The 115,343-nt window shown below is 58.0% G+C and carries 92 protein-coding genes, 1 tRNA gene and 1 pseudogene (2 of these 94 cut by a window edge); 50 read left to right on the top strand and 44 right to left on the bottom strand.

All coding sequences use genetic code 11. From position 1 onward, the window contains the following. Nucleotides 1–617 carry the 3' portion of a PAS domain S-box protein gene (locus tag ACDK93_RS01390; protein ID WP_458070801.1) on the top strand. Its footprint begins 1,555 nt before the window's first position, so 617 of the gene's 2,172 nt are visible here — the last part of the coding sequence; the start codon falls outside the window, past its left edge; the stop codon is at nucleotides 615–617. Nucleotides 618–1,436: 819 nt separating this feature from the next. Here the strand turns inward: ACDK93_RS01390 and ACDK93_RS01395 are convergent. Then, the gene (locus tag ACDK93_RS01395) at nucleotides 1,437–1,709 is read right to left on the bottom strand and encodes a DUF3253 domain-containing protein (RefSeq protein ID WP_458070802.1); all 273 of its coding nucleotides are present in this window, start codon (nucleotides 1,707–1,709) and stop codon (nucleotides 1,437–1,439) included. A gap of 436 nt (nucleotides 1,710–2,145) precedes the next feature. Here ACDK93_RS01395 and ACDK93_RS01400 point away from each other — a divergent pair, with 436 nt between their 5' ends. The 5 genes from ACDK93_RS01400 to ACDK93_RS01420 all read left to right on the top strand — a co-directional run bounded on the left by ACDK93_RS01400 (nucleotide 2,146) and on the right by ACDK93_RS01420 (nucleotide 9,915). Beyond that, nucleotides 2,146–3,204 carry a LacI family DNA-binding transcriptional regulator gene (locus ACDK93_RS01400; protein WP_458070803.1) on the top strand — a complete coding sequence of 353 codons (1,059 nt, stop codon included), beginning with the start codon at nucleotides 2,146–2,148 and terminating at the stop codon, nucleotides 3,202–3,204. 258 nt (nucleotides 3,205–3,462) lie between these two features. After that, nucleotides 3,463–6,009, top strand: coding sequence for a TonB-dependent receptor (locus ACDK93_RS01405; protein WP_458070804.1), 2,547 nt, complete (start codon nucleotides 3,463–3,465; stop codon nucleotides 6,007–6,009). A 128-nt stretch (nucleotides 6,010–6,137) separates the two neighbouring features. After that, nucleotides 6,138–7,940, top strand: coding sequence for an alpha-amylase family glycosyl hydrolase (locus ACDK93_RS01410; RefSeq protein ID WP_458070805.1), 1,803 nt, complete (start codon nucleotides 6,138–6,140; stop codon nucleotides 7,938–7,940). Further along, entirely contained in the window at nucleotides 7,933–8,469 is a 537-nt protein-coding gene (locus ACDK93_RS01415) for a hypothetical protein (protein ID WP_458070806.1), read from the top strand. The genes ACDK93_RS01410 and ACDK93_RS01415 overlap by 8 nt, the downstream gene beginning before the upstream one ends. Before the next feature lie 123 nt (nucleotides 8,470–8,592). After that, nucleotides 8,593–9,915, top strand: a complete 1,323-nt coding sequence (locus tag ACDK93_RS01420; protein WP_458070807.1) for an MFS transporter — start codon at nucleotides 8,593–8,595, stop codon at nucleotides 9,913–9,915. A gap of 701 nt (nucleotides 9,916–10,616) precedes the next feature. On the opposite strand, the gene ACDK93_RS01425 is transcribed toward ACDK93_RS01420, so the two are convergent. From ACDK93_RS01425 to ACDK93_RS01435, 3 genes are all read right to left on the bottom strand, one after another. Continuing rightward, complete coding sequence (locus ACDK93_RS01425) at nucleotides 10,617–11,027, bottom strand: hypothetical protein (RefSeq protein ID WP_458070808.1); 411 nt, start codon at nucleotides 11,025–11,027, stop codon at nucleotides 10,617–10,619. A 400-nt stretch (nucleotides 11,028–11,427) separates the two neighbouring features. Continuing rightward, entirely contained in the window at nucleotides 11,428–11,595 is a 168-nt protein-coding gene (locus tag ACDK93_RS01430) for a diguanylate cyclase domain-containing protein (protein ID WP_458072316.1), read from the bottom strand. 36 nt (nucleotides 11,596–11,631) lie between these two features. Beyond that, nucleotides 11,632–12,591, bottom strand: a complete 960-nt coding sequence (locus ACDK93_RS01435; RefSeq protein WP_458070809.1) for a LysR substrate-binding domain-containing protein — start codon at nucleotides 12,589–12,591, stop codon at nucleotides 11,632–11,634. 178 nt (nucleotides 12,592–12,769) lie between these two features. Between ACDK93_RS01435 and ACDK93_RS01440 the strand changes: the two genes are divergently transcribed. The 6 genes from ACDK93_RS01440 to ACDK93_RS01465 all read left to right on the top strand — a co-directional run bounded on the left by ACDK93_RS01440 (nucleotide 12,770) and on the right by ACDK93_RS01465 (nucleotide 19,944). Beyond that, nucleotides 12,770–13,345 (top strand): nuclear transport factor 2 family protein, encoded by a 576-nt coding sequence (locus ACDK93_RS01440; protein ID WP_458070810.1) that lies wholly within the window; start codon nucleotides 12,770–12,772, stop codon nucleotides 13,343–13,345. 455 nt (nucleotides 13,346–13,800) lie between these two features. After that, nucleotides 13,801–14,721 (top strand): LysR family transcriptional regulator, encoded by a 921-nt coding sequence (locus ACDK93_RS01445; RefSeq protein WP_458070811.1) that lies wholly within the window; start codon nucleotides 13,801–13,803, stop codon nucleotides 14,719–14,721. A gap of 278 nt (nucleotides 14,722–14,999) precedes the next feature. Then, entirely contained in the window at nucleotides 15,000–15,827 is an 828-nt protein-coding gene (locus tag ACDK93_RS01450) for an alpha/beta fold hydrolase (RefSeq protein WP_458070812.1), read from the top strand. A gap of 66 nt (nucleotides 15,828–15,893) precedes the next feature. Beyond that, complete coding sequence (locus ACDK93_RS01455; RefSeq protein ID WP_458070814.1) at nucleotides 15,894–16,802, top strand: SphA family protein; 909 nt, start codon at nucleotides 15,894–15,896, stop codon at nucleotides 16,800–16,802. A 102-nt stretch (nucleotides 16,803–16,904) separates the two neighbouring features. Further along, entirely contained in the window at nucleotides 16,905–18,539 is a 1,635-nt protein-coding gene (locus ACDK93_RS01460; RefSeq protein ID WP_458070815.1) for an FAD-dependent oxidoreductase, read from the top strand. A gap of 58 nt (nucleotides 18,540–18,597) precedes the next feature. Further along, nucleotides 18,598–19,944 carry an MFS transporter gene (locus ACDK93_RS01465; protein ID WP_458070816.1) on the top strand — a complete coding sequence of 449 codons (1,347 nt, stop codon included), beginning with the start codon at nucleotides 18,598–18,600 and terminating at the stop codon, nucleotides 19,942–19,944. A gap of 88 nt (nucleotides 19,945–20,032) precedes the next feature. On the opposite strand, the gene ACDK93_RS01470 is transcribed toward ACDK93_RS01465, so the two are convergent. Further along, on the bottom strand, nucleotides 20,033–20,806 hold the full coding sequence (locus ACDK93_RS01470) for an alpha/beta fold hydrolase (protein ID WP_458070817.1): 774 nt from the start codon (nucleotides 20,804–20,806) through the stop codon (nucleotides 20,033–20,035). 65 nt (nucleotides 20,807–20,871) lie between these two features. Continuing rightward, complete coding sequence (locus ACDK93_RS01475; protein WP_458070818.1) at nucleotides 20,872–21,573, bottom strand: GntR family transcriptional regulator; 702 nt, start codon at nucleotides 21,571–21,573, stop codon at nucleotides 20,872–20,874. Nucleotides 21,574–21,698: 125 nt separating this feature from the next. On the opposite strand from ACDK93_RS01475, the gene ACDK93_RS01480 reads away from it, so the two are divergent. The 7 genes from ACDK93_RS01480 to ACDK93_RS01510 all read left to right on the top strand — a co-directional run bounded on the left by ACDK93_RS01480 (nucleotide 21,699) and on the right by ACDK93_RS01510 (nucleotide 36,855). Continuing rightward, nucleotides 21,699–22,592, top strand: a complete 894-nt coding sequence (locus ACDK93_RS01480; RefSeq protein ID WP_458070819.1) for a fumarylacetoacetate hydrolase family protein — start codon at nucleotides 21,699–21,701, stop codon at nucleotides 22,590–22,592. Nucleotides 22,593–22,671: 79 nt separating this feature from the next. Further along, the gene (locus tag ACDK93_RS01485) at nucleotides 22,672–23,628 is read left to right on the top strand and encodes a VOC family protein (protein WP_458070820.1); all 957 of its coding nucleotides are present in this window, start codon (nucleotides 22,672–22,674) and stop codon (nucleotides 23,626–23,628) included. Nucleotides 23,629–23,895: 267 nt separating this feature from the next. Next, on the top strand, nucleotides 23,896–23,997 hold the full coding sequence (locus ACDK93_RS01490; RefSeq protein WP_458072317.1) for a transposase: 102 nt from the start codon (nucleotides 23,896–23,898) through the stop codon (nucleotides 23,995–23,997). 1,198 nt (nucleotides 23,998–25,195) lie between these two features. Continuing rightward, the gene (locus ACDK93_RS01495) at nucleotides 25,196–33,427 is read left to right on the top strand and encodes a beta-1,3-glucanase family protein (RefSeq protein WP_458070821.1); all 8,232 of its coding nucleotides are present in this window, start codon (nucleotides 25,196–25,198) and stop codon (nucleotides 33,425–33,427) included. A gap of 1,003 nt (nucleotides 33,428–34,430) precedes the next feature. Then, nucleotides 34,431–36,263: a GAF domain-containing protein gene (locus ACDK93_RS01500; protein ID WP_458070822.1), complete on the top strand. Its 1,833-nt coding sequence runs from the start codon at nucleotides 34,431–34,433 to the stop codon at nucleotides 36,261–36,263. Further along, nucleotides 36,245–36,664: a hypothetical protein gene (locus ACDK93_RS01505; protein WP_458070823.1), complete on the top strand. Its 420-nt coding sequence runs from the start codon at nucleotides 36,245–36,247 to the stop codon at nucleotides 36,662–36,664. The genes ACDK93_RS01500 and ACDK93_RS01505 overlap by 19 nt, the downstream gene beginning before the upstream one ends. A gap of 41 nt (nucleotides 36,665–36,705) precedes the next feature. Next, nucleotides 36,706–36,855 (top strand): hypothetical protein, encoded by a 150-nt coding sequence (locus tag ACDK93_RS01510; protein WP_458070824.1) that lies wholly within the window; start codon nucleotides 36,706–36,708, stop codon nucleotides 36,853–36,855. A 252-nt stretch (nucleotides 36,856–37,107) separates the two neighbouring features. On the opposite strand, the gene ACDK93_RS01515 is transcribed toward ACDK93_RS01510, so the two are convergent. The 5 genes from ACDK93_RS01515 to ACDK93_RS01535 form a co-directional block, all read right to left on the bottom strand. Continuing rightward, complete coding sequence (locus ACDK93_RS01515) at nucleotides 37,108–38,955, bottom strand: chloride channel protein (RefSeq protein WP_458070825.1); 1,848 nt, start codon at nucleotides 38,953–38,955, stop codon at nucleotides 37,108–37,110. A gap of 510 nt (nucleotides 38,956–39,465) precedes the next feature. Further along, complete coding sequence (locus ACDK93_RS01520; RefSeq protein ID WP_458070826.1) at nucleotides 39,466–41,088, bottom strand: diguanylate cyclase domain-containing protein; 1,623 nt, start codon at nucleotides 41,086–41,088, stop codon at nucleotides 39,466–39,468. Beyond that, nucleotides 41,081–41,473, bottom strand: coding sequence for a hypothetical protein (locus ACDK93_RS01525; RefSeq protein WP_458070827.1), 393 nt, complete (start codon nucleotides 41,471–41,473; stop codon nucleotides 41,081–41,083). The genes ACDK93_RS01520 and ACDK93_RS01525 overlap by 8 nt, the downstream gene beginning before the upstream one ends. A gap of 282 nt (nucleotides 41,474–41,755) precedes the next feature. Beyond that, a complete protein-coding gene (locus tag ACDK93_RS01530) occupies nucleotides 41,756–41,971 on the bottom strand; it encodes a hypothetical protein (protein WP_458072318.1) in 216 nt (71 codons plus the stop codon). Then, the gene (locus ACDK93_RS01535) at nucleotides 41,871–42,380 is read right to left on the bottom strand and encodes a hypothetical protein (protein ID WP_458072540.1); all 510 of its coding nucleotides are present in this window, start codon (nucleotides 42,378–42,380) and stop codon (nucleotides 41,871–41,873) included. The genes ACDK93_RS01530 and ACDK93_RS01535 overlap by 101 nt, the downstream gene beginning before the upstream one ends. 187 nt (nucleotides 42,381–42,567) lie before the next feature. Here ACDK93_RS01535 and ACDK93_RS01540 point away from each other — a divergent pair, with 187 nt between their 5' ends. The 4 genes from ACDK93_RS01540 to ACDK93_RS01555 all read left to right on the top strand — a co-directional run bounded on the left by ACDK93_RS01540 (nucleotide 42,568) and on the right by ACDK93_RS01555 (nucleotide 47,806). Continuing rightward, nucleotides 42,568–44,349 carry a GAF domain-containing protein gene (locus ACDK93_RS01540; protein WP_458070828.1) on the top strand — a complete coding sequence of 594 codons (1,782 nt, stop codon included), beginning with the start codon at nucleotides 42,568–42,570 and terminating at the stop codon, nucleotides 44,347–44,349. An 829-nt stretch (nucleotides 44,350–45,178) separates the two neighbouring features. Next, the gene (locus ACDK93_RS01545) at nucleotides 45,179–46,045 is read left to right on the top strand and encodes a GNAT family N-acetyltransferase (protein WP_458070829.1); all 867 of its coding nucleotides are present in this window, start codon (nucleotides 45,179–45,181) and stop codon (nucleotides 46,043–46,045) included. A 28-nt stretch (nucleotides 46,046–46,073) separates the two neighbouring features. Next, on the top strand, nucleotides 46,074–46,889 hold the full coding sequence (locus ACDK93_RS01550) for a lysophospholipid acyltransferase family protein (protein WP_458070830.1): 816 nt from the start codon (nucleotides 46,074–46,076) through the stop codon (nucleotides 46,887–46,889). Then, complete coding sequence (locus ACDK93_RS01555; RefSeq protein ID WP_458070831.1) at nucleotides 46,886–47,806, top strand: UPF0104 family protein; 921 nt, start codon at nucleotides 46,886–46,888, stop codon at nucleotides 47,804–47,806. Before ACDK93_RS01550 ends, ACDK93_RS01555 begins: the two co-directional genes overlap by 4 nt. Here ACDK93_RS01555 and ACDK93_RS01560 read toward each other — a convergent pair. Together ACDK93_RS01560 and ACDK93_RS01565 are read right to left on the bottom strand one after the other, a co-directional pair. Continuing rightward, nucleotides 47,786–48,889 carry a hypothetical protein gene (locus ACDK93_RS01560; protein WP_458070832.1) on the bottom strand — a complete coding sequence of 368 codons (1,104 nt, stop codon included), beginning with the start codon at nucleotides 48,887–48,889 and terminating at the stop codon, nucleotides 47,786–47,788. The genes ACDK93_RS01555 and ACDK93_RS01560 overlap by 21 nt on opposite strands. Further along, on the bottom strand, nucleotides 48,879–49,502 hold the full coding sequence (locus ACDK93_RS01565; RefSeq protein ID WP_458070833.1) for a DUF1989 domain-containing protein: 624 nt from the start codon (nucleotides 49,500–49,502) through the stop codon (nucleotides 48,879–48,881). The genes ACDK93_RS01560 and ACDK93_RS01565 overlap by 11 nt, the downstream gene beginning before the upstream one ends. Before the next feature lie 216 nt (nucleotides 49,503–49,718). Between ACDK93_RS01565 and gntA the strand changes: the two genes are divergently transcribed. Further along, nucleotides 49,719–50,504: a guanitoxin biosynthesis heme-dependent pre-guanitoxin N-hydroxylase GntA gene (gene gntA, locus ACDK93_RS01570; RefSeq protein WP_458070834.1), complete on the top strand. Its 786-nt coding sequence runs from the start codon at nucleotides 49,719–49,721 to the stop codon at nucleotides 50,502–50,504. 146 nt (nucleotides 50,505–50,650) lie between these two features. Further along, the gene (locus tag ACDK93_RS01575; RefSeq protein ID WP_458070835.1) at nucleotides 50,651–51,256 is read left to right on the top strand and encodes a chemotaxis protein CheB; all 606 of its coding nucleotides are present in this window, start codon (nucleotides 50,651–50,653) and stop codon (nucleotides 51,254–51,256) included. A 690-nt stretch (nucleotides 51,257–51,946) separates the two neighbouring features. Here ACDK93_RS01575 and ACDK93_RS01580 read toward each other — a convergent pair. From ACDK93_RS01580 to ACDK93_RS01615, 8 genes are all read right to left on the bottom strand, one after another. Next, nucleotides 51,947–53,581 (bottom strand): FGGY-family carbohydrate kinase, encoded by a 1,635-nt coding sequence (locus tag ACDK93_RS01580; protein ID WP_458070836.1) that lies wholly within the window; start codon nucleotides 53,579–53,581, stop codon nucleotides 51,947–51,949. 92 nt (nucleotides 53,582–53,673) lie between these two features. Then, nucleotides 53,674–54,378: an SDR family oxidoreductase gene (locus ACDK93_RS01585; RefSeq protein ID WP_458070837.1), complete on the bottom strand. Its 705-nt coding sequence runs from the start codon at nucleotides 54,376–54,378 to the stop codon at nucleotides 53,674–53,676. A 48-nt stretch (nucleotides 54,379–54,426) separates the two neighbouring features. Further along, nucleotides 54,427–55,686 (bottom strand): sugar ABC transporter permease, encoded by a 1,260-nt coding sequence (locus ACDK93_RS01590; protein ID WP_458070838.1) that lies wholly within the window; start codon nucleotides 55,684–55,686, stop codon nucleotides 54,427–54,429. Beyond that, nucleotides 55,683–56,462 (bottom strand): ATP-binding cassette domain-containing protein, encoded by a 780-nt coding sequence (locus ACDK93_RS01595; RefSeq protein WP_458070839.1) that lies wholly within the window; start codon nucleotides 56,460–56,462, stop codon nucleotides 55,683–55,685. The genes ACDK93_RS01590 and ACDK93_RS01595 overlap by 4 nt, the downstream gene beginning before the upstream one ends. A 109-nt stretch (nucleotides 56,463–56,571) precedes the next feature. After that, on the bottom strand, nucleotides 56,572–57,624 hold the full coding sequence (locus ACDK93_RS01600) for an ABC transporter substrate-binding protein (protein WP_458070840.1): 1,053 nt from the start codon (nucleotides 57,622–57,624) through the stop codon (nucleotides 56,572–56,574). 266 nt (nucleotides 57,625–57,890) lie between these two features. After that, a complete protein-coding gene (locus ACDK93_RS01605) occupies nucleotides 57,891–58,781 on the bottom strand; it encodes an AraC family transcriptional regulator (RefSeq protein WP_458070841.1) in 891 nt (296 codons plus the stop codon). Nucleotides 58,782–59,937: 1,156 nt separating this feature from the next. Then, nucleotides 59,938–60,324, bottom strand: a complete 387-nt coding sequence (locus ACDK93_RS01610; RefSeq protein ID WP_458070842.1) for a VOC family protein — start codon at nucleotides 60,322–60,324, stop codon at nucleotides 59,938–59,940. A gap of 371 nt (nucleotides 60,325–60,695) precedes the next feature. Continuing rightward, a complete protein-coding gene (locus ACDK93_RS01615; protein ID WP_458070844.1) occupies nucleotides 60,696–61,091 on the bottom strand; it encodes an H-NS histone family protein in 396 nt (131 codons plus the stop codon). Nucleotides 61,092–61,484: 393 nt separating this feature from the next. Here ACDK93_RS01615 and ACDK93_RS01620 point away from each other — a divergent pair, with 393 nt between their 5' ends. From ACDK93_RS01620 to ACDK93_RS01635, 4 genes are all read left to right on the top strand, one after another. Beyond that, nucleotides 61,485–62,435: an AraC family transcriptional regulator gene (locus tag ACDK93_RS01620; RefSeq protein ID WP_458070845.1), complete on the top strand. Its 951-nt coding sequence runs from the start codon at nucleotides 61,485–61,487 to the stop codon at nucleotides 62,433–62,435. A 395-nt stretch (nucleotides 62,436–62,830) separates the two neighbouring features. Further along, the gene (locus ACDK93_RS01625; protein WP_458070846.1) at nucleotides 62,831–64,129 is read left to right on the top strand and encodes a carbohydrate porin; all 1,299 of its coding nucleotides are present in this window, start codon (nucleotides 62,831–62,833) and stop codon (nucleotides 64,127–64,129) included. Nucleotides 64,130–64,289: 160 nt separating this feature from the next. After that, the gene (locus ACDK93_RS01630; protein WP_458070847.1) at nucleotides 64,290–64,709 is read left to right on the top strand and encodes an ester cyclase; all 420 of its coding nucleotides are present in this window, start codon (nucleotides 64,290–64,292) and stop codon (nucleotides 64,707–64,709) included. 59 nt (nucleotides 64,710–64,768) lie between these two features. After that, the gene (locus ACDK93_RS01635) at nucleotides 64,769–65,284 is read left to right on the top strand and encodes a Dps family protein (RefSeq protein WP_458070848.1); all 516 of its coding nucleotides are present in this window, start codon (nucleotides 64,769–64,771) and stop codon (nucleotides 65,282–65,284) included. A gap of 74 nt (nucleotides 65,285–65,358) precedes the next feature. On the opposite strand, the gene ACDK93_RS01640 is transcribed toward ACDK93_RS01635, so the two are convergent. Continuing rightward, nucleotides 65,359–66,189, bottom strand: a complete 831-nt coding sequence (locus ACDK93_RS01640; RefSeq protein WP_458070849.1) for an SDR family oxidoreductase — start codon at nucleotides 66,187–66,189, stop codon at nucleotides 65,359–65,361. Nucleotides 66,190–66,284: 95 nt separating this feature from the next. Between ACDK93_RS01640 and ACDK93_RS01645 the strand changes: the two genes are divergently transcribed. Then, nucleotides 66,285–67,184 carry a LysR family transcriptional regulator gene (locus ACDK93_RS01645; protein WP_458070850.1) on the top strand — a complete coding sequence of 300 codons (900 nt, stop codon included), beginning with the start codon at nucleotides 66,285–66,287 and terminating at the stop codon, nucleotides 67,182–67,184. A 63-nt stretch (nucleotides 67,185–67,247) separates the two neighbouring features. Then, the gene (locus ACDK93_RS01650; RefSeq protein ID WP_458070851.1) at nucleotides 67,248–68,966 is read left to right on the top strand and encodes a thiamine pyrophosphate-dependent enzyme; all 1,719 of its coding nucleotides are present in this window, start codon (nucleotides 67,248–67,250) and stop codon (nucleotides 68,964–68,966) included. A 281-nt stretch (nucleotides 68,967–69,247) separates the two neighbouring features. On the opposite strand, the gene ACDK93_RS01655 is transcribed toward ACDK93_RS01650, so the two are convergent. Together ACDK93_RS01655 and ACDK93_RS01660 are read right to left on the bottom strand one after the other, a co-directional pair. Continuing rightward, entirely contained in the window at nucleotides 69,248–69,532 is a 285-nt protein-coding gene (locus tag ACDK93_RS01655; protein WP_458070852.1) for a YciI family protein, read from the bottom strand. Nucleotides 69,533–69,785: 253 nt separating this feature from the next. Next, a complete protein-coding gene (locus ACDK93_RS01660; RefSeq protein WP_458070853.1) occupies nucleotides 69,786–71,282 on the bottom strand; it encodes an aldehyde dehydrogenase family protein in 1,497 nt (498 codons plus the stop codon). Between the two features lie 205 nt (nucleotides 71,283–71,487). On the opposite strand from ACDK93_RS01660, the gene ACDK93_RS01665 reads away from it, so the two are divergent. The 8 genes from ACDK93_RS01665 (at nucleotide 71,488) to ACDK93_RS01700 (ending at nucleotide 79,711) form a co-directional block, all read left to right on the top strand. Beyond that, nucleotides 71,488–72,426 carry a LysR family transcriptional regulator gene (locus ACDK93_RS01665; protein WP_458070854.1) on the top strand — a complete coding sequence of 313 codons (939 nt, stop codon included), beginning with the start codon at nucleotides 71,488–71,490 and terminating at the stop codon, nucleotides 72,424–72,426. Nucleotides 72,427–73,458: 1,032 nt separating this feature from the next. Next, nucleotides 73,459–73,677, top strand: coding sequence for a diguanylate cyclase domain-containing protein (locus ACDK93_RS01670; protein WP_458070855.1), 219 nt, complete (start codon nucleotides 73,459–73,461; stop codon nucleotides 73,675–73,677). Between the two features lie 24 nt (nucleotides 73,678–73,701). Beyond that, nucleotides 73,702–74,763, top strand: coding sequence for an EAL domain-containing protein (locus tag ACDK93_RS01675; RefSeq protein WP_458070856.1), 1,062 nt, complete (start codon nucleotides 73,702–73,704; stop codon nucleotides 74,761–74,763). 418 nt (nucleotides 74,764–75,181) lie between these two features. Next, on the top strand, nucleotides 75,182–76,012 hold the full coding sequence (locus ACDK93_RS01680; protein WP_458070857.1) for an oxidoreductase: 831 nt from the start codon (nucleotides 75,182–75,184) through the stop codon (nucleotides 76,010–76,012). A gap of 73 nt (nucleotides 76,013–76,085) precedes the next feature. Beyond that, on the top strand, nucleotides 76,086–76,880 hold the full coding sequence (locus tag ACDK93_RS01685; protein ID WP_458070858.1) for an SDR family NAD(P)-dependent oxidoreductase: 795 nt from the start codon (nucleotides 76,086–76,088) through the stop codon (nucleotides 76,878–76,880). 64 nt (nucleotides 76,881–76,944) lie between these two features. Beyond that, nucleotides 76,945–77,577, top strand: a complete 633-nt coding sequence (locus ACDK93_RS01690) for a flavin reductase family protein (RefSeq protein WP_458070859.1) — start codon at nucleotides 76,945–76,947, stop codon at nucleotides 77,575–77,577. 153 nt (nucleotides 77,578–77,730) lie between these two features. Continuing rightward, nucleotides 77,731–78,609, top strand: coding sequence for a fumarylacetoacetate hydrolase family protein (locus ACDK93_RS01695; protein ID WP_458070860.1), 879 nt, complete (start codon nucleotides 77,731–77,733; stop codon nucleotides 78,607–78,609). 688 nt (nucleotides 78,610–79,297) lie between these two features. Continuing rightward, nucleotides 79,298–79,711: a hypothetical protein gene (locus ACDK93_RS01700; protein WP_458070861.1), complete on the top strand. Its 414-nt coding sequence runs from the start codon at nucleotides 79,298–79,300 to the stop codon at nucleotides 79,709–79,711. 11 nt (nucleotides 79,712–79,722) lie between these two features. On the opposite strand, the gene ACDK93_RS01705 is transcribed toward ACDK93_RS01700, so the two are convergent. Further along, the gene (locus ACDK93_RS01705; protein ID WP_458070862.1) at nucleotides 79,723–79,956 is read right to left on the bottom strand and encodes a hypothetical protein; all 234 of its coding nucleotides are present in this window, start codon (nucleotides 79,954–79,956) and stop codon (nucleotides 79,723–79,725) included. Between the two features lie 248 nt (nucleotides 79,957–80,204). Then, a complete protein-coding gene (locus ACDK93_RS01710) occupies nucleotides 80,205–80,816 on the bottom strand; it encodes a TetR/AcrR family transcriptional regulator (RefSeq protein ID WP_458070863.1) in 612 nt (203 codons plus the stop codon). 84 nt (nucleotides 80,817–80,900) lie between these two features. On the opposite strand from ACDK93_RS01710, the gene ACDK93_RS01715 reads away from it, so the two are divergent. Next, nucleotides 80,901–81,977 (top strand): aldo/keto reductase, encoded by a 1,077-nt coding sequence (locus tag ACDK93_RS01715; RefSeq protein ID WP_458070864.1) that lies wholly within the window; start codon nucleotides 80,901–80,903, stop codon nucleotides 81,975–81,977. Between the two features lie 254 nt (nucleotides 81,978–82,231). Here ACDK93_RS01715 and ACDK93_RS01720 read toward each other — a convergent pair whose 3' ends face one another. After that, a complete protein-coding gene (locus tag ACDK93_RS01720) occupies nucleotides 82,232–83,161 on the bottom strand; it encodes a ketopantoate reductase family protein (RefSeq protein WP_458070865.1) in 930 nt (309 codons plus the stop codon). Nucleotides 83,162–83,234: 73 nt separating this feature from the next. Between ACDK93_RS01720 and ACDK93_RS01725 the strand changes: the two genes are divergently transcribed. After that, nucleotides 83,235–84,173 carry an AraC family transcriptional regulator gene (locus ACDK93_RS01725; protein ID WP_458070866.1) on the top strand — a complete coding sequence of 313 codons (939 nt, stop codon included), beginning with the start codon at nucleotides 83,235–83,237 and terminating at the stop codon, nucleotides 84,171–84,173. 1,057 nt (nucleotides 84,174–85,230) lie between these two features. Here ACDK93_RS01725 and ACDK93_RS01730 read toward each other — a convergent pair. From ACDK93_RS01730 to ACDK93_RS01745, 4 genes and pseudogenes are all read right to left on the bottom strand, one after another. Continuing rightward, nucleotides 85,231–86,130 (bottom strand): annotated as a pseudogene (locus tag ACDK93_RS01730) (YihY/virulence factor BrkB family protein). 626 nt (nucleotides 86,131–86,756) lie between these two features. Further along, the gene (locus ACDK93_RS01735) at nucleotides 86,757–89,270 is read right to left on the bottom strand and encodes a S8 family peptidase (RefSeq protein WP_458070867.1); all 2,514 of its coding nucleotides are present in this window, start codon (nucleotides 89,268–89,270) and stop codon (nucleotides 86,757–86,759) included. A 40-nt stretch (nucleotides 89,271–89,310) separates the two neighbouring features. Then, nucleotides 89,311–90,303 carry an AAA family ATPase gene (locus tag ACDK93_RS01740; protein WP_458070868.1) on the bottom strand — a complete coding sequence of 331 codons (993 nt, stop codon included), beginning with the start codon at nucleotides 90,301–90,303 and terminating at the stop codon, nucleotides 89,311–89,313. A gap of 991 nt (nucleotides 90,304–91,294) precedes the next feature. After that, nucleotides 91,295–91,370, bottom strand: a tRNA-Ile gene (locus ACDK93_RS01745). A gap of 167 nt (nucleotides 91,371–91,537) precedes the next feature. On the opposite strand from ACDK93_RS01745, the gene ACDK93_RS01750 reads away from it, so the two are divergent. Further along, a complete protein-coding gene (locus tag ACDK93_RS01750) occupies nucleotides 91,538–91,720 on the top strand; it encodes a hypothetical protein (protein WP_458070869.1) in 183 nt (60 codons plus the stop codon). Nucleotides 91,721–91,777: 57 nt separating this feature from the next. Here ACDK93_RS01750 and rpoD read toward each other — a convergent pair whose 3' ends face one another. After that, nucleotides 91,778–93,652 carry an RNA polymerase sigma factor RpoD gene (gene rpoD, locus ACDK93_RS01755; RefSeq protein WP_458070870.1) on the bottom strand — a complete coding sequence of 625 codons (1,875 nt, stop codon included), beginning with the start codon at nucleotides 93,650–93,652 and terminating at the stop codon, nucleotides 91,778–91,780. 167 nt (nucleotides 93,653–93,819) lie between these two features. Then, entirely contained in the window at nucleotides 93,820–94,260 is a 441-nt protein-coding gene (gene dtd / locus ACDK93_RS01760; protein ID WP_458070871.1) for a D-aminoacyl-tRNA deacylase, read from the bottom strand. Nucleotides 94,261–94,377: 117 nt separating this feature from the next. On the opposite strand from dtd, the gene ACDK93_RS01765 reads away from it, so the two are divergent. Next, entirely contained in the window at nucleotides 94,378–95,271 is an 894-nt protein-coding gene (locus ACDK93_RS01765; protein ID WP_458070872.1) for an LpxL/LpxP family acyltransferase, read from the top strand. Nucleotides 95,272–95,317: 46 nt separating this feature from the next. On the opposite strand, the gene ACDK93_RS01770 is transcribed toward ACDK93_RS01765, so the two are convergent. The 4 genes from ACDK93_RS01770 to ACDK93_RS01785 form a co-directional block, all read right to left on the bottom strand. Next, nucleotides 95,318–95,653: a hypothetical protein gene (locus ACDK93_RS01770; RefSeq protein ID WP_458070873.1), complete on the bottom strand. Its 336-nt coding sequence runs from the start codon at nucleotides 95,651–95,653 to the stop codon at nucleotides 95,318–95,320. 12 nt (nucleotides 95,654–95,665) lie between these two features. Next, on the bottom strand, nucleotides 95,666–97,555 hold the full coding sequence (locus ACDK93_RS01775; RefSeq protein WP_458070874.1) for an ArnT family glycosyltransferase: 1,890 nt from the start codon (nucleotides 97,553–97,555) through the stop codon (nucleotides 95,666–95,668). A gap of 83 nt (nucleotides 97,556–97,638) precedes the next feature. Then, the gene (locus ACDK93_RS01780) at nucleotides 97,639–98,703 is read right to left on the bottom strand and encodes a CDP-glycerol glycerophosphotransferase family protein (protein WP_458070876.1); all 1,065 of its coding nucleotides are present in this window, start codon (nucleotides 98,701–98,703) and stop codon (nucleotides 97,639–97,641) included. Further along, on the bottom strand, nucleotides 98,703–99,518 hold the full coding sequence (locus tag ACDK93_RS01785; protein ID WP_458070877.1) for a glycosyltransferase family 2 protein: 816 nt from the start codon (nucleotides 99,516–99,518) through the stop codon (nucleotides 98,703–98,705). The genes ACDK93_RS01780 and ACDK93_RS01785 overlap by 1 nt, the downstream gene beginning before the upstream one ends. Nucleotides 99,519–99,793: 275 nt before the next feature. On the opposite strand from ACDK93_RS01785, the gene ACDK93_RS01790 reads away from it, so the two are divergent. Then, nucleotides 99,794–100,726: a glycosyltransferase family 2 protein gene (locus tag ACDK93_RS01790; protein ID WP_458070878.1), complete on the top strand. Its 933-nt coding sequence runs from the start codon at nucleotides 99,794–99,796 to the stop codon at nucleotides 100,724–100,726. A gap of 17 nt (nucleotides 100,727–100,743) precedes the next feature. Here the strand turns inward: ACDK93_RS01790 and ACDK93_RS01795 are convergent, their stop codons facing one another. Beyond that, nucleotides 100,744–101,817, bottom strand: a complete 1,074-nt coding sequence (locus ACDK93_RS01795) for a glycosyltransferase (RefSeq protein WP_458070879.1) — start codon at nucleotides 101,815–101,817, stop codon at nucleotides 100,744–100,746. Further along, complete coding sequence (locus ACDK93_RS01800; RefSeq protein ID WP_458070880.1) at nucleotides 101,810–103,330, bottom strand: O-antigen ligase family protein; 1,521 nt, start codon at nucleotides 103,328–103,330, stop codon at nucleotides 101,810–101,812. Before ACDK93_RS01800 ends, ACDK93_RS01795 begins: the two co-directional genes overlap by 8 nt. A gap of 121 nt (nucleotides 103,331–103,451) precedes the next feature. On the opposite strand from ACDK93_RS01800, the gene ACDK93_RS01805 reads away from it, so the two are divergent. Further along, the gene (locus ACDK93_RS01805) at nucleotides 103,452–104,573 is read left to right on the top strand and encodes a glycosyltransferase family 4 protein (RefSeq protein ID WP_458070881.1); all 1,122 of its coding nucleotides are present in this window, start codon (nucleotides 103,452–103,454) and stop codon (nucleotides 104,571–104,573) included. Between the two features lie 3 nt (nucleotides 104,574–104,576). On the opposite strand, the gene ACDK93_RS01810 is transcribed toward ACDK93_RS01805, so the two are convergent. Genes ACDK93_RS01810 through def form a run of 5 tightly spaced genes read right to left on the bottom strand, consistent with a single transcriptional unit; the run spans nucleotide 104,577 to nucleotide 109,263 of the window. Further along, on the bottom strand, nucleotides 104,577–106,286 hold the full coding sequence (locus ACDK93_RS01810) for an ArnT family glycosyltransferase (protein ID WP_458070882.1): 1,710 nt from the start codon (nucleotides 106,284–106,286) through the stop codon (nucleotides 104,577–104,579). Further along, nucleotides 106,283–106,522: a hypothetical protein gene (locus ACDK93_RS01815; RefSeq protein ID WP_458070883.1), complete on the bottom strand. Its 240-nt coding sequence runs from the start codon at nucleotides 106,520–106,522 to the stop codon at nucleotides 106,283–106,285. Before ACDK93_RS01815 ends, ACDK93_RS01810 begins: the two co-directional genes overlap by 4 nt. Further along, nucleotides 106,503–107,819 (bottom strand): 16S rRNA (cytosine(967)-C(5))-methyltransferase RsmB, encoded by a 1,317-nt coding sequence (gene rsmB, locus ACDK93_RS01820; protein ID WP_458070884.1) that lies wholly within the window; start codon nucleotides 107,817–107,819, stop codon nucleotides 106,503–106,505. Before rsmB ends, ACDK93_RS01815 begins: the two co-directional genes overlap by 20 nt. Then, nucleotides 107,816–108,757, bottom strand: a complete 942-nt coding sequence (fmt, locus tag ACDK93_RS01825) for a methionyl-tRNA formyltransferase (RefSeq protein WP_458070885.1) — start codon at nucleotides 108,755–108,757, stop codon at nucleotides 107,816–107,818. Before fmt ends, rsmB begins: the two co-directional genes overlap by 4 nt. Next, the gene (gene def, locus ACDK93_RS01830; protein ID WP_458070886.1) at nucleotides 108,754–109,263 is read right to left on the bottom strand and encodes a peptide deformylase; all 510 of its coding nucleotides are present in this window, start codon (nucleotides 109,261–109,263) and stop codon (nucleotides 108,754–108,756) included. The genes fmt and def overlap by 4 nt, the downstream gene beginning before the upstream one ends. A 190-nt stretch (nucleotides 109,264–109,453) precedes the next feature. Between def and ACDK93_RS01835 the strand changes: the two genes are divergently transcribed. The 5 genes from ACDK93_RS01835 to ACDK93_RS01855 all read left to right on the top strand — a co-directional run. Continuing rightward, nucleotides 109,454–110,584, top strand: coding sequence for a LysM peptidoglycan-binding domain-containing protein (locus ACDK93_RS01835; RefSeq protein WP_458070887.1), 1,131 nt, complete (start codon nucleotides 109,454–109,456; stop codon nucleotides 110,582–110,584). 88 nt (nucleotides 110,585–110,672) lie between these two features. Beyond that, nucleotides 110,673–111,833, top strand: coding sequence for a DNA-processing protein DprA (gene dprA / locus ACDK93_RS01840; RefSeq protein ID WP_458070888.1), 1,161 nt, complete (start codon nucleotides 110,673–110,675; stop codon nucleotides 111,831–111,833). Between the two features lie 151 nt (nucleotides 111,834–111,984). Further along, on the top strand, nucleotides 111,985–114,513 hold the full coding sequence (locus tag ACDK93_RS01845) for a DNA topoisomerase I (protein WP_458070889.1): 2,529 nt from the start codon (nucleotides 111,985–111,987) through the stop codon (nucleotides 114,511–114,513). Continuing rightward, the gene (locus tag ACDK93_RS01850) at nucleotides 114,514–115,086 is read left to right on the top strand and encodes an L-threonylcarbamoyladenylate synthase (protein ID WP_458070890.1); all 573 of its coding nucleotides are present in this window, start codon (nucleotides 114,514–114,516) and stop codon (nucleotides 115,084–115,086) included. Between the two features lie 159 nt (nucleotides 115,087–115,245). Next, nucleotides 115,246–115,343, top strand: partial view of an AMP-binding protein gene (locus ACDK93_RS01855; RefSeq protein ID WP_458070891.1) — the 5' portion only. It continues 1,270 nt past the right edge of the window; 98 of the gene's 1,368 nt are visible here — the first part of the coding sequence; its start codon is at nucleotides 115,246–115,248; its stop codon lies beyond the right edge, outside the window.

The raw sequence follows: 115,343 nt of genomic DNA on the forward strand, positions 1-115,343 counted from the left end.
TGTTGCGCATCCGGCGAGTGGGTAAAGATAACGGGCTGATGCGACTGACGGCTAAAGACGGCTCACAGCGCACATGGAGCTACCACAACCGACTGGATGACGAAGGGGACGAGCCTTTCGTGCTGGCACATGCCCAGGACCTCACGGAACGTCATCGCTACGAAAAACAATTGCGGGAATGGAGCGTTCGCGATTCGCTGACCGGCTGCTTCAATCGCCGATATCTCGATGAACTCTCCACTAGCTTGAGGCCCGACGAATCATGGGGTTGTATCGCCGTTGATCTGGATCGATTCAAACTGGTCAATGACACCTATGGGCATCAACGTGGGGACGAGGTGCTGGTTGCCATGGGACGCTTCCTTGCGGCACACGTGCGCCCTCAGGACGTGGTTATCCGCACTGGTGGGGACGAATTCGTTCTGCTGCTGAAGGGGGCTGACGAGCAAGAAACTTCCGCAGTCATCGACCGCATCCACGCTGCACGAGCCGAGGCGCCAATCGGCTTCAGTCTAGGGCATGCGATTCGACAAGATGATTCGCCGCTCGACTCGGCTTTGCGGGAGGCCGACAGGCGTTTGTATGAGATTCGGGCGGCACGCTCTGCGACGCATTAGCCGGTACGCCAAATTTGTCGCGGTCGAACCCTAAGGTTTAGTGATGATGAGCCATTCATTAGGTTCGTTATATGGAATGTATTTGACGAGGTCGACCGGCTGCCGTTAGCCCGATATTGAGCGCGCTTCGTTTAGTGTTCTTCGGAAAGGAACGCATAGACGGAGGGGGAATTTCCAAGTGGGGCTTGCGTTTACTTAATTTTGCTATCGCATTCACACAGTTTTGTTTGGCCCCGGGTACTTTTATGTTACGCATCTTTGTCAACCATATCGGTACGGAGCCCTTATGTGTGACGGGCAGGAAAATCACGACCTATACTTCATCGCCCAAAAGGTGCGCGGTTGGATCAGGGCCGAATATGCCCGAGCGGAGTCGATAGAGCGCAGAGATCAGCTTCTAACCATGCGCATCAGTCTCAGTCGACACCTGGAAAACCAGGCTTCCACTTTCGAAGAGCTTCGCAGGCTGAAAACGCTCCACGAGACCCAGTTCAGATGCCTCCTCGTAAGTGAAGCTTCAACCTTGTCTGGACGAGTTAATAAACTGGCGCTTCGGGAAATCGCGGAGCGAGAAGTACGCAAAGGCCGTATGAAGCCCACTGACGAACTCTACGTGCGCGCAAAGGCAATGCTGGATGTCCGATGCCTCGTGCAGCCCATCTCGCCACATGAGGTGGAGGAAGCTATATCGAAGGGGACCGAAGAGCTGCCGCCTTCAGGATACTTACCGCAAATTTCCATCGGCAGATCGTAGCGTCACCCCCGCAGTTTCTGGCGAAGCCGGTTACAGCCTTTCGCGGTGAGTGTTCTATGCGCTCATCAGAATGCGAGCCCCCGCAGCAGCCGGGCAGGGCCTTGATATGCATCATTGGGGTCAATTTGCTGATCGCCTTGCGTGATAACGATGCGGCCTGAGCGAGCCAAGGCGGCTGCCGCCTCGCGAACGGCTGGCCTCATTGCCCGCCATGCCATCTCTCCATCAATCAGTGCGCGCGCAACATCTGACGGGCAGATTGCAGCCTCTGGCCAACGCGTCGAGAAGAGGTTGACAATTTTGCCGGCAATTCGCACGGGTAAAACTATCGACGACACGGTGACGATCTCGTGGTCTCCAATGGCAACCGCCGCCGCTTAACTCCGGCTTCGCATGGCCACCCTTAGTAAGTCTCGTAGGGGATAGTTTCTGGCCGTTTCGCTAGTCTCTAAGAAAATGCTGAACAGGTTGAATTCTTACCTTGCTAAGCTAGAGAGGACGTGAGCAGCCTGATGAGCCATTCGTTAATTCAACTCGCATACTTGCGGCGTCTGACAACTGCCACGAACAGATTGGATAACGAGAACGCGATTCACCGGGAAGGAGCCCAGATCGAAGTTACTAATCTTTCATAACTACCAGCAGTCTGTTTTTACGCGAACGGCTATGTTGCATCCACGTCAATTCCCGGGGCGTACAGTAAACCAAACGAACGCCGCAATCTGGGCATGCGAAAATCACATTACCAAGCGCCGTTTTTAGGATTGATCGTAAATGAATCGTGCAAAGAAGCCGCGTCGGACATCTCTTCATCAACGCATGCAGATGGCTGATATTGCAAGGCTTGCCGGTGTTTCCACCTCAACCGTTTCCCGGGCCCTTAGCGGTAGCTTGTTGGTGAATCTCGAGACTCGTGCGCGGATTCAGACGTTAGCAGAACAATTCAAATACACCATCAACAGTGTGGCGACCAACCTGCGTTCCGGTGTCAGGCGAACCATTGCTGTGGTGGTTCCCTATGAAGCAGCCAGTCGCCAGAGCTTTGCTGATCCTTTTCTGCATGGAATCATCGGCAGTCTCGCCGATGCCCTTACCGAACGAGGCTACGAAATGCTGTTGTCGCGCTTGGACGCGGACCGACTCGACATGGCAGCCGCGCTTATCGACGGCGGCAGGGCCGCTGGATTGGTCCTCATCGGACAGTGGCGTCATCATGACCAGTTAAATGCCATGGCAGATCGTGGCGTGCCGATGGTGGTATGGGGCGCGCGCCTGCCTCGCCAAAAGTACTGCGTTGTCGGTGGGGACAACCTCCTTGGGGGACGTCTAGTAGCCGAGCACTTGCTTGCCCAAGGCCGTCGCCGCATGGTTTTTCTTGGTGATGCAGGGCTGCCTGAGGTCGCCCAGCGTTACCGAGGCTTCGCGCAATGCCTGCGCAGGAATGCGTTGGCTTTGAAACAAAAGCAGCAGGCTGCGGCCTCGTTTCTAGCCGACAGCGGACGCAGGGCGATGCTCGCCCTGATCGATGCCAATCCGACCTTGGACGCAGTTTTCGCAAGCAGCGATTTACTCGCCATGGCCGCCATCGGTGCCCTACGCGAGCGCGGATTCCGCATACCGGCGGATGTCGCCGTGGTGGGATATGACGATGTTGAGCTCGCAGGCTATTTCAATCCGCCCATCACCACGGTGCGCCAGCCCATCCACGAAGCCGGCGCCCTATTGGTGAGTGCTCTTTTGAGCCTGATCGACGGGCAGGCCATGCCATCTCCCGCAATGCTTGAAACCCAGCTAATTGTGCGGGAAAGCAGTCAGGCTGCGGCTGCCTACTGACAGCGATCGGACGATCTTGACATAACGCGTGACCTCGCCAATCCGTCTCGCCTCAACGTTTGCAATCGTTGCCAATAATTTACCAGGCCGCCTTGTAATTCCTGTCTAAGCAGCTTGTAGAGCAACGTTTAAATATGTTGCGCTGCAAGTTGCAATCGATTGCATAACGATCGAGCATGCCGCCCGGGGATCGAAACACCTGGTCAGGCGAGCGCGAAGTGATAGCCAGCCTGCTTCATAACTTGAAGGGGATGCACGATGAAAATTGATGCAATTCGCAAGCGCGTGATTGCCGCCGCGGTGATGTTGGCTCTTTTGCCAATCGGAGCGGTGGCGCAAAGCACGGAGAATTCCATTGCGCCGACGGCCGCGCCCGCTACCGGGAAGGCCAACAACACGGCAGGCGCGCAGGACTCTACCGCTCAAAACAAGCCCGACCACAACAAGGCAGTCAACCTCGATCAGACCGTAGTCACCGCGTCGCCGGGTGCTCTGAGCAAGATGAGCTCGAGCGTGTCGGTGAGTTCTCTTGAGGCTGATCAAATCACTGACAGCGGCTTGCAAAATGCCGCGGATATCTTGCGAAATATTCCAGGCATTCGCGCGGAGTCTTCCGGTGGCGACGGTAATGCCAATGTTTCTGTGCGCGGCTTGCCGGTTGCCTCAGGTGGCGGCAAATATGTGCAGTTTCAGGTGGATGGGATGCCGGTCTTGGAGTTCGGCGACATCTCATTCGCTACGCCCGACACGTTTCTGCGCCCGGACTACAACATCGATCACGTTGAGGTTGTGCGAGGCGGCTCGTCGTCTGTATTTGCCAGCAACGCGCCTGGCGCTGTGATCAACTTTATTACCAAGACGGGCGAGCAAAAGGAAGGAAGCATCGGTGTCACCACTGGTCTGGATTACGACGCCAAACGCCTAGATTTCGACTATGGCGAGCCGATGTCCGATACCACACGTTTTCACATTGGCGGCTACCTGCGAGATGGATCGGGGCAGAAGGACGTCGGTTACGATGCGCAAAAAGGGGGCCAGCTCATGGGCAACCTGACCCACGATATTGACGGCGGGTTTCTGCGTCTGAACTTCCAGTTGCTGGATGACAAGTCGCCTGTATATCTGCCAGTGCCGCTGTCGATCACGGGCAGCAACAGCAATCCTAGCGTCAGCTCGCTGCCGGGTTTCAATGTCCAGAGCGGTGCTCTTCAGTCACCGTATTTTCTGCATGACCTTGCGGTCGGCGCCGATGGTAGCCGGATCTTCACCAATATTTCCGACGGTTATCATTCTAAGGTCGCGTCGATCGGCGGACTGGGCGAATTTAGCCTTGGCGACGACTGGAAGTTGGATGAGCAGTTTCGCGTCGCCAACAACTCGGGTGACTTCGTCGGCCCCTATCCGGGCTCGGTACAGACAGCGGCATCCGCTGCCGAGGCTATTGGTGGTCCTGGCGCCACACTGGCCTACGCGACCGGACCACGTGCCGGTCAAGCCGCGAATGCGGCAACCGTCGGCGGCAACGGCCTGGCGTCCAATACGCTGCTGTTTAACGTCAGCCTGCCTAACATGAACAATACGACCAACAACCTCACCCTCAAGCGCGCCTTCGACACCAATGCGGGTCCGTTGAACCTTCTCCTGGGCTATTACCATTCCGACCAGACGATCGAGCAGGACTGGCACTGGAACCAGTATCTAGAGACCGTGCAGGGCAAAGATGCGGTGTTGCTCAATGTTTACAATGCGGCCGGGCAGCCTGTAACGCAGAATGGTCTGGTTGCCTACGGCCAGCCGGTTTTCGGCAACTGCTGCAGCCGGTATCTGAACGTCGACTACACAATGAACGCACCGTACCTTTCACTGAGTTGGCAGCCTGGTAATTGGCAGCTCGATGGCGGTGTGCGCTACGACTACATGAAAGCCAGCGGCAGCTACGCCGGTGCGTCAGCAGTGCCACTGGATGTCAACGGAGATGGCATCATCGAGGTGCCCGAGCAGACGGTGCAGGTGGTCAACCTCGCTAACGCCTCACCGGTAAACTACAACAAGAAGCACCTCGAGTATTCGTTCGGCGCGAACTACCTTCTAAGCAGCGACGTGGCGCTGTTCGCACGGATCAGCGATGGTGCGCGTTTTAACTCTGATCGGCTTCTGTTCGGCGGAGGCGTGCTCGCCGACGGCAGCGTGCCGACTGCGGTGGCGGTGAACGTCGTGAAACAGGACGAAGCAGGGGTGAAGTGGAGCACGCAGCACACCAGCCTTTTTGTCACCGCGTTTTACGCGACCACACAGGAGACGAACCAAGACGTCACGATTCCTTCCAATCCGATTATCAATCGTGACTATAAGTCCAAGGGCCTCGAGGTTGAGGGTTCACTCGATTACGGCAATTTCAGCCTGCGCGGTGGAGTTACCTACACCGACTCGCAGATCACCCGGGACCAGATCACTCCCGACGACGTGGGCGATGATCCCCAGCGTCAGGCGCATTGGGTCTGGCAGGTCAATCCTAGCTACCGCTTCGGCCCGGTAACCGTCGGTGCGACCGTAATTGGCACTACCAAGTCCTATGCCTCGCAGCCGAACGGACTGATCATGCCAGGCTATACACAGGTCAACGCTTTTGCACGCTATGACATTACCCAGCGCATGACCGTATCGCTGCAAGCGGATAACCTGTTCAATGCGGTCGGTCTGACTGAAATTGATCAGAGTCCGAGCGGCGTGACAGCGAACGGTTTGAACACTGCCCGTTCCATTCTTGGCCGCACAGTCTATGCCAGCTGGCGCTACAGCCTGTGATTGGAACGCAAGACGAGCAAACCGGCCGGTACGCCGAACTACGCCAGCGATTCGTTGCGAAGGCGCCCGGCGACCGTCGTGCGGAAGCCGCTCGGCGGTTTGATCAAGTTGGACCAGAGCTTGTCGGGATGCTGGCCAAAGTCTACGAAAACGCTGATGGGTTTGCCGGGTGGCTCGCCGGATTGTTTGAAGACCTTGGCCGGCTTACTGCAGCGAGACCAGCTTCACTCGTCGAGCTTGACCGGAGGCGGGTGCAGCAACCCGAGTGGTTTTTAGCTCAGCACATGGTCGGCTATTCGGCCTACGTGGATCGCTTCGGAGGCACGCTCGCAGGAGTCGGCGAGCGCATCGAGCACCTGCGTGCGCTTGGAGTGGACTATCTGCACCTTCTTCCATTTCTTCAGGCCAGGCAAGGCGACAGTGATGGCGGCTTTGCGGTATCCAGCTTCGAGGATGTCGAGCCGTCGCTCGGAACGATGGATGATCTCGAGCAGCTGGCATCGCAGCTTCAGGATGCGGGCATCAGCCTGTGCGCGGATCTGGTTCTCAATCATGTCGCTGACGATCATGCGTGGGCGCAAGCGGCTGTGGCAGGCGACCCCGCGATGCGCGAGTTCTTTCACGTGTTTGCCGATCGTCGGCTACCGGATGCTTACGAGGAAACTGTGGGCGAAGTTTTTCCGCAGGCGGCCCCCGGAAATTTCACCCACATACCGGCGATGGGCGGTTGGGTTTGGACCACGTTCTATCCGTTCCAATGGGATCTCAACTACGCTCACCCACCGGTTTTTGCTGCGATGGCTCGCGCATTGCTTCAATTGGCCAACCGGGGTGTCAAAGTCTTCCGGCTCGATTCGGCCCCCTTCCTCTGGAAGCGGCTGGGTACGCGATGTGTAAACGAGCCGGAAGTGCACCAACTTCTGGCAGCGCTCCGGGCTTGTATTGAGCTAGTCGCGCCGGGCGTGCTGTTAAAAGCCGAGGCAATCGTGCCGACCGAACAGGTGCGCGCTTACTTCGGCCGCGGCGCATTGCGCGGCAAAGAATGCCAGCTTGCCTACCATAGTGGATTGATGGCATCCGCCTGGGCAGCGCTTGCGGAGGGTCACGCAGGTTTGCCGCGCAAGCTGCTGGCTGAAACTTCAGTGCTACCTGACGCCTGTGGATGGGTGACCTACGTAAGATGCCACGATGACATTGTCTGGGGTGTGCTGCGACCGCAGATCGAGGCCGAGGGGGGAAACTTCGAGAGTCGCATGAGCCCGGTCACTGGTTTTCTGGAGGGGAGAACTCCTGGCAGCTTTGCGCGTGGGGCGGCCTTCCAGGCGCAGCACGCTGAAGCCGTCCACGGCACCAACGGCATGGCTGCCGCGCTGTTAGGCTTTCCCAAACAGCCGCTGGCGTCGATCGAGCCAGGAGCACTACGCCGCTTTGTGATGCTACACGCGCTGGCGTTTTGGGTCGGTGCCGTGCCGTTGATCTACATGGGCGACGAGCTCGGTCAGTACAGCAACAACGATCCGGCAGATGCCATGCGGCTGGCCGCAGATGGGCGATGGCTTCAGCGCCCGGTTCTGTCGTCGGATGCACTGGCAGCGCTGGCAAAGGGAGTCGGTGTGCCAACGGCGACGTTTACTGCATTGAAGGCATTAATTGCCGCGCGTCGACAACTGCCGGGGACATCACGAGAGGTCGTGTCGGTGGCGGAACACGCCAACCCCGCGCTGCTGGTCTTGCACCGTGGCGCAAACGCGCTGGCTATATTCAATTTTTCAGCTGGCGAGGTGCAGATAGATTTGACCGCACTTGGCGCTGGAGACGCGTGGTCGGACGGCTTCGCACGTGGGGTGGATCCGGCAACAGAGAAGTTTTCTGCGCATATCCGCATGCTGCAGCCGTGGGCTACGCTGTGGCGCTGGCGAGAGTATGGCTGAGCCGTTGTTTTCGCACGCGCCAGCGGCGTTCGGTGAGGCACTCGACTATGCATTCGAAGACGCGTTGGTGCTTGACGGCGCGGCGTCCAACGTAGCTTCTCATCTGGCGGCTTTAGGAATGGGGTCGCGGATGATTACCCGCATGGGTGATGATGAAAGCGGTCAGCAGTTGCGTGCAACGGTGGCGCGTTGCGGACTGAGACCGCGTGGTTCTCAGCCCGACGGCCGCACGGCGCGCGTGGGGGTACGTGAGCACGCCGGCGGGTACGTCTTATTTATTTCCATGCATCAGGCTTTCGATTGCATTGATGCCGAGGCCGCCGTGGCCACGGTATTGAACGGTCATCACTGCGTTGACCATGACTGGTTGTGCTCCGGTACGCTCGTCCTGCGCGGAGCGGCCGGCCGCGACGCCCTCGAAACGGCGTTAAAGACCGGCGGCCGAAAGACTTTTCCGTGTGGCTGTTCTGCGCAGGACCGCTCGAACGCACCACGGCATTCGAGGGCCTCAACTGCAGCTAGCGCATAGATATGGCCCCTTACCAGCTTGCCTGCCGTGTTGGCTAGTACCAGGTCTGCAGACCCGTTGGCGCGTGCGGACGGCGCCGGCGCTGCAGCGGGTGGCCTGGCGAAACGATCGACGGAGTGAGAGATGATAGCTTGCAAGCCACGCATGCGTTTCTGGCAAATTCTGAACATGAATGTCGGATTCTTTGGGATCCAGTTCAGCTTTGGCCTGCAGCAGAGCAATATGAGTCCGATTTATAAATATCTCGGTGCGCACGATGGCAGCCTGCCGTATCTGTGGCTAGCCGGACCGATCACCGGTCTGCTGGTGCAGCCAATGATTGGGGCGATGAGCGATCGCACCGACTCTAGGCTGGGACGCCGCACTCCATATTTTCTGATCGGCGCGCTGATATGCAGCATCTGTCTTCTGGCGATGCCTTTCAGCTCAAGCTTGTGGATGGCCGCGAGCCTGTTGTGGATACTCGACGCGGCCAACAACGTGACGATGGAGCCCTATCGTGCGTTTGTTAGCGATCAATTAGATCACTCGCAGCATGCCGTCGGTTTTCTTACGCAAAGTGCCTTCACCGGGCTTTCCCAGACTCTCGCTTATTTGACACCCTCACTACTGGTGTTCTGCGGCATGGACGTGGCAGCGCGCAATGCGCAGGGCATTCCGTATGTTGTGGTGGCTGCATTTGTCATCGGTGCGCTGTTTTCGACTGTGTCGATTGCATGGTCAACGCTGACTACTCGCGAGCTTCCGCTTTCGCAAGAGGAGCGGGCACGTATTCGCGGGGCGCCGCGTTCGCTGGCGGCTACCCTCGCTGAGGTCCGTGATGCGATCAAGAAGATGCCCTTAACGATGCGACAGCTGGCGGTGATGATGCTGTTCCAATGGTATGCGATGTTCTGCTACTGGGAGTATGTGCCGCTGTCACTGGCACGCACGCTGTTCGGGAACACTGAATCGAGTACGGCTGGCTTCAGTCAGGCGGTGTTGATCAATGGGCAGATCGGCGGATTTTATAATTTTGTGGCGTTTTTGAGTGCGTTTGCGATGATCCCGCTTGCGCGAAGAGTCGGCCCGCAGAAGTTGCATGCGGCCTGTCTTACCCTGGGTGGCATCGGACTGCTGGCGCTGCCGATGATCCATCGCCAGATGCTGCTTTTTGTGCCGATGATTGGATTGGGACTTTCTTGGGCAAGCATGATGGGCAATCCCTATGCCATGTTGGCTGGAAGTATTCCGCCCGAGCGATCGGGTGTTTACATGGGCATTTTCAATATGTTCATCGTCGCGCCGATGCTTCTGCAGATCATCACAATTCCGATGGTCTACCACCACGTGCTAGGTGACAATCCGCAGAACGTGATACGCGTGGCGGGATTTGGCTTGATGATCGGCGCGGCGCTGTCGTTGCGTGTAGCCTGCCCACAATCGTCAGACTATCGCATCGATTGATCGTACGGCAGCGCACCCGTTCGTCCGCAAAGAGTACCGAGCGCACGCACTCTTCGCACGAACCTTGCACACCCGGAGGCTTCGGCATATTCCAGCTGATCGTTTTTTGTTGAGCTGGCCGCCTGGCCAAAAGAGGCCATTCTAAGCGGTCCCATGAGCCAGCCATCGCGTGCGACGTTATTTTGCGACCTGGGCCAATTTCGAGCAGAGCAGCGCTTTGAAAATGAAGAGAGCGGTCCGTCCAGCATTTGTTGAATTGCAGCGAATCAAATGCCGGGATTGAGCACACAAGATTGATAAACCCTGGTACAGATCGCGACATAAAGAAATAGAGCTTCATACCTTCTCGATCGTGAGTTCAACACCCTCGACAAAGTCGCACATACCTTCGATGGCGTTCATTCAAGCTTTATGCGCAATGTCTATCTTTGCGGTTAAAGCTGGGACATTTTTGGCATGACTATTTCTCGGAAACAACTTCAACGAGATCTCGATGCATTTGAGTTGCATATGAGAGTTATTGCTAAAAGTTATGTCACCACCGAGCGATTTTTGAAGGACTTCTTAGTTCGAGCGAACGACATGTCGAAGCGGGTACCGATAGCGGAACGTGAGTGGTTCGACGCTTGTATCAGCCGGATGCTTAAAAAATTCAGTTTTAAGGGTGATAACGAAGAGGAGACCAGGTAGTGCAGGGCGATTCAGCGCTTTCGATTCGAGATACGTTGCGATACCTGTCTAGCTGCTTTCGCGACGGCATTTTTTAACTGGAAGAAGCTGAAAGGCTTTTGCAGATAAGTACCCTCAGTCGAAAGAGCATCGCAACTTTCGGTCGATGCGATGACGTGCGCTACGTCCTTTGCGTCTAGCGCCTCCAATACTGCTTCAGTTGAATGACCTCTCACGTCGGTTTCTAGCACGGCGAGCTCAATCGGCTCGTCGGCGACGGAATCAAGCGCGCCTTTCACTGTGCTTACCGTTTCAACGGGTGAATAGCCCAACACTTCCAGGCCGTCGGCTATTGTTTCAGCGACAAGCATGTTGTCCTCGACGACCAAAGCCTTGGGGGGCGCGAGTTTCTCCGCATCGAAAGGCTTATTCGGTGTGCTCACGAGCCTTGCCTGCTTTGCTAGTTGTTACATACACATATCTAAGCACCACCATACACGCTTTGGCAGCTGAGATTGTTTTACTCAGACTCCAAAGGCGATCGGTCTGCCGAGGTCCCATAGTTACCGTACCGTTTCTCAAAAAGATAGCTCATTTAGGCGCGCTTACCTGAAGCCATAGTGTTTTAGTATCAGTCAGTATGCTTCACTTGACTACGTAAGCGCTTGGTCTCGTACATGGCGGCGTTAGCTAGGGCGAGCAGTGCTGCCGAATCGTGTGCATCGCTCCCGAGTGATAACCACGCCCCCACTCGGGCTATCGTATTCGATCACTTGGTCCACTGATTGGAAGTGCCCCGCACACCTAGTTTGCAGCTTTGTCTTGAACACTTCAGCCGTATGTTCAGCAATGCTGCGTGGTACCGTACGCAAGTACGACAAACTCGTCACCGCCGAGACGAGCCACGAAGTCATCTAAACGAATGACGCTTCGAATCCTTGCTCCGATGGCTACAAGCAGTCGGTCACCAATGCCCGACGTGGGAATGAAGATGATCCGCGACTGTCCCACCCAGCCTTTCAACGCGGAGAATGGCCTGTTACACCGTTATCCATCTGATTCAGTAGGCATCAGCAAACGTCGTGAGGACGATGGTTTCTGCTTAGCTGATCGCTTCGTTGAATGAAAATGGTTTCGACGCGACAACTCTAGGAACGCGCGTACTGCACCATTTGTCTCGCGGGTCCGGCTAATGAGAAACAGATCGGCGCGCATAGTGGAGCCTATGAGTCGTCGATAGGTGATATTAGGTATGGCCACTTGCTCGATAGGCGTGGGGACAATGGCCAATCCCAAACCAGCAGCAGCCATCGCCAATACGGTAACCGTATTGGGAACGCGATATATCCGCGCGGGTTCTCCGCCAATCCAGTCGCGTAATTTGGCAAGTGGTCCGTTCTTATCTTCTTCTGCGGCGTACAGCACTACGGGTTCCGATCTAAGGTCATTGGCGCTTAAGCGGACCTTGCTCGCCAGGCGGTGATCACTTGCCAACGCGACAACCATAGACCAATTTCCAATCGGCTCTGCCGTCAATTCGCGATTGAACGTGAAGTCCACGCTGGGGCAATAGCCAATGTCCATGTCACCATCGAGTATGGCTTTGGCCTGAAGCTGCGGAGTGACCTCTCGCAACTCCAATTCTGCTGTCGGGTAACGTTGATGAAACTCGCGAACATCACCCATCAGCTTCCCGGTCGGAACCGCGATGCCGGCAAAACCAATTCGCACCGTGCCAATTTCACCGCGCAGCGAGCGCTGCGCGATCATCTTCGCGCGTTCAGATTGCTCAATCGTGCGATGAGCTTCCACAAGGAAGAGGGTGCCTGCCTCGGTCAACTCAACCCGTCGGCTGGTGCGGACGAACAGCGCGCCGCCAATCTCATTCTCTAATGCGCGAATTTGCATGCTAAGTGCAGGCTGAACGATGTGAAGCCGTTTTGCTGCACGTCCGAAATGACCCTCTTCGGCTACGGCAACGAAATACCGCAAATGGCGTAGATCCATGATTTACCTCGATCATAAAAAATGATGAATTGCTCAAATTAATCTATTGGAACTTATACATCTAAAGCGAGATTCTTGTCGTCGTTGCGGTGAGAAGCCTGCGCTGCGTGGACGCGTTGCACCTCTTCGTTAATCACGATTCCAGCTACGATCTTTTTTCAGACCACAGGACCGAACGATGCAAACGTATTGGGAAGACTGTCTAAACATCGCCGACCTCATGACCGCTTGGATGCGTCGAGATTTGGCTCAGTGGGACAGTTTGCGTGAACTTTTTCACCCCGATGGAACGATTGAGGTGACTTGGTTCGAAGGGAACTTCCGCGACTTCGTTGACGCATCGATGCGTATGGTCACGTCGGATTTCAAGAATAAGCATTTTATCGCCTCGCCCGTAGTTACCTTCTGCGGTGACAAGGCTGTCGTCGAAACCAACGCCATGATTGTCGGCGAAAGTATCAAGCTTGGCTTAGGCTGTGTATCGCATAATCGCTTCTACGATTTGGTCGAAAAGCGCGGTGGCGTCTGGAAGATTTTGAAGCGCCAAAGTATTTACGACATGGGGTCGTTTACGTTTCCGCGCGGCGCTGTAGAGATCGATCGAGATACGATCAAGCGCTTTCCACATGAATACGCGCCACTCGCTTACCTGCTCGATAAAAGCGGCTTTCCCGTGGAACGTGTTTTTGCGACGAAGGGGAGCGATTTGGAAAAAAGCATGAAAGCCGATGGCGAGGCATGGCTGGCACGCTGATTCGATGAACGTAATCCCCTCGCGGAGAGGGTTCCGCATTTAATGTTGTATACAGAACGGTGTCGACTTGATTCTGGCTACCGCATGAAATCTGTCAAACGAACGCCTGCAACCTGAAGGGGGCGTTTTCCGTCGAACCCGCCGCCGATTCCACACCCAAGCCGACCAACGAAAATGCTGTCAAACCCAGTAACAAAAGCGCTACTAAACCGGTTAGCTAAAACGCTCCAAACCCGCCTCCCCGCGGGTTATTGAGCGGCACTTGCTCCAGCGATATCTTGCGGTCTGCACGATGTCGCAGGAGACGCCCGTCAAGATCTACGCAACTTACGCGCAGCTGCGCGAGCTGGCCCATCGGGTATAATATATTTTTTTATCTTAAATATATTGCGTTGCAGCAGGATTCAATTGCCTGCCTACGTATACCTAAGCTAGGTCGACCTGGGCATCTAGTCATGAAGTTCCACCACCTCCGCGACTTCCTGGCTGTCGCTCAAAAAGGAAGCTTGCGTGCAGCATCGCGTGATCTAGGAATTGCACAACCGGCAGTGACGCGCAGCATTCAAGAGTTGGAGAAAGAAGTTGGCACGCCGCTTTTCGAGAGACACGCGCGCGGCGTTGTCCTCACGGTCATTGGGGCCGCTTTCTTGCGTCGAGCCAAAGCGATCAGTAATGAGCTGTATCGCGCACGCGATGAAATTAATCAAATGCGAGGTGTCGCCCACGGCAGTGTTCGCGTGGCGCTCTCGATGGTCGCGCACATGGCGATGTTACCGGCGGTACTACCTGCATTCCGGGATCGTTATCCAGAAGTCCATCTGGACATCATTGATGCGGTCTTCGCAACGGTCGCGACTGAACTTATGGATGGCTCCATCGATTGTTATATCGGGCCGCCGCCAGAGTTTCTACCGAGCGGCATGATCTCTGAAAAATTGTTCGACAACACGCGGGTAGTCCTGTGTCGCCGCGGACATCCGTTGGCTAAGGCAAAGCACCTGCGTGACCTCATTGATGCAGAGTGGATCACCACCTCCATTACAGCCAACCGTGAACACGAGCTGGGACCCCTTTTTAGCAGCCACGCGCTGCCTGCACCGAAGCTAGTGTTGCAGGCACACTCAGCGCTGACGCTGATTGTGTCCGTGCTGGCGTCGGATATGTTGACGATGCTGCCGCGGCAATGGGAAGACTTTCTTCCGACGAAAGATGCCTTTCAAACTATTCGTGTCGCTGAGCCCTTGATCGCACCCCCCATTTGCATCATTCAGCGCGGCCGCATGCCGTTGACACCCGCAGCAGAATATTTTTGCGATCTAATCCGTCGCGCTGCAGTGCACATCAAGCCCGCGAGATCCGCGAAGGCTGCGACATAAATCCTCTTTGGACTCGCTTCAGTCTGCAAATGACTGCAGAGAGTTGGTTATTTCTACACGCCGGAGAGCTTGCGGCAATGGCGAGGGCTACACCCTCTCAAGCCCGCTCGAGGTCAGGCAGCCGTTTAGGTGCTCCAAGAGCGATACCTAAACGTAATCAGCCTGATCGATTTGCCATCTTTATGTTGAACCCAGTGCCGCCCTAGCTTATGCAGCCGCGGCATCCGCTCACTGACTTCGTGTCGGAGCCGCGCCACCCACTGATTAGGAGTGCCGGCGTGACAAGCTCGTCCATTCATCTAACCCAATGGTCTCGAGAAGGCTGGTTCGACCCGGGCGTCGTGATGGTTCACGGCAGCGCTCAAGGAAGTTTAGTCGGCGGCGATCGCCATTTTTCTCGCCAAGCGCTTCTCGCGACTAAAGGGTGGCGAGTGGTTGTTCCCGATCGACCTGGACACGGACTAAGTCCCGCTCCCGGTCGCCCGGATGACGCCGAGGAAGATGGGTACTGGGTCGCTCAACTCCTCGGCGAACGTAGTCATTTAGTGGGTCATTCGTTTGGCGGCTGCGTGGCGCTTGCAGCCGCTGCGCGAAATCCACACGCCGTTCTGTCGCTCACGCTGATAGAGCCCGCGATGCATGCTGTTGCCGCAAGCGATCCGAGGGTCCAGCCGTTCCTCAAGGCAATGGCAGGGGTTTACCGCGACGCGACTTCCACGGCCGATCTCGCCATTCGTTTTGCTCAGTTGGTCAATATTCCCCCAGAAATACGGGGCGGTTCCAGTGCTGACGAACTGGACCACATGGGCATGGGACTGCGTCAACTTAAGTTGCCATCACCCGATCGCTTACGTGAACAACTAGATGTGTTGAAGGCGGCAAACATCCCATTGCTCGTCGTGACGGGTGGCTGGAGTCCAGCGTTCGACGCGACCGGCGAAGCCATCGCCAATCTCGGTGGCGGGCGCCACGAACTCATCGCTTCGCCAAACCATTTTCCGCAGCTGGTATCCCGTCAATTCAATGAAACACTGGTCGATTTCATGACCCAGGCAACCCGGCGCCCCACGCAACAGCTGCCATCAAGCCGTCCGTCCACCCAGTGACCGACGCCGTATTCAACGGCAAAACAGAAAAAAACCTTATCCATCGTATTCACGGGGAGGTGAATAATGAAAGTACGTTACATGACGGCTGCAATGGCACTGGCGCTGCTAGTGCAGAGCGCACACGCGATTGAGCCAGGCGTTCCTCCGCAATATCCCGCCGGCGTCACCTCCGGCATACCAACGGGAACGATTCTTCCTGCGACGTTCTACGTCGACTTTTATACGAACTATTACGATGCCCGCGTAGTTGATGCATCGGGGAAAAAGACCGGCATCAATATCGATGTTTTTGCCAACGTTCCACAGATTCACTTTGCGCCGGATTGGACCATTCTCGGTGGCAAGTTTCAGGCGATTGCGCAGATACCGTTTGTCGACATTCGCGTATCTGGCCTCGTACATGCAGCAAACAGCGGTGTGGACAATCCGTATCTATCTCCGCTCAATCTGGCGTGGACGTTGGCACCCGGTACGTTCTTCTCTATCGGAGAAGGTATCTACTTACCGGAGGGCGATAAAGCAGTGCGTGACAATTTCACGACGTACGAGCAGTCCTTAGCGTTTAGCTATTTGAATAATGGCTGGGACGTGACAGCACATGCCTTATTTGACTTCAACGAAGCCGATAAAACGACGAACTATAAGAGCGGCAATATTTTCTCACTCGACTTTACCGCGACGAAGAACATCGGTGGTTTAGACATCGGGCCGATCGCTTATTACCAAAATCAAACCACAAACGATCGAAATGATGGTTTTGCATATGGGCCAGCACGGCCCACATTCGGGCGCATCAAGGCCGTCGGGTTGGGTGCGTTAGTCAGCTACCGGTTTGGTCCACTCATTGCGCGCGCTTCGATCACCTCTGATGTGTATGCGCGAAGCACCACGCAGGGCACCCATTACTGGCTGTCCTTGACGTTGCCGCTCACGCCGATCCGCGCACGGCCCAATTCCCATACTTCCGACTGATTTTGTAACGCCGCGTTCCAATGTTCGCAGGCTCCGAACGTCTGCGCTGGCTATCACCGTTACACCATAGAGAAACGTGTCATTCCTGGAGAGTGTCTTTAAATGAGTGCCGATGACAGCGAGTTCGACGTGATTATCGTGGGTGCCGGGCCGGTGGGTTTGGCGCTGGCGATCGAGCTAGGGCAGCGCGGTATTCGTTGCTGTGTTGTAGAACGCAATGATCGCGTGGGATACAGTCCGCGAGCCAAAACCACCAATGTAAGGACACGAGAACACCTACGTCGTTGGGGCATCGCCGACGCGCTGCGTGAAGCCTCGCCGATCGCGCCAGACTACCCCCCCGACGTGGTTTTCGCCACGCGCATGAACGGGCCGATCTTGACGCGCTTTGAGAACGCTTTCAACGGAAAGCGTGAGCGCAACGATCTCTATTCGGAGGAGGCTCAATGGGTTCCGCAGTACATCCTTGAAGAGGTGCTTCGGCAAAAGGCCGTCTCGCTACCTGTGGTGCAGGTTTACTTCAACACGGAACTGGTGTCGCTCACACAAACCGCCTCGTCCGTTTCTGCAGAGGTCAGGGAGACTAACACCCGCACTGTTCGTCAGGTTCATGCCAGCTATCTCGTGGGTGCAGACGGTGCGCGCAGCTTCGTACGCAGCGCAATCGGCGCGACAATGGAGGGCGCAGGCCAAAGTTTCCGGAATCACAGCATTATTTTTCGGGCACCGGACTTGTCGGCGCGTCATTCGCACGGCGACGCGATCATGTATTGGATGGTTAACGAAGATGTTCCGTCGTTGTTGGGCCCCATGGATCAACATGGGTTGTGGTTTTTCATGGCTACCAAGCTGGCTAACGATGTGGATCCGGCCAGTATCGATCCTATCGAATTGATTCGACGTGGCACTGGCCTGCACGACTTGGTGATCGAGATCATTGGTAACGATCCCTGGACTGCGCATCAGTTGGTGGCGGACCGATATTCGCTCGATCGCGTCTTTTTGGCGGGAGACGCCTGCCATTTACATCCGCCGTTTGGTGGCTTCGGTATGAATATGGGCATTGGCGATGCCGTTGATCTCGGCTGGAAGCTCGCCGCTACCTTGCAAGGATGGGGAGGTCCGATGCTTTTGGCTTCCTATGAGCAAGAGCGGCGCCCTGTGCATGAGCGCACGATCGCGGAGTCAGTGATCAACTATGGGACGGTGGGCAATCAGCTGGTACGTCCCGGTCTAGAAGACGACTCAACAACCGGCGAAGCTACGCGGCGAGAGGTTGCAGAGATCATCCAGGCGACCAAGCAGCGTGAATTCAAAACGCTTGGGATTGTGTTGGGTACTCGCTATGCGGATTCGCCTGTTATCGCCGTCGAGAACAGCCCGCCGCCTGTTGAGCACTACATGTTGTACGCACCATCCGCCTATCCGGGCTGTCTGGCCCCGCATTTGTGGCTCTCGGACGGGACGTCCCTTTATGACCATTTCGGCCACGGCTTCACTTTGCTGGTCTGCGACGGTGATCCAGATGATGCATTGCCCCTTCGAGACGCCGCCGGGGCATTGCATGTACCTCTGACGGTGGCCAGTCCCGGTGATCCACGACTTCGCGCACGTTACGGCGCGCGCTTTGCACTCATTCGTCCGGACCAACACGTCGCTTGGCGTGGGGACGCGATTCCATCGTCTGCTGCCAATTTACTGCGTCGCTCGATCGGTGCCGTTGTCAGCACTTCTTAGTGCGCTCGTAAGATCCCGACGCATCCACAAAAGCGACCATCTATTCAGGGGCCATCGCATGACGGTCAGAGAACTAACATTGATCAATGTGTCACACCTCATCGATGACGGATCGGTAACGCGATTCCAAGTCTTGGTGATTGGCCTTTGTTCGCTGGTGGCGTTTCTGGACGGCCTCGACAGCTTATCGATCGCTGTCGCCGCGCCACTTATTGCAGATAGCCTTGGATTGGCGAAGTCAGCGCTTGGCCCAATCTTTTCTGCTGCGCTTCTCGGGGCGATGATCGGTGCGCTCACCTTTGGTCCGCTGGGTGATCGCTACGGGCGCAAGCGCATCTTAATTGCGGCAGTGATGGTATTTGCCGTGTTCACCTTCACGACAGCGCATGTCACTTCCTATCCGACGCTTTTGGCCGCACGATTTGCAGCGGGCTTGGGTTTAGGGGGTGCCACGCCATGCTTCATCGCACTGGCGTCCGAGTACGCGCCTAGCCGCCGACGCGCGATGGTAGCCAGCCTGATTTGGGCAGCATTTCCTCTGGGCGGAGCCATCGGTGGCTTTCTCAATGCTTACATCCTCACCCGCCTCGGATGGCAAGCCATTTTTCTGGTGGGTGGCATCGTTCCTTTGCTTGTCACGGGCGCGCTCTGGCGATGGGTCCCCGAATCGATCGGCTTCCTGCTAGCGAGCCGTGCGGACCAATCGCGCATCGGAGCGATCGTCGAAAGGATCAAGCCTGGGCTTCCGGTTGGTGTATTGCTTGTAGGGAACGAAGTGCCGATCACGGGCACACCCTTGAAGCATCTGTTCGCGAAAGGTCGCGTGATGGCCACCTTACTATTGTGGACACCTTTCTTTACCTCTTTCGGAACGCTCGCGCTGATCGTGTACTGGATGCCGGCGCTGCTACGTGGACACGGCATCGCGCTAAGTCAGTCGTCGGTGGTCATCGGCGTCAACAGCATGGGCGCGCTGATCGGCATGGCGAGTGCAGGATGGTTGATTGACCGCTTTGGTGCCCGGCGCATTCTCATTCCGGCGATGCTGTTGGGTGCCTGCGCTACGGGAACACTCGGTTTTGCCGCCACGTCGTTGGTGTCGATATCGTTGGTCATGATGGTGTTGGGTTTGTCGGTGGGGCTTTCAGCATCTGGTTCAGTAGCGCTGGCATCGCTGACCTATCCCACGGCCATTCGATCATCGGGTGTCGGCTGGGCGATGGGTATGGGACGCTTCGGTCAAGTCCTCGCACCGTTGTTCGCAAGCTCGGTCACCGCTGCAGGATGGCCCGATACCAAACTCTTTCTGTGCGCGGCGCTCGCGCCTCTCATCGGCGCGATTGCGACGTCGATGCTTGTTGGCGCTCACCGAAGTGCCGTGAACGATAACCGGCAGGTCGTCTGATCCATGGTAGGTCCGCCGATGGCGCGCGCATTAGCTAGACGCTACATCTAAACGACCAGCGTATCGCTGCGGCGGCAGGCAGGGCTGGCTAGGCGTTAGCCTGCACGAAAGTAATGAGGAGCTCATTGAACTGGTCGGAAGCAAGCTGAGGGAAGTGGTGCGGCGACGGGACAATGACATGGCGACCGCCGCCCATCGTCGACACCCTATCTCCCACAGCCGTGAAGGCGGGGTTCCAGCCTCCGGTTACAACCAACAAGGGAACTCGTGCTTCTTTGATAATCCCTAACTCACGTCCCAGTGCCGCTTTGGTAGGGAGCTTGAGCTGCGATAGGCCTTTGTCCATCCGAATCAATTCTTCGTCGCTGGCGCCGCCATGGATATCCGTTGGGATATGCATGCGTTTAGCAAAGCCGCGCACACGGCGTGTTGGCGAGAAGGAGAAAAACTTGGTGGCGAGCAATCCAAGGACAAACTTGCGTACGCGTGCATCGTCCATGACGAGGGTAAACATCGCCGGCTCAATCAGCGTGAGTGAGCGCACCTTCTCCGGACGTCGAGAGACCGCGTTGAGCGCACAGGCGCCGCCGAAGGAGTGGCCGACCACGTGAACATGGTCATCAAACAGTTCAGCGATCCATTGGCCGTCTAGTCGAGCATCGTCTGGACGACCGGGCGCAGGGCTCTTTCCGTGTCCAGGTCGATCCGGTACGACCAGCTGAAAGCCTCTGGCAGCCAACGACTTTTGGTTAGAAAAGCATGTATCTCCACCGACAATGCTGCCTTGAGCGCTGCCGTGTATCAATACAAGTTTCGGACCGACGTCACCCCAATGTGTGATGTGAATCGAATCGTTGATCAACACGTCTTCCCCATCAAAAATGGTCAGTGCAGCTGCCTACGCATAACCGAGTGTGTCGAAAGCGATCAGGCATTTTCGGTATGGAGCGAGTTCGGCGCGATAGCTGAGAGCAAAATTTGCGTCGTTTGTCGGATGTGTCCTGCCATCAATGCGACGGCAAGACCGGCGTCGCGCGCGAGCGCCGCATCGAGCATCGCGCGGTGCTCCGCCACCAAGTCGCGATCGGTTTCAGCCAGCGGTATGGAAAGTCGACGATACCGCTCACTTTGTGCGTACAGCTGACGACGAATTTGCGTCAAGGTTGGGCTGTCGCACGCTGCCACGAGCGACTCATGAAATTGCGCATGTTTCTCGCTCCAGGCGTCGCTGAGCATCAGCGGATCGTCGCCGCCATGCTTTGGGGTATGGGCAAGCGTATGAAATGCCGCAACAGCGGCTGACTCCCAGCTGAGATCTCCCACCTCCAATGCACGGCGGAGACAGAGACTCTCAATTTCAATGCGCACCTGCGTCAGGTCCTGGAGCTCTTCGCGGGAAATCGGCGCGGCGCGATATCCCCGTTGTGGCTCCGTTATCACCAGGCCCTCGGAACTAAGTCGCGATAGAGCCTCCCTCACCGCACCAAGGCTTACATCCCACTGTTCGCAGAGATCTGCAATTTTCAGCCTCTCACCCGGCGCGATGCGGCATGCGAGCAACGACGCGCGAAGGTCGCGGTAGACCTTTTCGGTCAGGCTTTGGGTCACACGAAAGGCTGTATTAGGCATAGCCGTAGTCTAGCGATAATTTCTATGTTGCAAAGTAAAATATGACTTTATCTTAAAAAATATATTTTTAGTTGACAAATGCACCAGGTGATAGCAAGTTGTCGATTGATGACAGAGGAACAGTTATGCGCTTCATACATTTCAACGACGCCCAAGGGAAAGGTCTGGCCACCAAACACGCCGATGGTGGTTGGCACGGATTGAACGAGGGTGATTCGCGATACCCAGGCGAGCTCGACAGCCTACTTGCGACCGGCAACGACGCGTTGCGCGCCGCGGCGGAGGTACTGCTGAGAGCGCAGGCCATAGACCTAGCTCACATCGACTATCTTCCGCCGCTGTCGCGATCGCCCAAAATAATCTGCATTGGACTGAACTACGCCGACCACACGAGCGAGAGCGGATTCAAGCCGCAGGACTATCCCACCGTCTTCGGGAGATTCAATTCGAGCTTGATCGGTCACGGCGCGCCCATTGTCCGTCCGAAGGTCTCTGAACAGCTGGATTATGAGGGCGAGTTGGTGGCCATCATCGGAAAGGCCGGTCGTCACATCAGCAAAGAGCGCGCGCTGGATCATGTGGCCGGCTACGCCTTGTTCAACGATGCCTCCATTCGTGACTATCAGTTCAAATCGCCGCAATGGACAGTCGGCAAGAATTTCGACCACACCGGCGCATTCGGTCCAGAGTTTGTCACGGCGGATGAACTTCCACCCGGCGCGCGGGGCCTCCACTTACGCACGAAGCTCAATGGGCAGATCGTGCAGTCCGCATCTACCGACGACATGGTGTTCGACGTCGCGACGCTGATTGAGACCCTGAGCGTCGCGTTCACGCTTGAGGTCGGTGATCTCATTGTCACTGGTACGCCGGCAGGAGTTGGCCTTGCGCGCAAGCCCCCGCTGTGGATGAAGCCCGGCGACGTTTGCGAAATTGAAGTAGACGGCTTTGACACGCTGCGAAACCTCATCGTTGATGAAGACGCGCACTTGCAAGCGGCAGGCCAGCAGGCAGCCTAATATTCCTGACATCAGTGCAGTGGCATGAGCGCTTGTTGCCTACATGCCACTGCTACGCATATCAACCGAGTGGCCATCTATGCTCAGCCTATCTAACCCAGCGGCTATTCACTCAATCGATCACTTCACGCTCGCTGTTCCTGCGCTGGAAGTCGCTAAAACGTTCTTTTCATCGTTCGGTTTGATTGTGGAGGAGCGAAGTGACGAGCTACTGCTTCGCACCATGTCCGACGAGCATGTATGGGGCCGCGTCATTGCAGACGACACCAAGCATTTGGCCTATCTATCGTTCAACTGCTATGAAGAGGACTTCGTAACGATCGCAGCGCAGGTCATGGAGACCCGCGCGGTAATGACTGCACCCCATCCAACAGCGCGATATCGCGATGGGCTGTGGTTTCAAGATCCGGAAGGCAACCTACTGCAGTTGCGCGTAGGTCCCAAAAAGACGCCGGATCTTCGCGCGGAAAGCGTGTTGACACGGAGCGAGCGTGTCGACAGAGGCGTCACCAACCGTGCTGACTTTGAGAGTGTGCATCCCACACGTCTGTCACATGTTTTATTGTTTGCCGCCGATGTAGACGCACAGGTGCGTTTTTATGCCCAAGCATTAGGGCTGGGTTTATCGGACAGATCGGCGGACATCATTGCATTCATGCATGGGCGTCACGGCAGCGATCATCATCTTGTCGCGTTCGCTAAATCACATCGCCGGGGTTGGCACCATTCATCGTGGGACGTTCCAGATGTTGAGCACGTCGGACGCGGTTGGATGCAAATGCAGGCCTCGGGCTTCACCCGAGCTTGGGGTCTTGGTCGTCACGTGCTGGGCTCCAATTATTTCTGTTACATCGAAGATCCCTGGGGATCGTTCTGCGAATACTCTGCCGACATCGACTTTGTTCCTGAGGGCTATGCATGGCCAGCAGGAGATCATCCGGCCGAGGACTCGCTGTATCTGTGGGGTCCACCCCCGTTACCCAATTTCGTAACCAACACGGAAGTATCGACAGCTTGGCCTGTTGTGTCGGAATAGCGAAACGAGGCGCGCTGAGTACGATACAAAAATTTACGACATCATCATCGTTGGTTATAGCTATGTCTGTGAGGCGCTTGCGATCATGCTTCGTTACCCGCGTGATCACGCGAGCCTCGGAAGACAACACTACGCTTCGGCCGCAATCCTAGTTTTGCCGTGACTGAGGAAATCTCGGCGAAAGCTTTGACCTCTTCACTGCCATTTGTTGCGTCTGAAAGTAGATTTTTTCGGCAAAACTAACCCTCACCAGAAAGCTGTTTTGCCATAAAAAAGAGCAAGTACACCGAAGAGCAGATTGCGTCGGCGCTGCGCCAGTCCGAAAGCTGCACTACCGTCGCGAAGGTTTGTCGAAAGATGGGCGTCTGAGAAGCCACGTTTCCAGCTCGAAAAAGAAATACGGTGGACTAGGCGTGTCGGAGCTTCGCCGTCTTAGCCAGTTGGACGAGGAGAATCGCAAGCTCAACCAGCTCGTTGCAGACCTGAGCCTGGAAAAGGCGATGTTGCAGGATGTGTTTCAAAAAAGCTCTGAGGCCAGCCCAGCGCAAGGCGCTGGCCGGCGAGCTTCAGCACACCTAAGGCATAAGCAATCGTCACTCGTGTTCGCTCATGCGGCTGTCGTTGACGGGGTGGTACTACCGGCGCACTCGCCCCCTTTCTGGACGCTCGCTGCTCACGCGGATTTGCAAGATCGCTGAGCTTCGCGCTCGCTACGGAGCGCTCCACATACACATCTTGCTTCTTGTACGCCGGAGAGTAGATAGAAATTCCTAGTCTAGGAATACGCTGATAACCCGTTCATCAAATCTTTCAATGGCTTGCCAACCGGCGAATATCTGAACAGGCATTAGTTTCTCAACATGCAAAGGTGTCCTGAAACAGACCGAATCTGGGGAGCGACTGAAAATCGGTTTCACCCGTATTGATTGATTACAGACAGCGCCGCCTTTTTGCCAACAAAGACGATGCAAAAAAAGAGGGCTGACTTAAGCTGCTACGAAAACGAAGATAAGATTTGCCGCGAATACCAGTCATGCTGAAGACGAATGCGCCGCGTTATTTGGAGATACTTTCCAAATTGTGATCTGGGCTATCTTTTGTGCATTGCGGTAGTCCTCCAGAGCACGGATGATTAAAGCGCCCGAACCGGGGGAAGGTTTTGCCTACGGTGAAGTTCAGTCGCTGGCGTCTGGTATGCAGCGATGTTTCAGTCGCAAGCTTTGGCGACATTAAGGGGCTCCTGACGAGAGCGTAGTAACGGATACTCCGTTGAAGATCGGCTTTGGTTTTGCAAGTAACCATAAGTTCTCGAATGAGAACTGCGTCAGTTCATTTATATACGTTACTGGCCAGCGGGCTCAGTAACGCAATGGATGCCATTCACACCGAAGGTTGCCGTGAATGGTGAAAATTCCGAATTTCGAAACGCGTGATGAGTCAAAAGGGGAAGCACGTGAGACTGCACGCAGCTGAGGAATATGTCGCGTCGACATACATTCTTGCCAGCCAGAGGCTCGTAACGATGTACGGGATATTCAGAGTGGCTGCTAGCTTACGCAAGTTTTGCATGATGCTTGTTGTGCTGCTGGCGTTAGTGAGTTCGCCTTACGCCGCCGGTCAACAAGTAGAACCGACGCTGCCGAGCTCGCAACGGTACACCATCAATCTCGCGGCAGGCGTTCCACAATACGTCGCGAATGCCAGTTCGACGTCGAACGCACCGCAGAATGCGTGGTGGTTCGAAAATACCAATAATTCGACAGCCTATTCGACGCCGGGTTTCAACGAGAGTGCCGATACCAGCGCCACCTGGACGAAGGTGGGTCTGCCGTATGACGCGAATATCTCCCGCACCTTCATCAATCAAGCATCCGGCGGCGGGCAAGGGTCTTTGACGGGAAACTACAATTGGTACCGTCTGCATTTCAAAGTGGATCCGAAGTACGCAGGTCAAAAGTTTCTGCTCAACATCGAAGGTTCGCACACCGGTATCCAGGTTTTCATCAACGGCACTTTGCTGCCGGGCGTCAGCGCCGTGGCGGCCGATGCGCAAGCGACCCACGTGGTGGGTTTCATCCCGGTAGTCGTCGACCTGACGCCATACATCAAAGCCGATGGCAGTACCGACAATGTCATTGCCATCGATGTCTCACGCGGCGCTTCGTGGTTCGAGACGCCGAACTTCTCCGGCGCGTTCCGTTTCGGCCAGGCCATGGCGGGACTGTTCCGCAACGTCAAGCTTTACATCACCAACCCGGTTCATATCCCGCCGAACGTCTATTCGAATCAGAAGACCTGGGGCACTTACGTCGGCACGGTATCCGAAGTGCCCGCGGCGCAAGGAACAGCCACGGCCGCTTCAGCCGTGGTCGACGTACAAACCAATGTCTTGAACGAAACAACGAGCGCGCAGCAGGTCACGCTGACGACGCAGATCGTCGACGCCAAAGGCAACGTGGTCGTTACGGCGCCGCCGGTCACACAAACGGTTCCGGCGATGACGCCGAGTACCTTTCCATCCGGCGCGACGCCGATGTTCGACCAGTCGATTACCGTGCCCAATCCGACGCTGTGGTATCCAAATAATGCAAGCTGTGGATCGCCGCCGGTACCGTGCGGCTCGCCTTACCTCTACAAGGTCTATCGCATCGTCAGTGTGAACGGGATCGTGGTCGATTCGACGCAGAGCACACTCGGTATTCGCACGATTACCTGGGACGCCAACTTTCCCTACTTCAACGGTCATGCCGTCTATCTTTGGGGCGGGTCGAGCCGTTACGACTATCCGGCGCTGGGTTCTTCGGTTCCCGACGAGCAGTGGTGGCGCGACATGGCGCAAATTGCGGCGCAAGGCGGCAACATCTGGCGGCCTGGTCACTCGACCAGCAGTGAGGAGATGGTGGAGGCTGCCGATGCCTATGGCATCATGATCGACCAGCCCAGCGGCGATGGCGAGGGTTACTGGAATGCCAGTTCCAACCCAACGGCGGACGACCTACAGTTAAAGCAAGAAGTGCATCGCGACATGATCATCCGTGATCGCAGCCATCCGTCTATTCTCGACTGGGAGAGAGACAACGGCGGCATGAATGCGGCTCTCGCGAGTGAACTGGGTTCGATCGAGACGACGTGGGACAGCATCAATCCCCGCGGTAGTGCCGATCGCACGTACAGCCCAACATATGGTTTGATCGACGAATGCGACGGCGCCGGCTGCGAGGCCGGCAACAAGGCGCAGAACCCGAACAATCCGGCCTTCGGTGCCGAATACTGGGACAACATGGGCACCGGACGCGGCCTGGCCTATGACTACGAACTCGCGTTTGCGGCGCCCTATTTGGACGATTGGAGAAAGGGAAGGGCGGCCAATGCGTTTGGCATGGCGCAATGGTATTTCGCCGAGTCTCCCGGCGAGATCAGTCTGTGGGCGGAATATCAGAATCAGCCGAACATGCTGAACTTCGTGCGCTCGCTGGGTTACTCCTCGACCGACGCGAATCGCTTTCCGCGCCTGCTGTACTACATCTATCAGGCCAACTGGATACCTTATTCGATCAAGCCGGTGGTGCATCTCGCGCACCACTGGAACCGCGCCTACGAGTACACCGCGGGCACGCCACTCCAAGAAAACGCTTTCAGCAATTGTCCGGCGGTGCGTCTACTTATCAATGGTGTGCCCAACGACCCGGTCACCGGCGCCGTGCTTCAGGACCAGACGCCAAATGCGTGGAACGTCAATTCCAGTGCGAACCTGACACAGAGCACGACGGTCATGCCGGGGCAGGTTCATTGGATGGTGAACTGGGCGCCCGGCACAGTCACGGCCGAATGTCTGGACTCCAGTGGCAATCCGGTTGCTGGCGTCAGCGATACGCGCACCACTGCGGGAGCGGAAAGCCAGATCGTTCTCAGCGTCGTTCCTGAAGTGACCAAGCCCGATGGCACGAGTTTTCAGTGGACCGCCAACGGTTCGGATGCCGCCTTTGTGGTCGCGCAAGTGGAAGACGCCGCCGGCAACCTGGTGCCGACGGCGGCGGATAACGTTACGTTTTCCGTCACCGGCCCGGCAACCTATATGGGCGGTACGCAGCAGCTGGTGGCCGACCCGTCGTGGACTAGCTACTACCAGGACGCTTTTTCCAAGGCGAACAGCACAGTCATTCAAGGCGTGCCCTATGCCTTCTTTCACTCACCCGGCGATCCGGAACTCAACTTCGAAGGTGGCTTGCAAAAGATCGCTCTTCGCAGCACGTTTACGCCCGGATCCGTCACCGTCACGGCGAGCGCGCCCGGGTTGATAAGTGGCAGCGTGACGCTGGCATCGGTGGCGCCACCCGTTTCCCTGCAGTCACAGGCACCGGCGATCATCGTTCCACCCGTCAACGCAGCCACCACGTCGGGCTATTCGGCGACCTTCAGCGTGGTGGCGTCGGGCTCCGGCACCCTGACCTACCAATGGTCCGACGCGAGCGGCCCGATTGCCGGCGCAACCAGCGCCACGTACAACACGCCGGCGACAACCGCCGCCAACAACGGCGATACCTTTACGGTGACGGTGAGCAGTAGCTCGGGTACGGTGACATCGACCCCAGTCACGTTGAGCGTCGACGCACCAGCGAATGTTGTCATCACGACCCAACCGGTGTCGCAGGCTGTGGTGGACGGGCAATCGGCCACACTGACGGTGGCCGCGACCGGTTCGCCGACCATCACCTATCAGTGGTACGAGGTGGGCTCGGGCGCCATTGCCGGCGCCAATCAGGCTTCATACACCACACCCGTGTATGGCGCAGCAGGAAGCGCAAGTTTCTATGTCGTGGTCGCCAACAACCTCGGCTCGGTTCAATCGTCGAATGCCGTGGTGACGGTGGATGCTGCCACAGCAGTATCCATTGCTACGCAACCGGTCGGCCGCATCGTGCCTGTCAATGAGCCCGTCCAGTTGACCGCTGTCGTGGCCGGGTCCGCCCCCTACACCTATCAATGGCTGTTCACGCCCGCGGGAGGATCTGCCACGATTCTCGGTAGCGGAACGCAGTCTTCGACCACACTGACGTATACGATCCCCGCGATGAGCGCCGCCAACGTCGGTGCGTATGCGGTGACAGTAAATAATGCCGCCGGCGCACCGGTCACCAGCAACGCCGCGCAAATCACGCTGGCGCCGCCGGGGGTAAATATCGCGTTGAACGCCTTCGCTACCTCGAGCAGCACGCAAAATGCCTGTGCCGATGGAACGACGAGCCCTCCGTACAGCGGTACTGGATGCCTCGGGCCGGAGAACGCTATCGACGGCAATCTCTCAACCCGGTGGGGTTCGGCAGTCGCCGGTGCACCACCGACGCCAGCCGTTGCCGGTGTCGATCCTTCATGGCTGCAAATTGATTTGGGTTCGACCCAGTCCTTCAATACGGTCGTCATCAACTGGGAAAACGCTTATGCGACCCAGTATCAGATTCTTTATACCAACGCCGATCCGGTGACCAATCCCACCTGGAATGTGGCCTACGCTAACAACGCCGGCGCCGGCGGAACGGAAACGCTCAACTTCCCAACGGTGACCGGTCGTTATATCCGTTTGAACGCCATACAGCGCGCGACGCAGTATGGCTACTCGATCTACGAGTTTCAGGTTTATAACGTGGCGCAATGTTGTGGCACCACCGATCGATATACGGTCAATCCGTCCACGCCGAGCCAGGTGACTGACAATCTGACCAGCTTGACCTGGACGCGTAGTGTGATGACCGATACCACGCCAGGTTCGCAGTTCACCGGCGTGGATGCGCAGGCTTATTGCGCGAGCATCCATATGCGCCTGCCCACCGCATCGGAGGCGCACAGCATCAGCGGCGTCAACAACAATACGACTGCTTTCCCCGGGACATGGAGTACGTGGACGTCGACCGTCGATCCAGACGACTCCACGAAAACCGCGGTGGTGAACTTCGACGGTACGTCCAATTATCAGGTCACCAACAACTACCCCGGCGCGACGCTGTGCGTCTCCGGCACCGACGCGGGCACGGTGCCCGTCATTACGACGCAACCAGCCAGCCAGGCTGTCGCCGTGGGACAGCCGGCGGTCTTCAGCGTAACGGCGACGGGCTTGGACACCTTGACCTACCAATGGTCTGAAAACGGAACGCCCATCAACGGCGCCATGTCATCCAGCTACACGACACCGGCGACCACGACGGCCAATAATGGCGAGCTCTTTAGCGTGGCTGTCAGCGATGTCTTTGGCACGACGGCGAGCGGCGCGGCCACACTCGCCGTGCAACAAAGCAGCTGCGATGTCGCTCCGAGCACGCCAGGTGCATTAACGGCAGGCGCAAGCTCCTCAAGCCAGGTGAACCTAACGTGGGGCGCGAGCACAGCAGCAGGCGGTTGCACGGTCGGCTACACCATCTATCGCAGCAGTGCGGCGGGTTTCACCCCGTCTAGCGCAAATCAGATCGCTACGACGTCCGGCACAACCTATGCGGATACCAGCGTGGCTTCCGCCGCCACGTATTACTACGTTGTGGAAGCCACGGACGCGTTCGGCGCCTCGGCGGACTCCAACACCGCTACGGTGACGATCCCGTCCTCGACCTGCACGACAAACTGCAGCAATTCGGACGCCATCGCGATCAGCGCGGGCGGCCCCGCTGCAGGCACCTTTGCGGCGGATGAGGACTTCGTCGGCGGTACCGCATCGGGGACCAATGCAGCAATCAATATCAACAGCGTGACCAATCCGGCGCCGCAATCGGTCTACCAGAACCAACGGTTCGGTAATTTCACCTACACCCTTCCAGGTCTAACACCCGGGACCAGCTACAGCGTGCGTCTGCACTTCGACGAGTTCTATTGGACTCAAGCAGGACAGCGCGTCTTCAACGTCAGAATCAACGGTACGCAGGTGTTGACGAACTTCGACATCTTCGCGGCCGCGGGCGGCAAGGATGTGGCGATGGTCGAGCAGTTTGCGGCGACCGCCAACGCGCAGGGACAAATCGTGCTTCAGTTCGTCTCGGTCAAGGACAATGCCGAGGTCAACGGTATCGAGGTCGAAACAGCGACGGCGACGAACACGCCGCCCAACGCGCCGTCGAATCTAGCGGCCACAGTAGCTTCGTCCAGCCAGATCAATCTCAAGTGGACGGCCTCGGCATCGTCGGGCGTGACTTACACGGTGTTCCGTAACGGAGCGGCGGTGCGCAATGGCCTGACCGCAACGAGTTACAGCGACACGGGCCTGACATCCTCCACGACGTACTCCTATACGATCGAGGCGATCGATCCGGCGGGCACGTCGATGGCTTCCAATATGGCGACGGCGACCACCTTCGATGTCGATTGCGTGTCCGGTTGCGGTTCGGACACACTGGCGATCAGCGCTGGTGGCCCGGCGGCCAGCAACTATGTTGCCGATGAAGACTTCACCGGCGGCGCGTCGTCGGATACGGGTGCGACGATCAAGATCTCCGGGGTAACGAACGCGGCGCCGCAGTCGGTCTACCAGCATCAGCGGGTCGGCAACAGCTTTACCTACACGCTTACTGGGCTCAACCCTGGCGTCAGCTATACCGTGCGTCTGCACTTCGACGAGTTCTACTGGACGACGGCAGGACAGCGCGTGTTCGACGTCGCTATCAACGGAACGCAGGTGCTTGCCAACTTCGACGTTCTCGCGACAGCCGGTGGACAGAACATCGCGATCGTCGAGCCGTTTACGGCATCCGCCAATGCGCAGGGTCAGATCGTTCTTCAGTTCAGCACGATCAAGGACAATGCTGTAGTCAACGGCATCGAAGTGATCGCTCCGCCTCCCAGTGCTCCCGGCGCCCTGACGGCGACGCTCGCCTCCGCCAGTCAGGCCACGGTGAGCTGGGCGCCTTCGTCGACCGCAGGGGTGGTGTACGACGTCTTCCGCAGCACTACGTCAGGTTTTACCCCGTCCAGCGCCAATCAAATTGCCACGGCTAGCGGCACCAGCTATTCGGATACCGGCCTCGCCCAGAACACGACCTATTATTATCTGGTCGAGAGCTCCAACGCGTCCGGTACGTCGGCACCGACGGCGCAAGCCAGCGTCAGCACGACAGCGCCGCCGCTCGCGCCGGCAAACCTGACGGCAACGGTGGCCTCGTCCAGCGAGGTCGACCTGAGCTGGAGTGCATCGGCAACCCCCGGCGTGACCTATACCGTCATTCGTAACGGCGTTGCCATCGCCAATGGCTTAGCGGGAACGGCCTATAGTGATACGGGACTGACGGCGTCGACCACGTACTCCTATGTTGTCGAGGCGATCAACGCGGCAGGCGCCTCGCCCGCGTCCAATACCGCCATTACGATGACCTCGGCAGCACCGACAGGCACGACGCCTGCCATCAATACGGCACCAACCAACCAGACCGTCACCATTGGGAAGACAGCCACGTTCTCCGTGGTGGCCGCCGGCAGTTCGCTGGCTTACCAGTGGTACAAGAATGGCGCCGCCATCGCTGGAGCGACCAGCTCCAGCTACACCACGCCCGGAACGACGGCCGCCGATAACGCCAGCAGCTTCACCGTCACGGTGACCAATGCCACGGGATCCGCAACGTCCTCAGCTGCAACGTTGAACGTCAACCTGTCGCCAAGCTACACAGTCGTCCCCGGCGTCATTGTCACTGACCTCAACAACAACACCAACGGCGCATGGTCGGACAGTCAAATCTATATCGAAATTCTTGGCTTTGATCCGGTGACCGGGGCGTTGTCCTGGGTCAGTGACAACGGCACGCTCACGCCAGCGAGCGTGGCAGACAACACGGCTTCCAACGCACTTGTCGCGCCGAACGGGAAGACGTACCCCAACTATGCGTTCACGCTGGCGCAGAGCCATCAACTCATGCTGCCACCGGTAACGTCGGGACGCATCTATATTTCAGAAGGGAGTCCGCTATACATGTCGGTCGTGGCGGGCGCCAACGGTGGTAGTGATGGCTACGCCGGCCCCAACCCATTGAACAGTAGCGATCCGAACATCAATGTCCACTACGACTGGTACGAGTTCAATTACGACGCGACCGGAGGTATCTTCATCAACACCACGCAGGTCAACCAGTTCGGCTTGCCGCTTTTGCTGGATGTATGGGGATCGAACGAAACCTTCCACATGCAGGTAGGTATCAACGAGTCGATCGCAAATCTTGACCAGGAATACATCAACCAGACGCCAGCGGCATTCCATACACCCGCACCGAGCAACCTGCGCATCCTCTCGCCCGCAGAAACCACCTTTAATGCCGGGGGCGTGAACGGTAACTACTTTGATAATGCCATCGCCAGTGCGTGGGCTCAGTATGGCGCTACGCCGCTAACGGCTACCATCAACGGCCGCCAATTCACCGGTACGACTTCCGGTGCGACCTTTACTTTTAAAGAGGTCAATCCAGCGGCGGCCAATGCAGGCGAGACGTTTGTTGTCCAACAGCCATCCACGCAAGACATCCTGGAGTGTGCGGGAACGATGGCCAGTGGTGTTGCAGGAAGTACCTCTCAACAGCAGGACGAGAACACCATCCAGCTGCAGTTGGAAAACCAGATCTGTGCGGCGGCGAATCGCGGCGTATTGCTTACCCCCGCGAGCTGGGCGAAGGCATCGAACTACTACCTGTCCTCGCCGGCGAACTTCTATTCACAGTTCTGGCACCAACACTCGGTTGGCGGGTTGGCGTACGGCTTTTCTTATGACGACAACAACGACCAAAGCACCACCATCACAACGCAGAAGCCAGAGCACATGTCATTCGGTATTGGTTGGTAGAGTGTCTTTGACCGTCTAATATCAATCAGACGGAGGTGGACCGCCTCGGAATTCAGCGAGGCGTCCGCTATCGAGATGGGCACTCGTTTTCGATATGAAGCTTTGGAGATCGATAAAATTTTTGCGATTGCTTGTAACCGTTGCTACTAATGTGCAAGTGGCCGTCAGCCGAGCCCGCCCACGGCTTGTGATAAGGGAGGGTTATCGGGGGGTAGGGCGGACAGCTGCTTCGAACCCCCTTTCTGCCTGTCGCGAACGTCCGCTTTGAAGCAGATATTTTCTTTGACCGACGGTCTCTTACGGGCGGTCAGCGACCTCTAGTTGAAGTCCGCCGACTGGCCTGCGGGCGGCTCTTACTCCAGGGTCGCTGATCGACCCGTTTCCGTCGTTCGCGAACGGCAGCTTTCAGGACGGCCCGCCAGTCACTAACATTTATCACGGATAGCAGCCCTACTTCAGGCGCTGCCGCACGTTCGCCGTGGGCTGTTGAGCACATGTTTTGTGACAGGTCATGGGCCAGCGCAAGCTCTCCTCGATCGAGGCGCGCGGGAACGGGTCGAGGCAGTTACGGCCGCGGCGCGAGCACGGAGCGAACACCTAGCCCTTCTCGTGGATGACCACGGGCAAGAACTTGTGGCGGCGAGCAGGCACCCAACCCGCGTCCTTTGCTGAGTGCCAGCGGCGGTACTTACCGTGAGATGGTCTACTTTCAATCGACAGCAAAAGCTGGCGATATGACGCGTGCTGTTTTCCACGCAAGGCAAGAATGCGGCGACCTTCGAGGCGTTCGCCAAGGGCCGAGGTTGGTCGAAACGCGTCCTTGACGACCAGCCCGGCAGGCTCTCCGGCCGGATATCGACTACCTGCGTTTCATGGATCCGCGAGTTCCGAGGCCTGAACGATTGGGGACGACCCCCCGCACCGTTCCATGCTGGCCTAAACTCGCGCGTGCGCCGATCCGAAATCGGCAGAATTCTGTTCCAGGCATTTCACGGGGGTTTACATGCATCGTCGCCAAGGGCTGCTTTGGTTGCTCACGCTGGTCGTCCTGCTGGCCGTGGGGTACTCGGGCTGGCTGATATTTCAACCTGACCTGCGCTTCGGTCTTCCATCCTTCCGTTTCGCCGATGCGCATACGGAGATTGTGCAAGCGGAAGCCGGCGCGCCCCTTCCCACCGGACTGCGTCCTGGCGACCGCATCGACCTTCCTGCCCTCGCGCCAGCCGTCCGGATCGCGCTGATCAAGTCGGCCAACCTCAACTTGCTTCCGAATGCAGCCTATGACCTGGTCGTGCGGCACGCCGGCACCGCGGGCGCGCCGGCAGTCATCACGGTGCACAGCGTGGGGTATGCCCTGAAATCGACTGTCCTGGGGTTCCTTGACTGGGGCTTGCTCGGCTTTCTCAGCTATCCGTTCTGCCTGTCGGTCATCGCTCTGCTCACCCTTTGGAAGGGGAGGGGCAGGGACGCGATGGGGCTGGCACTGTGGGCTATCGCTTTCCTGCTGGGCCTCGCGCTGCAGTTCATTCCCTGCGATGGCGCGATCGGTCTGGCCGTGCTGCTGGCCTCCAACGTGCTGTTCCTGCTGGCAAGGATTGGCTTTTACGCGATGGCGGAGGCGATGGCGGCGCCGCTGCTGGCGCCCCGCGCCCGCACGCGTTGGCGCATCGTCTTCCTCATCTTGCTGGGACTGGGCGCCATACTGACGCTGGCCGGCCCGCTGGCGTTCGTCGCTTTTGGCTGGGCTGAACTGATCCGCCCGGCTTACGGCGTGACGTTGACCCTGAGCTACGCCGTCCCGGTGGCGATGCTGTTTGCCGTCCTGCCGCGCGCCGATGCCACACAGCGGCTGCGCCTGCGATGGATATCCCGTTGCGGTGCGATCTACGTGGCCGCCATTTTCCTGACCAATACGCCGGTCCTTGGTCCCATCGCGTCGTCGTTGGCCGGTAACGGCATGTTCTCGCTATCCATGGTGGGCCTGCTGTATGCCGTACTGCGCACGCGGCTGCTCGATTTCAGCGTGGTGCTCAACCGCACCCTGGTCTACGCCGCGACCACGAGCCTGGTGCTGGGCCTGTTTGCCCTGTTCGAGAGCCAGATCGAACGCTTCGCCGTGGGCGAACGCACCAGCCTGCTGCTGGAGCTGCTGGTGCCGCTGGCGCTCGGTGCCTCGCTGACCACGGTGCATCGGCGCATCGACGCGCTGGTCGAGCGGCTGGTGTTCCGCCGCCAGTACCGGCAGGAGCAGGCGCTGCGCCGGTTTGCCCGCGAAGCGGCCTTCGTCAGCGCCCCGGACAGCCTGCTGCAGCTCACTGCGGCTGAGTTGCGCCGCCATATCGGCGCGCCATGGGTGGGACTGTACGAGAACACGCCGCAAGGCTATGCGCTGGCGCGGCAGAGCGGCGACCACGCATTGCCCATGCAGATCGACGCCGACGACCCAGCGGTGATCGCTCTGCGTGCGCACGAGCCTGAGGTGGATCTTCACGATCGTGCGGGTGCGCTGCGGCAGGAGGGTTACGCCTTTCCGCTGCAGGTTCGCGGCCAGCTCCTTGGCCTGTTGGTAGTAGGCTCGCGGCCTGAGGAGCAGTATAGCGGCGAGGAGCGGGAGCTGTTCGCGCACGTAGCGCACGAAGTGGGCGCGGCGCTGTTCGCGATCCGCGCGCAGATCAGCGAACAGCAGCTGGTGGAGTCCAAGCTGCGCGAAGCTACCCTTCTGGACTTGGCCGAGGCTCGGTTGCGCGAAATCACCTTGCTGGAAGCGCTGCGGGTCGGCATTCCACCAGCCGCAAACTCAACTACTGGATTACCGGCGTGCTTGCCTTGGCCGTAGTTCTGCTGCTGACTAACACCTTCGTCCTGCATCGCTGGGTCAATGAGGTAGCCGCGGCCCCCTCTGCCGCGCCGATCAGTGCACTGCCCAACTCCATCGCCGTGCTGCCGATCACCAACGAAAGCAGCGACAAGCAGCAGGACTACTTTGCCGACGGCATCTCCGAGGATCTGCTGAACCTGCTGACCGAAGTGCAGCCGTTGCGCGTGGCAGCCCAGGCCTCATCGTTCTCGTTTCGCGGCAAGGGCCTAGCCATCCCGGAGATCGCGGCCAAGCTGCACGTGGCCAACGTGCTGGAAGGATCGGTATTCAAGGAGGGCGATCAAGTGCGGATCAACGCGCAACTGGTGCGTGCTGCCGACGGTTACCAGATTGGTCGCACAGCTACGACCGCAAGCTGACAGATATCTTCGCGATTCAGGACGGTATTGCCGCGGACGTAGTGAAGAACCTCAAGGTCAAGCTGCTCGGCGCGGTGCCGACGTTGCGGGCGACCGATCCCAAAGCCTATGCACTTTACCTGCAGGCGCGCCAGGCGCAGACTGGTCCGTTGGCTGATCTTTCCCGACGGTCGCTGACCGACCCGTTCTAGCCAGTCGCTAAAGTCCGCTTTGTATAATCTAAGTTTTGAGGGCTAGCGCCGAGATAGTGTTCGTGCGGGCAGACTCATTCGAGCTTCGCTACAGCGTTAGGGCAAGGCGTTGCTCCAAATGGACTGTCCTGAATCTGTTAGAGACTTCGGTGCTACGACCGGTACGCAGCTATCGAGACAGACGGACGTTGCAAGCGAGGTCGCTGCCGTGGACGTTCACCATGACCTCATCACCGCTCACCCACCGGCTCTTCAAGCCGGCTTCTTCTTGCCGAAATGCCGGGAGGAGTGACGCGCCTCACGCAAGCGCCGCGCATGTGCGGAAAGCAGGTCACCGCGCGTAATGACGCCGATCATGCAGCCCGAATCGTCGCAGCTCACCACGACCAGCCGGCCCACATCTGACTCCACCATGTGATCGGCTGCTTCTCGAAGGGAGTGGCTCTCTTCGACGACCAGTGGTGGACGTTGGATCAATGATCCCACCAACGCATCTCTGGACACCTTGTCGTTCAACAAATCTCGCCGCGTGACGACACCGGCCAGTCGGCCGTTTGCATCAAGCACGGGAAAACCCTGATGCTTCGCGTCCAACACGTCCGATTCCATCCAGTCACGCACATCAGATATCTGCCGGCTTGCTTGTAAGCTAATTACATTGCGGCTGCACGCATCGCGCACCAGAACCTGATCGAGATAATCAGCGCTGTATTCAGAAGGCACGCGTACGCCACGACGGACGATCTTCTCGGTCATGATCGTGTTGCGCATCATCAAGCCCGACACCAGATAGGCTGCCGCGCAAGCGCCCAACAAAGGAAGCAATGCGTGTGGTTGTTGCGTCGTTTCAAAAGCGAACACCACCGACGTCAGGAAGGCCCGCGATGCGCCCGAAAAAATTGCCGCCATGCTTACCAGCGCGGCAAGACGCGGATCGATATGCAGCCACGGTGCAAGCGCCACTGCTGCGATACCCAGTGCACCACCCAGAGCGCCACCGATCGTGAACAAAGGCGCCAGTGTGCCGCCCGAGGTGCCACTGCCCAGGGCAACGGACCAGGACAACAGTTTCAGCAGGCACAAGCCAATCAGGCCGACGAGACCAATCTGGCCCGAGACGACAGCGGTAATGTTGGTGTAGCCGACGCCAAGCGTCTGCGGCATGACGTAGCCGACGCCACCCACGACCAAACCACCCAGCGCCGGCCACCACATCCAGTGAATCGGAAGCTTCTCGAATGTGTCTTCTATGGCATAGGCGAGGCGGGTGACGCCGACGCTCGCAACGCCTACCAACGTGCCAAGAAGAATGTAGCTTGCCAATGCGACAAGGTCGGGTGCGGACACAGTCGGCATAGGGAACATCGGCGCACTGCCTTCGAAGGCGAAGTGCATGCCGGCACCCACCACCGCTGCGAGCGCGACGGGAATCAACGAGCGGGCGCGGCGTTCAAACAGCAACAATTCAATCGCTAGCAGAACAGCGGACACCGGCGCGGCAAACACTGCCGCCATACCGGCCGCTGCACCGGCTGCCAGCAAGGTTTTCCGCTCGTCGGCTGTCACGTGGGTCACTTGACCGATGAGCGAACCCAGTGCGCCACCGGTTGCGATGATCGGGCCCTCCGCGCCAAACGGCCCACCCGTGCCGATGGCAAAGGCAGACGATAGCGGCTTCAGCCAGGTGATGATCGGTGGGATGCGACTCTCGTTGAGCAGCACTTGCTCCATCGCCTCCGGAATGCCGTGGCCACGAATCGCACGCGAGCCCCAGCGAGCCATCGCACCGACAATAAGGCCACCGACGATGGGTACGACGATGACCCAGAGACCGAGCTGATTTCCGGCGGGACTGGTGAAGGCGAAACTCCAGCGGCCGAAGAACGCCAAGTTGGTGACGAGGCCTATCAGAGCGGTAAGAATCTTGGCTACCAAACCAACCACAATCCCCAGGCATAGGGCCACTCCAGTGACCCAGAGCACCCGACGATCAAGTGGCGGGAATACCCGGGGCATGTGCGCCGCGATTAGGGTGTTATCGAGAGCAGGCGCTAAAGGCAGGGCGACGTCTGAGCGGTGCCCTAAAATATTCTTTTGCATTTCTTATCCGTTCGCCTGCTCAGCTCCGGAAGGCTACGCGGAATTTGCCTTCGTAGCTGGCTGGAAAATGAATGGAAATCCGGCCTCACCAAGTTCCATCAAAACCAAGAGGCGAAGAATGACTCTTGGCCGGCCTCGGCTTTTGTTGGCTCGCCGGCAGTGCTATAAGCTGCGACGGCCAGAGACCAACCCAATGCAGCCGATTGCGAACCGCTGCTTTTGGGATGGCCAGTGTGTCCTTGTTGACTGGGGTTCTACCCAGATTTTAAGGACAATTGCTAGAAGGCCGATGAAGGCCGATAGGAGTATTTATGTCGATCGGCGCAGGAGTAGCAACGATTCTTCTGCAGGTCTCGCTGTGGTGGTGTAGGGCTGGCATCTGCTCACACTGCGTTTTACTACTTGAAGTGTTCCAATTACTTCCGCTTCCAGCTGACTAGGACGACGGATAGCATTTCATGCATACCATTAAGATCTCATATAACAAGTAATACTTAATACTGCGACTGCTTAGCCGACCATCAGCCGCTGACTAGGAAGGGTAACGGAGAATTCGCTACCTGAATCAATTCCTTTGCTACTTACTGAGACGTGACCCCCGTGCGCGTCAACCAGCTCACGCACCACGGCGAGTCCTATACCAAGGCCACCGTTGGAATGCTCCAAGCCGCGTGGGTCTTGGACAAATAAATCGAAAACGTGCGCCAGAGCTTCTGCCGACATGCCTATGCCATTGTCTGATACTGCAACGACCATGGCGCCATTGACGTTTGAATAAATCAATGCGATGCGCCCACCCACAGGACTGTACTTCGATGCATTGTCGAGCAAGTTGCTGAAGACCTGCGTTAGCCGCACTTCATCCCCTTGAAACGGTAATGGTACGGGTGGGAGTTCCAAGGACATTTGTTGATTTCTCATTTCCATGGCTGGACGGCACATCTCCACGGCCGTCCGAAGTATTTTGCCGAGATCAATAACGCTCAGTTGGAGACGAAGTTTCCCCGTACTGATGCGCGAGCCGTCAACGAGATCATTAATTAGCCGCGTCATGTGCTTCACCTGACGCTCAATGATTTCTTGAAGGCGAGACAGGACTGCTATGTCTTTGGTGTCCCAGTCAGTAAGGAGGCTCGCGGCCAAGCTCATGGGGGCGAGTGGGCCGCGCAGCTCGTGCGCCACCATGGCCATAAACTTAATTTGCTGGCGATGTGCATCTTGAGCACGCTCCTCCAACTCCTTTGAGGAAAGCAAGGCCATAACCAGTTGCTGATTGGCGTCATGCAAATTCACAAGTCGTGCTTCTCGAAGCGATTCGTGCTCGAAAGTAGCGGTGGGCATGGCCTGTGAAGAAAGGGGTGAAGATGGATTAGCCTCTTCGGAGTCCGTTTCTTGGTAAAATCTGAACCCTCCAGCGCCATGTGTTTTAGAGAGGTACATAGCTCGGTCTGCTCGTTCAATCAGTGATTCGATAGTCACGCCATCTCTGGGATACATCGCAATACCCAAACTTGCTGAAATATTCATCATGACGTCACCGAATGCGTGAGGCGTCGCGACTGCTGCAAGTATTTTCTTGGCGATGCCCTCTGCATTGGCAGAATCGACGATGTCAGGAAGGAGCACTAAAAACTCATCGCCTCCATGACGGCTCATAACGTCCGTTCTGCACAGTACCGCACCTACGCGGCTTGCCACCATTCTTAAAGCAGCGTCGCCGCCAGCGTGACCTAGCTTCGTGTTGATGCTCCTAAAGTGGTCAATGTTGAGAAAAAGAATCGCGACGCTGTCATCGTGCTCCCTGGCCGATGCCAGCGCCATCACCATCTGGTCGAACATAAGCGCACGATTGGCAGTGTGAGTTAGGGCATCAAACATGCTGGAATGCCTGACTTCGCGAAGATTGTTGACTGCCATTTCGGCGATGTTTTCGGCCTGTAGTGCGGCAGTGATCAGCTTCGAATTTGCCTCTACCAACTGAGAAGCTCGATCGCCGGCGACATAAGCCTGAACATCGGATACTTGCGTTTTCAGCTTAGCAAGGTGAGAACGCAAATCATCCGTCTGCCGGCTTAGTGCCGCCATAATCTGCTCGGCATCAAGGATCTCACGAGTATCGGTGCAATCAGTCATAGCGACATGGTTTCATCAGCTGCTCAAGAAGCGAGCGGCCAAGTAGATGGGTGAGCAATTCGTAGAAGGTGGTAAATGCCGCGAGAAGCGCCGCTGACGCACGCTCTGGCGTTTGTCCCGACAACGCACTAACGAAACCGTAGAATTCACTCTCGTCGCCCGACGACGGCCCGTAAGCTATAACCAGGCATGGGTGATTAACGAGATTTTTCTGCAAACTGCGTTTATAAAGTGCAGTCACACTTTGTTTGCCGATGATGGGAGAAAGAGCCTCCTCAGCGTGCTCCCATGTCGACAGGGCGATGGCGGCGATTTTTTCCGTGTCCGCCCCTTCGCCAGCTTGGTGATCGAGCATGGCGGCGATCCCATCAATATCAATGCGCATTGGCCATTTGGAGCGCTCCTCATGCTGGTCGCATGACTGTAGATTTTGTCTGCGCGCTTGCTTGCCTCGCGGAGCATTCTTTTATACACCGACTAGAACACTGGCCCTCCCTTAGTTATTTTTCTGTGTTTTAGATCAGTTGCATTAAGGGCGTTGGTTCCGTACGAAGCCCTCAACTCCTTCCCTGGTCCAACAACGCCGCTTCCAGCGGCGTTCAGCAATGTTGAATTGCTGCTTTGCGGTATGCGTTTGCGTTCGCTATCCGGCTCAGAACTCATCCGCTCAAACCTCAGTCTGCTCTGCGATCTCGAGAGCATCCTCTACCTCGATTCCAAGGTATCGAACTGTGTTTTCGAGCTTGCTATGTCCAAGGAGCAATTGAACAGCACGCAGGTTCTTAGTGCATCGGTAGATCAAGGTAGCTTTTATACGACGCATGGTGTGCGTACCGTAGGCAGCAACGTCCAAACCGATTTCTGCAATCCACGCATTGACAATTCGTGGGTATTGACGAGTTGAAAGGTGGTCCGAGTTGTGGATCCGGCTTGAACAGATAGGCGTTGAATTGAAGCTGAGCCTTCTTGATCCAAGGGGAAATGGCATTTCGCGTCGGCGCGGTGATTTCGAACTGGACCGGGCGCTGCGTCTTCAGTTGCAGGACGATGGTTCGGGAGGAAATGTGATCCGCAGAACCAACATCACGGACCCGTAGCTTGACCAGGTCAAACGCCCTCAGCTTGCTGTCGATCGCCAGATCGAACAGGGCAAGATCCCGAAACTTCCTGGCCAGCTGAAGGCGGATCCGAATTGCCCAGATGTCGCAGAGCCTGAGCGGAGCTTTTTGCCCGGTAAGTTTGCCCTTGTTCCAGGGTTCGCGGCGTTGGGTGGATATATCGATCGTATTCATGGTGGACTCCTACCGAGGTGGTGGAGCCTGCCAGCGCGCGCCGATATCTCAAATTGTGGGTCTTACCCCCGTTTCCGCGATCACGACGAACTTGGCAATCCCCACGTATCGCTCTTCTGAAATAGACTCAGGGAACTTTAACGTCCGGTCGTGGCAACCCCGGATACATCGTTCAAAGGGGGCGGGTATGCAGGGTCGTCAAGGGTGGGTCTGGGGGCTTACGCTCGTTGTGGTTGTGGCTTTGGGGTACGTGGGTTGGAGTTATTTTGTATCTACCCAGCGCTTCGGGTTTCCCATCTTCCGTCTTGCCAACGCGCATATCGCCGTGGTGATGGCGAATGAAAGCGTGCCGCTTCCCACGCAGTTGAAGCCTGGTGACCGCCTAGATCTTTCGGCGCTCCCTCCGGCGACCCGCATTGCGATGGCCAAGGCGGCCAACCTCAACAGTCTCCCCAGCGACTCGGCCTATGACCTCGTCCTGCAGCATGCCGGCCGCGAAGGCACTGCGGTGGTCATTGCGCTTCACAGTGTCCCCTTATTCCAAAAATCCCCTATCCAGCGATTGTTGGGCTGGGGCCTTCTTGTCTTTCTCAGCTACAACCTTTGCCTGTCGGTCATCGCTATGCTCGCTCTTTGGAAAGGGCGGGGCCGTGACGCCATGGGGCTGGCGCTGTGGGCAACAGCCTTTTTGCTCGGAATTGCACTTCAGTGGATCCCCTCCGATGGTACGTTCGGCCTGGAGGTGCTGCTCACCTCCAACGTCATGTTCCTAGTGGCGAGGCTAAGTTTTTACGTCATGGCCGAGGCGATGGCGGCTCCCTTGCTTACTCTCCCCGCCACCCGAGTCTGGCGCACGATTTTCGCAGTTATGCTGGGACTAGGCGCGATACAGTCGCTGGCCGGGTTACTTGCATTCGTCGCTACTGGCTGGGCCGAGCTTCTCCGCCCAGCCTACGGCGTGATCTTGACCATCAGCTATGCGGTTCCAGTCGCCATGCTATTTGGCGTACTGCCGCGCGCCAACGAGGCTCAGCGGCTGCGCCTGAGATGGGTAACGTATTGCGGGGCGATCTACGTGGCCGCCATTTTTCTGATCAATACGCCGATCTTCGGTCCGACGGTTTCGCAACTGGTTGCCCGCGCGATGTTTTCGCTGTCGCTCGTGGGTCTGCTGTATGCCGTCGTGCGCACGCGGCTGCTCGATTTCCGCGTGGTACTCAATCGCACCTTGGTCTATGCGGCGACCACCAGCTTGGTGCTGGGCCTGTTTGCCTTGTTCGAGAGCCTGATCGAACGCATCGCGGTGGGCGAACGTACCAGTCTTTTCCTTGAGCTGATTGTGCCGCTCGCCTTGGGAGCCTCGCTGACGACCGTGCATCGCCGCCTTGACGGCCTAATCGAGCGCCTGATTTTTCGACATCAGTATCGCCAGGAGATTGCGCTGCGGCGCTTCGCTCGCGAAGCAGCTTTCGTCAGTGCTCCCGATAGTCTGCTGGAACTTACCGTCACTGAGCTGCAGCGGCACACCGGCGCGCCTTGGGTGGCCATATACGAAAGCCGTCCGCAAGGTTTTGTGCTTGTAGGGCAGCGGGGCAACCACCTGTTGCCAGCATGTGTGGATACCGATGATCCAACAGTCGTCGCCTTGCGAGCGCATGAGCCTGACGTGGATCTGCACGATCGTGCAGGAGCCCTGCAACAAGAGGGGTACGCTTTCCCGCTGAAGGTGCGTGGCCAGTTGATGGCGCTGTTGGTTATCGGGCCGCGACCTGAGGAGCACTACAGCAACGAAGAGCGCGAGCTGTTCGCGCACGTAACACATGAGGTGAGCACCACGCTGTTTGCGATCCGTGCGCAGATCAGTGAGCAGCGTCTGGTCATCAGCGAGCAGCATCTGGCCGAGGCTCAGCAGCGTGAGGCTGCACTGATGGAAGTCCTGCGCTTTGACAAACAACCGCTGCCTAATTGATGGCGGGCGCGCCAGCAGCAAACCGGGACGGATGAAGTAAATAAGCTACAGCACCTATCGAGCCGGTGGCGTGCCAACCGCAGTGGCACGGTGGTGGTGTTGTGCTGTTGTCAGGAGTTCTCAGGGGAAAAGCCAGTCGCAAGTACGTCTATAGTTGTCCTGGGCTGTTGCGCTGCTCAACGGTGTTCGGATGGCCGCTTTGCTGCATGCATTTGGAAAAGGCGGCCGGCCGTTGTTGGCCGGTAATTGTCCGTTGGTCACCGTTCTTCCATTCGTCGTCGGGCAAGTATTGCTCGACGGTCGCTGTCCGACCCATTGCTGCCAGTCGTGAGTGTCCGCTCTGGAGAAGTTGGTTGCCATCTTTTGACATGAAAGGACCTGACCCTAAGTTCCAGACCAAGCCCTTTGATGGCCGATTTCAGATTTGATAGGCCGCCTTGCGCCGCTCAAACCTCCGAACCCAACAAACAGAAATAGCTGCTTAGAACGGGTCGGTGTGACCTTCCTACCGCTCTTGATTCAACTTGCTGTTCGAAGGCGTCCTAGTCGATCAAAGCTCCCGAACTAACCCTGCGCTCGATAGGACTGCTCGCTCGTAGCCTGCGGGGATTCTTGTAGCAAAAGCACAATTTTCGATAGGCGCAAGGGGCCATGCACTTGTCAGATAAACGCATCGCTGTTTGCGAGCCTAACGAAGTTGACCTAATCAGCTGTATGAGCTGTGTTTTGCCACAGCCTCACTTATCCATTCACTCGATATATCCGGAATCTCTGATAACTCTGTGCACCCAGTCAGCGAAAAATAGCTATGCATGACAGCGCGAGCCACATGATCGACAGCAACAGCGCCCTTGCAGATGCTGTTTCGATGAGGACCAGTAGGGTTGAGAGCACGTCACCAACCAAGGTCACAGTGAGGCTAGCGCAGTGTGCCGAAGAAGTTCGGGCTGCCCAGTCGCTACGCTACCAGGTCTTTTTCGGTGAGCTCGACGCTACGACGGACGCAATGGGTCGGGCCGAGCAACTCGATATCGAGCCCATGGACGCTTTTACAGATCACCTGATCGTCATTGACGAGCGACGGTCCCACATCAACCTTGGCGTGGTGGGTACGTATCGGTTGCTCCGCGGCGATGCGCGACCGGCCAAGAGTCCGTTTTACAGCAGCGGCGAATTCAACATCGATAGATTGCTCGCTTCCCGCGTGCCACTGCTCGAATTGGGTCGTTCATGCGTGCTGCGCGAATATCGCCAACGCCCTGTGCTGCAGTTGCTGTGGAAGGCGCTTGCGCTTTATGTCGCAGAACACCGGGTAGAGGTTATGTTCGGCTGCGCCAGCTTTCCTGGCACCGACCCTTCAGCCATCGAAGATCAGCTGGCCTATCTGCATCGCTTTCATCTCGTCGTTTCTTCGCTGCGCCCCTACGCCATTGGGCCGGGTGCCGTACGGTCGAACCGGCTATCAGCGGATATCATTGAGCCCCGACGCGTGCTGCGACGGATGCCGCCGCTCGTTCGTGGCTACCTGCAGCTCGGTGCTAGAGTGGGCCTGGACGCCTACGTCGATACCAAATTCAACTCGATCGACGTCTGCATCGTGCTGCAGACGGCCGACCTCACGACCAAATATGCGCGGCACTATCAGCGCGAATGCGATGTCGATTTGCTGTCGCCACTGAACCGCCCGAATGCTTAGGAACACGCCGTTCACCGGCGCGTCTCGGATGCGCGCCGTGCTGAAATTGGCGTTACTTGTGCTGCTCATCTTCGCTATTTTTCCGTGTCAGTGCATTCTCCTCCCGTTCGGAGCCGTCGCGCTGCGATCGGCCAGATTCTGGCATCGGATGATCTGTCGTGTGCTGTGCATTCGCGTCGAGTGCGTGGGACGGCCGCTGACGGGCGGGCAAGTGGCCTACGCCGGCAACCATCTTTCGTATCTCGATATTCCCGTCGTCGGCGGCATAGTGCTTGGCCGCTTTGTGGCCAAGGCGGATATGCAGCATTGGCCGCTGTTTGGCTGGCTCGCGCGACTGCAACGTACCGTGTTTGTCAGCCGCCGGGCCCGCGATGCGGTCACGGCGATCCGGGCGATGGACGCCGCCCTGCATGGCGGCGACAACCTCTTGCTTTTCCCTGAGGGGAGCAGCTCGGCCGGCGACGGCATGCTCGCTTTCAAGTCCAGCGCATTCTCGGCAGCGGCAGCGCATCTCCAGCGCGGGCTGTCGATCCAGCCGTTTTCCATCGATCTGGTTTCCGTGGATGGTCATCCGCCATGCACGGTCGAGGACCGTGACCTGTATGCCTACTACGGTGATATGCAGCTGGCCGCGCATCTTTGGCACTTCATGCGGACTCGCGGCGCCCAGGTTCGGCTGGTCTTCCATCCGGCGCTGGCCGCGGCCGATGGTAGCGATCGCAAGAGCCTCGCGGCGGCAGCGGCCCGAACCGTGGCATCGGGTCTCTGCGCCGAGGCGTCGCCATTAAAGAAGCCTGCAGCGCAGGCGCCGGGCGCCAGCGCGAATTGGCGGCTCGTGCCGTGACGGTCAGGCGCCTGCTGGTCGGCCTCATCGCCGCGTGCATCCTGGCAGCGGCCGCCGGCGTGCTGTGGCACTTCGCCCGGGATATGACATTTGCCGCGATGGTCGGCGCGCTGCGGCACACGCCCGCTGCCAGCCTGTATGCATCGGCACTGGCCACCAGCGTCAGCTTCGCCGGGCTGGCCTTCTACGACCGTTTCGCTACCCGGCTCATCGTCCCTGGGGCGGTGGCACAAGGTCGGGCCTGGTTCGTTGGCGCGGCAAGTCACGCGGTGTCGAACACGCTGGGGTTCCCGGTGTTTACGGGCTGCGCCTTGCGCTACCGGCTATACCGTCAGGTGGGGTTGTCTCGCGCCGACATTGCACGCGTCGTGGTGCTGGTCGGCTTTTGCGTGGTGCTTGGTTCGGTGACGGTGCTGCTGCTGGCGCTGACATGCGCAACGATCACGCCGGCCTATGTGCGCCTGGCCTGCGGGACCGGCATGATCGTGCTGGTGACGCTGCTGTGCCGGGTACCGCTGACCGCCCGCTATCTGGGGCGTTATGGTCTCGCTCTCCCGGCCATGCGCCGCGGCACGCTTTTGATGCTGCTGTGGGTAGGAGCCGTGGAGGGGTGCGCTGCCATCGAAGCGCTCTACATCCTGTTGCCCGAGGCGATCAGGCCTGGCTTCGCAACGTTCGCGTCGGTCGTGATGGGAGCCATGCTGCTCGGCGTGCTGAGCCATTCACCCGGCGGGATCGGCGTATTCGAAGCGGCCATTCTCGCCACCTTTCCCGACGATCGCCGCGCGGCCGTGCTGGCCGCATTGCTGCTCTTCAGGCTGATTTACAACATCGCTCCGTTCGTCATCGCCGTCATATCGCTGACTGCACAGCAGACGCGCACGGTGGGCGCGATGTCAGTTCGACGGCGGATATAGCGCCATCAGTCGCTGCTGCTCCAGGTAGAGTCGGGCCAGGCGCATTTTGCCGATGGGCCGGTGTCCCTTGCGCCGGTTCGCGTCGGCTATGCGGAAAAGCAGACGCTGCTTGGCAAAGACCATGCGGTAGACCTGCCGGATGGAATACTTCGGATCCCACGCATGCACCGCCTCCGAGCCTGCGCCGTTGACCTCCATGATGGTGAACTCCCCGCGCTGAAGCGCCTCCAGCGTGGTGAAGCGCACGTCGAACCGGCCGATGTGGAAATCGCGCATGTCGCGGGCGATCGCATCAACCCGCGCGCGCAGTGCGGGCGTCACCAGCGCCGTCGCGTCCTCGTAAAGACCGCCGACGCGGGTCGAGGCGATCGTGGACAGGCGCACCTTTTCGCCGGCACGCGGAACGTAAGCCGGTTCGTAATCACCACGATGGAGGTGGCTGCCCATCGAACGCCGCAGCCTCGCATCGCCCGCCACCAGTTCGGCGAGCGTGTCGCGACCGTTGCCGACAGCCTGCGGGTAGTGGCGCAGAAGCACCCCAATGAGCTCGCCGGCCGCGCTGTCCGGTTCGCGCGCATAAAACAGGCCGGCTTCGCCGTCTTCCGGCAGGTAACGCTGCAACAGCAGGGTCTGCTCGCGCGGATACCTGCTCAAATAGCGTTCGAGTTCGGGTCGCTCCGAAATCTTGTTCACGCCGAATCCGCACCAGCCGAGGTCGGGTTTTACCATCACCGGAAACTGCAGGCCGGTCCTGGCCATGGCATCGGTAAGGTCGGTAAGCACCGTCTGTGCACCGATGAGGACGCCCACATGCTCGGCACAGGCGCCCAGCGCCAGCGCACCCATGATCCGGAAATACTCCAGCTTGCCTTCACCAACCAGACCGCCCGCGGTGATGCGCGGGTTGGCGGCGGAGGGCAGGGTGAGGCTGCCGTAGCGAAAACCTAGCCAGGCCCACTGGACCACCATGGGCACCAGGTTGAGCCATTTCGGCAGCTGCTCGAAGCGGCCTGCCGCAGGAGACCCGTGCGCCGACTCCGCAAGAGTAGGGGCGGCGGCGTGCTGCGGGATCTCAGGATGCATCCAGGATCTCGTAGTCGATCGGCTTGTAGGAAAAATTATTCGATTGACCGGCCGAGCAGGCCGTCAACCCGATGATGAGGTCGCGCTTCGCTTCGAACACGATGCTGTCGCCCGGTTTGCTCAGCGGTGGTTTTACGCTCACGGCTCCCGTCTCGCCGTCAATCCGGACATTCATGAATATGTTGAACGCGATAGGGATGTTATCCGCGTCAATGCCGTAGGGCGCTAGCGCGGCGGCGAGGTTGCCGAAACAGCCGCGGTGCGGCTGCTCGTCGCCATAGATGATGCGAAACATTTCCGCGGAACAAGGCGTCAGCAGAAAGTCATGGCGGCCGACGCTGTCGGCGACAATCTCGAGCAGCACGTTGCTTCGATTGGAATACAGCAGGTCCCCGGTGCTCAGGTAAATGCTCGCGGCGTAGTCAATACTGCGGCCGGACGACAGCACTTCGCTGACATCTTCGCGGCAGTAGGCGAGCAGATCCGCCACCTGCTCGCCATCCGGGTCGCTGACCCTTAGCCGCTGGTGCCGCTTCAATTCGAAAGCCACGCCGCTGCGCGGCGGAATTCTAGACGTCATGATCAAAGTCGCCGTGGGAAGGGGGGAGTGCATTCTGCTATGCCAAACGCAGGAGCGCGGGCGCATGGCTTTCTGCCACGACACGGATGCTCGCAACGTGGGCGCGCAATGCCGCAACACCATCAAAACACCTAACTTCTAACTCCGAACCATAGGTTGGAGTGCGTGAAGGAACCGAATGGCATTCTGGTCGAATCGAGGACAGCGCCAGCGACCTCAACGTCATCAATAGGGAAAGCAGCTTTTCGCATGCAAATCGACCGATCAGATGAAGGAGATGCACATCTCCCACTCACGCTATTTTTCTGCCAGCTCTCACATAGTCCTCGTTTCATTCGCTTTTTGCAGATTGATGCCATGGTTACTGCCGCCGACTTCCCCGTCACGACTTCGTCGGAAAACGCTTTCATTCGACATATCGAACAGGTGGGTTTTCCGTGTTTGGCGGCAAAAACCGCTGTTGCACGCGGCCAAATCCATTTCTTCGAAGCCGGACCGATTGACAGTGCAGCGTGCGACGAGGGGCTTTTGGAGGCGCTGTCCAGCTATGCAAGCTCGAACGCGGAACAGAGCGCGGCGTTTCAGAGTTTTGTAGCGTTGTTTCCGGGCAGCGCCCACAAGACCCCTAAGCAGTTTGAGAAGTCGCTTTGGCAGCGGCTGCAGCGTCTGCACGAGCGAGACGCGCGGCATTTCGACTGGGATCCCAGCGTGAGCCGAGATCCGGCGTCCGACCACTTCAGCATGAGTCTGGCCGGCCACGCTTTCTACGTGGTGGGCACGCATCCGGGCTCCGGGCGGCGCGCGCGCCGGACGCCGGTGACGGCGATGGTGTTCAATCTGCACAGTCAGTTCGAGCAGCTGCGCAAGGAAGGGCGCTACAACCGTTTTCGCGATGAGATCATCGATCGCGATATTGCTTTTCAGGGTCACGCCAACCCGATGCTTGCGCCCCACGGCGAATCCAGCGAGGCTCGCCAATACAGCGGGCGAATTGTCGACGATGCATGGCGCTGTCCATTCAAGCCACTTCCATAGCCGCGGCCTAATTTCGGTGAAAGCTACTCGCTTATGCTGAATCGCTGGCATTGGTGGCGCGTCACAAGCGTCCAAGACGATTCTAAGCACGCGGCCTACACATTAAGGCGACCAGCCTCAGACGAGTTAGTCACTGGTGCCGTTGCATGCCTCCGCACTACCGCAATCACTCCCTTCTTGGAATGTCGCCTATCGTGGTGATCGCCGCTTCAATGGGTGGTCTCCAGGCCTTGTCACTACTTTTCCGCACTTTTTCTGCCGACTTTCCAGCGGCTGTGTTGGTCGTCCTCCACACCTCGCCCACCGGTCCCGGTCTCGCCGCAGGCCTGCTCGACAGCAAGGTTGCGATGCCAGTTTCTTATGCTCATTCGGGCGAAACGCCGCAAGGTGGGCATATCTATTTGGCGCCACCTAATCATCACTTGATCCTTGCTTCCGATGGTCGGATGAGTCTGAATAAAGAGCCCAAAGTGCATCACCCGCGCCCAGCAGCGAATCCTCTTTTCGAGAGCGCTGTAGCGGTTTACGGGTCGCAGGTCATTGGAGTGGTGTTGACCGGCGGTGATTCTGACGGCGCGGACGGTCTGCGATTAATTACGAGTGCTGGCGGCGTTGGGGTGGTGCAGTGCCCTTCAGAAGCATACGATCCGAGCATGCCTGAGGCGGCCATGAGAGAGGACCATCCGCAATACATTCTTCCTGTAGAAGAGATAGGTCCGCTGCTATTGAAACTGATTTCTACCGATCGCTAGAGCTTCAAGAAGGCCAGTTGTGAGCTTTTCGTGGCCTGCATGTTTTCCGGCCGAAAGTGGCCGATTCCGGACCTAGTGCCTAGCGATTTGCTTCCGTTATCGAAGGCCGTTGCGGTAGCGATCTACACCCGGACCAAGCAACTCGACAGGGTCCACCAAATTCAGCAGGAGCCCTCCTTGACCGTCCACGTGCGAATTTGGGTCCTAACTACTGTCGGTAGCGATTCGACACAGGTCGAGCGCATAAAAACATGGGTACCTTCTCCCAGCCTCGCACCGCTCGAGTCTGGATGTCATGCTCGATCTGCATCCGCTCGAAAAGCCCTAATTCGCGAACCGGCAGTGGTTCAACGGTGATGCCAACGCGACCGCGAGACCATGACAATGCCCCGTCACTCTACCGACCGTCACTGTGCCGTAATAGCTCCAGACGCTATCTGATCTAGGCGCTGCAGCGTGCATTCGCCAATCGCCAAATAGGTCATAAGAAAAGTCTTCAGCAGGTTCGAATTTTTCGGGTGTCATATACATATGCGGCCGATTCATTGGAGCCACTGTGTTGCGCATCATCGACAGATTCGTTCCATGATGATTTCGCGATGGCACGAGACCTTAGAAAAAACCCCAAGCTCGATACCAACCGATCTCAACGACCTAGTTATGAAGCTCACCCTCAGCGCGCCGCTTCGGTCAACGGATGTCTCTAGCCACGGCTTGTAACTGCTTAAACGCGCGAAACCTTGCTTCGTGTATCGCCGCGGCTTCACCTTTTTTCGGCTCAAAGGTTCCGCTAATCGACGACATCTCGCCCATCGCCGAACGGACATCGTCGAAAAGGCCGCTTGCGACAGCTCCCAATATCGCGGCACCAAGTAATACGGGCTCTTTTGCCGCCGTGGCAACCAAGATCTTTCTCGTCGTATCCGCCAGCAGCTGCCGAACGAGATCGAGCTGGCCGGCGCCGCCGCTGATGACTATTCGCTCGGTGGGCGCACCAGCCATTGCCTGTGCTTCGATGATCTGGCGAAGGCCGTAACCGATACTGCAAATGCCGGCGATGTATAGCGCGACCAGACTGTCCAGGTCATTTTCCATGCCGAGGCCTGCGATCACAGCTCTGGCGTGGGGATCGGCCAGCGGCGCACGGTTGCCCAAGAATTCCGGCACAATGTGGAGGCCTTTGGCCAGCAGCACTGCCTCCGACAGGCTATGGGCTGCCTCAGCTGCAAGGCCGGCAAGCATCACTGGCAACGGTTTCCCCAACTGCTCCGCTCTGAGTAGAGCGCCTGGCGTTGCGGGGTGCATCGCGAGCAGGCGATCAATGGCCGCTCCGGCCACCGACTGCCCGCCTTCGTTCAGCCACGTATCCGGCACCATGGCCGAGAAGTAGGGGCCCCACACGCCGGGTACGAAGACTGGCCGGTGGGTCGTGGTCATTGTGCAGGAGGACGTTCCGAAAACGTAAGCGAGGCAACTTTCCGGCTCACTCTCGGCGCCGACGGTGCCGATGCCGCCGGCGTGGGCGTCGATGATCCCGGCGCCGACGGGCGTTCCAACGAGTAGGCCTAGATCTGCCGCAGCCTTTGACGTCAGCCCCTGGCCCAGCGCTGTTCCCGGATCGACGACAGTCTGGCCGATGCGGGCGAAGGCCTCGTCAGCCAGTACGCCAAGACCGATCGTGCGGAAATAACTTTCATCCCAGCGCCGCTCGTGCGCAAGGTAGGTCCACTTGCACGTGACCGTACAGGTGGAGCGGGAAAGATCCCCTGTCGCGCGCCATGTGAGGAAATCGGTCAAATCAAAAAACTGCCAAGCCGACGCGAAAACGTCAGGCTTGTTTTCGAGAAGCCAAAGGAGCTTGGGGGTTTCCATCTCCGGCGATATCTTGCCGCCGACAAATGCGAGCACTTCATGGCCGCTCGCATTGATGCGCTCTGCCTGCGCCACGGCACGATGGTCCATCCAGACAATGATGTCGCGCTCGGATTGCTCGGATGGCCCGACGGCCAAGGACTGACCACCAGCTCCCAAAACGACGAGCGAGCAGGTGGCATCAAAACCGATGCCAGCGACCTTTTCTGGCGACACCGCCGCAAGCGACAAGGCCTTTCGTACCGAATCACAGACAGCGTTCCATATCTCGCCACTGGACTGCTCTACGATCGAACCGCTTTCCCGGAACAGAGTTATGTCATGGCTGGCCGACGCCAACATGTGCCCGGCGAGATCGAAGATGCCGGCCCGGGCGCTGCCCGTGCCGACGTCGACGCCGATAACATAGCGGTCGCAGTCTGTCGCGACGGAACTCGGATTTTCAGAGGTCATAGTTCACTGTCTTTAGTGCTGCCGTTCAACATGCTGAGGGGCCGCGCCGACGGGTCGTTAACCCAAGTGGGGTACAGCGGCCGTTCCGCGTGTCAGAGATCAACATTGTTTGGAAGAATCACCAGGTCGCGAATGGTCACGTTGCGCGGTCGCGTCAGCATGAAGAGCACCGCATCGGCGACTTCCTTCGGCTGCATCAAGCTGCCCGAGGCGAGCGCCTCGTCCATTTTCGCCTTCGGCCAGTCGTCGAGCAGCGCCGTAACGACCGGGCCCGGCGCCACAGCACCTACCCGTACGCCATGTTTCGACAGCTGGCGGCGGATCGTGTGCACAAACGCCTGGACCGCGAATTTGGACGCGGTATATATCGGCTCCCACACGACTGGAACGATACCCGCTATAGAGCTGGTAAAAATGATGTCGCCTGATTTCTGTGCGACCAGATGCGGAAGTACCGCGTGCACGGAGCGAAACGCTGCGTTGACGTTGAGGTTGAGCATCCGATCCCACTCGTCTGGATTCCCTTCCAGCACATCGCCGCCCACGTACGCACCGGCATTGGCATGAAAGATGTCCAAAGCGCCGGCGAGCTCAATGATTTTCGGCAGCAGTGCTGAGACTTCCTCGGGGTGCAGCAGGTCCACGACCAATGGAAACGCGTTCGGTCCCAGTTCCCCGCACAAGTGCGTGAGCCTGTCTTTCGCGCGATCAATCAACACAACCTTCGCGCCTTCGGCGAGCAGTGTGCGAGCGCACTCCAGGCCGATACCGGATGCTGCACCGGTGATGGCAGCCACCTTACCCTTCAACATGTCAGTCATCTAATGCTCCTAATTTGCTCCAATTTATGCACGGCCGTGCGAGACGCGAGACTGCCTGGCGAGGGAGTCCACGATGACCGCGATGGCGAGCACCGCGCCGGTGATCATGAAGCGCAGTGACGAGGACAGGTTCAGCAGCGTCAGACCGCTGGCAATCGACTGGATCACGATGATGCCGAGCACGGCGGAATACGCGCTGCCGCGTCCGCCGAAAAGGCTGGTCCCACCGATGACCGCCGCTGCAATAGCGTTGAGGTTCACGTCGCCGGTGCCGGCCTGCTGGCTGGCTGACGCGAGCCGTGCAGCTGTTAGTACGCCACCAAGCGCGGCGAAACTCGCGCAAAGTACGAAGGCGCTGGTGTAGATGGCGCTGACATTTATACCCGCTCTTCGCGCAGCCTCATGGTTGCCGCCGACGGCATTCATCGAGCGGCCCCAACGCGTTCGCTTCAACGCGTAATCCATACCCACGGCCAGGCCGAGAAAGACGCCGAACATCAGCGGGACACCGCGGCCGTGGTTGAGATAGGCAACGACTGCTTCCAGCAGCAAGGTGAGCGCAACGCTGCGCAGAAGCAGGCTGCCCAGCGAAGAAGCCGAGAGATGGGACGCCCGTCGGCGTTCACGTGTGCGCCACCCTAGGAGCATCAACACGACGCCCGGTGCCAGCGCCAGCAGATACGAAACCGGTGCAGGAATGATGATCAGCTGCCCGAGGTTTACCAGCGCCGAGTCGTAGGGCAGATTGATCGACCCGTTGTCGCCCAGGACGTACAGTTGCATCCCCAGGATCGCGAGCAGCCCCGCCAGCGTTGCGACAAAACTCGGCATGCCGAGACGGTTGAGCAATAGCGCATACACCGCGCCGAATACGGCACCGACGGCAATGGCAGCGGCAATGGCCAGCAGAACCGGCCAGCCATGATTGACCCAGAGCACGCCGACCAGCGCCGACGCGAAGCCACTCATGGAACCCACCGACAGGTCGATCTGCCCCACCATCAGTACGCAGACGATGCCCAGCGAGATCACCCCGACCGTCGAGCAGTCGAACAACAGATTCACCAGGTTGTTGGCGGACAGGAAGACCGGATTCAGGGTGGTGAATACGGTCCAGATAATCACCAGGCCCGCAATGACTGGCAGGGAACCGAGGTCGCCCGAACGCAGCCGTTCAAAAAAGGCGGCGACGGCGCCACTAAACCCGATGGCGTGCTTGACGCGGACATCGCTCCGGTCGAGCAGAGCTGGCGCCTGCGCAGCACCTTGTGCTTCGTTGTTCATGATGGCTCCCCAATGCCGGTGCTCTGTTCGGCCCGGCGGCGTCCGGCGCGGCGCGACACGGCGTTCTCGTCGGCGCCGGTGATTGCAGCGACCAATTCCTGATTCGATGAGTCCGGATAAAACACGCCGTTGTTGCGACCCAGCCGTAGTACCACGATCCTGTCAGCCACGGCACGGACATCCTCCATATTGTGGCTAATCATGATCACCGCGTGGCCGCGGTCGCGCACCCGCTCGATCAGGTTCAGCACTTCGGCCGTCTGGGCCACGCCAAGCGCCGCGGTGGGCTCATCGAGCATGATCAGTTTTGGATCGAGCAATAGCGAACGTGCGATCGCCACCGTCTGGCGCTGTCCACCCGACAACGAGGCCACCACATCGCGAACGCTCGGAATGCGTGCCGAGAGCTCGTTCAAAAGCGTCCATGCTTTCACTTCCATTGCGACTTCGTCGAGGCGCAGAGGATTGAGCTCGCGTCCGAGATAGATGTTCGCCACGACATCAAGGTTTTCGCATAGTGCGAGATCCTGGAAGACCGTCGCGATGCCGAGGTCGAGCGCCGCGCCCGGGTTCGGCAGTGTGACCGCCTTGCCGTCAAACGTGATCGTTCCGGTCGTCGGCTGATGGACGCCGGCAAGAACCTTGACCAGCGTCGATTTACCGGCCCCGTTATCGCCCACCAGCGCGACCACTTCGCCAGCGTGCACGTCGAGCTCTATGTCCGTCAGGGCTGAAACAGCCCCAAAATTTTTCGAGACGCCACGCAGGCTGAGCACCAGCTTTCCGGGTGGCGATCGGGTAGTGGAAGCGCTAGTCATTGAACGAATACCTGCTGACGGATGGAAGAGCCCAGCGTCAGCTGGGTTACATGCCATTTGCGTCGGATCAAGGGGTGATTCCCAACTTCTTGCATCCGTCGATATAACGGCCCGTGCACAGATCCTTGGCGCTCGCGATTTTTTTGTCGACGATCTCGCTCTTCAGATTCTTCGCCGTCACCACCGCCGGCGTGAATAGCTGGGACGGTGTGTTGAAGAGCGTTGTCTGCGCCTTTGGCGCCTGGCCCGACAGAAAACCGACGGCCACTTTCGCCGCTGCTGCGGCGACGATCTCGCTCGGCTTTGAAATGGTGTTGTACTGATCACCGGCGATGATCAATTGCAGACCGGCGAGCGTCGCGTCGTTGCCTGTTACAGGGGGAACTGGATTCACGCCGGCAGCCTTGAATGCGGCGACAGCCGCGCCGCCCGTGCCATCGTTAGCGGCGACGACACCTACGATCTGCGCTGGGAACCGCGTGATTTGCCCGCTGACCCACTGCTGGGCCTTCGGCGGCGCCCACTCCGGCGTGTCGTATTCGGCAAGCGTCTTGTAGCCGCTGCTTGCCAAACCGGCATGAATACCCTTTTTGATGAGCCCCGCCGCCGCGTCGGTGGGCGAGCCGTTGACTTCCAGAACACCACCCTTGGACGGGGATACGCCGGTGTCTTTCAGGTGTTGGACGAGCGACCGTGCAATAGCCTTGCCGATGCTTTCGTTGTCGAAAGATACGTAGTAGTCAGCGGGTGTCGATGGCACTGGTCGGTCATAAGCAATGACCTTGATGCCTTGACTGCGCGCGAGGTGAACCAGGGACGCGGCGGCTGTGGAGTCCACCGGGTCAAGGACGATCACTTTCGCACCCTGCGAGATGACCGAGTTGAACTGTTGCTGCTGAGTAGCGACGTCCGCGTTCGCATTTTGGTAGAGCACCTTGCAGTCCGGACAAATTTTGGCCATCTCGGCCTTGAAGCCGGGAAAGTCATGCTGTTCGTAGCGCGTCGACGCTTGGTCGGGCATGAGGAAAGCGACCGTACCCGTGGGCGCGGCCGCCGATGCCGCCGCGCTCACAAGCGTCAACACGATGGCGCCAATCAGTTGGTTCGAAAGTCTATTCATCGATTCTCTCCGTTGTTTACAAGAATTCCGGCATAGAGATGCCGGTGTTGAGCCGCGGGTCAAACGTCTTTTTAGCGCCAGGAATTAAACGGTGCTTTATAAAGTACGTGCGAGCGTCAGCTGCTAAGCCGATTTTTAGCGCGCGCACTTTTCAATTTTTTCCAGATGACAAGACAGTAAGGCCCGGCTTTTTAGGTTTATTCCAGTGGAAAAGCGATCACGAAAAAAGATGCTAACCAAGTTGGAGTCGATACCGAGCTAACTCTTTAATGCTTTGGTTGCTTTGTAATCGCGAGCCTATAGTGTTCAGAATCGTCTGAATTACTGGTGCTCGCGGTACTCAGTTTCTGTTGAGCGCGCCATCGAGAGGGAGGCATAAACTTCTGAACAAAAAATTGTCGGTGAAAGTTTGAAAGATTATTAAATCCAACGCGGTAGCAGATATCAGTGATGCTAAGTTCCTCGGTGATCAATAACTGGCATGCGAGATTGATGCGTAACTGGTTCACGTATTGCACAAAGGTCACACCCACGTGCCGACGAAAGTATCTTGAGAAGGCGCTAGCACTCTGCCCCGCCATTTCTGCTAAGTCCGTTTCGCGCAACTCTCGCGACAAATTGTTTTTGATATGGGAAAGTAGGTAAGGGATACGCGAGTCCTGATATTGCTCTGTTTTTACGCGATAATTTGCAGATGCCAGCTTCACCGGCTCAGCGTTTTGCTCGAGTAAGTCAAGCAACGAGAAGAACAACGCGACGCGGCGCAGGCCCTGTGCGCTGAGCATTTCCCTCATGATGGGCTCAGCAGCCGTGCCCGTCTTTGCTGGGAAGAGTAAACCTCGATTAGAAGCCTTAAGTAAAAGCTGCACTTTTCTAAACTCAGGGAATACACCGATGGCGCGATCCGCGAAATCGGCCGTGAATTGCAAGACGATGCAGCGTTCATCTATACGGTCGTCTTGTCGCACATTGCTAACCCAGTTATGCGGCAAATTTATGCCCGTCATCACGAGATTGCCGGGTTCGAAGTTTCCTATGTAATCACCTACGAAATAGCTGCCTGTCGTCGAAGTGATAAGTTGAATTTCGTATTCCGGGTGGTGGTGCCATCGTACCGTCCGATAGGGATAGCCATGCGACCAAATCTTGAATGACAAATTGCAGGGAACGGCGACTAATTCCAGATACGGGTCCCCGTTATTGGAAGCATGTGCAGAACCACTCGGCGCAAGACACAGAGCACACGATCCGCATTTACAAGTTCCTGCAGCGAGAGCGGTCGACACTGTTCCCTCCCTAAGTATTCTTTTTTCAATTCACGCTAAGCACGGCGAATTGCGAGTCAACGGCGCAGACGATAGCCTCATCGTTTGCAGTTCACTACTACAAAAGATCGCCATTTCCGATACTTTTTTGCAACGCTGATAGGCAAACAGTCAAATATTGTGCAATGCAGCAGTGCCTTCTACTTGTTGCTGTTGCCAGGACTGCTGACTGGGGAGCAATCCTGTTTTCATGGATGGTGCTTGGGCCCATGCTGTTCTCGGGAGAGAGCGGCAACTCCAGACCTCGGTTACGCATTACGATTAACAGCCTCGGCTCTAAAGCGCACAGTGGCCGAAAACCACGCTAGTTAAGTCTTAGTGTTGCCTTGCAATAGCGCCGAAACAACTTCACACAACACAAAGTTCGGCCGCATGCCTAATTTCTCAGGCTTTCGAAGGCCTCATGCAGATCACAAACGTGGCTGAGCGTCTTAGGGTATTCGCTGGGCTTGGTGAGTTCGCGCTCGATCAAGCGGGCCGGCCGCGACAACGTGCTGTTCGACGCCTTGACCGTTGACGCCAGGCCGCACTTCACCACCTGCCGATTTCGTCAAGCCGCTTGGTCACCTTTAGTTTCGTCGAATCACCGGTCGCTACCGCCGCCGGCGCCCACCTGCCGGTGCGGATTTAGTGCAGGGCAAACTGTCGCGTCATGCCAGCTCTGAACGGCGGTTATCGGGCAACGTGATGGAGACTTCGACCGCCGGGTTGTGGCCGGTCAGCGACCTCTGATTGGAGGTGACTCGAGGGCCGGTTGGCGACTCTTTTTCGATCGTCGCCGAAGGACCCGCCTCGGCCGGTCGCGAACGGTTACTTTCGGATGGGTTATTTTTGGCCATCGTACGACCGTTGTTGGGGCAAGTTTATCGTGTCGTCGAGATGGGCCAGACTTCGGGTCGAGCTGTCGTTTATCACTAGCGCACTTTCCACTTCCACATCGTGGAAAACCACGGATGAAGTCCCCGCCTCCGAGCACTTGGAGCCTCGTCTATACGTATAGATAGTTGGAAACCTCGATGAGGTTTTGGTCCGGGTCGCGGAAGTAGACCGACATGATAGGGCCAGTCGCACCAGTTCTTTTTACAGGACCTTCGATGATGGCAACACCGGCCTCCGTCAAGTCAGAAATGCAGTCCTCGAGGGGGATATCGGTGATCAAGCAGATGTCGATTGAACCCGGCGTTGGTCTGTGCGCTTTGGGTTCGAACTCTTTGCCTAACTCGTGAAGGTTGAACTTTTGGGAGCCAAAAGAAAGAGCTTTTCGACCGTCGCCGAAGGTGACTACCCCCATTCCAAGCGCTCTAGCGTAGAACGCACATGTGGTCTCAATGCTCTTCACCGTAAGTACAATATGATCGATGCGTAACGTAACCATGGCTCTCCCTTCTAACAGCCTAATGTGGCCATGAGAATACACGCGAGTAACTTATGATCCGCCTTGCTAGCGGCAAAGCGGTAACCAAGCTAGCACGGAACTACCGCGATACTCGGTCGAGGAGACATTCCTTGGTCAGGAGAGATCAGAGCGAACGTCTTTTGAACCGCTGCTTTGCGGCAGGCTTATTAGGTAGCCGACCGTCTCCTATTGGCTGATTCTGTTGAAAAATACTTTCGCTGCGGCATGATGAAACTGATTGACCGATCATCCATCGACCGAGCGAGTTTTTCGCGATAATAGGACGCTAGCAGGTAGTACAGGACCCCTTTGTTTTACGTTTTTAGCCGCGAGGATCATATTCCCGCTAATCATCTGCTTCGCGGCGATTTCGCAGTCTTGCTTTCAGCCTTTTTTGGGGCCCTTATCGTTGCTCTACCGATCAAAAGACTTTCAGCTGTCACTCCCCGTTTTTTGATGACTTCGGCAAACCAAAGTGGTTGCTTGCCGCGACCGGACCAAGTCTTAGCTGGATCCGCAGGGTTACGATATTTCGGAGCGACAGAGCCCTTTTTACTCGATGCTTTCTTGCCCGCACGTGTAGGGTAGACCTCAGCCCAGGTTAGACCACGGCGCTGTAGTACAGCGTCGATTTCTTTCCTGACGTCTTGGATAAGATTCGAATGGGCGGACTTCAATTGAGACTGGGCTTCGTCAATAAAGGCTTGCAATTCCTGATGAGAAAGATTTTCGAGTTTAACTGCCATAGTTGTGCCTCACATGGATATAAGATTGGTCTATGCCAAGCGCATGATGTCGAAAAAGTATGATCGGTCGTTCCAGGAACTGACAGTCTAGAACGCATACGTAACCACACAAGAGTAGGACATGCAGACAAACCGGACATTGTTCGACTCATTTTGCGTTGCAGCAAATTTTATTGCGCCGCAATATCTAAAAGCCTAGGCGAAGCAACAAAGTTTCTCTTCCTTCAGCGCATCGCAACAAAAAAGAAGGCAAAAAAGTAGTAGTTTTCTGCCGACAATGTAGTGGCTTTGACCCACTCTGCTATTGCTACTATCTGCTCAGGCGCACCAACTTTCCAATGGTTTACGAAGTACGAGATAGGTGAGCGCACTTGATAAAGGAGGGCAGGTCAGATGAAACCCGATATTGAACTGGTTTCCATTGCGCAAAATGAGTCTTTCAAAGCTTTTGCGCACGGATACCCATATCGAACAGTTCGTTGGCATTATCACCCAGAGTACGAAATCCACCTCGTGACTGACACCAGGGGAAAATACTTTATCGGTGACTTCATCGGCCAGTTTTCACCGGGCAATCTCGTTCTTATCGGACCCAATGTTCCGCATAATTGGATTAGCGACGTACCCGATGGTGTAACCGTCCCGCAACGGGGAATCGTCGTCCAATTTACCGCTGACTACATGCAACGTTTGTTAGCGACGATGCCAGAGTTGAGAGCGCTTGAGCCCATGCTTCAGAAAGCGCGCTTTGGGGTAAAGTTTGCTGACGAAACAGCCAACGCTGTGTTGCCCGTTATGGTGAACATATGTGCGGCACAGGGGTTGCACCGCGCGAGTGGATTCCTTCAGCTTCTCGAGCTTCTCGCTGCAGACAAGTCAACAGTGTTGCTGTCGAGCGCTTCTTTCGAAAATGATCCCGACAATCCTGCGTACGCATCGGTCAATAGTGTTCTCGCTTACTTACAAAATAACTTTACGGCAAAGATCCGCGAATCCGATCTTGCAAGGCTATGTAATCAAAGTGCAAGTGGTTTCTCACGGTCATTTATGAAATCGACAGGGATGACGTTTGTTCAGTACTTGAACAAGTTGCGTGTTCATGCGGCCTGTGAGCTTTTGGCGAGCAGTAAGTTAAGCGTGACAGACATTTGCTTCAAAGCAGGCTTTAGCAGCGTGTCCAATTTTAACCGACGCTTCGATGCCATGAAGGGGATGTCGCCTATGGAGTTTCGTCGTAGTTTTGCCGCCGGCGAACGCCCGCCGCAGGGAGACACGGATGCGCCGACGAATTTCACGAGAAAGATTCGTTTCGCAGAAATCACGGGTTCCCAAATACCGAATTAGTTAGTCCATGACTGTTAATCGTCTAAGGCGAATGATCTATTTTCGAACCGGTTTTTCTATCGGTTAAACCCTACGTATTCGAAAAGTAGTTTGTTAGTGTCTCCATGAAGTCAAGCGACTCGTGGACATAGTAAATGAGTAATAAAGCACGAAGACTCAACGCAAGTCAGCGATGAGCGAGGACTCGTGCGTAAAAAAATGGGGGAGTGTCGACGAATTCTCACGTTGGGAAAACTAGTCGGCATCGAATAGCCATGAACGTTACATGCGAACGATGGCTAAATCTTAATCCGGCAATAAGCAAGCACACGCCTTTGAAGACGTGCCAATCGATCGCGTGCTGCACATGGACTCATCAACTTGCTATCGCCGACACTTGGAGAGAATCCTGAATTATGAAGATTGAAATGATCGCTATGACCGCGTTGGCGTTCTCTACAGCCGTGGCGGTAGCTCCGCTAAAAGCTCAAGAAATTGATTATGGCGCGACGACCTTGACGGGCGCTTGGGGCGGAGAACGCCAGCGTTTGCACGACGATGGCATTGACCTTAGCGCAGACTACGTTGGCGAGTTCGCCACCAACACCAGCGGCGGCGATAGAAATACGAGCGCATACGCGGATCAAATTCATATCGGAGCAACGTTCGACTTCGAGAAGCTTTGGGGCTGGAAGGGCGGTTCGTTTGTTATAAGCATCAACGACCGTAACGGTGATCAGCTCGATAAAAAAGCAAGCCTGGGAACCTTACTTGAGACACAAGAGATATATGGAGCCGGAGATGTGACACGGCTGACCCGCTTTTACTATGATCAAAAGTTGTGGAATGATCTGATTGATATAAAGTTTGGTCGAATGGACATCAGCGACGATTTCTTCCCTTTTTCGTGCAATTTTCAAAATTTAAATTTTTGCGGCTCTCTGCCAGGTTACAACACGCAAGGTTGGTTTAATTATCCAGTTGCCCAGACTGGTGGGGTGCTAAGGATCAATCCGAGCAAGTCCTGGTATGTAAAACTGGGGGCCTTCGACGTGAATAAAAATAACCTTAACAATTCAGAAGGACTGAGTTTTTCACCGTCGGGAAAAAGCCAAGGCACGCTGATACTCGCAGAACTAGGGTGGAGCACACACCTTAACGGCAACGGAGACTTGCCAGGCACATGGGCAGTCGGTGGATGGAGAAACAGCGGCAACTATCCCAATCTGCTACTAGATATCAACGGCAAGCCGCTGACAATCACCGGCGGCACACCGAGGCTACAAGGTAGCGTGTCAGGATCCTATGCAATGGGACAGCAGCAGGTCACCACAAACGAAGCTGGTGGCGGCTTGTCGATTTTCGCTAACATCATGCAGGGTGACTCAGATACCGACTACACTGACAACAAGGTATCCATCGGACTTTTTTATAGCGCGCCTTTTGCCTCCCGACCGGAAGATCGCATCGGCTTCGCGCTCGGACGTGATCACGTAAGCAGTTTGGTTGCAGATGGCGCAATACAAGCGAATGCTGCTGGTTTAGGCCCCTTGCCAGTGCCCGGTTATGAGTATCTCACCGAGCTCAACTATAAAGCGCAGGTCATTCCGGGACTGTATGTTATGCCAAATATTCAGTATATAAGGCATCCCGGTGGCATTAGCTCTAATCCAGACGCTACTGTATTGGGAATGCGGCTGGCGATTACGTTATAAATTAGTGCGATGGTTATTTCATTCACATTTTAAGGTGACGACAGGGCTGGTACTTAAAATTCTTCTTAATTGAGATAAGCAAAGTAGTTTGGATTAGGCAAAATGTTTTGTTTTTATAAAACGTTTGCTTGAAAATTAAGCTAAGCGAGGGAGAGTTTCTATGACCACAATGCAAGCCGCAAACAAATATGTAGTAAAGCGGTTTAATCAAGAAGTCATTCAGGAAGGTAGGGAGTCGTCACTTCATGAGCTAATGGATGATGACTTCATCAACAGATCGGCGCCGCCTGGCACAGACAATGGTGCGTTGGGGATGTGGAATACGTTTAACAATGTTCTTCGCCCAGCAATGCCGGACATCAAAGTCGAAATACTTGATCAGGTTGCTGAGGGCGATAGGGTTACGACACGGAAGCGCATAACTGGTACCCACTTAGGCACACTTATGGGGATTGAAGCTACCCACGCCTCGATTTCAATAGACGTGATAGACATAGTGAGAATTCGTGCAGGTAAGTACTTAGAGCACTGGGGCGTTAACACTCTTCCATCGGTGCTAGCCTCACTGCGCAGTAGGTAAAGGATCTTACTAGGCATTTTTGCCAGGCACTCGTCATAGACCAATACATTGGGAGATTTATGATTAATGACAGTGAAAATGTTCTTACCCGGTCAGACTTATATACGCCGACGGGTCTAGGCGACAACGCGAGGAGAGACATTTCAGCTGAAATGAATACCCTCCTTGCCGACGTTTTTGCTCTTTATTTTAAGACAAAAAACTTTCACTGGCATATGTCAGGCCCGCACTTTCGGGATTTTCATTTGCTGCTTGACGAGCAGTCCAGCGACATCTACGAAACAACCGATGACATTGCAGAGAGAGTGCGAAAACTCGGCGGAACGACAATTCGTTCTGTCGGCCACGTTAAGCGGCTTCAGCGATTGTCAGACAATGATGCGGACTTCGTAACTCCTGACGACATTCTTGCAGAACTTCGCGAAGACAACATGAGGCTCATTGGTTTCATGAGAATTACACATTCTCTTTGCGATGAGTATGGAGACGTCGCCACCGCCAGCCTTATCGAAAACTGGATCGACCAAGCTGAAAAGCGTGTTTGGTTCTTGTTCGAAGCGGGTAGAAAGCACTGAAATTGCACCTCAGAGGTACAGCAATTTTTAGAAGTGAGTCCACCGACGAAAACTTTGCAAACGCGGATAGCTCATTAGTAGTCTCGCTGAAACTGTGTGCGCATGTGCTGCATGTACTGTGCTTCAGATGTTTCACGCCGTGCCCTAACAAGGGGCTGAATATCGTTTGTGGCGACGTATCGAAGCTGATTCGTGCCGTCGCTAGCAGCTTGGAATATCACGAGTGCAACATCTTCCGAGGTAGCTGTAGCTGCTGCGCTGAGATCTTTGAAAAGATTTAACGTTCTTGCTTGAAAGCCCGCATAGTCGTCAATTCGCTCGACGCTTGAAGCCTCTAAGGCGTTACGGGCGCCAAATTGCGTGCTGAGCACCCCGCCAGGTTCTACTATCTTCACCACTATGCCTTGGGAGGCTAGCTCGTAAGACAACGATTCTGAGAATCCTTCGAGCGCGAACTTGCTTGCGGTGTACAGGGAGATCATAGGCAACCCGAATATGCCCGCGCCAGAACTGACGTTGACGATGATTCCATCTTGTTTGGCCCGGAAGTGCGGCAATATGGCGCGAGTAGTGTCCATGACTCCGAAGACGTTCACGTCAAATTGGTCTTGAACACTTGATCGCGGGGTTCCCTCGAAAATCCCAAATTGACCGTATCCAGCGTTGTTGACCAGGACGTCAATGGAGCGAAAGCGAGAAACGCCAGCTGCGAGAGCCCTTTCTATCGTGCTCAATTCTTGAACGTCCAGCCGCTCGATCAGAACGTTTGGAACATTCTTCAGATCGCCTGCTTGGCTCAGATCACGCATAGTTGCTACGACGTTCCACCCTTTGTTTGCAAACAAATGGGCCGAAGCTCGACCGAAACCCGAAGACGTGCCGGTAATTAATACAGTTTTTGGCATGGGATAGCTCCTTGGCGACGAGTCTCACCATAGATCCTCTCCACTAAAGCGACAATCACACGTACAGCGCATGATCTAGTGCGGGAAACGGCACAATGGGAAAGAACCAGTTTTTAGAACTCAATGCGGTGGTCGCCGTCTCTGTGCACAAAAGCTTTAGGAAAGCGGCAGCGGAGCTATGCATGTCGCCATCTGCACTTAGCCATGTCGTGGGAGCCCTTGAGGAGCGCATCGGTGTGCGACTATTTCATCGCACTACGCGTAGCGTTTCACTTTCTGAAGCTGGAGAGCTCTTTTTAGACCGTATACGTCCGGCTCTACGTGATATCGATCTTGCAATGGATGCGGTGAACGATTTCCGCGAGAGACCAACCGGTACATTACGACTTAACGCTTCCGAAGGTGCGGCTCGCATGGTGCTCGCTCCTTATGTCTTCGAGTACATGCGTCGCTTTCCGGACATGAAGGTGGACATTGTTACAGAAGGGCGTTTAGTCGAAATTGTCGCCGATGGCTTCGATGCAGGTATACGTTCGGTCGAAAATGTGCCGCAAGACATGATCGCGGTGCGATGCAGTCCCGCCATACGGTTTACGGTGGTTGGCTCGCCCGGCTATTTCTCAAGATACGAGAAGCCGCGAACCCCAGCCGATCTAATGAACCACCGATGTATTCGAAGTCGGTATCCGAGTGGGTCTGTCTACAAATGGGAGTTTGGGAAGAACGGTGATAAGCAGACGATTGATGTCGTTGGTGCGCTAACTCTCGACAATCACAATCTAATGATTGAAGCCGCTTTGCATGATCAGGGTCTAGCTTGGACCAGCGAGTGGGCGACGGTAAGTCACGTGGCAGAGCATAGGCTGATTCGTGTTCTTGAAGACTGGTGTCAAGAAGAACCTGGTCTATGCATTTACTACCCAAACCAACGTCACGTCACCGCCGGGCTGCGGGCTTTCGTTGACATGGTAAAAGAAATTCATAAAAGCAATTAAGCACAATGTTTTGCTCAACGTCGCTTTTTATCAAGCCTATTCGTATAGCTAAGGAGCGTTGTCATGACAAAGAAAAAGGTTGCAGACATTATTATAGACGTTCTTGAACACGCTGGAGTCAAGCGTTGTTACGGTGTGGTGGGTGATACGTTAAACCACGTTACAGACGCGATCCGCCGCAGCGGCATCGAATGGGTACATGTGAGGCACGAAGAGGCTGGTGCGTTTGCCGCTGGCGGCGAAGCCTACATGACAGGCGTCTTGACCGCATGCGCTGGAAGCTGCGGTCCAGGAAGCTTGCATTTCATCAATGGTATCTACGAAGCAAATCGCAATCGTTCGCCGTTATTGTTGATCGCGAGCCAGGTCGCAACGAGTGAACTTGGTATAGATTTTCCGCAAGAAGTTGAGTTCAAGCCTATCTATAGTCACTGCAGCGTTTTTTGCGAGGTGTTAATCAATCCTCACGAAGCTCGTAGACTTGCAACGCTAGCTGCACAAACGGCTCTCAACAAACGTGGCGTAGCCGTTTTAGTGATACCCGGCGACCTTTCCGCCACGGAAGTAGAGGACGGCCCTGGCTATGCTGTTCACGTGCCTACACCCGTTACTCGCCCCTCAGATTCGGAACTTGATCGCATTGCAGAGATCATAAACGAGGGTGGCCGCATCGCCGTTTACGCTGGGGCAGGTTGCGAAAATGCTCACGAGCAGCTTTTGCGCTTTTGCAACATTTTAAAAGCCCCGATGGCTCATACCTCACGGGCGAAGGACTATCTTGAGCCGAATAATCCCTTCAATGTAGGCATGACTGGCGTCTTCGGGTCCAAAGCAGGATTTCATACTGTAACGAGTTGCGACATTCTCGTTCTGCTTGGATGTGATTTTGCGTGGCGGCAGTTTTATCCGAGGGACGCCCGCGTTATACAGATCGATATCGACGCGACTCATTTAGGGCGCCGTCACCCGGTTGAAGTAGGAGCCGTTGGGGATATCGCAGCAACGTTGGATGCACTGCAGCCCCGCCTCAGGGCAAATTCGAACTCCGTTTATCTGGAGGAGTGTCTGGCACTTTTTCGAGACGCGTTGTCCGATCTTCAGCGTCAGGCTAGACCTGGGCGTGAAGGACTTATCCATCCGCAGCAGCTCGTATCTCTGTTAGACAACCACGCTGCGGAAAATGCGATTTTTGTTGCGGACGGGGGCAGTCCGATGGTTTGGATGCTGCGGCATATTCGCGTCAACGGTAAACGCCGCACACTCACAAGCCTGTTGCATGGGACCATGGCCAACGCAATGCCTCAAGCTCTCGGCATCAAGAAGTCAATGCCAGAGCGCCAGGTAGTTGCACTCTCAGGAGATGGTGGAATCGCCATGTTGTTGGGTGATCTCTTGACGGCGATCCAAGAGAACATCCCCGTCAAAATCGTGGTGTTCAACAACGGGACGCTAGGATTCGTAGAACTCGAGATGAAAGTCGAAGGTATGCTCAATGCCTTCACTGATCTGAAGAATCCAGACTTTGGAAAACTGGCCGAAGTTGTTGGTTTTCGTGGCTGGACAATCGATCATAACGAAAAGCTCGAGCCGGCGGTCCTCGAGTTTCTTGCGCATCCGGGCCCTGCGCTCCTTGATGTACACGTTAATCGCACGGAGCTCGTCATGCCACCGCATATTGAACCAGCAATGGTTATGGGAACGGTGTTATACGGTGCCAAAGCTGTACTCGGTGGTCATACACGCGATTTGATTGATATGCTTGAATCGAACTTTCTCAAATAAATGCGGTGCGAGTCAGAACCACTGCAGAAGGGATATGTGTATCTAGAAAGCAGGGAACTGCTGACATGAAAAACGACGTCTTTCTTAGCTAAAAACTTCCCCCGAAAGAGAAGTTTTGCATTGAAGAGAATGTGCCTAGTCGTCTTGGTTCGGTGGTAGTTGACACGGCCATGATTTTTTAGCGCATGCTAGACCGGCGGTCCACAAGATGATTACGCGTTGCACGAAATTATAACTAACAAAAATAGAAATCAAACGACCTTAACTCAACAGGTCGTATGTCAAATCAGTTCTTTCAAACCATCATGCGTCATGCTTGGCTGAAACTCCAAAATATCGTATCGCGCTACTCTATGGATATGGAAGGGGTCTTTGGCGAGTTCCAGATCCAATGCCGCTCGACTAGCTGCAGACGCGACAATGATTCCGCCACCTCCGGCAGTTTGCCTGCCTGAAACCACACCAAATCCAGCGCTGTAAAAATATTTCAGAAAGTTTCGGTGATCGGGCAAATGCTTTTCAACTTCATCGTTTGACATGACATAAGTAAGAATGACGATAAACATTTCTTATCTCCTACGCTAGATTTCAGGCATTTAAAAGATACGGGAGTTTCGCTATTCCGCTTCATAATTTTGAGAAAGATTAGCTGTACATCGCACAACTTAAGCCGAGGTAGCACATGAGCGTTTTTTATTGATACCGGTGCTGATGCCGAAAACTATTCGCAAGCGCAGGCCCGATAGAAAAAGAACCGGAGCTTGCGAATTCCTCACTAGTCTTACCTACGCTGACGAGTGAGCTTATTCGCGACGCAGTCTAAAAAGGATATTCTCGGGGTGAATGCTGCACCGATACCCAATGTGTGCGAGTCATTTCTTCGATAACCCATTTACTGCCAAACCGCCCGATACCCGAGTTTTTTTCGCCGCCAAACGGTGTGTTGGGAGCGTCGTTAGACGTCACGTCATTAATGTGAGTCATACCAGCGTCAATCTGATGGGCAAATCGAACCCCACGCTCAACGTCTCGCGTAAAGATAGCGCTGGACAGCCCAAATTCACTCTGATTTGCGGCGTCAATAGCTGCGGCACTGTTGGCTACTCGTATGATTGGCGCCAAAGGCCCAAAGATTTCTTCATTGGCAATGGCGGAGCTGGTCGCGACTTCGGTGAGAATATGGGGAGGAAGAACAAGTCCTAGAGGTGATCCGCCGAGGGCAATCGTGGCGCCGCTTTCCTGGGCCTGTTGAACCATTTTTTGTAGCGCGTCGAGGCGCTTCTTGCTTATAACAGGGCCAACAATGGTGTCCTCATCATTGGGGTCTCCGAACTTCAACGAGGCGACACGTTCTATGTAGCCGGCGACAAAGTCGTCATAGATAGCTGCTTCGACAATGATTCGATTGGTTGCCACGCATATTTGCCCTTGATGCAAGAATTTCCCCAGTACTGCAGCGTTGATAGCTTGGTCAACGTCGGCGTCGCTCAGGACTACCAGCGGTGCGTTTCCCCCTAGCTCGAGCGCTGCTCGTTTGAGGATGGTTCCGGTAACGGCGAGCGATCCGATACGGCGGCCAACTGCGCTTGAACCTGTAAAAGAAATGAAAGGTGAATCCGGATGCAAAACAAATGCGTCACCAATTTCCGACGAGTGCCCGACTACAACGTTTAGCACGCCATCTGGCAAGCCGGCTTCCTGGAATATACGTGCCAGAAGAAGTCCGCCGGTTATCGGCGTCTCTCCAGCTGGCTTAATGACCACCGAGTTACCTAAAGCAAGAGCGGGAGCAACCGATCTGGTGGTTAGATGAAGCGGCCAGTTCCAAGGACTGATGACGCTTACGACACCGAGAGGACGTCGATAAACCCTGTTTTCTTTGCCAGGGACGTCCGAGGGCAGTATTTCGCCCGTTGCTTGGTAAGGAAGAGCAGAAAATTGGACCATCATGTCGCGTACTGCTTGCCACTCCAGTCTCGCTTTGATTCGCGTACTTCCGGATTCGCGTATGAGCCAAACAATTATTTCTTCTTTGCGTGCATCCATGATGTTCGCAGCGTTCAACAGAACTCGGCCGCGTTCAGCAGGCGTACGTTTTTCCCATGACTTTTGAGAGAGCTTGGCCGCATTAAATGCGGCATCGACATCGGCAATGCTTGCATCATGAATTTCACAGAGCGTAAGGCCAGTAAAGGGATCTGAGACCTTGGTTGTTCCTTTGCCCCTTCCTTCCACGTTTTCGCCACCGATGGACTGCTTGTCAAAATGGTCATACCGCGCAAGAGCGTTCAATGCGTTTTCCGATTGTGTTTTCATGAGGCGCTTTCCTGAACATTCGATGGAAGTGACTGACATGTTGTCAGGGCAAGAGACTTCAGTACGGCAAGGTACGTTTCAGCTTTGGGTGGGGCTTGCTATCGCTGGAAGCTCTGTGCGACCGAAACTTCAGCAACCTGAGAATCATCCTCAGTGGCTGTAGTCGTCCAATTATTTAGACTACGAAAGCCGATTAGGAGCTCTTATGAGAGCCATTGAATTACGCCAGTTACGTTACTTCGCGATACTTGGTAAGGAGCTTCATTTCGGCAGAGCGGCAGCGCTTGCCTTTGTCACTCAGTCGGCCCTGAGCCAGCAGGTCGCCAAGCTTGAGGATCTCGTGGGTGTACAGCTGTTCGAACGTGACCATCGAGGAGTCACACTCACCTCCGCGGGGAGCGCTCTTCTCAAAGAAACAGACCAAATTTTCCTGCAAATTGATCATGCCCTACGCTCAGCTCGAATGGCCGCAGGTAAGCAAGAATTTCAACTCTCAATTGGTCTTGTTGAATATACAAACCTTCCGTTTATTCCGCCTGCACTTATTCGTCTTCAGGCTCTCTACCCAGACGTTAAAATCTCGAAGCATGAAATGAACACAGTGCAGCAGGCAGCAGCGCTCGCAAAGGGTGGCATTGACATAGGTTTCGGTGTGCTCTTTAGCAGCGCTGAGGCCGATTCATCTATGCAAGTGGCGCCGATGCTTAAGGCAAATTGGTCAGTTCTCATACGGCGAGGCTCTAACCTTTCGCGCCTCAGCCGCCTCCGTGTAGAAGATCTCGCCGCAGAGAAGTTGATTATATTTTCCCGCGCTGTGAATCCGCCGCTCTATGATTCTGTTGTCGCCGACTGCAACACAGCCGGCTTCAAACCAAATTTCATCTACGAGACCTTACAGTCCCAAGTCGGCATTGCCCTTGTGCACCAGGGTCTAGGCGTTATGCTTGGTGCCACGTACGTTTTTGTAAGCATTCCTGATGCGCTTGAGTACAAAATTATTGATGGCTTCGGACCTCTCGTAGTGCATCGCCTGTGTCGATCGCACGAAGCTAACCCCTTAATTTTAGATTTTATGGACATAGCGGCTGAAGAAGCGCTCGCCGTGCAAACAAGATTAGATGGCTATTTGGAAAACGGTGCTTAGTGCATAAAGTCCGCGATTCGCGCACATTTTTTAAATCACTGGAGCGCATCTAGCCAATTTTTTCCATTACCCGTATCACTAGTCATTGCCGATGAGAAAACGTCGCCTGAATCTGAGGCAGGCGAGTTGAAATTTAAGTTTGTGTTTTGTCGAGAACAGTTATACTGAAAGCGTCATCTACACACGCTTGCATCTTGCAAGAGACCGTGGAAACGGTCCCCCTTTTTATAGGTAGCAGATTAAAAAAAACGCTCCTATTATTCGAAATAAACTAAAGTTCCGTTGGCGTACAGCGGACCGTCTGGATGAAGAACCAGATACGTTGCTAAGGAAGCGTGTTGGATTTTTTACCCGCAATAGCGTCGCCAACGTCCGGAAACTGCTCTTAGGATGTAGAAAATAAAAATTGCTGTAATCCAAATTATTGCGATCGATTAGTCTCCGTCGTACGCAGACCGGCATTGATATTGCGCAAGGATTAAGGGGAATAGGTCCATGGGCGAACATTCTGGCGCGGACGCCCATAACTATGGTATTCCGCTTTCTGCTGCATCATGGCTATCTGGACGGGTGCCTCACCCATCTCCGGGCAACTGACACGAGTCCTATTTAATCCCGAGTTTCGATGCGGTAGCGCGCATGCTGTGCGCAGCTTTGCACGTTCCGTTGGTAGCCCTTACCTTGGTCGACGCCGGAGTATTCATGTTCCCGCCGGACAGCTAAATAATTCCCGCCGGTTCAAGCCAGTTAAGCGAACTCTTGAGAGGTGCCACAGCCCGCCGTATCTCACGGGTAGAGCTTGATGTGCCCGCGCATGTGGGCAGCGGAACGGAATATCGTCCACACCGCTGCGACTTTTGCCAGTGTGCCGGTGTATACCCTGACCCATCGGCATGTAGCTGCGCTCTGCGTGTTCGACTTTGAGCCGCGACCGCGGCTGACTGATACGGATAGCACCATACTGGATGATGCAGCAACTGTAGCCGATGCAGCTCTTGTTCTTCGAACATATATATCGGACGCGTCCATCCGGTGACTCAGCTGCCGCATCGCAACGCATTCTTCGAAGATCTCCGCACTCGCGTAGCCGGAGGAGCCGAACGATTGGCGATCGTTGCCATTGAGGTAGCACCCGTGGCCCGCTTTAACGCTTTCCTGCGTGCTATGGGGCATCAATATGCTGATACCCTGATTCGTCTGGTAGCTATGCGTATCCAGCAGTGCATGTCTCCCAAGATGTATTTGTACTAAGTCGGGGTGGCGCGATTTGCATTGATGCTTTCCGATACGCGGGCGTTTAAGGACGAAGACGCCTTCGACCGACTGGTGGCTCGACTTCGTGAACCCTTTGACTGCCAGGGCATTCCGCTCTCTATTCAGCCTGGCGTGGGTCTGCTCGAAATGCTGGAGAGCAAACTAGCGACCGGTGACGCCCTACGATTGGTGATTAGCGCCTCTTATTCCGCCCATCGGAGCGTGCGCGGTTGGAGCCACTATGAGCAGGCGAAGGATGAACTCCATCAGCAGGATTTCTTCCTTATTACCGAACTTTCGGAAGCACTGAATAACCCGTCGAGTGGAGTTGCCAGTGAGCTTGGCCTGTATTACCAGCCTCGCGTAGATCTGCATAGTGGCCGCTGCGTTGCAGTCGAGGCCTTGATGCGCTGGCGTCATCCAACTCTTTGCTGGGTTTCTCCGTCTCGATTCGTGCCGCTGGTCAAGCAAGCCGGTTTAATGCGCTGCCTTACCAATTGGGTGCTGGGACGAGGTTTTCAGCAGTTGGCATTAAGGCTGCAAGAGGCACTGAATATTCATCTGTCGATCAACATATCAAGCACAGATTTCGACGCAGACTTGGTGCCACGCTTGTTGCAGGCGGCAAAGCAGTTCAACGTTCCACTGAATAATGTCGAGCTAGAATTTACCGAAAACACGTTCGTGCATAACAACGACGCAGTAAAACAGCGACTTGCTCAATTGAGTCACTTTGGCGTGCGCGTTGCTCTAGATGACTTTGGCACCGTCTATAGCAACTTAGCTTATATGCGCGAACTTCCCGCAAGCACACTAAAGATTGATCAATCGTTTGTCACATCACTCGACCAGAACTTAGAAGACGAGGTGATCGTGGGCTGCATCGCTAAGATGGCAACTTCACTAGGATTTCGGGTTGTTGTGGAGGGCGTTGAAACTGCCAGTATCTATCAGAAGGTTATCGATATTGGTTGTGATGAAGTACAGGGCTACTTTATTGCGCGTCCAATGCCCAGCGGCGAACTTGCACCCTGGTTGGCCCAATTCGAGACGGAACGACTTCGCAAAGGTGACTCGCTATAACTCGTGAAGGTTCTTGCTCTAGGCACGAATTATCATGCGCGGTGTTGCGCCCCAGACGTCTTGTTCCATGGCTCATGCCGCATAACAATTGCACCTCCCAACCATATGAAACGCTACCCGAAGTACCGTGACGAAGTCTTTCTCTCGTCGTTGCTGCTATGTCTGCTGGGGCGGCAGAGGCCGACGATTCACGTGACATTCTTGGGCAACGCCCAAGGTTTTGAAGGCCACTCGTGGCGGCTAAGGCTGTCACCAGCGGGCAGTTTGTGAAACGGCTAAAGCGCTGCTGTTTAGCTAGCTATTAGAAGCAGTTATCGACAGCGCAACTATTTCGAATTGGCGGTTTTCCCAGCGCGTATGCACTCTGTACTCCAAGGCCAAGGCAATCACGTCTTGGGCCACACCGAGGAGAAGTGTCATGCGCAACTGGCTTATTACAGGCGTGAGCAGCGGATTTGGTCGAGCCTTGGCTGAAAAGGTACTTTCGTTGGGAGATCGCGTTATTGGTACCGTACGGTCGGATTCAGCACGTGCGGAATTCGAAAAGCTGCACACAACTAATGCGGTAGGGGTACTTCTCGATGTCACAAAAGACGCCGATGTCGACCGTGTTGTAGCGGCAGTTGAAAAAGATATCGGGCGGATCGACGTCCTTGTCAACAATGCCGGTTACGGACACGAGGGAACTATTGAGGAAACTTCGTTAGAGGAGTTTCGCACTCAGTTTGCTGTCAACGTTTTCGGCGCCGTCGCGGTAACAAAAGCGGTTTTGCCACATATGCGGGTTCGTCGCAGTGGCCACATCGTCAATATTACTTCCATGGGGGGTATCGTCACTTTCCCAGGTCTCGGTGTCTATCATGGAAGCAAGTTCGCACTAGAAGGCATCACGGAAGCGTTGGCGAAAGAAGTCGCCTCATTTGGTATCAAGGTAACCGCGATCGAACCAGGAGCCTTTCGTACCGAGTGGGCTGGCCGGTCGATGAAAAGGCGGGACGGCGGTATCGCCGACTACGAATCTCTCATGCGCCCGTTGCGCGAAGCGCGTGCAGAGCGTAGTGGCATGCAGCCCGGCGATCCTAAAAAGGCTGCTGACGCCATCATCGCTGTAGTCAACGCCAAGGAGCCACCCGGTCATCTATTGCTGGGCCCTGATGCACTTAGCTTTGTCCGCAACAAGCTAGAGGGCCTAACTCAAGAAATAGATCGGTGGGAATCGCTGAGTTCAGGCACTAATTTTTCTAGCTGATGTATCACCATCCAGTCGTAAGCGACTCAATCGCGCGATTGCGGGATGATTGAGTCGCTCGGAGCGAGCGTCTATGTTCAGGTATTTCAAATCCACTGCTTTAATCACAGGCGCATCTGAAGGTCTGGGTGCGGCGTACGCCAGGGAATTGGCGGCTCGCGGAACCAGCCTGGTCCTAGTCGCTCGCTCGCTTACGAAATTGGAAGAGCTCGCTCACTCCGTTCGCGCTCTTCATAGTGTGGGATGCGTAGCCATTTGCTGCGATCTTTCTGATTCCGACGCTGTGTCAAATCTCATGCTCGAGTTGGAGTGGCGGAAGTTGAAGATTGATCTACTTATCAACAATGCAGGCCTTGGTTTGACCGGCAATTTTCTTGCTCACGATCTCGAGAAAGAGCAGAGAAGTATCCAACTAAATGTGCGGGCACTTGTTTCTCTTTCTCATGCCTTGGGAAGCCAGATGATTTTGCGCGGCCGTGGCGGAATCATCAATATAGCGTCGAACGCCTCATTTCAGCCTTTACCCTTTATGGCCACTTACGCAGCCGCGAAGGCATTCTCACTCCATTTCACTGAAGCACTGAGATATGAGCTTCAAGGCCACGGCGTGCAAGTAATGGCTGTATGTCCTGGCCCGACGGCCACAAAGTTTTTCGAAGGTACGATGGTGACCATGAAGGAGACTGCCTTTGACAGCGCCGAATATGTGGCACGCCGAACTTTGCAGGCCTTTGACCGAAAAAAAACCATCGCGTATCCAGGCCGCTTTAGCGTCCGGCCGACTACATGGCTTCCTCGATTTATGCCGCGCGACTTGATCACCAAGGTAGCCGCCTCGGCAATGAAAAAAATGGGTTTAGCTAAATAGGGCATTTCACCAAAGGCGAGTAAACATCTCGTTGATGCGTTTCCATTAGATAGGTAAAAGTCTTATGAACCACTCTCCGTATCATTTCTACGAGCCTTCAACCGGCCATGGATTGGCACACGATCCCTTCAACGCAATCGTTGGGCCGCGACCTATTGGGTGGATTTCAACAGTCGACCGTCAGGGACGACGCAATCTGGCGCCCTACAGTTTTTTTAACGGATTCAACTACACGCCGCCAATCATCGGGTTCGCATCGGTAGGTTGGAAAGATACCGTGGCCAACATCAAAGACACCGGTGTTTTTGTCTGGAATTTAACTACTTACGGCCTCGTGAATGCCATGAACATGAGTTCGGCGGCTGTCTCGCACGGAAGGGACGAATTCGAGTTAGCGGGCTTGACTGCTGCGGCTAGCCGATTAGTAGATGCACCTCGCGTATTAGAGAGTCCGGTAAATTTTGAATGCCGATTGACACAGTTGATCCAGCTTCAGAATGTTGCCGGTGAGGAAGTGCCTACTTGGCTGGTGCTGGGCGAGGTAGTTGGCGTGCACATGGACTCACGATTCATTGAGGATGGCGTCTTCCAAGCAGCAGCTGTTCAGCCCGTTCTTCGCTGGGGCAGGATGGGTGACTACGCAAAGATAGATTCTGATGACGTATTTGAGCTCTTGCGTCCAGCGAATGTTGAGTGATCTACTTTTAGGCGCTCTGAGCCTTGCTCAAGAAATTGATTTTTTCAAGGAGCATTAGTATGGCCCCCCTAACGCTATGGGACAGACTAAAAAGACGAAATAGTTTATACGGTCTAGTAAAGGGTTGCGGTGCTATGACAAAAGGTGCCTGATATGCGATTACTACGCTACTCAATTGAAGGAAATGCACCTCGAACAGCTATAGAAAAAGATCGCCTTTTCTACGATTTAAATCAGCTTAGCAATCGCTTTCCTACGGACATGCTTGGGCTGCTCGAAAAGCTTCCTTCCTTAAAGTCCGACATTGAAGCAAAGACCGATGCGCTTAATCCTGATTCGGCGTTGCCATTGGGCATCATGGTTCTTTGCCCCATCGAGAAGCCAGGCAAGATCCTCTGTCTAGGACTTAACTATGACAGCCATGCAAGTGAGGCGGGTCATCAAGTACCGCTATATCCGGATATTTTTGCGAAATTTTCCAATACTCTTATTGGAGACGGCGCAAATATTGTGATGCCGCGTCAAAGCGTCGAATTGGACTATGAGGCTGAGCTTTGCGTCGTTATAGGAAAAAAGTGTCGAAACGTGACGGCTGACAATGCTCTGAGCGTGGTCGCTGGTTACACCATCATGAACGATGTATCTGTTCGAGATATGCAGCTTAGGTCTACGCAAGCCACGATGGGGAAAAATTTCGACACACATGGTCCGTGTGGTCCAGTCATTGTGACGAGTGACGAAATCCCAGATCCCCAAAGTCTTAGCATCGAGCTGAGCGTAAATGGTGAGATACGCCAACGTGGGCGCACCAGCGAGATGATCTTCTCTGTTAGCGACATCATTACGTTTCTGACATCTGAAATGACGCTTGAGCCTGGTGATCTCATCTCAACGGGAACTCCCGCTGGCACTGGAAGCCGAAGCAAGCCGCCAAAGTGGCTAAGGCCGGGAGATGAGGTCGTCGTTGATCTAAGCAGTATTGGGAGATTGCGTAATACAGTTATTTCGTTTGATGGATTACATGACGGCTAGTTTAGTCTTTGAAGAGAATTGATAAGCTACGGCTAAGTTGCTGCATGCAAGGCGATTGGCGATTGTTACCGGGTATAGGTCGGACGGCTGCTTTCCATAGATTCTGTTGAAAAACTCGCTTCCAAAATTTAAGTTCGTCTGACGAGCAAAAAATCGGCCGCGACAAGCGATTTCTGTTAGGCCGCTCGTGCAAATTTGTACAGAATCGAATTGTCACGGCCATCGTGATCGAGAATGTGGATGTCCATTCGTTAAGACGGAGATTTTCAACAGAATCGGCCGATTTCGGACCTTTGCTGAACGTCGCCGGCAAAAATGCCGAACATATCGAGGCAGAAATAGCTGCTTAGAAAGGGTCGGTTTGGCCTCCCTCTCGCTCTTGATTCAACAAGCTATTCGAGGGCGTCATAGCCAATCCAGGTGGCCGATGAACTTAAACATCGATTTCTGCGCGCGCCGAACACCCTGTTGGTTCTGAGCAAGGCGGGTGCCCTGCTGCCTTCAGGCGTGCCAGTAAGACTCTGAAACGTCTGATTCCGACCGGTTATGATCAGTATTTCGTGAGACCGTAAGGCAAACGCATCGGCTTGGCGTCCTGATAGGACTTGGTTGCTAATAGTTCAAAAACCGCCACCAGAGCGCGTAGGGTGCAATATAGGTGATCGTTCAACTGAATACGAGCAGGCTCGTGAGCTCACCAGATAAGCCTTCCAACGGAGAGAAAAGACCGCCACCTGAGGCTCTGGTCGTTGTTGAGGACAACGTCCTTGTCGCCGAAACGATAGCCGACGGCTTGGAGGCATTAGGATATTCACCCGTTGAAACGGTCAGTACCGTGAAGGGCGCACTGGATGCCGTCCGTAACAATCCTATTGATCTTGCTGTGTTGGAAACCGACGTGAGAGGTCATTCAACCGAAGCTGTATTAGAAGCGCTGGACGCGAGGGACATTGCTCATGTCGTAGCGTCGACCGATGACCGTAATACGCTGCCGAGCAAGGCGCCTTATTTGCTAAAACCGTTCAGCTTTTATCAGTTAAAAAATGTTGTTACAAAAGCGCTTAAACAAGCGTCAGCCCGTCTGCCTAAACGACAGCATTGAGCCGCTTTCCCTCACGAGAGCGTATCGCCGTCATCTACTTTAAATCCGAATTTCAGGAGTATGTGGCTGATCTGAGCACAAACCCATTCGTGGTCCTCTGCCGGTGCTCGTCGCGAAAGTTTGTCCGCCGGGCGTAAGAAATCCTTCAAAAATCTTTCGGTGGTCACATAGGTTGCAGCGACTATCCGCATCTCTAGTTCGAACGCATCGAGTTCTCTTTGAATTTGTTCCCGAGAAACAGTCATGCGGAATATCCAATCTTAGCTTTGAATGTAAGCATCGCGCATAAAGCTTGAATGAATGCCTCCAAGGGGCAGGATGCGTCTTAGGATTGGTCGCTGATGCCCAGTTCACGGTTTCTTATACTCAGCGGCAGATGCTCTTCGATCGGCGGTAATCGACCCGTTGCTGTCGCTCGTGAGCGTCCGCTCTGGGAGACCGATCTACACAGTTCAGATGACTTCCCGAGAGTCTGTCTTGCCAAGCGCGGGTCTCAATCCGTGCGCCTGGGCCAAGCGTTCATTGCAACAGTGACGATTGCTCTCAGTTCTTCGCGTCGTCCACCGTCTCGCGCCAGTACCGACATACCCTGAACCAACGCGATTGCCAGACTCGCTAGGGACTTTGCTTTCGTCTCTTCAGGGAGCAAACCCGCGGCGATATCTTGCTCAATCCGCAAACGCACTCGACTGATCATCTGGCGTCGAACTTGAGCAACGGTTTTTTGGACGTCCTTCGCCTCCACTGAGCCGCTTGCCGCCGCACTTGCCAGCAAGCATCCTCGCGGCGTGCCGCCATTCGTGAAAAGGTCAGCCGCGGACATTAGCATTTGATGCACCGCTTGGTAGGCGGTGGAGGACTCTTGAAGGGTCACAGCGAAATCATCGGGCGTTCCCGCGTACCGGTGCATCGCTTCCAAGAATAGGCGCTTCTTATCACCGAATGCCGCGTAAAGGCTTGGCGCTGTCACGCCCATGACCTTAGTCAGCTCGCTGATCGATGTCGTTTCGTAACCGTGACGCCAGAAGGCAAGCATGGCCTGCTTCAGCGCCTCATCACGGTTAAAGGACCGTGGCCTGCCCAGCTTGCGAGAATCACTTTCCATAACGTCCACTATAAAACTCATTGACTATATGGCGCAATAAATCTACGGTGTTATGTATTGATCACTACACAAAGGTAAGAGCCGATGTCCTTGACAGATTTTCGCACGCTGGGTCGCTCCGGCTTGGTCGTCAGCCCCCTCTGCCTGGGCACAATGACCTTCGGCCCAGGGGGATGGGGTGCCAACGAATCCACGTCTCGCCAGATCTTCGACGCCTATCTCCGAGCAGGTGGCAATTTTGTCGACACGGCAGATGTCTATACCGGCGGTGTCAGCGAACAGTTGCTCGGTAAGTTCATCAAGGACTCCGGCTCCCGCGACAACATCGTGCTGTCGACCAAGTTTGCGTTCAACGCCTCGGCCAACCCGCTCGATGCCGCGCAAAAGGGTGGCGGGAATCCCAACGCCGGAGGCAATGGATCGAAAAATATCCACCGAGCGTTAAACGCATCCTTGAAACGCTTGGGTACTGATTACATCGATCTGTACTGGATGCATATTTGGGACGGCGTGACTCCGGCCGAAGAAATCGTGCAAACCCTGGGAGATCTGGTGCGCGCCGGAAAAATCCGCTATTACGGCTTCTCGGATATGCCCGCCTGGTTCGCCATTAAAGCGGCCACCATTACTGCCGAACGCCAATATCCTAGGCCCATAGCCATGCAGCTGGAGTACTCGCTGGTGGCGCGCGACGTGGAGAGCGAACACGTTCCTGCGGCTCGGGAAAGCGGCATGGGCGTCATGCCTTGGAGCCCGCTGGCGGGCGGCTTTCTCACCGGCAAGTACAAGCGCGAGGACACCAGCTCCACGGGACGTTTGAGCGGCGCCAACCCGTTCGGAGACAGTAAGTTCACCGCTCGTAACTGGGACATTCTTGAAGTCCTCAAAAGTGTCTCGGATGAATTGCATAGTCATCCAGCCCAGGTTGCACTCGCTTGGGTCATGGCCCAGCCGGGAATTGTGTCGACGCTTGTGGGTGCGAGTAGCGTGTCGCAGCTGCAAAGCAATATCGCGGCAACCAACATCACACTTCACGAGCAGCAAATACGACGGTTGAACGAGGCAAGCGCTCCTCTACCTGGCTTTTCGTCCAGTCTTGGAATGCCGGCCATACGCCGTATGGTCTTTGGTGGGAATAATGTTTCAGGCTGGGGCGAATAGCACCGTTAGGAACTCTCGCGGCTGAGAGTTCTGGATTTAACGGGCCAGATCCTCAGCGATTTTGAACGGCCGCGTCACGACATTTGTTTGTGGAGCCGACCTACAAAACACCAACGCTCGGTAAGGCCAGCCTGATCCTGCGTGGCACGCCTCCTAGAACTTGTTGCGGAGGCTGGATTGACCACCATGAAATGGTTGGCGTTCTTCCGCAGCCATCGACTGCGAAGGTTGCCCTACAAAACCCGCGAGAATGTCTAAGGTGAGCGTTTGCTTGCCGGTCTCATTGCTCTGATTCTATCGATCGAAACAGGTGGGTTTGCCCGCGTCGCATTTTCCACCAGTACATCGACGAGCGCACGGCACTCATTCACACCAGTAGCAAGAAGCTCTCTGAACGGAGTGATGCGTGACATGCCCCAGAACATCGCGGCCACCAGCCACGCAGGACTGGAATGCAGCCGTATCTTGCCCACCGGATAGAGGCGGAAGCCGAGACGCTCGATCATCGTGAAACATTCTTGCATTCCTCGCGCAATTGCCAGGGACTCGTTCCAGGATGCACCGCCTCCGCGTTGCATGCCCGCCGCGCAGACGCTTTCAAAGGCAGCACCCAGGGGAGCGTGACAGCGCAGCCATAGCAGCATGTCCGGCTCGAACACCGCCGGCAGGCCGGCGGCATTGAACGTCTCGACCGATGCCTGATGATTCATCTTGGTCTTCTGACCACCGGCACCGATTTTTGCGTTCAGACGTCCGTCCTTATCCAGCAACGCCTGCACGAACGGCATGCCGAACGAGCAGCGGTTTACCCCGATGGCATCCTGAAGGCGTTCGGGATCGAAGTTGTTGAACATGAACTGGATCCGCTTTGCCGCGCTGCGCTGAAGACCGGGAAGCACCGCGTCGACTTGATGCGCCTGCAGCGTCACCAACACCAGGTCATAGGGAATGCTTTCGTCAAGCGTGTCTGTGACAAGCAGCGGCGCAAGCTCGCCCCTTTTGTTGACGACACCTCCATCGCGCTGCAGCTGCTGCAGTCGCATGGACCCGGGACGCGCAACGGCCGTCACCTCATGAGCGCCTTGCTGCGTGAGCTGAAACGCAAAGGTGCTTCCGATGCCGCCTACACCAATGACGGCTATCCGCAGCGACGAGGAGCGAGTGCTTACTTTTTGATTAGTCATGCGTCTATGCTGAGGCAGCATGACGAAGCGTTCAATGATCTAAAGTCCTATTCTGATGCTCTGGAGTCCAAAGTTGATCGAAGACCTGCATTCGGCCGTATACGACCCCCTGTCAACCGCGCTGATAAAAATGAAGCTCAACGCCTCCATCAACGTCGCGCTGGACGCCGGTGGAAAGTGGGCGATGGATTTCCCCGCCTACGACGGGTTCACGCTCAATGTCGTGCAGAAAGGCGAGTGCTGGCTTGCCCTGGAACGAGGTGCGCGCAAGGTTCGCTTGAGAGCCGGCGATTGCTTCCTGCTGACGGGCGGCCGCACGTTCACGCTCGCATCAGATCTTGATCTGAAAAAACGATTTCGCGCGGAGAACATGTTTACGGACGCACAAGGCGGCCTTGCCACATGCAACGGCGGCGGGGACTTTTTTGTTGCAGGCACGATCTTCCGCTTTGAAGGGCACCTGCCCTCTGTGCTTTTTGCCCGACTGCCGCCAGTGATCCACATTGACGGGGGGTCGGATCAGGCGGCCGTGCTGCGCTGGAGTCTTGAACGGTTCGGCGCAGAGCTGCGCACTGGGGCGGTCGGGCGTTCCCTCATGCTCAGCCATCTCGCACCGATCATGCTGCTGCAAATATTGCGCATTTATCTCTCGTCAGCCACGCATGAGGAGAACTGGCTTGTTGCTCTTTCCCACCCCCTACTGGCGCCGGTATTCGAGGCCATGCAGACAAGGTATGAGCAAACGTGGACACTCGAAGCCTTCGCCGCCGTAGCCTGCATGTCGCGCTCGGCGTTTTCCCTGACATTCAAGAAAAAGGTGGGTGTTGCACCCATGGTTTACCTGATGCACTGGCGCATGCAGATCGCCTGTGAGCTGCTGCAAACCGGTAACGCATCGCTATCGGCCATTGCGGCTTCCGTAGGCTATGGTTCTGAAAGCGCATTCAGCGCGGCCTTTTTCAAGGTCTTGAAATGCAGGCCCGGTGCGTATCGGGACGCGCGCAAGTACTAGAACGCAAAGATGAACCGCTGGTGTTCTTTTCAGAGCGTATTGGCGCCACTAGTGGAACCGTTCGCGCGGGGGTAGCCGAGGATCGAGTGGATTGGTGTCCTCATTTCTTCACCGGCTGCAACACCTCACGCTTTGAAAAGTTATTCGACGGAGTAACAGCCAAGCCAGGTGGCTCGGCCTAAAACTTCAGCGTGATATTCCACGAGCTGCATCCCCTTCAATCCCGACTGTACCCTGGTCGTTCGTATCGATTCCGCGAGAGGGTGAAAAGCTCTTTTGTGGCGGCCGAAAGACTTAGCCTTTGCGCGCAAGCTGGCCAAAGCGTAAGCCGTATAGCAAGGCAAGAGCAGTCAGCTCTGCATCGAAAAAGGGGACACGCGGTGGCGGTTCTTTACGCCTTAAAAGAGGGGGTGGATTTGTGAAGCCCATTTGCGAACACCGTTTGATCACCCTTTTACTATTTCAAGGCTAGTGTCCTGCCCACCCATGCGAGGATTAGTTAATGGAGATTTTTTACATTCCTTTCTACCCAGACGCCTCGCACGGTTGGACCGTACCAATTCCGCGCGATGGAGAAAGACGGTTCGCCTCTAGATCGGACGCTTCTCGTTCGCCCAGATGCTTGCGATAGGAGAGTCCGAGGGAAGCGAGAAGAGAAGCTATTTGTGTGTCAAGGGTGGAGATAAGCAGTGGCGATTATTTACCGCCAATTTGATGCCCGTTACGTGATCGCTACATACATAGATAAGCTGACCGGGCAGTTACCGGTAGGTCAGTGAGAAGTGGTTGCTGAGAGATATTCCATCGCATATACCTTCTAACTGGTTTCACGCGGGAAAGCTGCGCGGCAGTCAAGTCGATCACCAGTTGTTGAACTCGATCGGAGCGCCTTAGATCACCCTTGCTCTCTTGTACTAATTCGATCTAGCCGCGATGCTGCTCAAATTCGTGCGTATGGGACCATAACTTCGCTTATGTGCTTGGTAGGCGCTGCAATAGTGACCGCAACGCGACGTTGCCTCCAGGTTGCCACCACGCTGCGGGTCTAGTGTCTCCCTCAGTCTCGCCGTTCGGTGTGCTGGCTGAGCTGCATATGGTCGCCGCGCTCCAGCGCCCAGGCGTGAGCAACTTCCGCGCCGAAGAAGAAGATCGCGCCGGAGTAGTACACCCAGACCAGCAGCACCACCAAGGAGCCGGCTGCGCCGTAGGCACCGCCGATGTTGCCGCTGGAGAGGTAAATTCCGATCACCCATTTGCCGAGTGCGAACAGCAGGGCCGTGACCACGCCGCCCCAAGTCACACGCCGCCAGAGTAGACCCGCGTCTGGCAGGTACCGGAAGAGCAAGGCGAACAGGACCGCGAGCACGGCCGTGCTGATGACCTGATTGAGAACGTCCCACACCGACCCTTTGAGCGGTAGGAGCATGCCGAGCAGTGAGCTGACCAGTAGCGACACCACCATGACGAAGACTGTCGCGGCGATGACCCCGATGGACAGCACACCCCTGTACAGCCATCCCTAGACTGCGTCGCCCGGATGCGCCCGAAGACCCCAGATCAGGTTCAGCGAGGCCTGCAACTGAGCAAATACGGTGGTGGCGCCCACCACCGATATCACGATGCCGACAATACCGGCGAAGGTGCCGATTGAGGGATGCTGGTGTGCGCTGGCATATACCGCTGCTGCGGTTGTTCGCGCCTCGGACCCTGCAAGCTGACCAATCTGGTCCAGCAACGTCTGCCGCACGTCGTAGCCGACCGTAGAAGTCAACCAGACACAGAGCAAGAGCAGCGGGGCGAAAGACAACAGCGTGTAGAACGAAAGCGATGCAGACAGAGACAAGACGTCATGGTCGAAAAAACCTTTGAAGGTCCGTACCAGCACACGCCATAGCAATGGGCGATCGGGATGCCGATCTTCATCCGGAAAACTCTCTTGAGTCGGTGAGTTGGCCATGGGGGAATGTTTACGCTTCCGACCGTCCGGTCAATGGGCCGAAACCACAGAAAGTAGAGGGACTCGAGCCATCACCAAAGGGCGTTGAACCATTGCGCCCGGGTGCAACTGCTTCCGGAATCTTCCCAAAACCCACCCACCCACCAAGGCTACTGTAGCCCGCATCGCAACGTTGAGCCTGCAAAGTCGATGTGCATTGGTCTGATGCTTCGCCGTGCACCAAAGAATCGGCCGAAATAGCAAAAGAATGTCGAAGCGTTTAAAGTGAACACGGTTTCGAACCGCCAGAGCAATCGAAATATGACGGTAACTGCGACGGTAGGTCAATTTTAGAATAGTTTAGAAAACCGCATGAGACAGGGGTTACTAGCCCTTGTTCGAGTCCACCCATAGCGTGTGCATTCGTCTAAACCTCCCAAGCTTCTCGACCGTGGGTTTCGACTTTTCTCAGCGTCCCAGAATGTGAATCGGCGGGAATAACCGTTGTCTGTATAAGAAACAATCAAGGGGGCACAGTCGTAAAGCATAACTTGACCACAGCTGATGCCCAGATTTCAGGCTGCTTCCTGATGATGTCAGTTCACACCTTCATTTAATGCTTCTGTGTCTTCGATTACCGAGTAAGGTTATCGCGGAATGCTCGTTTCGATCGGAGTGGCGAGTGCCGTCTGGATTGGCGTGTACAAATCGACCTCCAGCTCTTGATTGACCTCTAGAGACACAATGAGGGCGTATCGGACGGCGTTCGTGCTCTGACGAGCATCCTTCCAATCCTTCCACCACCCGCCCACAGGAAACACCGCCAGGTGCGACTTGGCGGCGAGCTGTGCGGCTGTTCCCCGCCACACATCGGATTGAATGGATCCGCGCGCCCTCAGCTGACTCCCAAAGAACCATCCCAAGGTGTCGGGGTCGTTCATGGAATCCCGGTGCACCCCATCGGCAGCTTCGGCGTCCTCGCGCTCGATCTTGTTGATGCGCTGCCCGAAGATCTCCGCTGTCTCCGTCGCGCCCTTCACCGCAAATCGGAGTCCATGCGACTGATAGCGGAACTTGCTTTGCCAACCACGCTGACTCGGATTGGGATCGATGAAGTAGGACAGTGTGATGCGCATCTCGACGAGTGACTCGCCCAGCGCCGCCAGGGTGTCAGCAGGCCACGGCAAGGCATGCATGTTGAGTTCGTTGAGCTGGATGTTTGACTTATCGAGTCGATAAGGCATCAGGCTTTCCTGAAGGACTAGCGTCGGCCGCCATCTGTCGGAGTGGAGCGTGTTATAGCCATTGACTGCGCCGTAGCCAAACTGACGAAGGAGTGCTTCCTTGTCGGCACGGGCCCGATTCAAGGGGAGTTGCGCGCTCATCGCTGGCGTGTACCGCGCGCCGTGCACGACGAGGGCGCGAAGGGTTTCCGGCCAGTAGTCTGGGTAGCGCATACTTAAATGCGCGCACAGTCGGGATACCTCCGCGGCGGCGGCGCTGGTGTCCCCGGTTTCGCTGAGGAGTGCCCGGGCCATGTCACGATGGGTGGTCAGCAGCCTGAGGCTTTCCGGACCGACTAGAGGCTGATCCTGATCAAGCGAGCCGTTGCCGCCCTCGGCCACTACATCGGGCTTGAATGGCCAGGATCGCTGCCAGAGCATCGTAGTGGTCGAGCAGGGGGAAAGTGCCCCCATTGGCGCTATGCCTTGAAGCCCCGGCCATTTCGCTTGATCGATGAAGGTCAGATCCGTGTAGGCGCCGACGGTTAGGGCGTTCCAGGCCTGGCCGGGGCTTTCGATGCCCTCCAGCTTGTTGATGTCGGGATAGCGATGCCATTTGGACCAAGGAATATTGCCACCCGACAGCACAAACAGGCGTCGCTTCCGCGGTTCGTTACTGTCGGGCTCTAACGTCCCGCGACCACCTGCCGCCAGGCGGTCGATTGTCGCCGACCATTCGGACGGTAGGCCGGTGGAGGCTTCTGTACAGGTGGACATCATCGCGAACGTGCGCCGGCGATCAAGCGCAACCTCTTCGACGACATCGACCGCCTGCTGGGTGACCCAGCCATACAGGTGATATGGATGCTGTCCTTGGGGAGGATAGATGTTGACCGACTCCAGGCGGTGCGGGACCGCATGAGCCTCGGTGGATGCCAGTGGATGGATAAGATTGCCATGCAACACGATGCCGGCCATCTGTGTGCCGTGGCCATCGGCATCCGCGCCGTTCCACGTCGGTACCAGCGCATGCAGATCCGCGGTATCGAGGCTGGGTTGAATGAGGGGATGAGCTTGCGCGACGCCCGTATCCAGCAGCGTCACATACGCCGCTTCCACCGACTCATTGGCCTCCAGGCGCGCGGCGAGATCGCGCACCCACTGCACTTGGTCGAACGGATTCAAATCGGAGAGGAAGAATTCGGCTGTGGGTTGGACGGAGCGAATCTCCGCCATGACATCCAACAGTTCAATGGCCTGCTCGAGCACAGCTCGCGTCGTATGTGCGGCGACGACGATGCGCCCAGGAAACGGCACATAGCCGGTTTCAACGACGATACCCATTTGCTCAGCCACCTGGCCGAAGGCGCGTCGCGTGGCCGCCGTATCACCGGCTTTGATGCGTAACCACAGTTGGAACCATTGCTCAACCTGCGCCGGAGGCGGATTGATCGGATCCGTCCATAACTCGTCGAAGGCAGCCTGCCTGAAGCTCTCGATCACATTGACCAGCGCCGCATGTTTGGGCTTGTCGTACTTGGTGTTCTCGTTAATGTACTCGCGAATGCGCTTCTCGAAGGCCGTCAGTTGCCCGTCGGGAATGTGCACGACAATGAGATCAAAGTCGTCATGCGAGGTGACATTCAGCACCTCGATGCCGTCGCGCTTCCATTCCATGGCCTTGTAGTCAAGAAAGCCTTTCGGACGAAGCTCGATCGCGACGGTCAGGCCAACAGCGGCCGGAAGGTTCAGCGCTTCCCGTCGCCTTTTGAAATCGGCTTCCGCGCGGTGCAGTTGCTGGAGTTGCTGGAGCAGGCGCTGGCCATGTGTTCGTCGCTCGCGGGCTGGCGCCGGCGGCCGCTGGACTATTAGGGTTGATTTGAATCGCCGAGCTTCAACAAAGGCCGACGCATCCAGATGCTTAAGCTGTTCTGCCACAGTCTGTCCCCTTCCCTGGACAGACGATGTCAACCTGTCCTCAGCTGAACTTCATGTGCCGGAGGCTAGCAGAACGTTCATCGAGATGCTGCAGGACACTTCCTTGGCTGACGCCCGTCTGGTTCTCGAGGACTGCATCCTTCATGGCATCCTGGCAAGCGCGCACGACATCCGAGTGCGACAAACCATTCGCCGCGCTCACCAACTTCGGGTAGTCCAAGGCCTGCCCGTCGAAGAGCGCCAAGCTGTTACGCAGCAATCGTTCGATCTGCGAAACATCCGGCGCTTCATAGCGGATAACGTCGTCGAAGCGCCGGAAAAGCGCCGTATCCAGGGATTCTCCGTGATTTGTTGCGGCGACGATCAGGCTTTCCGAGGCGTCCTGCTCAATTAGCTGAAGGAACATATTCAACGTGCGCCGCATCTCGGCAACATCGTGCTGGCTACCACGTTGCAAGCCCAGCGAATCGAATTCGTCGAAGAGATAAACGCCACGCGTCGCCTTCAAGGATTCGAACACCAGGCGCAGCTTCGATGCGCTCTCACCCATGAACTTGGTGATAAGGCTATCGAAGCGGGCCACGAACAGCGGAAGGCGAAGTTCCGCTGCTAACACGCTGGCCGTCAGCGTCTTACCGGTGCCCGGTGGGCCGACCAGCAGCAGCTTGCGGCGCGCTACTAGGCCGTGACCACTCAATCGCTCGTGATAGCGCTGTTCGCGAAGCACGCGCTCCAGCTTCAGCGCGACCTCCGCTGAGACCACCATTTCAGCCAGATGGTGACGGGGATATTGGACGGTCAGCAGCTCAGCCAGCTCGCCCTTGGGCTGAGCCAGCGGCACCGGGCGCACGGCTGGCCGGCTCCCCTGGCGCGCCTGAGCTGCCTCGATGAGCGCCTTAAGTTCGGCCGCTAAGCGGGTATGGCCCTTCTGGGCTTCGCCGGCAGCCATCTGCAGCGCGACCGCCGTGAACTGCGCATCCTGCTCGCCAGCGTAAGCACGCAACAGCGCTATGAGTTGATCGGCTCGCGCCATACGTCCTCCAATCCCGAATGGTAACCGGTGCGCTGGTAATCTTCGCCTGTGCTGTTATAGCAACATTGTGCGATAGTAGCAACATGTGCTTGATCTCGTTTCCCTCCTCCCAGCGCGAACTCCTCATCGCCGCCCGGGGGCAAGAGACCCAAGCCGCGTTCGCGCGACGATTGGGTATCAACCGGTCGTCTTTGTCGAGGTACGAAAGTGAGCAACTGGGCGCCCCTACTTCGGTGCTCAACTTCTGCCTTGGACGCATTTCGACGCAGCTACAATCGGGAGGCAGTCCTGCTATTCAGCAAGCGCTCCTCTTGGTCCGCAAAGCCGCCGAGACGCTTGAAAGGGCGGTTCACGAAGAGACGCCTGGAAGCTAGGTCAAATCTACCCCGACGGTGTCGCCTTGCCTGAGACTCCCAAGCAAAGGTTACTTGACACACGGTTGGCCGTTGATATGCAGCAGCCGAGGCAATCGCGGATATGAGGTGGGCCGACAAGACCGAGCTGACTCGGAGTAGATACGCAAACTTTATTCATTTGCGCAGCAACATGTGGATAAGAGTAGTCGGCCAATGCATTTGTCAGGACGCACCTCGCCGAGTCATGAACGAGCCAATCAAAACGAGCGCGCCAACGCAGCGACCGTACTTTGCAGAACAAGTAAAGCCATATGCTACCTATTGCAAACACGGCCGGCGCCGGGCGCGCTTGAGATCCTCAGTCTATGAAAGACCGGCCAGCTATGCCTGCTAGCGCATTATCGTTCTCACAAGCGCAAACTCGCCGGACGGTTCATCGAAGTCTGCTCAAACACGCAAACTTTGAGGAATTACATAGCAATTGCCGCTGACCCGACTCGCTGTCCAAGTTTGACGATCTTTGAGAAACCTATGGATCCCTAGTTGAGCTAGTTGCTATCAGGGACCAGGTAGGGACCTCATGCGATGAAAAGACATCTTTAGGGACGGGGAAGAAGCTAAACCATTGATCTATCTGGTGGGCCCACGAGGACTCGAACCTCGAACCAAAGGATTATGAGTCCTCTGCTCTAACCATTGAGCTATAGGCCCCTGTGCGTGGTGGCAAGTGTAACCAATGCGGATGAAAACGACGATGGCCGGGTGACGCTGTAGGTCAAGGCGGGGACGGTATCTGCACATCGTAAACCGCTACTATCGGACGTCGGCCGCAGCGGCATGGCCCGACCCATGTTCAACGAACGGAGCTTGAATAATCTATGAAACATTTGCTGATTGTCGGTCTGGTTGCTCTTGGCGTGCTGGCGGTGTCGCCTGCCATGGCGCAGGTGGTGCATCACCCGGTCCACCATGTGGTACATCACCGGCCGGTTCATCACCGCGTGGTGCATCGCCGTCCGCCGCTGCGCCACCATGTCGTGCATCACCCGGTTCACCATTGACCGACAAAAGAAAACGCCCGCAATGCGGGCGTTTTCTTTTCCGGCGGCCGCGATGACTTATTCGACGTCGAGGAACGAGCGCAGCTGCTCCGAACGGCTGGGATGACGCAGCTTGCGCAGGGCCTTGGCTTCGATCTGGCGAATGCGCTCGCGGGTCACGTCGAACTGCTTGCCGACTTCTTCGAGCGTGTGATCGGTGTTCATGTCGATGCCGAAGCGCATGCGCAGCACCTTGGCTTCGCGCGGCGTCAGGCCGGCGAGCACGTCGCGCACGGTTTCCATCAGGCCGGTTTCGGTGGCCGAATCGATCGGTGAGCTGGCGTTGTTGTCCTCGATGAAGTCGCCCAGATGGGAATCCTCATCGTCGCCGATCGGGGTTTCCATCGAGATCGGCTCCTTGGCGATCTTCAGCACTTTGCGGATCTTGTCCTCGGGCATCTCCATTTCCTTGGCCAGTTCTTCCGGCGTGGCCTCGCGGCCGAACTGCTGGAGCATCTGGCGGGAAATGCGGTTGAGCTTGTTGATCGTCTCGATCATGTGCACCGGAATACGGATGGTGCGCGCCTGGTCGGCGATCGAGCGGGTGATGGCCTGGCGAATCCACCACGTCGCATAGGTCGAGAACTTGTAGCCGCGGCGGTATTCGAACTTGTCCACCGCCTTCATCAGGCCGATGTTGCCTTCCTGGATCAGGTCGAGGAACTGCAGGCCGCGGTTGGTGTACTTCTTGGCGATGGAGATGACCAGGCGCAGGTTGGCCTCGACCATTTCCTTCTTGGCGCGACGGGCTTTCGCCTCACCGCTGGCCATGGCGCGATTGATGTCCTTGATGTCGATCAACGGCAGGAACAGCTTGCGCTCGATAGTGGCGAGCTTTTCCTGCTCCGCGTCGATGGTGTCGCGGAAGTTCTTGATGTTCGGCGACCACTTCTGGCGCTTGCGGCCCAGTTCGGCCGCCCACTCGAGGTTGCCCTCGTTGCTGGGGAAGGTCTTGATGAACTCGGCCTTGGGCATCTTCACCTGCTTGACGAAGATGTCCATCAGCACGCGCTCGTGGTGACGGATGTCGTTGACCACTTCGCGCAGCTTACGCACGAAGCCGTCGATCAGCGCGGACGGCAGCTTGAGCTTGAGGAATTCCTCGGCCATCTGGTCGCGCAGCTTGACGATCTTCTTGTCGGTAATGCTGGCGGCTTTCGGCGCGGCCTTCTGGAACTTGCCGTAGTAGTCGCGCAGCAGCTCCATGCGACGCTTCACTTCTTCCGGATCGGGACCGGTCGGGCCGGCCTCTTCCTCGTCCACGGCGGTGGTTTCGTCGTCGTCGACTTCGGCCTCGTCGGCCGGATCGGGCTCGGGCAGCAGCAGCGCGGCGGCTTCCTTTTCCTTGCGGGCGAGGTCGGCGGCTTCTTCCAGATCGAGGAAGCCGGCGAGGATCTCGCTGAGGCGGCGCTTGCCGTCCAGATGCTGGTCGTACTCTTCCAGCAGCAGCTCGATGGTCAGCGGGAAGCTGGCCAGCGCGGTCTGCACCTGGCCCAGGCCTTCCTCGATGCGCTTGGCGATGGCGATTTCGCCCTCGCGCGTCAGCAGCTCGACCGTACCCATTTCGCGCATGTACATGCGCACCGGGTCGGTGGTGCGGCCCACTTCGGCGTCAACGGCGGAGAGAAGTGCCACGGCTTCTTCGGCGGCGGCTTCGTCGTCGGTGCTGCTGCCGGCCTTGTCGGCCAGCGGGTCGGCGTCCGGCGCGGCGTCATGCACTTCGATGCCGACGCCCTTGAGCACCGCCATGATGTCTTCGATCTGCTCCGGGTCAACGATGTCGTCGGGGAGGTGATCGTTGATTTCCGCGTACGTCAAATAGCCCTGCTCCAGACCTTTGGAGATGAGCGCTTTGATTTCAGACTGTTGCTCGTGGGGAGCTTTGCTATTCATTAACCGACCGCCGCGGGGTTCAAGAACCGGACATTATAACGATGTGCTGCTTTTTTGACCAGGTTTCAAGTGAAAAAAATTAGTACGAACAAGGATTTGGCTACGCAAAAATCGGGCCAGATCAGCGCTTGGAGCCTAATGAGAAACGCGCCTTCGTTCCGCTGCGTTTAGTTAGTCTCGAGCCAGAACGTGACCGGTCCATCGTTGACCATCTGAACCATCATATGGGCACCGAAGCGGCCGGTTTCCACCCCTGGATGCGCAACTCTGGCCAGTTCCACCAAGCGGTCGAACCAGCGCCGGCCGTGTTCGGGCGGCGCTGCGCTGGTGAAGCTGGGACGCATGCCGGCGCGGGTGTCCGCCGCCAGGGTGAACTGACTGACCAGCAGCAGGCCACCGCCGGTGTCCTTCAGCGAGCGATTCATCCGGCCACTGTCGTCGGCGAACACACGATAACCGAGCAGTCGCTCCAGCATTCGCCGGGTCTGGATTTCGCCATCGTCCGGCTGCACGGCGACCAGGGCAAGAAGGCCCGCGTCGATGCGACCGACAAGCTCATCGCCCACATCGACGCGGGCGGATTGGACGCGCTGGATCAGGGCAATCATGAGGGCCGTTTGTCGAATGGTTTTTCGAGCTTAAAGCCGCCCGGCGATCAACGGAAGCGCGAGCATGCCGCCTTCTTTTGCGAAGTCAGGCGGGGCGTGGTCCCGTAAACTGTGCCGATGCGTGCCGACATGATCCTCGTTTATTTCCTCCTGCGCCTGATCGGCCAGTTGCCCCTGCGCGTACTGCACCGCATCGGCAGCGGGCTGGGCCTGCTGGTATTGAAGCGCAACAACCGCACCGTGCAGAACACCGCAGTGAATCTGCGCATCGTGCGGCCGGAGCTTGATGAGGCCGCGCAGGCGAACCTGCTGCGCGAGTTGATGATCGAGAGCGGCAAGTCGGTGGTCGAACTGGCGAAAATCTGGGGCGGCGGTGCGGAGCGCGCGCTCGCTCTGATTCGCGAGGTGCGCGGCGAGGCGCTGCTCGATGCGGCGCTGGCCACCGGCAAGGGCGTCATCATCGCCGCGCCGCATCTGGGTTGCTGGGAGCTGCTCAATTACTGGCTGTGCCGCAAGACGCCGATGGCCATTCTGTATCGCCCGCCGCGCATCGCCGCCGTGGAAGGCCTGCTGCGCAAGGTGCGCGGCGCGCTGGCGCCCGAGCAGGTGCGGGCCGACGGTGCCGGCGTGCGCACCCTGTACAAGCGGCTTGCTGCGGGCCGCACGGTAGGCATCCTGCCGGACCAGAAGCCGCGCGCTGGCGAAGGCGAATTTGCGCCCTTCTTCGGCCGCGATGCGCTGACCATGGTGCTGCTGCCGCGACTGGCGGCACGCACCGGGGCGACGGTGCTGTTCGCCTTCGCCGAAAGGCTTGCCGATGGCGCGGGATATCGCGTGCACCTGCTGCAGGCTCCCGACACCATCATCGACACCGACCTGACCATGGCCTGCGCGGCCCTGAATCAGGGCGTGCAGAACTGCGTCGAGCTCGCCTTTGCGCAGTATCAGTGGCAGTACAAACGCTACTCGGCGGACGATCGTCCCAGCCCGTACGACAGGCAGAACGGTTGACCCGCGCCGCATCGACGCAACCCCGGTGCCGGGTCTGCTGGCGGCCTCAGCTTTCCGGGGGCTTGGGTTTTTCCAGACGACGCAGAAAGACGGTCATCTCTTTCTCGGCCTGCTTGTCGCCGCGCTTGATGGCGGCATCGATGCCGCTGCGCCACGCCTCGGCCGCCGCTTCCGGCTCGCCCGCATCCAGGCTGGCCTTGCCGAGAAGCTTCCACGCCGCCGAGTAGGCCGGATCGAACGACACAGCGCGCTGCAGTTCTTGCACGGCAGCCAGGGTATCGCCATCGGACAGCAGTGCGCTGCCCAGCGAAAAACGCAGCAGCGCGCCGTCGCGCGGACCACCGCACTGCAGGCGCAGCCCCGCGATGCGTTGCTCATTCATCGGCGCGGGTGCTCACGGCTGAGACCGGTAGCGGCCGTCCGGAATCGGGTAAACCCTGGTCGGCTGTGCCGGTTCCGGCGGCGTACGTCCCGAATATAGGTCGGCCAGTGACGCGGCCGGCCAGATCACCATCCACGAAGAGCGAAACGGCTGAACCAGCAGCGCATAGTGCAGCGCGTGAGGGTCGAGCTTTTCGGGGTGATCGACGATCAGGGCGTCCGGATGCGTACGGGCAAAATCCCTGACCGCCTGCTCACCGAACAGCTCGGTGATCGGGTGCAGCAGGCGCCCTTCGAAATGAAACTGGCCGTCGTAGTTGCCGACATAACCGATGGGATGTTGCGCGATGTCGGCCTCACCCAGCAGTCGCGACGACGGCGCCAGATCGTATTTCGGCCATATCGCCAGGGTGAACAGCGTATTGAGCGCCAGCGTCGCGATCAGGCTCGCCACCGCAAGCCGGCGCATTTCGCCGCGGCCGCGCACCAGCAGCAGCGCGCCGAGCAGCAAAAACGCCACGCCGAACGAACGGCTGTACGCCGCCGGACCATCGAACCACTCACCGTGTAGATGGTTGCCCGCCACCAGGTTGGGCAGCGCAAACAGGAACGCCGCAAAAATTATCCCGCCGATGCCGAGCGGCCAGGTGCCCAGCCAGGGGTTGTCGGCCAGCACCGGGCGCCGTTCGCGCAGTATTGCGACCGTCGCAACGATCAGCATGGCGCCCCCGCCAAACTCGGGCAGCGGGTAGTACGCCTGCTTGCCGCTGATCAGCGAAAAGACCAGAAAGCTCGGCAGCAGCCAGCACAGCAGAAAATGCAGGCCAGGCTCCAGCGGCTGACGCAGCAGCACCACCAGCAGCGGCAGCAGCAACAGCACCACGAGCAGATGCTCCAGCTGCGGCGCGTGCCAGCGAAACGCCAGCAAGGAAAGCAGGCCCAGCATGGCAGTCGCCATCAGCCCCAGCCCGATCCGCATGCCGCTGCGCCAAGGTTTTTGAAACAGGGCGATGACCAGCGCGACGCTGGCACGCGGCCACGCGCTGAAAGGAAACATCAGCACCGGCAGATAGATCAGATACCACCACGACGGATGCGCGTGGCTCTGCAGCGGTTCGGCATGCTGCAGTCCTTTCACGACGCGGCCGGCGGTCTGGGTGAAGAACAGCCGCTGCCGATACGCCTCACCGCCGGAGAAACCGGCTGGCAACGCCCACGCCAGCAGCACCGCGCCGCCGAGCACTACGGCAAGCAGGCCGCGGCCGTACCAGCGCGCGCGGTGTTCGCGCGCCCAGGTGTTCCACAGCGGCCCCAGCAACCAGGGAAACAGCACGTGCAGCAACATCACCGGCCCCTTGGTCAGCAGGCCGGCGCCGATGCACAAACCGAACAGCAGCCAGCGCGGCTCGGCGCGATCGATCCTGGGCGTCAGGCACAGCAGCGCGGCCAGCGCCCACGTTGCCAGCAGCACGTCGTACATGATCTGCTGGCCGAACAGAAACGCGTAGCTCAGCGCCAGCAGCATCCACGGCGCGCCACGGGCGATCCATGGACGGCTTGGAAACAGCCGGCGCGCCAGCACCGACACCAGCACCAGCTGCGTGCCGCCGATCAGCACCTCGAGCACGCGCGGCCACACGTCGCTGACGCCGAAAGCAAACCAGCCGGCGTGGATCAGCCAGAACAGCAGCGGCGCCTTCTCGCTGTACGGCTCGCCGTTGATTGCCGGCACCAGCCAGTGGCCGTGGCTCCACATCTCCCAGGCCACGGCGAGTGTGCGGGTGGAGTACAGCGGCATCGGGCCGTGCGAAAAAATCGCCAGCAGCGCCACCAGGGTCCACAGCGGCAGCCACGGCCACAGCGCGCGCAGGGTTTCGGTACGGCTATTGGCGCTCGGGGACACAGGCGTGCTCGTGGGGATTCAGGTGCAGATTCTAGCCTGCGCGAGCCGTGCCCACGTTTGTCGCGCGGTCGGCGCGCAGGGAATCATGCCGGACCCCAGTAACCGATGCGCCGGCGCAGCTTCAGTTTGCGCCACGGATTCCACGGCTTGGGCCGCCGGTTGCGCGCCCCAGCTGCGATGAAGGCGTCGATCGCATCGAGCACGCGTTCGCTGGACCGACCGTCGCGATAGGGGTGGATCGCGTCGGCGAATTCGCGAATCGCCTGCATCAGCGCCGGCGGCCTTGCCAGCGCACGTTCGATCGCCGGTTCGAACTGGGCAGGATCGTCGATGTCGATCAGCTGCGGCCCGGGCCGGCGATTCTTGAACGTCACCACCGGTTTGCCGGTGAGCAGGAATTCGCTCAGCGCCGAGGAGGTATCCGAACACATCATGTCGACCTGCGGAAACAGGTCGAGAATATTGTCGTTCTCGGCAAAGCGCAGATACTCGTTCTGCAGCGCCTTGTAACGCGCGCGCGTCTCGGGATTCATCTTCGGATGAAAGGTGACGATCCAGCGCCAGCGGCCGTCGCGCGAGAGTCGCTTCACTTCCTCATACAGGGTATCGGCGGCGCTCCACGAGGGCGAAAACGTCGAGTGATAAAGAATCACCGGCGGTTCGCGCACCGCGGGCAGCGCGCCGGTGATCTCGCGCATGAACGGGTCGAGCTTGGGCCAGCCGGTTTCGGTCACGGTGAAATGGCCGAGCTTGGCCGCAACATCACCGAACGCCTTGGTATCGCGCGGGCCGGTGGTGCAGTACAGGTCGAAGAAGCCGCGCACGTAGACATGCCGTGGCTTGCCCGCATCGAAGCCGTGGAAGGTTTCCACCTTTACGCCGGGAAAGAAATGCGGCAGGTGGTTGCTGGAGGTGATCACCGCGATCGGATTCCATGCGCGCACCTGTGCCACTGTCAACAGTCGCTCGCCGTCGACCAGGTCCTCGGCGCCGGGCCCATCGAAAAACCAGGCTGCCTCGTGGCCGCGGGCGCGGATGGCCTCCTGCACGGGGCGAAGAATTGCCAGCGCATAGCGCTCCGAGCCGTACAGCAGATAGTGCTTCGGAACTGCTGCAGAAGATGGGATTGAAGGGGTCGTGTTGCTCATCAACGATCGATGCCGTGGCGGGTGAGAAGTGTGGCCGCCCGATCCATCGACTCCGGGTTGTGGCGCATTTCGTAATAGCGCATGCGCTTGTAGATCGCGTAGCTGGCGGCCGTGTGCGCGATCATGAAACCGCGCCAGCCGTCGAGGAAGGCCAGCCGAAAGAAATAGTCCTTGATGAAGGCCAGCGCAAACACGAACGGCGCCTGCCACATGCGCACGGGCTTGCCTTTCTCGAGCCAGTCGCGGCATTTCAGCTCGGCATAGCGCAGTACCTTGAGCTGCTTGTGCGGCAGGGTCGGGTTGTTGATGTGATTGAACGGCGCGCTCAACGTTGGTGCGTCGCCCTCGAAGCGCAGCGATTCATGCACGCGGGCGTCGGTCCAGCGGGCGCGGTCGCGGTGGTACAAACGCGCCAGTTTTTCGCCGACGGCCGGGCGGTACCAGCGCATCGGGCGACCCATGTAGATCGTGCTGCGGCGAAGGTAGACGGCCGGCGTGTCGCCGGCCATCAGCACCGGCAATTGCTGCTGCAGTTCGGCGGCCAGTTCGGGGGTGAGCGTTTCGTCGGCGTCCAGCGCGAGTATCCATGGGTAGCTGCACTGGGTGGTGGCAAAGTTGCGCTGTGCGCCGAAGCCGAGCCAGTCCTGCTGCACCACGCGGGCGCCATGAGCCCGACCGATCGCTACCGTGTCGTCGTCGCTGCCGCTGTCGACCACCAGCTTCTCGGCGGCAAACGGCACGCTGTCCAGACAGCGCGCGATGACGTCGGCCTCGTTGTGGGTGATGACGACGAGGGTGAGCGGTAGGGTGGACATGCGGCGGATTCTAGCCGATCGACCTGACCGCAGCCGGCCGGCGCGGATCGTCAGGGCCGGTTCCCGACTCTCCAGTTAGGTATGATGCCGATCCGGCCTTCGTGTCTTTGACGTAACTTTACCCGCGTTGCTGCGCCCGCTTGCCGAAGCCCGGCGGCGATCATGGGAGAATGCCCGCCGATGAACACCTTCGACAGCCGGATCACCCTCTGCGTCCGCTTCGGGCTGCCGCCTTGTCGATTTTTTTCCACCGAGTTGCCGTTGGGAATGTTTGCATGAGCCAGCCAGCGACGCGCTTCGCGGTGGTCGTCACCAGCTACAACTACCGCGACTTCGTGGTTGAAGCCGTGCAGAGCGCGCTGGCGCAGAGCCGAGGGCCGGTGCAAGTCGTCGTGGTCGACGACGGCTCCACCGATGGCTCGGACGTTTTGCTGAACGAACACTTTGGCGCGGATGATCGCGTGGAGCTGATATGCGGCAGCAATGGCGGTCAGCTGGAAGCCTTTCAGCGGGGTGTGGCGAAGATCGACGCCGACGTCGTGTGCTTTCTGGATTCCGACGATCGCTGGGCGCCGGACTATCTCGCGCGCCTGGGCGAGCTCTACGACACCCGCCGCGATGTCGATTTCGTCTTCACCGACATGAAGCATTTCGGCGAGGAGAACAAGGTGGTGGGTTTTCATCACACCGCCGTCGACCTCGGTTACACCGCGGTGATCACCTACGCGCTCACACGCTGGTATGGCGCACCGACGTCGGCCTTGTCGATGCGCGCCGTCTGGGCGAGAAAGGTCGTCGAGGTGCCTGACAGTTTTCGCGAGACCTGGCGCCTTTCGGCGGACAACTGCCTGGTCTTCGGTGCCAGCGTGCTCGGCGCCAGAAAATATTACCTGCCGACCGGATGCGTTGATTACCGCATCCACGGGAAAAACGGCTGGTGGTCCAATCGCAGCGCTACAGTGGCGTATACCAACCGGTTGCGCTCGCGCGGATTGATCGGCTACTACGCACGGGTGGCGGGATTGGACGAGTCGTGTATCGAACTGTCCAAGCTGGAGTACAAAACCAAGCCGGATCCGTTGTGGGCTGAAACCAAGCGCTATGCGGCGCTCGCCATGAGAGGGCGTGCGCCATGGTGGAAGCGCTTCGAACACATGCTGGCGATTCTGTTTGGATCCCGGGCCAACGGCCAGCCCAGGGGCGGCTGAACCGGCTACCCAGTGCCTCACTTACCGGGCGATTTGACGTCCTGCCATCGAACGGCAGCGCGCTCGTCATGCAGCCGGGGCTGCAGCGCATCCTGCAGCAGCTTGCCGAAGCGCTGTTGATTGGTTTCGAACCAGAGGCGGGCAGCGCTACCGAGCGCCTTGCATTCTGTTCGATCCATCAGGCGCGCGCGTTCCACCGCGGCTTCGAGCGCCGCTTCGTCAAAATGGTAGCGGGTTGCTGCATTCAACGGCCCGGCAGCGCTGGCCGCCACCAGCATGCCGCGGTCCGGGCGCACCAGTTCGTTCATCGGCGGCGCATCGCAGGTGATTGCCACTGCGCCGCAGCTCATCGCTTCGGCGATGTAATGACCCCAGCCTTCGGCTTCGGACAGGCACAGGTGGAAGAGGTGGCCGTTCTGCAGGCTGCGGATTTCTCCGATGTCGCGCAGGGTGGCCACGCGATGGCGCACGTTGCCGTGGTCCGGTGTGGTGGGCATGCCCGTCGCTGTCTGCGGTGACTGCAGGACCAGCAAGGGCGGCCACTCGGGATGACGGCGCCACACCGCCAGCAGGCGCGCGGTGCCCTTCATCCGGCTGGCGCCGGCCAGATGCAGGAAGTGCGGCTCTCGCGGCGTTTCAGCTATGAGGCAATCCGTACTCCGGAAGCCGATGTAACGGGTCGGAAGGCCGCGCGCCTGGAAGGTCGCAGCAGCGACTCTCGTTTTGGCCAGCACTGCCTCGAAGCGGTGTAGATGCCGTTCATCCCTTTTGGACAGCCATTCCGGATTGGGTATGAAGAAGTTTCGGTATGCGGTGGCGAAGTAAGCCGGCTGCACATGCTCGAGCATGATGTTGACGTCGAATTTCCAGCGCAGGCGATCGCCTTGCCGCAACGACTGCCACAGCAGCTGCAAACGGATCCACACGGCACGCGGCGACCAGCGCCGGCGCTTCGGCCCCACCGAGGTCACGTGCACATCGTGGCCCTGCTGCGCGAGCGTCTCGCGCAGCAGGCGCAGGTCATGGCTGAGACCACGGCCGTTGTCCCAGCCGATCAGGTTGATGCACGTCCGTGGCGTCTGATCAGACAAGCGGCGCGACCTCCGTCGATGATTTACGTCCGCCGAGCCAGACCGCCAAGCCCAGCACCAGGAAAAAGTACAGCGAATGCGGCATGGCGCGATAGAACACGTTGTCCGTCAATCCACACAAGGCATACATGCTGACGGTCGCCGCGCCCACGCACGCGGGAATGATCTCGCCATGCGGAGCATGCAGGGCGTGACGGGTAAAATGAACGAAAGGCACGGCAAAAATCAGCAGGATCACCAACAGGCCAGGCACGCCGCCGGTTGCCGCCGCCTCGAGATACTCGTTGTGCGGGTGTTCGTATTTCGCAATGGCCGCATTGGCATGTGCCTCAGCCACCTGCTGGCGCGCGTACATTCCGAACCGGTCGATTCCCACGCCGGCCCAGGGATGCTCCATAAAGGCGTGGCCCGCCGTGTGCCACATCTCAAGGCGCTCGCGTATAGCGCCGCGCGCATCGGTCTTGGAGTTGTAGCTGGTCATCTCCGAACGCACGTCAGCAAAACGCTTAACAAAGACGGAAGGTGAGCTGGCTGCGGCGGATGGATTGGCCGGCGACACAATGGCGACGCGATTCCCGGCTGACCCGGCCTTTCGCGGCGAGGGGCTGATGTCTCCAGCCTCAGGCGCGCTGACCACTCGCGGTGCCGGACTGACGGGGAAAGCTCGGGCTGTAACCGCCGCAGCGGCCGGAACGCTGACATTGCGGACGCTGTTGGCCGCCAGTGCGCCGCCGCCCAGGATTGCTATCAGGAAGACGCCGGCGCGCAACCAGCGGCCGGTGCGGCGCGCGTAAATCAGCAGCATGAAGAGGAGTACAGGGACGAAGGCCAGCAGCGGTCCCCTGCTCTGGGTCAGCATGGCGCCATACATACCGAAGGCCGCGCCCACGCCGTGCACGATTTTCTCCGGATAACGACTGCTCGCGTAGAAAAGCTGCAGCCATCCGCTGAGCGAGAGCACTAGCAGCACCATGGCAAATTCGATCGCTCCCCAGTCGCCGCCATTCAGACCGAAGGCCCGATCAATCCTCAACACGAAGTGCTGCACCACACAGACCATGCCGAGGAAGACCGCCGTGGCGCTGAAGCCAAGCCAGACCCAGCGCATGCGCAGCGGCAGGCTGAAAACGGCGGCGGTGGCCATGTAAAGCAGGATATGCGAAGGCAGGTCGAACGCGTCCCAGCCCAGCCCATGACCAAGAATGTTGAGCGCCGTGTAGACCACGGCCAGAGCGCATACAGCCGTGATCGGCCACGCCAGGCGGTAGCTGGCGCGCGTGCTCGCGCGGCTGAAAAGCAGAAACAGGCCGGCGATCAGCAACAAGAGCGCCGGCAGGGCTTTGGCATGCAGGGACACCGAGAACGAGAGTGGCATCAGGGCAACCAGTACGGACAAGAAGCCCAGCCACCATGCGTTCGTTCTTGCGTCCACGCCTGCTCCTTTCCGGTTAAGCCATCTCCCTGTGCTGCACGAAGGTTTTGGGTCTTCAGCACTAGCCTTGAGTTCGGGCATGGTACTTTAGGCGGATAGTTCGACGGGCACCACTTTTCGAAGCGATAACAGCCGCGTTCATGTTGTTTGCCCAGTCCATTCTCCAGCGCGGGCGTTTGCCGGGCCCGCAAGGGTCGAGGCCTTGAAAATCCTGTTCACCAATTTCCATGAAGGTGACGGGGGCGGCCACACCACGTATGTGATTACGTTGGCCAAGGCGCTTGCGGCGAGACACGAGGTGCACGTGGCCGCGCCGCCGGCGAGCCGGCTTTACCGTGAGGCCAGCACGGAAACCCGTGTGCGTGCCTGGGCGCAGCCGTTCCCCAACGGGCTCAACAGGCTGGCCGCGCGCCGACGGGCGCGCCGGCAGCTCTTCAAGCGGCTGCAGGAAAACGCGTTCGACCTTGTCCACGTGAACGGTTCCGCTGACCATCGGCTGGTCATGGCGGCCGCGCGGGGCCTGCCGCGGCGCCCGCCAATCGTCCTGACCAAGCACAACTCCAAGGCCATCACTGGCCTGGGACACTGGTGGCGCGCCCGGCGCGGCACCAACATGGTGATTGCGGTGTGCGACTTCACCTTTCGCGCCCTGGCGGCTTCGGCGTATCGACGCTGCCGATTGAAGACGGTGCACAACGGCGTCGACATCGGCCATTTCACACCATGGCCAGACGCCGATGCGTTTGCGCAGCGCCGGCGCTGGCTCGGTGACGTCCCCGCGCTGCTGCTCGGCAGCAGCGCGGGGACGGCAAGCTACAAGGGCTGGATGGATCTGGTCGAGGCGCTGGCGTTGTTGCCGCCAGAGCTGCGTGCGCAAGTGCATCTGCTGATTGCCGGACGTCCGCCGGAGCTTGCCAACCAGCAGCGCATCGCCGCGCTGGGCCTGAGTGACCAGGTGCACTTTCCCGGCTTGCTGGACGACGTGCGGCCGGCTCTGGCAGCGATCGATGCGGGTTTTGTGCTGTCGTGGGATGTCGAGACGATTTCCTTTGCCTGCCGCGAAATGATGGCGATGGGCAAACCGGTGCTGGTCAGCGAGTACGCCGGTCTGCCGGAGAATATCCGCCCCGAGGTGGACGGCTGGCTGGTGCCTCCGCGCGATCACCGGGCCATGGCGGCTCGCTTGCAGCGCCTGCTGGAGCGGCGAACGGACCTGCCGCGAATGGGCGCGGCCGCGCGCGAGCATGCGCAGAGTGACTTTGGGCTGGAACGATTCGTCGCACGCACCGAAGCCGCTTACTTCGATCTGCTCGCCGCTCGTTAAGCCTCAGTCGGCATCGCCGTCGCTGTTTTCGCTGCCGTGCGGCACGCAGCGTGGCCGTACCGCGTCGGCCTTGAACATCCACCATTCGCGGCGATTGGCGTGGCCCACGTAAGTGGCTTTCTTGCGGTCGACGCATTGGCCCATCGCGGTGTCGAGACTGAATATCCAGCGTTGTGATGGGTCGGCGCGCTGCCAGGCGATGGCGTCGGCGTACTGCTCCGGCCAGGGCTTCAGGAATCCGAACTCGGCGACCGGACCCTGCGCCATCAGCAGGTTCTGCTCCTTCCAGGCGAGCAGGCCGATGGTGGCCTGCGGTGCGGCGATGGCGCGCGCGCGCTGCATCACGTCGCTCGCCGAGCGATCGCCGTTGAGCATCGGATAACCCCAAAGCCCGTACACGCTCCACAGCACGGCGACGAAGGCCAGCCAGCCGATCGCGGCGCGACGCACGCGGGTCAGCGCGACGATGACGAGACCGGCCACGCCGATAGTCAGCAGCAGGCGCCAGATGTGTGGATCCAGGCTCTGCTCGATCCGGGTTGCCCATGCCGGGTGCCGCACCAGCGCCAGAGTCGCGGCGATGCTGATACCGGCACTCAGCAGCAGGGTCAGCCCGAAGATCAGCACGCGGACTCCGCGCTGGCGCAGCAGCCCTGGCAGCAGCGGTGCCAGCGCCAGCGCGGTCATCGGCAGCGCGGGCAGGATGTAGACGTCGCGCTTGCCCGGGCTGATCGAGAAAAACAGCACAACCAGTACCGCCCAGCCGAGCGGCAACAGTAACCGCGCGTCGCGGCGCTTCAGCCGTCGCCACCATGCGGGCAAGGCCCAGGGCAGCAGCAGCGACAGCGGCAGCCAGTCGAACACGATAATGCCGAGGAAGAAAAACGGCGAATGCAGGTGTCCGCTCGGCGCCGCGTAGCGATGCACGGTCTGCCCGAAAAGGATGTTGCGCACGTACTCGGCGTGCTGCGGATCGCCGTCGGCATGCGCGGACAGCAGCATCGGCACGAGCCAGCCGAGGATCGGCACAAAAAACAGGGCCAGTCCCCCGGCCCAGCGCCAGCCGCCGGTGGGCCAGGCGAGATGCTGCCAGCGACGGCGACGGGCGAACGCATAGGGAATCAGCATCAGCAGCGCGATCACGCCGACACCCTTGGTCGCCACGCCCACACCCGCGAAAAAGCAGCCAACCGCAAACCAGCGCCAGGAAGGCCCCAGCAGCAGATGACGCAGCAGGCCGTAGTTGGCCAGCGTGACCCAGCCCAGCAGGAGCGGATCGATCTGCGCATCGCGCATCTGGTAAGTGAAGTGAATCGTGACCAGCAGCGTGGTCGCCGCCAGCAGCGCGCTGCGATGATTCCAGAGGCGGCGCGCCAGATCGTAGGTCAGCGCCAGTGCGCCCAGCCCGGCGGCCAGCGACGGCAGCATGAAGGCGACGCGCCAGCTGCCGGTGAGGTAATAACCCAGCGCCTGCAGCCACATGAATACCGGGGGCTTGTCCGGATACAGCTCGGCGCCGCGATGCGGAAACAGCCACTGGCCGTGTTCCACCATCAGCCGTGCCACCAGCGCGAAGCGCGGCTCGTCCGACGGCCAGGGATCGCGCAGGCCGATACCGACGCCGAGCAGCAGCAGGGCGAACACGCCAAACAGCAGCAGTTCGCGGCGGGCACTGTGCAGGCACAGCGGGCGGGCGTGGGACAGGGGCTTCACGGCAGAGGGGCTTCCGTTGGGCGGTCTGGAAACAACGCGAGCATAGCTGGATGTTCGCCGTGGTCGGGTTGCTGGCTAAGCGACAGCGTCATCGCCAGCACGCTCGGCCATGGGGTGTGGCAGATCGTGGTGGCGCGGTGCCGATCATGCGCAAAACGCCCTTCGACTTTGCTTGGCGACGAGACGAACGGCGGCCGTTCGCCGCGCTGCCGGCGGTCAATCGTGGGCAGCGGCAACGGTCTTTTCCACGACGGCGTAATACATGCCGTCCAGATCGCCGTCGCTCGGCAGGATCTGCCAGCCGATCGTCGCGGCTTGCCCTGCCGGCAGCGTGACCGTCAGCGCGTGCGCGTCGGGTTGCTGGGCGAGCAATTCGGCCACGATGGCCTCGTTTTCCGCGCGCAGCACCGAGCAGGTGATGTAGACCAGCCTCCCGCCGGGCGCCAGCAGCGGCCACAGCGCCGAGAGTATCCGGCGCTGTTGTTCGTGCATGGCGGCGATATCGCTTTCGCGCCGATGCAGCCGCACGTCGGGCCGACGGCGCAGCACGCCGGTGGCCGAGCAGGGCGCGTCGATCAGGATGCGATCGAACGGCTGCCGCTTCCACCAGCCCGCCGGAGCGCCCGCGTCGCCGATGACGATTTTTGCATCCAGCCGCAGGCGCATCAGATTCTGGCGGATGCGCTCGCCGCGCTTCGCGTCCACCTCCAGCGCGGTCAGGTCGATGTCCGCGCGTTCGAGCAGGTGGCAGGCCTTGCCGCCGGGCGCGGCGCAGGCGTCGAGCACGCGCATGCCGTCCTTGAGGTCGGCCAGATCGGCGGCGACCTGAGCTGCGCCGTCCTGCACGGCGAACAGCCCATCCTCGAAGCCGGGCATGCGGGTGACGTCGCTGCTGTGCGGCAGCACGAGCGCATCCGCCAGCCACCGGTGCGCGGTGGCGGCATAGCCCGCTGCCTCGAACTGCGCGAGCAGCGCGTCCCGCGCGATGCGCCGGCGATTGACCCGCAGCATCAGCGGCGGCTCGACGTTGTCGGCGGCCATGACGGCTTCGGATTGTTCCGGCCAGTCTCGGGCCAGCGCCTTCGCCAGCCACTCGGGATGGGCGTGACGCGTCTGCGGTTTGGCGTCGAGTCGCGCGATCAGGCTTTCGCGCTCGCGCTGCCAGCGTCGCAGCACGGCGTTGACCAGCCCGGCCAGCTGCGGGCGCTTCAGCGCGCGGGTGGCTTGGACGGTGGCGGCCACGGCGGCGTAATCCTGCAGCTGCAGGATTTCCAACTGCACCAGGCCCAGCACCAGCAGCGCGTGGATGGCCGGATCCTTGTGCCGAAGGGACTTTTCCAGCAGCTGGTCGATCGCCGCATCGAAGCGCAGCCACCAGCGCGCGCCCTCGCTGAGCAGCGCCATCAGCAGCGCGCGGTCGCGCGGATCGCGCAGCTTCGGCGCGTTGCGCTCCATCACTTCGCGCAACGAGGCGCCGCGCATCGCCACTTCGGCCAGCGATCGGGCGGCCAGCGCGCGGGTATCGACCGTCATCGGCTGCCGCGCAGTTCGGGGCGGGCGTTGAGGTAGTCGGCCGCGCTGATGCGCTTGCCGCCGGCGCGCTGCAGCGCGGTGATGCGCAGCACGCCCTCACCGCAGGCCAGGTCGATGCCGTCGCGACTGGCGCCAAGCACGCTGCCCGGCGTAGCGTCGTGCTCGCGATCCAGCGCCAGCGCCGACCAGATCCGCAGCGGCTCGCCCGCCAATTCGGCTTCGGCGACGGGCCAGGGATTGAACGCGCGGACCTTTCGCCCCAGCTCGGCGGCCGGGCGAGTGAGGTCGAGCCGGGCCTCGGCCTTGTCGAGCTTGTGCGCGTAGGTGACGCCGTCTTCCGATTGCGGCGTGGCTACCAGGACTTCCCCGGCCATCGTGCGGTGCAGGCCTTCGGCCAACACGTCGGCACCGAGCAGGGAGAGGCGGTCGTGCAGGCTGCCGCCGGTTTCATCAAGGGCAACCGGCGTGCGCCGCTGCAGCATCACCGGGCCGGTATCGAGCCCGGCTTCCATCCGCATCAGATCGACGCCGCTTTCCTTATCGCCGGCGAGGATCGCGCGCTGGATCGGCGCGGCACCGCGCCAGCGCGGCAGCAGGCTGGCGTGCACGTTCCAGCAGCCGAGGCGCGGCGTTGCCAGCACTTTGCGCGAGAGGATCAGGCCGTAGGCGACCACGATCAGCAGATCCGGCTGATAGTCCAACAGCGTCCTGCGGGTCTCTGGTGGCTTGAATGATTCCGGCTGCTCGACGGCGATGCCCGCCGCCAGCGCCGCCTGCTTTACCGGGCTGGGCGTGAGCTTGCGGCCGCGGCCGGCCGGCCGATCCGGCTGCGTATAGACGGCCACCACGGCGGCGCCGCTGGCGCGGCAGGCTTCGAAGCAGGGAACGGCGAACTCGGGGGTACCGGCAAAGATCAGCCGCAGCGGGCGCTCACTCAAGCGGTCGCCGCCTGCTTGCGCGCCTTTTCCAGCCGTTTGAGCAGCAGGTTGCGCTTCAGCGAGGAGAGATAGTCCACGAACACCTTGCCTTCCAGGTGATCCATCTCGTGCTGAATGCACACAGCCAGCGGGCCTTCGGCCTCGACGATGATCTCTTCACCGGCCGTGTTCTGCGCCTTGACCTTCACCTTGAGCGCGCGGGTCACATCCGCATACAGGCCGGGAAACGACAGGCAGCCCTCCTGATAAACCTGCGAGCCCTCCTTTTCCAGAATCTGCGCGTTGATCAGCGCCAGCGGCTCCTTGCGGTCGTCGCTCATGTCGGCGACCAGCACGCGCTTGTGCACATTGACCTGGGTCGCGGCGAGGCCAACCCCGTTGGAGTCGTACATGGTTTCGAACAGGTCGGCGACAAATTGCTTCAATTCGGCGTCGAACACGGTGACCGGCTCGGCGCGGGTGCGCAGACGCGGATCGGGGAACTCGATGATGGTCAGCAGGGACATGGTTTTCACCTCGGCGCCGAGACATGCGGGCGGCTTGGTCAAAAACCCACCCCGGCGCTATCTAGAATGTTTCTCATTGTACGTCGGCAAACGCCCGGGCGCAGACGATTTTTGCCAATTCGCGCCTGTTGCGTGGGTTAACGGTTCGGTTACACTCGACTGAGCACCTGGGGAAGGGGGATTCCCGCCAATGATCAGAAAAATAACCGTGTTGCTGGCCGGCATGCTGGTCACTGTGGCTGCCTATGCGGCGGGCGCACAGCTGCGGGCCAACCACCCGGACAGCTACACCGTGCGGCGGGGCGACACGCTCTGGGGCATTTCCGCCAAGTTCCTGGCCAAGCCCTGGCTGTGGCCGGAAATCTGGCAGGCGAACCCGCAGGTGCGTAATCCTCATCTTATCTATCCGGGCGACGTGCTCAACCTGTCCTTCATGAACGGCAGCGGTGGGCCGATCCTGCGGCTGGAGCCCAGCGTGCACGCCGAAGGTCAGGCGATTCCGGCGATTCCCCTGTCCCAGCTGCAGACCTTTTTGAAGGACATGGAGGTGGTCGATTCCAACGCCGCCAAAACCGCGCCCTACATCGTGGGCCTGGAAGAAGGTCGGCTGCGCAGCACCCCTGGCCAGAATATCTATGTGCGTGGCCTGCAGGGAGCGCCAGGGCAGCGCTGGGCCATCGTGCGGCCATCACATTTTTTCCGCAGTTTTGACGAGCATGGCTCGGGCAAGGGCGATCTGGTCGCTCACGAGCTCGATGACAACGTGGCGGTGTTCACGACGCCATGGGACGAAAACACCCGCAATGACGGTCACTACGGCAAGGGCGACGACCGCGGCGTTGAGGTCAGCGTGATCGGCACGGCAGAGACGCTGCGCATGGGCGACCCGTCGACACTGCTGCTGTTGAACTCCACCGTCGATGTCCGTGCCGGCGACCGCATCATGCCGCTCGACGACGCACCCTACGATCCGTACTACTATCCGCACCCGCCGCAGTCGGTCGCCAAGGATGCGCGCGTGATCGGCTTTACTGATGCGATGGATGCGGTCGGTCCGCATCAGGTGGTGGTGCTGTCGATCGGCAGGCAGGACGGCGCGGAGAACGGTCAGACCTACTCGATCTATCAGCCGGGTCAGACGATCAGCGATGATGTGGCGAGCAGCAGCTGGCATCGCGACATCGGCAAAAAGGTCACCCTGCCGGCCGAATACGTTGGCCATGTGATGGTGTTTCGCACGTTCGATCGCGTCAGCTACGGCCTGGTAATGGACGGCCTGCGGCCGATCGAGAAAGGCAACGAGCTGCGCATGCCGGATTGACGTCGGTGCGCTGACGGGTTTTTCCTACGCAACGGCGCGGCCATCACCGCGCCGTTTTTGTTTGTGCTCTGTTCGTACACTGCAGGGCATGAATGAGACGGATGAATGTCGCGCATGGATGATCGCACTGCGCACGCCCGGCCTTGGCCCGGGCGGCCTGCGCGAACGGCTGGCGGCCGCCGATGGGAAGATCGGCCGGGCACTTGCGACTCTGCGTCAGCAGCCGGCGCTTGGCGAGCCGGCGCGGGCGTGGCTGCGCCAGCCTGATGAAGCCCGGATCGCCCAGGACATGGCGTGGCTTTCGCAGCCATCGCATCGACTTCTGCGCTGCACGGACGCCGATTTCCCGCCCCAGCTGGAGAACATTCCGCAGCCGCCGGCCGCGCTGTTCGTGATCGGCGACGCAAGCCTGCTGCTGTATCCGCAGGTCGCGATTGTCGGCGCGCGTCGAGCCAGCACCGGCGGGCTTGCGCATGCGCGTGCCTTCGCCATGGCGCTGGGCCATGCGGGGCTCGCCGTCACCAGCGGCATGGCCGACGGCATCGATGGTGCCGCTCACTTGGCCGCGCTGGACAATGGTTTTCCCACGCTGGCGGTGATCGGCACGGGACCCGACCGGGTCTATCCGCGCAAGCATCACGCGTTGGCCAAGCGCATCGCCGAGCACGGCGCGCTGATCAGCGAATTTCCGCCGGGCACCGCGGCGCGTGCCGACCACTTTCCCCGACGCAATCGGCTGATTGCCGGATTGTCGCTGGGCACCCTGGTCATCGAGGCCGGGCTGCAGTCGGGCTCGCTGATTACCGCACGACTGGCCGCCGAGCAGGGCCGCGACGTGTTCGCTCTGCCAGGCTCCATCCACAATCCGCTGGCCCATGGATGCCATCGCCTGATCCGTGACGGCGCACGCCTGGTCGAAACGGCCGCCGAAATTATCGAGACATTGGCGCCCGCAGCGCGCATGCTTGGCGCCGATCTGGCCGAACGACTGGCGCAGGGCGGCGAACGCATCGTTGGTGAGGCGGTCGGAACGGACGACGAGGCATGTTTCAACACGTCGTCCAACGTAGGCAAGCATGACGGATATCGACGCCTCTGGGCCGAACTTGGCCACGAGCCGGCGACGTTGGACGAACTTGTGCAGCGAACCGGCCAGCCGGCGGCTGCCTTGTCGTCCATGCTTCTGATGCTCGAGCTGGAGGCAAAAGTCGAGGCGCTGCCGGGAAACCGCTACCAGCGCCTGGGCTGATCCACCGTCGGCGGCTGAGCCCAGTTACTGCGCCGTTCTCGGTGGCTTCGCACGAGTTCGGGCTTGACAGCCCCGGCTCCGGCGTGTTTTCAACTATATATGTGCGCGGCGCCGCAAGCGCCGCTGATCCTTTCGTGGAAACTCAAGCTTCATGGCAAAAAATCTGCTCATCGTCGAATCGCCGGCCAAGGCCAAGACGATCAACAAGTACCTTGGCAAGGACTTCCACGTGCTGGCCTCGTACGGCCACGTGCGCGATCTGCGCCCGAAAGAGGGCGCGGTCGATCCCGAGCATGGCTTTGCCATGGCCTATGAGGTGATCGAGCGCAACGAGAAACACGTCGATGCAATCGCCAAGGCGGCCAAGGCGGCCGACGACATTTATCTCGCGACCGACTTGGATCGCGAAGGCGAGGCGATCTCCTGGCATATCAGCGAGATTCTCAAAGAGCGCGGCCTGGTCGAAGGCAAGCGCATGCATCGCGTGGTGTTTTCCGAGATCACGCCCAAGGCGATCAAGGCCGCCGTGGCCAACCCGCGCCAGCTTTCGCACGATCTGGTCGACGCGCAGCAGGCGCGCCGCGCGCTGGATTACCTGGTTGGCTTCAATCTGTCACCGGTGCTCTGGCGCAAGGTGCAGCGCGGGCTGTCGGCCGGTCGCGTGCAGTCGCCCGCGCTGCGCATGATCGTCGAGCGTGAGGAAGAGATCGAAGCTTTCAACGCCCGCGAATACTGGACCATCGAAGCCCAGCTCAAGCACGCCGACGGCGATTTCACCGCGCGATTGAGCAAGCTCAACGGGAAGAAATTCGAACAGTTCGACCTCACCAACGAAGCCGAGACGTTTGCGGCCCGCGATGCGCTGAAGCAGGCCGCACGCGGCAGGCTTACCGTCAGCGACGTCAGCTCGAAAGAGCGCAAGCGCCGCCCGGCCGCGCCGTTCACCACGTCCACGCTGCAGCAGGAGGCTGCGCGCAAGCTGGGCTTCACCACCAGCCGTACGATGAAGATCGCGCAGGGCCTGTACGAAGGCGTGGCGCTCGGTGCCGAAGGCAACGTCGGCCTGATCACCTATATGCGTACCGACTCCACCATGCTGGGCGATGACGCGCTGGCCGAGCTGCGCCAGCTGATCACGCGCGATTTCGGCGCCAAGGCGCTGCCCGACGCGCCACAGGTCTACAAGACCAAGTCGAAGAACGCGCAGGAAGCCCATGAGGCGATCCGGCCGACGTCGGCGATGTACACGCCGCGCGACGTCGCCGCCTTCCTCAACGACGACCAGCGCAAGCTGTACGAGCTGATCTGGAAGCGCACCGTCGCCTGCCAGATGATCCACGCCACCCTCAACACCGTCTCGGTGGAATTCGCCCTGCGCGACGTGCCCGGCGGCGAAGCGTCGTTCCGCGCCAGCGGCACCACGGTGATCGATCCGGGCTTTCTGGCCGTGTACGAGGAAGGTCGTGATCAGAAGACCGCCGACGATGACGATGAAGGCCGTCGCCTGCCGCGTATGGAAACCGGCGAGCAGGTGCCGCTGCACGACATCGCCGCCGACCAGCATTTCACCGAGCCACCGCCGCGCTATTCCGAGGCCAGCCTGGTCAAGGCGCTGGAAGAGCACGGCATCGGCCGGCCGTCGACCTACGCCAGCATCATTCAGGTGCTGCAGAATCGCGAGTACGTGTACCTCGACAGCCGCCGCTTCAAGCCCAGCGACGTCGGCCGCGCGGTCAGCAATTTCCTCACCTCGCATTTCACCCGCTACGTCGATTACGACTTCACGGCCAAGCTTGAGGATGAGCTCGACGCGGTAAGCCGCGGCGAGGAGGCCTGGGTGCCGCTCATGGAGCGCTTCTGGCTGCCGTTCAAGCAGCAGGTGGACGAGAAAACCGAGTCTGTCGATCGCAACGAGGCCACCGGCGCGCGCGAACTCGGCACCGATCCGAAGAGCGGCAAGCCCGTGTCCGTGCGACTGGGTCGCTACGGGCCGTTCGCGCAGATCGGCACCAAGGAGGACGAGGATAAGCCGACCTTCGCCAGCCTGCGCACCGGCCAGAGCATGCACACCATCTCGCTGGCCGATGCGCTGGAGCTGTTCAAGCTGCCGCGCAAGCTCGGCCAGGCGGAGAATGGCGACGAGGTCAGCGTGGCGATCGGCCGTTTCGGCCCGTTCGTGAAGCAGGGCGATACCTATGCCTCGCTCAAGCCCGAAGACGACCCGTACACCATCGAACTGCCGCGCGCCCTGCAGATCGTGCAGGAGCGGCTGGAAATGCTGGCCAACCGACTGATTCTTGACTTTGGCAACGGCGTGCAGGTGCTCAACGGCCGCTACGGTGCCTACATCACCGACGGCGAAAAGAACGCGCGCATCCCGAAAGAGCAGGAGCCGAAAGAGCTGACCGAAGTGCAGTGCGTCGAACTGCTCGCTGCCGCGCCCGAGCGGAAGGGTCGCTTCGGCAAGAAGACTGCCGGCAAGAAAACGGCGGCCAAGAAAGCGGCGGCCACCAAGACACCTGCGGTCAAAAAGGCGGCCACCAAGAAGGCACCGGCAAAAAAGACGGCTGCCAAAAAGTCGGCAACGAAAAAGGCCGCGACCAAGAAATCGACGGCCAAGAAATCGACCGTCAAAAAGACGGCTGTGAAAAAACCGATCGAAAAATTTCTCGAGGCCTGAGTGGTGCGCCGATTTACCCTTGCCGACATCGACGCCGCCGCCGAGCTCATGCACAGCGGCGGCGTGCTGGCGTATCCCACCGAGGCGGTTTTCGGCCTCGGCTGCGATCCGCACAATGCCGCGGCCTTCGAGCAGCTGTTCGCCCTCAAACAGCGGCCGGCCACGCAAGGCGTGCTGCTGATCGCCGCCGACTTCACGCAGGTCGAGCGCTACATCGCTCTGAACGCCGTGCCGGTCGAAATCCTGCAACAGGTAAAGGCGAGCTGGCCTGGCCCGAATACCTGGATATTTCCTCGCTCCGCCGACGTGCCGAGCTGGATTGCCGGCTCGCACAGCGGCATTGCGCTGCGCGTCACCGCCCATCCGCCGGCAGCCGCCCTGTGTCGCGCCTTTGGCGGTGCGCTGGTGTCGACCAGCGCCAATCCGCACGGCCAGGCGCCGGCGCGCTCGGCCCAGGCCGTGGACGCTTTTTTCGGCGAGTTGCTGGACGGTCTTCTGGACGCGGCGCTGGGTGGGCAGGCGAGCCCCACGGTGATCCGCGACGCACTTTCGGGCACTATCGTGCGCAGCTGATCGAGGCGGCGCCGCAGCACGACAGGGGTGCACTGAGTCCCGGACTTGCGTCCTGCGCTGATCGACTCGCTTCACTTTGGCGTGTGGCCGCGGGTGCCATTTTGGCTCGCGCAACGCTTGGTATGGCCGCAGCCTGTTGACCACCGGAGAGACCGTCGCTTGTCTACTGCTCACGACATCTGCCAGCGCGAAGCGCCCGAGCTGTTGCCTCTGCTGCGTCCCGCCGACCCGTCCCGTGTGGTGGCCTGGCGCAACGG

It is taken from the genome of Rhodanobacter sp. BL-MT-08 (assembly GCF_054161255.1).

Coding starts and splice junctions, on each gene's coding strand:
- ACDK93_RS01400 (WP_458070803.1), top strand. CDS start 2,146: ATGAATCGTGCAAAGAAGCCGCGTCGGACATCTCTTCATCAACGCATG.
- ACDK93_RS01405 (WP_458070804.1), top strand. CDS start 3,463: ATGAAAATTGATGCAATTCGCAAGCGCGTGATTGCCGCCGCGGTGATG.
- ACDK93_RS01410 (WP_458070805.1), top strand. CDS start 6,138: ATGCTGGCCAAAGTCTACGAAAACGCTGATGGGTTTGCCGGGTGGCTC.
- ACDK93_RS01415 (WP_458070806.1), top strand. CDS start 7,933: ATGGCTGAGCCGTTGTTTTCGCACGCGCCAGCGGCGTTCGGTGAGGCA.
- ACDK93_RS01420 (WP_458070807.1), top strand. CDS start 8,593: ATGATAGCTTGCAAGCCACGCATGCGTTTCTGGCAAATTCTGAACATG.
- ACDK93_RS01435 (WP_458070809.1), bottom strand. CDS start 12,591: ATGGATCTACGCCATTTGCGGTATTTCGTTGCCGTAGCCGAAGAGGGT.
- ACDK93_RS01440 (WP_458070810.1), top strand. CDS start 12,770: ATGCAAACGTATTGGGAAGACTGTCTAAACATCGCCGACCTCATGACC.
- ACDK93_RS01445 (WP_458070811.1), top strand. CDS start 13,801: ATGAAGTTCCACCACCTCCGCGACTTCCTGGCTGTCGCTCAAAAAGGA.
- ACDK93_RS01455 (WP_458070814.1), top strand. CDS start 15,894: ATGAAAGTACGTTACATGACGGCTGCAATGGCACTGGCGCTGCTAGTG.
- ACDK93_RS01460 (WP_458070815.1), top strand. CDS start 16,905: ATGAGTGCCGATGACAGCGAGTTCGACGTGATTATCGTGGGTGCCGGG.
- ACDK93_RS01465 (WP_458070816.1), top strand. CDS start 18,598: ATGACGGTCAGAGAACTAACATTGATCAATGTGTCACACCTCATCGAT.
- ACDK93_RS01475 (WP_458070818.1), bottom strand. CDS start 21,573: ATGCCTAATACAGCCTTTCGTGTGACCCAAAGCCTGACCGAAAAGGTC.
- ACDK93_RS01480 (WP_458070819.1), top strand. CDS start 21,699: ATGCGCTTCATACATTTCAACGACGCCCAAGGGAAAGGTCTGGCCACC.
- ACDK93_RS01485 (WP_458070820.1), top strand. CDS start 22,672: ATGCTCAGCCTATCTAACCCAGCGGCTATTCACTCAATCGATCACTTC.
- ACDK93_RS01495 (WP_458070821.1), top strand. CDS start 25,196: ATGATGCTTGTTGTGCTGCTGGCGTTAGTGAGTTCGCCTTACGCCGCC.
- ACDK93_RS01500 (WP_458070822.1), top strand. CDS start 34,431: ATGCATCGTCGCCAAGGGCTGCTTTGGTTGCTCACGCTGGTCGTCCTG.
- ACDK93_RS01515 (WP_458070825.1), bottom strand. CDS start 38,955: ATGCAAAAGAATATTTTAGGGCACCGCTCAGACGTCGCCCTGCCTTTA.
- ACDK93_RS01520 (WP_458070826.1), bottom strand. CDS start 41,088: ATGACTGATTGCACCGATACTCGTGAGATCCTTGATGCCGAGCAGATT.
- ACDK93_RS01525 (WP_458070827.1), bottom strand. CDS start 41,473: ATGCGCATTGATATTGATGGGATCGCCGCCATGCTCGATCACCAAGCT.
- ACDK93_RS01535 (WP_458072540.1), bottom strand. CDS start 42,380: ATGAATACGATCGATATATCCACCCAACGCCGCGAACCCTGGAACAAG.
- ACDK93_RS01540 (WP_458070828.1), top strand. CDS start 42,568: ATGCAGGGTCGTCAAGGGTGGGTCTGGGGGCTTACGCTCGTTGTGGTT.
- ACDK93_RS01545 (WP_458070829.1), top strand. CDS start 45,179: ATGATCGACAGCAACAGCGCCCTTGCAGATGCTGTTTCGATGAGGACC.
- ACDK93_RS01550 (WP_458070830.1), top strand. CDS start 46,074: ATGCGCGCCGTGCTGAAATTGGCGTTACTTGTGCTGCTCATCTTCGCT.
- ACDK93_RS01560 (WP_458070832.1), bottom strand. CDS start 48,889: ATGCATCCTGAGATCCCGCAGCACGCCGCCGCCCCTACTCTTGCGGAG.
- ACDK93_RS01565 (WP_458070833.1), bottom strand. CDS start 49,502: ATGCACTCCCCCCTTCCCACGGCGACTTTGATCATGACGTCTAGAATT.
- gntA (WP_458070834.1), top strand. CDS start 49,719: ATGCAAATCGACCGATCAGATGAAGGAGATGCACATCTCCCACTCACG.
- ACDK93_RS01575 (WP_458070835.1), top strand. CDS start 50,651: ATGCCTCCGCACTACCGCAATCACTCCCTTCTTGGAATGTCGCCTATC.
- ACDK93_RS01580 (WP_458070836.1), bottom strand. CDS start 53,581: ATGACCTCTGAAAATCCGAGTTCCGTCGCGACAGACTGCGACCGCTAT.
- ACDK93_RS01590 (WP_458070838.1), bottom strand. CDS start 55,686: ATGAACAACGAAGCACAAGGTGCTGCGCAGGCGCCAGCTCTGCTCGAC.
- ACDK93_RS01600 (WP_458070840.1), bottom strand. CDS start 57,624: ATGAATAGACTTTCGAACCAACTGATTGGCGCCATCGTGTTGACGCTT.
- ACDK93_RS01610 (WP_458070842.1), bottom strand. CDS start 60,324: ATGGTTACGTTACGCATCGATCATATTGTACTTACGGTGAAGAGCATT.
- ACDK93_RS01615 (WP_458070844.1), bottom strand. CDS start 61,091: ATGGCAGTTAAACTCGAAAATCTTTCTCATCAGGAATTGCAAGCCTTT.
- ACDK93_RS01620 (WP_458070845.1), top strand. CDS start 61,485: ATGAAACCCGATATTGAACTGGTTTCCATTGCGCAAAATGAGTCTTTC.
- ACDK93_RS01625 (WP_458070846.1), top strand. CDS start 62,831: ATGAAGATTGAAATGATCGCTATGACCGCGTTGGCGTTCTCTACAGCC.
- ACDK93_RS01630 (WP_458070847.1), top strand. CDS start 64,290: ATGACCACAATGCAAGCCGCAAACAAATATGTAGTAAAGCGGTTTAAT.
- ACDK93_RS01635 (WP_458070848.1), top strand. CDS start 64,769: ATGATTAATGACAGTGAAAATGTTCTTACCCGGTCAGACTTATATACG.
- ACDK93_RS01640 (WP_458070849.1), bottom strand. CDS start 66,189: ATGCCAAAAACTGTATTAATTACCGGCACGTCTTCGGGTTTCGGTCGA.
- ACDK93_RS01645 (WP_458070850.1), top strand. CDS start 66,285: ATGGGAAAGAACCAGTTTTTAGAACTCAATGCGGTGGTCGCCGTCTCT.
- ACDK93_RS01650 (WP_458070851.1), top strand. CDS start 67,248: ATGACAAAGAAAAAGGTTGCAGACATTATTATAGACGTTCTTGAACAC.
- ACDK93_RS01655 (WP_458070852.1), bottom strand. CDS start 69,532: ATGTTTATCGTCATTCTTACTTATGTCATGTCAAACGATGAAGTTGAA.
- ACDK93_RS01660 (WP_458070853.1), bottom strand. CDS start 71,282: ATGAAAACACAATCGGAAAACGCATTGAACGCTCTTGCGCGGTATGAC.
- ACDK93_RS01665 (WP_458070854.1), top strand. CDS start 71,488: ATGAGAGCCATTGAATTACGCCAGTTACGTTACTTCGCGATACTTGGT.
- ACDK93_RS01675 (WP_458070856.1), top strand. CDS start 73,702: ATGCTTTCCGATACGCGGGCGTTTAAGGACGAAGACGCCTTCGACCGA.
- ACDK93_RS01680 (WP_458070857.1), top strand. CDS start 75,182: ATGCGCAACTGGCTTATTACAGGCGTGAGCAGCGGATTTGGTCGAGCC.
- ACDK93_RS01685 (WP_458070858.1), top strand. CDS start 76,086: ATGTTCAGGTATTTCAAATCCACTGCTTTAATCACAGGCGCATCTGAA.
- ACDK93_RS01690 (WP_458070859.1), top strand. CDS start 76,945: ATGAACCACTCTCCGTATCATTTCTACGAGCCTTCAACCGGCCATGGA.
- ACDK93_RS01695 (WP_458070860.1), top strand. CDS start 77,731: ATGCGATTACTACGCTACTCAATTGAAGGAAATGCACCTCGAACAGCT.
- ACDK93_RS01705 (WP_458070862.1), bottom strand. CDS start 79,956: ATGACTGTTTCTCGGGAACAAATTCAAAGAGAACTCGATGCGTTCGAA.
- ACDK93_RS01710 (WP_458070863.1), bottom strand. CDS start 80,816: ATGGAAAGTGATTCTCGCAAGCTGGGCAGGCCACGGTCCTTTAACCGT.
- ACDK93_RS01715 (WP_458070864.1), top strand. CDS start 80,901: ATGTCCTTGACAGATTTTCGCACGCTGGGTCGCTCCGGCTTGGTCGTC.
- ACDK93_RS01720 (WP_458070865.1), bottom strand. CDS start 83,161: ATGACTAATCAAAAAGTAAGCACTCGCTCCTCGTCGCTGCGGATAGCC.
- ACDK93_RS01740 (WP_458070868.1), bottom strand. CDS start 90,303: ATGGCGCGAGCCGATCAACTCATAGCGCTGTTGCGTGCTTACGCTGGC.
- ACDK93_RS01750 (WP_458070869.1), top strand. CDS start 91,538: ATGAAACATTTGCTGATTGTCGGTCTGGTTGCTCTTGGCGTGCTGGCG.
- rpoD (WP_458070870.1), bottom strand. CDS start 93,652: ATGAATAGCAAAGCTCCCCACGAGCAACAGTCTGAAATCAAAGCGCTC.
- dtd (WP_458070871.1), bottom strand. CDS start 94,260: ATGATTGCCCTGATCCAGCGCGTCCAATCCGCCCGCGTCGATGTGGGC.
- ACDK93_RS01765 (WP_458070872.1), top strand. CDS start 94,378: ATGCGTGCCGACATGATCCTCGTTTATTTCCTCCTGCGCCTGATCGGC.
- ACDK93_RS01770 (WP_458070873.1), bottom strand. CDS start 95,653: ATGAATGAGCAACGCATCGCGGGGCTGCGCCTGCAGTGCGGTGGTCCG.
- ACDK93_RS01780 (WP_458070876.1), bottom strand. CDS start 98,703: ATGAGCAACACGACCCCTTCAATCCCATCTTCTGCAGCAGTTCCGAAG.
- ACDK93_RS01785 (WP_458070877.1), bottom strand. CDS start 99,518: ATGTCCACCCTACCGCTCACCCTCGTCGTCATCACCCACAACGAGGCC.
- ACDK93_RS01790 (WP_458070878.1), top strand. CDS start 99,794: ATGAGCCAGCCAGCGACGCGCTTCGCGGTGGTCGTCACCAGCTACAAC.
- ACDK93_RS01800 (WP_458070880.1), bottom strand. CDS start 103,330: ATGCCCGAACTCAAGGCTAGTGCTGAAGACCCAAAACCTTCGTGCAGC.
- rsmB (WP_458070884.1), bottom strand. CDS start 107,819: ATGACGGTCGATACCCGCGCGCTGGCCGCCCGATCGCTGGCCGAAGTG.
- def (WP_458070886.1), bottom strand. CDS start 109,263: ATGTCCCTGCTGACCATCATCGAGTTCCCCGATCCGCGTCTGCGCACC.
- ACDK93_RS01835 (WP_458070887.1), top strand. CDS start 109,454: ATGATCAGAAAAATAACCGTGTTGCTGGCCGGCATGCTGGTCACTGTG.
- dprA (WP_458070888.1), top strand. CDS start 110,673: ATGAATGAGACGGATGAATGTCGCGCATGGATGATCGCACTGCGCACG.
- ACDK93_RS01845 (WP_458070889.1), top strand. CDS start 111,985: ATGGCAAAAAATCTGCTCATCGTCGAATCGCCGGCCAAGGCCAAGACG.